General features: G+C 61.4%; 102 protein-coding genes (2 of these 102 cut by a window edge). 38 read left to right on the forward strand and 64 right to left on the reverse strand.

The features are described from left to right. The 7 genes from CAF73_RS18240 to CAF73_RS18270 form a co-directional block, all read left to right on the forward strand. Positions 1-801 carry the 3' portion of an aldehyde dehydrogenase family protein gene (locus tag CAF73_RS18240; protein WP_011332204.1) on the forward strand. It extends 690 nt beyond the left edge of the window, so only the last 801 of its 1,491 coding nucleotides appear in the window; its start codon lies off the left edge, out of view; the stop codon is at positions 799-801. Between the two features lie 165 nt (positions 802-966). Beyond that, on the forward strand, positions 967-2,250 hold the full coding sequence (locus CAF73_RS18245; protein ID WP_085703414.1) for an FAD-binding oxidoreductase: 1,284 nt from the start codon (positions 967-969) through the stop codon (positions 2,248-2,250). Positions 2,251-2,614: 364 nt separating this feature from the next. Then, positions 2,615-3,748: an ABC transporter substrate-binding protein gene (locus tag CAF73_RS18250; protein ID WP_085701290.1), complete on the forward strand. Its 1,134-nt coding sequence runs from the start codon at positions 2,615-2,617 to the stop codon at positions 3,746-3,748. 256 nt (positions 3,749-4,004) lie between these two features. Then, the gene (locus tag CAF73_RS18255) at positions 4,005-4,919 is read left to right on the forward strand and encodes a branched-chain amino acid ABC transporter permease LivH (protein WP_085701289.1); all 915 of its coding nucleotides are present in this window, start codon (positions 4,005-4,007) and stop codon (positions 4,917-4,919) included. A gap of 3 nt (positions 4,920-4,922) precedes the next feature. After that, complete coding sequence (gene livM, locus CAF73_RS18260) at positions 4,923-6,224, forward strand: high-affinity branched-chain amino acid ABC transporter permease LivM (RefSeq protein WP_085701288.1); 1,302 nt, start codon at positions 4,923-4,925, stop codon at positions 6,222-6,224. Continuing rightward, positions 6,221-7,093: an ATP-binding cassette domain-containing protein gene (locus CAF73_RS18265; protein WP_085701287.1), complete on the forward strand. Its 873-nt coding sequence runs from the start codon at positions 6,221-6,223 to the stop codon at positions 7,091-7,093. Before livM ends, CAF73_RS18265 begins: the two co-directional genes overlap by 4 nt. Continuing rightward, a complete protein-coding gene (locus tag CAF73_RS18270; protein WP_085703415.1) occupies positions 7,090-7,806 on the forward strand; it encodes an ABC transporter ATP-binding protein in 717 nt (238 codons plus the stop codon). Before CAF73_RS18265 ends, CAF73_RS18270 begins: the two co-directional genes overlap by 4 nt. Positions 7,807-7,865: 59 nt before the next feature. Here the strand turns inward: CAF73_RS18270 and CAF73_RS18275 are convergent, their stop codons facing one another. Genes CAF73_RS18275 through CAF73_RS29880 form a run of 3 tightly spaced genes read right to left on the reverse strand, consistent with a single transcriptional unit; the run spans position 7,866 to position 10,664 of the window. Next, a complete protein-coding gene (locus CAF73_RS18275) occupies positions 7,866-8,903 on the reverse strand; it encodes an RES family NAD+ phosphorylase (RefSeq protein ID WP_085703416.1) in 1,038 nt (345 codons plus the stop codon). A 4-nt stretch (positions 8,904-8,907) separates the two neighbouring features. Next, entirely contained in the window at positions 8,908-9,816 is a 909-nt protein-coding gene (locus CAF73_RS18280) for a sce7725 family protein (protein WP_085703417.1), read from the reverse strand. Then, the gene (locus tag CAF73_RS29880) at positions 9,777-10,664 is read right to left on the reverse strand and encodes a sce7726 family protein (RefSeq protein ID WP_139834852.1); all 888 of its coding nucleotides are present in this window, start codon (positions 10,662-10,664) and stop codon (positions 9,777-9,779) included. Before CAF73_RS29880 ends, CAF73_RS18280 begins: the two co-directional genes overlap by 40 nt. An 832-nt stretch (positions 10,665-11,496) precedes the next feature. Here CAF73_RS29880 and CAF73_RS18290 point away from each other — a divergent pair. Then, complete coding sequence (locus tag CAF73_RS18290; RefSeq protein ID WP_085703418.1) at positions 11,497-12,261, forward strand: SDR family oxidoreductase; 765 nt, start codon at positions 11,497-11,499, stop codon at positions 12,259-12,261. 43 nt (positions 12,262-12,304) lie between these two features. On the opposite strand, the gene CAF73_RS18295 is transcribed toward CAF73_RS18290, so the two are convergent. The 7 genes from CAF73_RS18295 to CAF73_RS18325 all read right to left on the reverse strand — a co-directional run bounded on the left by CAF73_RS18295 (position 12,305) and on the right by CAF73_RS18325 (position 17,632). Further along, the gene (locus CAF73_RS18295; RefSeq protein WP_085703419.1) at positions 12,305-13,438 is read right to left on the reverse strand and encodes an AGE family epimerase/isomerase; all 1,134 of its coding nucleotides are present in this window, start codon (positions 13,436-13,438) and stop codon (positions 12,305-12,307) included. Positions 13,439-13,633: 195 nt separating this feature from the next. Next, entirely contained in the window at positions 13,634-14,206 is a 573-nt protein-coding gene (locus CAF73_RS18300; RefSeq protein WP_085703420.1) for a HupE/UreJ family protein, read from the reverse strand. 27 nt (positions 14,207-14,233) lie between these two features. Then, complete coding sequence (gene ureG / locus CAF73_RS18305; protein WP_007950645.1) at positions 14,234-14,848, reverse strand: urease accessory protein UreG; 615 nt, start codon at positions 14,846-14,848, stop codon at positions 14,234-14,236. Between the two features lie 22 nt (positions 14,849-14,870). Further along, positions 14,871-15,545: an urease accessory protein UreF gene (locus CAF73_RS18310; protein ID WP_085703421.1), complete on the reverse strand. Its 675-nt coding sequence runs from the start codon at positions 15,543-15,545 to the stop codon at positions 14,871-14,873. Continuing rightward, positions 15,542-16,042, reverse strand: coding sequence for an urease accessory protein UreE (gene ureE, locus CAF73_RS18315; RefSeq protein ID WP_085701283.1), 501 nt, complete (start codon positions 16,040-16,042; stop codon positions 15,542-15,544). Before ureE ends, CAF73_RS18310 begins: the two co-directional genes overlap by 4 nt. A 276-nt stretch (positions 16,043-16,318) precedes the next feature. Further along, positions 16,319-16,951 (reverse strand): TetR family transcriptional regulator, encoded by a 633-nt coding sequence (locus CAF73_RS18320; protein ID WP_007950628.1) that lies wholly within the window; start codon positions 16,949-16,951, stop codon positions 16,319-16,321. Positions 16,952-17,125: 174 nt separating this feature from the next. Then, positions 17,126-17,632 carry a hypothetical protein gene (locus CAF73_RS18325; RefSeq protein WP_085701281.1) on the reverse strand — a complete coding sequence of 169 codons (507 nt, stop codon included), beginning with the start codon at positions 17,630-17,632 and terminating at the stop codon, positions 17,126-17,128. Between the two features lie 382 nt (positions 17,633-18,014). Between CAF73_RS18325 and CAF73_RS18330 the strand changes: the two genes are divergently transcribed. Continuing rightward, complete coding sequence (locus CAF73_RS18330; protein ID WP_085703422.1) at positions 18,015-20,090, forward strand: AsmA family protein; 2,076 nt, start codon at positions 18,015-18,017, stop codon at positions 20,088-20,090. A 136-nt stretch (positions 20,091-20,226) separates the two neighbouring features. Here the strand turns inward: CAF73_RS18330 and CAF73_RS18335 are convergent, their stop codons facing one another. Together CAF73_RS18335 and CAF73_RS18340 are read right to left on the reverse strand one after the other, a co-directional pair. Further along, the gene (locus CAF73_RS18335; protein ID WP_064379129.1) at positions 20,227-20,757 is read right to left on the reverse strand and encodes a bacterioferritin; all 531 of its coding nucleotides are present in this window, start codon (positions 20,755-20,757) and stop codon (positions 20,227-20,229) included. A gap of 98 nt (positions 20,758-20,855) precedes the next feature. Then, a complete protein-coding gene (locus CAF73_RS18340) occupies positions 20,856-21,758 on the reverse strand; it encodes a LysR substrate-binding domain-containing protein (protein ID WP_085703423.1) in 903 nt (300 codons plus the stop codon). A gap of 119 nt (positions 21,759-21,877) precedes the next feature. On the opposite strand from CAF73_RS18340, the gene CAF73_RS18345 reads away from it, so the two are divergent. The 3 genes from CAF73_RS18345 to CAF73_RS18355 all read left to right on the forward strand — a co-directional run bounded on the left by CAF73_RS18345 (position 21,878) and on the right by CAF73_RS18355 (position 23,804). Continuing rightward, complete coding sequence (locus CAF73_RS18345; RefSeq protein ID WP_085609212.1) at positions 21,878-22,516, forward strand: FMN-dependent NADH-azoreductase; 639 nt, start codon at positions 21,878-21,880, stop codon at positions 22,514-22,516. Then, on the forward strand, positions 22,517-22,822 hold the full coding sequence (locus CAF73_RS18350; protein WP_085703424.1) for a multidrug efflux SMR transporter: 306 nt from the start codon (positions 22,517-22,519) through the stop codon (positions 22,820-22,822). 91 nt (positions 22,823-22,913) lie between these two features. Further along, positions 22,914-23,804 (forward strand): triacylglycerol lipase, encoded by an 891-nt coding sequence (locus CAF73_RS18355; protein WP_085703425.1) that lies wholly within the window; start codon positions 22,914-22,916, stop codon positions 23,802-23,804. A gap of 96 nt (positions 23,805-23,900) precedes the next feature. Here the strand turns inward: CAF73_RS18355 and CAF73_RS18360 are convergent, their stop codons facing one another. Next, positions 23,901-24,788 carry a DMT family transporter gene (locus CAF73_RS18360; protein ID WP_085701276.1) on the reverse strand — a complete coding sequence of 296 codons (888 nt, stop codon included), beginning with the start codon at positions 24,786-24,788 and terminating at the stop codon, positions 23,901-23,903. 98 nt (positions 24,789-24,886) lie between these two features. Here CAF73_RS18360 and CAF73_RS18365 point away from each other — a divergent pair, with 98 nt between their 5' ends. The 3 genes from CAF73_RS18365 (at position 24,887) to CAF73_RS18375 (ending at position 27,278) form a co-directional block, all read left to right on the forward strand. Beyond that, positions 24,887-25,681, forward strand: coding sequence for a helix-turn-helix transcriptional regulator (locus tag CAF73_RS18365; protein WP_085703426.1), 795 nt, complete (start codon positions 24,887-24,889; stop codon positions 25,679-25,681). Between the two features lie 63 nt (positions 25,682-25,744). Next, the gene (locus tag CAF73_RS18370) at positions 25,745-26,050 is read left to right on the forward strand and encodes a PsiF family protein (RefSeq protein ID WP_065258819.1); all 306 of its coding nucleotides are present in this window, start codon (positions 25,745-25,747) and stop codon (positions 26,048-26,050) included. A 214-nt stretch (positions 26,051-26,264) separates the two neighbouring features. Continuing rightward, positions 26,265-27,278, forward strand: a complete 1,014-nt coding sequence (locus tag CAF73_RS18375) for an AI-2E family transporter (RefSeq protein ID WP_085701018.1) — start codon at positions 26,265-26,267, stop codon at positions 27,276-27,278. 115 nt (positions 27,279-27,393) lie between these two features. Here CAF73_RS18375 and CAF73_RS18380 read toward each other — a convergent pair whose 3' ends face one another. Continuing rightward, on the reverse strand, positions 27,394-28,668 hold the full coding sequence (locus tag CAF73_RS18380) for an Hsp70 family protein (RefSeq protein ID WP_085685051.1): 1,275 nt from the start codon (positions 28,666-28,668) through the stop codon (positions 27,394-27,396). Positions 28,669-28,961: 293 nt separating this feature from the next. Between CAF73_RS18380 and CAF73_RS18385 the strand changes: the two genes are divergently transcribed. Then, positions 28,962-29,909 carry a DnaJ C-terminal domain-containing protein gene (locus CAF73_RS18385; protein ID WP_085685048.1) on the forward strand — a complete coding sequence of 316 codons (948 nt, stop codon included), beginning with the start codon at positions 28,962-28,964 and terminating at the stop codon, positions 29,907-29,909. Between the two features lie 23 nt (positions 29,910-29,932). Further along, positions 29,933-30,238: a chaperone modulator CbpM gene (locus CAF73_RS18390; protein WP_085703427.1), complete on the forward strand. Its 306-nt coding sequence runs from the start codon at positions 29,933-29,935 to the stop codon at positions 30,236-30,238. 3 nt (positions 30,239-30,241) lie between these two features. Here the strand turns inward: CAF73_RS18390 and CAF73_RS18395 are convergent, their stop codons facing one another. Continuing rightward, positions 30,242-31,369: a sensor histidine kinase KdpD gene (locus CAF73_RS18395; protein WP_085703428.1), complete on the reverse strand. Its 1,128-nt coding sequence runs from the start codon at positions 31,367-31,369 to the stop codon at positions 30,242-30,244. Between the two features lie 178 nt (positions 31,370-31,547). Between CAF73_RS18395 and CAF73_RS18400 the strand changes: the two genes are divergently transcribed. After that, complete coding sequence (locus CAF73_RS18400; RefSeq protein WP_085703429.1) at positions 31,548-38,573, forward strand: NEL-type E3 ubiquitin ligase domain-containing protein; 7,026 nt, start codon at positions 31,548-31,550, stop codon at positions 38,571-38,573. 47 nt (positions 38,574-38,620) lie between these two features. Here CAF73_RS18400 and ureC read toward each other — a convergent pair whose 3' ends face one another. The 23 genes from ureC to cbiE form a co-directional block, all read right to left on the reverse strand. Continuing rightward, positions 38,621-40,321, reverse strand: a complete 1,701-nt coding sequence (gene ureC / locus CAF73_RS18405; protein ID WP_085701023.1) for an urease subunit alpha — start codon at positions 40,319-40,321, stop codon at positions 38,621-38,623. Positions 40,322-40,462: 141 nt separating this feature from the next. Then, complete coding sequence (locus CAF73_RS18410; protein ID WP_085701013.1) at positions 40,463-40,768, reverse strand: urease subunit beta; 306 nt, start codon at positions 40,766-40,768, stop codon at positions 40,463-40,465. Then, positions 40,768-41,301, reverse strand: a complete 534-nt coding sequence (locus CAF73_RS18415) for a GNAT family N-acetyltransferase (RefSeq protein WP_085685035.1) — start codon at positions 41,299-41,301, stop codon at positions 40,768-40,770. Before CAF73_RS18415 ends, CAF73_RS18410 begins: the two co-directional genes overlap by 1 nt. A gap of 5 nt (positions 41,302-41,306) precedes the next feature. After that, complete coding sequence (locus CAF73_RS18420; protein WP_085703430.1) at positions 41,307-41,840, reverse strand: GNAT family N-acetyltransferase; 534 nt, start codon at positions 41,838-41,840, stop codon at positions 41,307-41,309. 9 nt (positions 41,841-41,849) lie between these two features. Further along, positions 41,850-42,152 carry an urease subunit gamma gene (gene ureA / locus CAF73_RS18425; protein WP_039766748.1) on the reverse strand — a complete coding sequence of 101 codons (303 nt, stop codon included), beginning with the start codon at positions 42,150-42,152 and terminating at the stop codon, positions 41,850-41,852. Between the two features lie 156 nt (positions 42,153-42,308). Beyond that, a complete protein-coding gene (locus CAF73_RS18430; RefSeq protein WP_085703431.1) occupies positions 42,309-43,148 on the reverse strand; it encodes an urease accessory protein UreD in 840 nt (279 codons plus the stop codon). Between the two features lie 43 nt (positions 43,149-43,191). After that, positions 43,192-43,890, reverse strand: a complete 699-nt coding sequence (gene urtE, locus CAF73_RS18435; protein WP_085703432.1) for an urea ABC transporter ATP-binding subunit UrtE — start codon at positions 43,888-43,890, stop codon at positions 43,192-43,194. 138 nt (positions 43,891-44,028) lie between these two features. Further along, a complete protein-coding gene (gene urtD, locus CAF73_RS18440) occupies positions 44,029-44,898 on the reverse strand; it encodes an urea ABC transporter ATP-binding protein UrtD (protein WP_085685022.1) in 870 nt (289 codons plus the stop codon). Continuing rightward, a complete protein-coding gene (gene urtC / locus CAF73_RS18445) occupies positions 44,895-45,974 on the reverse strand; it encodes an urea ABC transporter permease subunit UrtC (protein WP_085701010.1) in 1,080 nt (359 codons plus the stop codon). Before urtC ends, urtD begins: the two co-directional genes overlap by 4 nt. Continuing rightward, entirely contained in the window at positions 45,974-47,476 is a 1,503-nt protein-coding gene (gene urtB, locus CAF73_RS18450; RefSeq protein ID WP_085703433.1) for an urea ABC transporter permease subunit UrtB, read from the reverse strand. Before urtB ends, urtC begins: the two co-directional genes overlap by 1 nt. 159 nt (positions 47,477-47,635) lie before the next feature. Then, entirely contained in the window at positions 47,636-48,901 is a 1,266-nt protein-coding gene (gene urtA, locus CAF73_RS18455; RefSeq protein ID WP_085703434.1) for an urea ABC transporter substrate-binding protein, read from the reverse strand. A gap of 205 nt (positions 48,902-49,106) precedes the next feature. Beyond that, positions 49,107-50,117 carry an iron ABC transporter permease gene (locus CAF73_RS18460; protein WP_085703435.1) on the reverse strand — a complete coding sequence of 337 codons (1,011 nt, stop codon included), beginning with the start codon at positions 50,115-50,117 and terminating at the stop codon, positions 49,107-49,109. Beyond that, a complete protein-coding gene (locus CAF73_RS18465; protein ID WP_085703436.1) occupies positions 50,114-51,061 on the reverse strand; it encodes an ABC transporter substrate-binding protein in 948 nt (315 codons plus the stop codon). Before CAF73_RS18465 ends, CAF73_RS18460 begins: the two co-directional genes overlap by 4 nt. Further along, entirely contained in the window at positions 51,058-51,846 is a 789-nt protein-coding gene (locus CAF73_RS18470; RefSeq protein ID WP_085701005.1) for an ABC transporter ATP-binding protein, read from the reverse strand. The genes CAF73_RS18465 and CAF73_RS18470 overlap by 4 nt, the downstream gene beginning before the upstream one ends. A 191-nt stretch (positions 51,847-52,037) precedes the next feature. Beyond that, positions 52,038-53,417, reverse strand: coding sequence for a PepSY domain-containing protein (locus CAF73_RS18475; protein WP_085703437.1), 1,380 nt, complete (start codon positions 53,415-53,417; stop codon positions 52,038-52,040). 147 nt (positions 53,418-53,564) lie between these two features. Continuing rightward, positions 53,565-55,685 carry a TonB-dependent copper receptor gene (locus CAF73_RS18480; RefSeq protein WP_085703438.1) on the reverse strand — a complete coding sequence of 707 codons (2,121 nt, stop codon included), beginning with the start codon at positions 55,683-55,685 and terminating at the stop codon, positions 53,565-53,567. Positions 55,686-55,769: 84 nt separating this feature from the next. Further along, positions 55,770-56,216 carry a DUF2946 domain-containing protein gene (locus tag CAF73_RS18485; RefSeq protein ID WP_085703439.1) on the reverse strand — a complete coding sequence of 149 codons (447 nt, stop codon included), beginning with the start codon at positions 56,214-56,216 and terminating at the stop codon, positions 55,770-55,772. A gap of 21 nt (positions 56,217-56,237) precedes the next feature. Beyond that, positions 56,238-56,717 carry a copper chaperone PCu(A)C gene (locus CAF73_RS18490; protein ID WP_085703440.1) on the reverse strand — a complete coding sequence of 160 codons (480 nt, stop codon included), beginning with the start codon at positions 56,715-56,717 and terminating at the stop codon, positions 56,238-56,240. Between the two features lie 48 nt (positions 56,718-56,765). After that, positions 56,766-57,167, reverse strand: a complete 402-nt coding sequence (locus CAF73_RS18495) for a DUF2946 domain-containing protein (protein ID WP_085701000.1) — start codon at positions 57,165-57,167, stop codon at positions 56,766-56,768. Positions 57,168-57,264: 97 nt separating this feature from the next. Beyond that, positions 57,265-57,555 (reverse strand): addiction module antidote protein, encoded by a 291-nt coding sequence (locus CAF73_RS18500; protein WP_085700999.1) that lies wholly within the window; start codon positions 57,553-57,555, stop codon positions 57,265-57,267. A 257-nt stretch (positions 57,556-57,812) separates the two neighbouring features. Then, a complete protein-coding gene (locus CAF73_RS18505; protein ID WP_085703441.1) occupies positions 57,813-58,541 on the reverse strand; it encodes a cobalt-precorrin-6A reductase in 729 nt (242 codons plus the stop codon). Continuing rightward, entirely contained in the window at positions 58,538-59,635 is a 1,098-nt protein-coding gene (locus CAF73_RS18510; protein WP_085703442.1) for a cobalt-precorrin-5B (C(1))-methyltransferase, read from the reverse strand. The genes CAF73_RS18505 and CAF73_RS18510 overlap by 4 nt, the downstream gene beginning before the upstream one ends. After that, on the reverse strand, positions 59,628-60,839 hold the full coding sequence (gene cbiE / locus CAF73_RS18515) for a precorrin-6y C5,15-methyltransferase (decarboxylating) subunit CbiE (protein WP_085703443.1): 1,212 nt from the start codon (positions 60,837-60,839) through the stop codon (positions 59,628-59,630). Before cbiE ends, CAF73_RS18510 begins: the two co-directional genes overlap by 8 nt. 144 nt (positions 60,840-60,983) lie before the next feature. Between cbiE and cobG the strand changes: the two genes are divergently transcribed. From cobG to cobJ, 4 genes are read left to right on the forward strand one after another with little or no spacing between them, the layout of a single operon-like run. Further along, the gene (gene cobG / locus CAF73_RS18520) at positions 60,984-62,282 is read left to right on the forward strand and encodes a precorrin-3B synthase (RefSeq protein ID WP_085703444.1); all 1,299 of its coding nucleotides are present in this window, start codon (positions 60,984-60,986) and stop codon (positions 62,280-62,282) included. After that, on the forward strand, positions 62,275-62,901 hold the full coding sequence (locus tag CAF73_RS18525; RefSeq protein ID WP_085703445.1) for a precorrin-8X methylmutase: 627 nt from the start codon (positions 62,275-62,277) through the stop codon (positions 62,899-62,901). Before cobG ends, CAF73_RS18525 begins: the two co-directional genes overlap by 8 nt. After that, the gene (locus tag CAF73_RS18530; protein ID WP_139834853.1) at positions 62,898-63,632 is read left to right on the forward strand and encodes a precorrin-2 C(20)-methyltransferase; all 735 of its coding nucleotides are present in this window, start codon (positions 62,898-62,900) and stop codon (positions 63,630-63,632) included. The genes CAF73_RS18525 and CAF73_RS18530 overlap by 4 nt, the downstream gene beginning before the upstream one ends. After that, positions 63,632-65,335: a precorrin-3B C(17)-methyltransferase gene (gene cobJ, locus CAF73_RS18535; RefSeq protein ID WP_085703447.1), complete on the forward strand. Its 1,704-nt coding sequence runs from the start codon at positions 63,632-63,634 to the stop codon at positions 65,333-65,335. The genes CAF73_RS18530 and cobJ overlap by 1 nt, the downstream gene beginning before the upstream one ends. 87 nt (positions 65,336-65,422) lie before the next feature. Here cobJ and CAF73_RS18540 read toward each other — a convergent pair whose 3' ends face one another. Next, positions 65,423-66,073: a hypothetical protein gene (locus CAF73_RS18540; RefSeq protein WP_085700992.1), complete on the reverse strand. Its 651-nt coding sequence runs from the start codon at positions 66,071-66,073 to the stop codon at positions 65,423-65,425. Between the two features lie 232 nt (positions 66,074-66,305). Between CAF73_RS18540 and CAF73_RS18545 the strand changes: the two genes are divergently transcribed. Both CAF73_RS18545 and CAF73_RS18550 read left to right on the forward strand, forming a co-directional pair. Beyond that, complete coding sequence (locus tag CAF73_RS18545) at positions 66,306-67,124, forward strand: hypothetical protein (RefSeq protein WP_085703448.1); 819 nt, start codon at positions 66,306-66,308, stop codon at positions 67,122-67,124. A 57-nt stretch (positions 67,125-67,181) separates the two neighbouring features. Then, complete coding sequence (locus CAF73_RS18550; RefSeq protein ID WP_085703449.1) at positions 67,182-67,844, forward strand: hypothetical protein; 663 nt, start codon at positions 67,182-67,184, stop codon at positions 67,842-67,844. Between the two features lie 100 nt (positions 67,845-67,944). Here CAF73_RS18550 and CAF73_RS18555 read toward each other — a convergent pair whose 3' ends face one another. The 8 genes from CAF73_RS18555 to prmA form a co-directional block, all read right to left on the reverse strand. After that, positions 67,945-68,541, reverse strand: a complete 597-nt coding sequence (locus CAF73_RS18555; RefSeq protein ID WP_085700989.1) for a MarC family protein — start codon at positions 68,539-68,541, stop codon at positions 67,945-67,947. A gap of 62 nt (positions 68,542-68,603) precedes the next feature. After that, entirely contained in the window at positions 68,604-71,381 is a 2,778-nt protein-coding gene (locus CAF73_RS18560) for a hybrid sensor histidine kinase/response regulator (protein ID WP_085703450.1), read from the reverse strand. A gap of 102 nt (positions 71,382-71,483) precedes the next feature. Then, on the reverse strand, positions 71,484-72,776 hold the full coding sequence (purD, locus tag CAF73_RS18565; RefSeq protein ID WP_085703451.1) for a phosphoribosylamine--glycine ligase: 1,293 nt from the start codon (positions 72,774-72,776) through the stop codon (positions 71,484-71,486). A 155-nt stretch (positions 72,777-72,931) separates the two neighbouring features. Next, positions 72,932-74,539 carry a bifunctional phosphoribosylaminoimidazolecarboxamide formyltransferase/IMP cyclohydrolase gene (gene purH / locus CAF73_RS18570; protein WP_085703452.1) on the reverse strand — a complete coding sequence of 536 codons (1,608 nt, stop codon included), beginning with the start codon at positions 74,537-74,539 and terminating at the stop codon, positions 72,932-72,934. Between the two features lie 82 nt (positions 74,540-74,621). Further along, the gene (gene fis, locus CAF73_RS18575) at positions 74,622-74,942 is read right to left on the reverse strand and encodes a DNA-binding transcriptional regulator Fis (RefSeq protein WP_002555375.1); all 321 of its coding nucleotides are present in this window, start codon (positions 74,940-74,942) and stop codon (positions 74,622-74,624) included. Beyond that, positions 74,939-75,949 carry a tRNA dihydrouridine synthase DusB gene (gene dusB, locus CAF73_RS18580; protein WP_085700985.1) on the reverse strand — a complete coding sequence of 337 codons (1,011 nt, stop codon included), beginning with the start codon at positions 75,947-75,949 and terminating at the stop codon, positions 74,939-74,941. The genes fis and dusB overlap by 4 nt, the downstream gene beginning before the upstream one ends. A gap of 185 nt (positions 75,950-76,134) precedes the next feature. Then, a complete protein-coding gene (locus CAF73_RS18585) occupies positions 76,135-77,385 on the reverse strand; it encodes a DUF3426 domain-containing protein (protein ID WP_085703453.1) in 1,251 nt (416 codons plus the stop codon). A gap of 30 nt (positions 77,386-77,415) precedes the next feature. Continuing rightward, positions 77,416-78,294: a 50S ribosomal protein L11 methyltransferase gene (prmA, locus tag CAF73_RS18590; RefSeq protein WP_085700983.1), complete on the reverse strand. Its 879-nt coding sequence runs from the start codon at positions 78,292-78,294 to the stop codon at positions 77,416-77,418. A 194-nt stretch (positions 78,295-78,488) separates the two neighbouring features. Between prmA and CAF73_RS18595 the strand changes: the two genes are divergently transcribed. Continuing rightward, positions 78,489-82,439 carry a type III effector 1 gene (locus CAF73_RS18595; RefSeq protein ID WP_085703454.1) on the forward strand — a complete coding sequence of 1,317 codons (3,951 nt, stop codon included), beginning with the start codon at positions 78,489-78,491 and terminating at the stop codon, positions 82,437-82,439. A 65-nt stretch (positions 82,440-82,504) separates the two neighbouring features. Here CAF73_RS18595 and accC read toward each other — a convergent pair whose 3' ends face one another. The 6 genes from accC to gcbA form a co-directional block, all read right to left on the reverse strand. Then, positions 82,505-83,860 (reverse strand): acetyl-CoA carboxylase biotin carboxylase subunit, encoded by a 1,356-nt coding sequence (accC, locus tag CAF73_RS18600; RefSeq protein WP_085700981.1) that lies wholly within the window; start codon positions 83,858-83,860, stop codon positions 82,505-82,507. Positions 83,861-83,877: 17 nt separating this feature from the next. Continuing rightward, positions 83,878-84,348, reverse strand: a complete 471-nt coding sequence (gene accB / locus CAF73_RS18605; RefSeq protein ID WP_085703455.1) for an acetyl-CoA carboxylase biotin carboxyl carrier protein — start codon at positions 84,346-84,348, stop codon at positions 83,878-83,880. A gap of 24 nt (positions 84,349-84,372) precedes the next feature. After that, complete coding sequence (gene aroQ / locus CAF73_RS18610; RefSeq protein WP_007951022.1) at positions 84,373-84,828, reverse strand: type II 3-dehydroquinate dehydratase; 456 nt, start codon at positions 84,826-84,828, stop codon at positions 84,373-84,375. Between the two features lie 132 nt (positions 84,829-84,960). Next, a complete protein-coding gene (locus tag CAF73_RS18615; protein WP_085703456.1) occupies positions 84,961-86,718 on the reverse strand; it encodes a protein-disulfide reductase DsbD in 1,758 nt (585 codons plus the stop codon). Between the two features lie 58 nt (positions 86,719-86,776). After that, positions 86,777-88,723 carry a methyl-accepting chemotaxis protein gene (locus CAF73_RS18620; RefSeq protein WP_085703457.1) on the reverse strand — a complete coding sequence of 649 codons (1,947 nt, stop codon included), beginning with the start codon at positions 88,721-88,723 and terminating at the stop codon, positions 86,777-86,779. 50 nt (positions 88,724-88,773) lie between these two features. After that, positions 88,774-90,444 carry a diguanylate cyclase GcbA gene (gene gcbA / locus CAF73_RS18625; RefSeq protein WP_085703458.1) on the reverse strand — a complete coding sequence of 557 codons (1,671 nt, stop codon included), beginning with the start codon at positions 90,442-90,444 and terminating at the stop codon, positions 88,774-88,776. Between the two features lie 495 nt (positions 90,445-90,939). Between gcbA and CAF73_RS18630 the strand changes: the two genes are divergently transcribed. The 6 genes from CAF73_RS18630 (at position 90,940) to CAF73_RS18655 (ending at position 97,631) form a co-directional block, all read left to right on the forward strand. Further along, a complete protein-coding gene (locus CAF73_RS18630; RefSeq protein ID WP_085684934.1) occupies positions 90,940-92,007 on the forward strand; it encodes a DUF2333 family protein in 1,068 nt (355 codons plus the stop codon). A 3-nt stretch (positions 92,008-92,010) separates the two neighbouring features. Then, positions 92,011-92,568, forward strand: a complete 558-nt coding sequence (locus CAF73_RS18635) for an NUDIX hydrolase (RefSeq protein WP_085700976.1) — start codon at positions 92,011-92,013, stop codon at positions 92,566-92,568. A 186-nt stretch (positions 92,569-92,754) separates the two neighbouring features. Then, positions 92,755-93,126 (forward strand): translation initiation factor Sui1, encoded by a 372-nt coding sequence (locus CAF73_RS18640; protein ID WP_064379228.1) that lies wholly within the window; start codon positions 92,755-92,757, stop codon positions 93,124-93,126. Positions 93,127-93,344: 218 nt separating this feature from the next. Next, positions 93,345-95,258 (forward strand): arginine decarboxylase, encoded by a 1,914-nt coding sequence (speA, locus tag CAF73_RS18645; RefSeq protein ID WP_085700975.1) that lies wholly within the window; start codon positions 93,345-93,347, stop codon positions 95,256-95,258. A 232-nt stretch (positions 95,259-95,490) separates the two neighbouring features. After that, positions 95,491-96,840, forward strand: coding sequence for a type VI secretion system Vgr family protein (locus CAF73_RS18650; RefSeq protein ID WP_085703459.1), 1,350 nt, complete (start codon positions 95,491-95,493; stop codon positions 96,838-96,840). Next, positions 96,837-97,631 carry a DUF4123 domain-containing protein gene (locus tag CAF73_RS18655; protein ID WP_085700973.1) on the forward strand — a complete coding sequence of 265 codons (795 nt, stop codon included), beginning with the start codon at positions 96,837-96,839 and terminating at the stop codon, positions 97,629-97,631. The genes CAF73_RS18650 and CAF73_RS18655 overlap by 4 nt, the downstream gene beginning before the upstream one ends. Positions 97,632-97,640: 9 nt before the next feature. Here the strand turns inward: CAF73_RS18655 and CAF73_RS18660 are convergent, their stop codons facing one another. Together CAF73_RS18660 and CAF73_RS18665 are read right to left on the reverse strand one after the other, a co-directional pair. After that, positions 97,641-98,990: an MATE family efflux transporter gene (locus CAF73_RS18660; protein ID WP_085703460.1), complete on the reverse strand. Its 1,350-nt coding sequence runs from the start codon at positions 98,988-98,990 to the stop codon at positions 97,641-97,643. A 37-nt stretch (positions 98,991-99,027) separates the two neighbouring features. Beyond that, entirely contained in the window at positions 99,028-99,321 is a 294-nt protein-coding gene (locus tag CAF73_RS18665; RefSeq protein ID WP_064379237.1) for a hypothetical protein, read from the reverse strand. A 143-nt stretch (positions 99,322-99,464) separates the two neighbouring features. On the opposite strand from CAF73_RS18665, the gene CAF73_RS18670 reads away from it, so the two are divergent. The 5 genes from CAF73_RS18670 (at position 99,465) to CAF73_RS18690 (ending at position 103,878) form a co-directional block, all read left to right on the forward strand. Beyond that, positions 99,465-99,767 carry a MazG-like family protein gene (locus tag CAF73_RS18670; protein WP_085703461.1) on the forward strand — a complete coding sequence of 101 codons (303 nt, stop codon included), beginning with the start codon at positions 99,465-99,467 and terminating at the stop codon, positions 99,765-99,767. Further along, positions 99,767-100,516, forward strand: coding sequence for a methyltransferase (locus CAF73_RS18675; RefSeq protein WP_085700971.1), 750 nt, complete (start codon positions 99,767-99,769; stop codon positions 100,514-100,516). The genes CAF73_RS18670 and CAF73_RS18675 overlap by 1 nt, the downstream gene beginning before the upstream one ends. Before the next feature lie 12 nt (positions 100,517-100,528). Beyond that, positions 100,529-101,140: a DUF4136 domain-containing protein gene (locus CAF73_RS18680; RefSeq protein WP_085700970.1), complete on the forward strand. Its 612-nt coding sequence runs from the start codon at positions 100,529-100,531 to the stop codon at positions 101,138-101,140. Between the two features lie 50 nt (positions 101,141-101,190). Further along, entirely contained in the window at positions 101,191-101,748 is a 558-nt protein-coding gene (locus CAF73_RS18685) for a DUF4136 domain-containing protein (protein ID WP_085703462.1), read from the forward strand. A gap of 150 nt (positions 101,749-101,898) precedes the next feature. Next, the gene (locus CAF73_RS18690) at positions 101,899-103,878 is read left to right on the forward strand and encodes a TadG family pilus assembly protein (RefSeq protein ID WP_085703463.1); all 1,980 of its coding nucleotides are present in this window, start codon (positions 101,899-101,901) and stop codon (positions 103,876-103,878) included. Here the strand turns inward: CAF73_RS18690 and CAF73_RS18695 are convergent. Together CAF73_RS18695 and CAF73_RS18700 are read right to left on the reverse strand one after the other, a co-directional pair. Then, positions 103,848-106,607, reverse strand: coding sequence for an ATP-binding protein (locus tag CAF73_RS18695; RefSeq protein WP_085703464.1), 2,760 nt, complete (start codon positions 106,605-106,607; stop codon positions 103,848-103,850). The two genes, CAF73_RS18690 and CAF73_RS18695, sit on opposite strands and share 31 nt — an antisense overlap. After that, positions 106,604-107,044: a TadE/TadG family type IV pilus assembly protein gene (locus CAF73_RS18700; RefSeq protein WP_085703465.1), complete on the reverse strand. Its 441-nt coding sequence runs from the start codon at positions 107,042-107,044 to the stop codon at positions 106,604-106,606. Before CAF73_RS18700 ends, CAF73_RS18695 begins: the two co-directional genes overlap by 4 nt. A gap of 75 nt (positions 107,045-107,119) precedes the next feature. On the opposite strand from CAF73_RS18700, the gene CAF73_RS18705 reads away from it, so the two are divergent. After that, positions 107,120-107,590: a prepilin peptidase gene (locus CAF73_RS18705; RefSeq protein ID WP_085703466.1), complete on the forward strand. Its 471-nt coding sequence runs from the start codon at positions 107,120-107,122 to the stop codon at positions 107,588-107,590. 124 nt (positions 107,591-107,714) lie between these two features. Further along, positions 107,715-108,491 carry a response regulator transcription factor gene (locus CAF73_RS18710; RefSeq protein WP_085703497.1) on the forward strand — a complete coding sequence of 259 codons (777 nt, stop codon included), beginning with the start codon at positions 107,715-107,717 and terminating at the stop codon, positions 108,489-108,491. Between the two features lie 522 nt (positions 108,492-109,013). Here the strand turns inward: CAF73_RS18710 and CAF73_RS18715 are convergent. From CAF73_RS18715 to CAF73_RS18745, 7 genes are all read right to left on the reverse strand, one after another. Next, positions 109,014-109,388, reverse strand: a complete 375-nt coding sequence (locus CAF73_RS18715; protein WP_085703467.1) for a DUF6124 family protein — start codon at positions 109,386-109,388, stop codon at positions 109,014-109,016. Positions 109,389-109,710: 322 nt separating this feature from the next. After that, complete coding sequence (locus CAF73_RS18720) at positions 109,711-109,983, reverse strand: DUF3613 domain-containing protein (RefSeq protein ID WP_085703468.1); 273 nt, start codon at positions 109,981-109,983, stop codon at positions 109,711-109,713. 11 nt (positions 109,984-109,994) lie between these two features. Then, positions 109,995-110,684 (reverse strand): tetratricopeptide repeat protein, encoded by a 690-nt coding sequence (locus CAF73_RS18725; RefSeq protein ID WP_085703469.1) that lies wholly within the window; start codon positions 110,682-110,684, stop codon positions 109,995-109,997. Positions 110,685-110,694: 10 nt separating this feature from the next. Beyond that, entirely contained in the window at positions 110,695-111,585 is an 891-nt protein-coding gene (locus CAF73_RS18730; RefSeq protein ID WP_085703470.1) for a type II secretion system F family protein, read from the reverse strand. Beyond that, entirely contained in the window at positions 111,582-112,463 is an 882-nt protein-coding gene (locus tag CAF73_RS18735; RefSeq protein WP_085703471.1) for a type II secretion system F family protein, read from the reverse strand. The genes CAF73_RS18730 and CAF73_RS18735 overlap by 4 nt, the downstream gene beginning before the upstream one ends. 10 nt (positions 112,464-112,473) lie before the next feature. Then, the gene (locus CAF73_RS18740; RefSeq protein ID WP_085703472.1) at positions 112,474-113,745 is read right to left on the reverse strand and encodes a CpaF family protein; all 1,272 of its coding nucleotides are present in this window, start codon (positions 113,743-113,745) and stop codon (positions 112,474-112,476) included. Beyond that, positions 113,742-114,560, reverse strand: the 3' portion of a protein-coding gene (locus CAF73_RS18745) for a pilus assembly protein (RefSeq protein ID WP_085703473.1). Its footprint extends 372 nt past the window's final position; 819 of the gene's 1,191 nt are visible here — the last part of the coding sequence; its start codon lies off the right edge, out of view — the gene reads right to left on this strand; it ends in the stop codon at positions 113,742-113,744. Before CAF73_RS18745 ends, CAF73_RS18740 begins: the two co-directional genes overlap by 4 nt.

The following is a 114,560-nucleotide window of genomic DNA, read 5'->3' on the forward strand; positions in this document are numbered from 1 at the left end:
AGCACCCGCATGGGCCGCGAGGTGGCGCCGAAAGTCGCCGCACGCTTTGCCCGCAGCATTCTCGAATTGGGCGGCAACAACGCGATGATTCTCGGCCCGAGCGCCGATCTGGACATGGCCGTGCGCGCCATTCTGTTCAGCGCCGTCGGCACTGCCGGCCAGCGGTGCACCACATTGCGGCGCCTGATCGCCCATGAATCGGTGAAAGAAGAGATCGTCACCCGCCTCAAAGCCGCGTACTCCAAAGTCCGCATCGGCCATCCGCTGGAAGGCAACCTGATCGGCCCGCTGATCGACAAGCACAGCTTCGAAAACATGCAGGATGCGCTTGAGCAGGCGCTGAGCGAGGGCGGTCGGGTGTTCGGCGGCAAGCGCCAACTGGAAGATCAATTCCCGAATGCCTACTACGTGTCGCCGGCCATCGTTGAAATGCCGGAGCAGAGCGACGTGGTGTGCAGCGAGACATTCGCGCCGATCCTTTACGTGGTCGGCTACAGCGATTTCGAAGAGGCGCTGCGCCTGAACAACGCCGTGCCTCAAGGCCTGTCGTCGTGCATCTTCACTACCGATGTGCGTGAGGCGGAGAAATTCATGTCGGCAGTCGGCAGTGACTGCGGCATCGCCAACGTCAATATCGGCCCGAGCGGTGCCGAGATCGGCGGCGCGTTCGGCGGCGAGAAAGAAACCGGCGGCGGTCGAGAGTCGGGCTCGGATGCGTGGCGCGCGTATATGCGCCGGCAGACCAATACCGTGAACTACTCGCTGGAGTTGCCGCTGGCGCAGGGCATTACGTTCGACTGACAGTTTTCTCAAAGCTATTGATCGTTCCCACGCTCTGCGTGGGAATGCTGCACCGAACGCTCTGCGTTCGCTTTCGGGACGCAGAGCGTCCCTGACTGCGTTACCACGCAGAGCGTGGGAACGATCTTTTAGGTGTGTTTGGCAGGTTTCTGTTGGAGTCTGGCAATGCCGTTACGCGAAGAATGTCTGTGGGAAAAACTCACGCCGCAACGTCCGGATAACACGGCGCTCAGGGGCGAGGTCAAGGTTGATGTCTGCGTGATCGGCGCCGGATTTACCGGGCTGTCGGCGGCGCTGCATCTGTTGGAGAAGGGCAAAAGCGTCTGTGTGCTCGAATCCCATCGCGCCGGGCATGGCGGCTCCGGGCGCAACGTCGGACTGGTGAACGCCGGGATGTGGATCCCGCCGGACGAGATCGAGGCCGGCTTCGGCGAAGCGGTCGGCAGCCAGCTCAACCGCATGCTGGGTGCGGCGCCGGCGCTGGTGTTCAGCCTTGTGGATAAATACAACATCGATTGCCAGTTGCGCCGCGAAGGCACCCTGCACATGGCGCACAACGCCAAGGGTGAGGCGGATCTGCGCAGTCGCGAAGAACAGTGGAAGCGCCGGGGGGCGCCGATCGAACTGCTGACCGGCAAGGCGTGTGAGCAGGCGACCGGTACGCAAAAGATCACCGCTGCGCTGCTCGACCGGCGCGCCGGTACGCTCAATCCGATGGCTTATGTCACGGGGCTGGCCAACGCTGTCATCAACCTTGGCGGTCAGATGTTCGATCACTCCCCGGTCGCGCGTCTTGAGCGCCAGGGGCCGAAATGGTCGGTGCAGACCGAACAGGGTTCGGTGCTCGCCGAGCAAGTGGTGATCGCCTCCAATGCCTACACCGAAGGCGACTGGACCGAACTCAAACGCAATTTTTTCCCCGGTTACTACTATCAGGTCGCTTCGGTGCCGCTCACCGAAGATGCCGCTCAGGAAATCCTCCCGGGTGGGCAGGGCTCGTGGGATACCCGTCAGGTGTTGAGCAGCATCCGCCGTGACAAGGACGGGCGTCTGTTGCTGGGCAGTCTCGGCAACGGTAATCAGAAACCGACGTGGTTCCTCAAGGCCTGGGCCGACCGGGTGCAGCAGCATTACTTCCCCAACCTCAAACCCGTGGAGTGGGAATGCACCTGGACCGGGCGCATCGCTTTCACTCCCGATCACCTGATGCGCCTGTTCGAACCGGCGCCCGGACTGGTGGCCGTCACCGGTTACAACGGCCGTGGCGTGACCACCGGCACCGTGGTCGGCAAAGCCTTCGCCGACTACCTGTGTAACGGAAATCCTCAGGCATTGCCGATTCCCTTCGCACCGATGCAACCCCTGACGGGTGCGGGCTTGCGCAGTTGCCTGTACGAGGCCGGATTCTCGCTGTATCACGCGGGCCAGTGCCTGCGGATCGTCATCTGAGTGTTGAAAATTGTTGCGTGACGCGGCGCTTTTCAATGTAGCGACTAGCCTGTAATGGTGCGGGTTGTAGCAGTCCCGCACCAGCAGTGTGCAGTTCGGTGACGCGGGCTGTTACAGGCTGGTTGCACGTCGTTTGGTGCCGCGGTTGCAATGATGGCGCGTGCGGGTTGCGCCTTGAAAAATAATTGGTTTCACCTTCCGCGGTTTAGACGGTTGCACGCCCAATGAAAATGGGAACGAAACAGTCGAAATAACAAGAAAGCAGCGACTTTTTGAAGAATAAAAAACCGATGGCACGGCCCTTGCTCTGAGCATTCAAGTGAAGTCGCAGTGCCAACTAAAAAAAACCTTGGAGCACCACCTCATGTCCCAGACGTTTTACAAGAAAGGCTTTCTGGCCCTCGCAGTGGCTACTGCGCTGGGTGTTTCTTCGTTTGCACAAGCTGATGTGAAAATCGGCGTGGCGGGTCCGATGACGGGCGCCAACGCGGCATTTGGCGAACAGTACATGAAAGGGGCACAAGCGGCGGCCGACGCGGTCAACGCGGCGGGCGGCGTCAACGGGGAGAAGATCGTCCTGGTCAAGGGCGACGACGCCTGCGAGCCGAAACAGGCGGTGACGGTCGCCAAGGACCTCACCAACCAGAAAGTTGCCGGTGTGGTCGGTCACTTCTGCTCGTCCTCCACCATTCCTGCGTCCGAGATCTACGACGAAGCCGGCATTATCGCAATCACCCCGGGCTCCACCAACCCGCAGGTGACCGAGCGCGGCCTGAGCGCCATGTTCCGCATGTGCGGGCGTGACGACCAGCAAGGCATCGTCGCCGGCGATTACATCGTCGACGTGCTCAAGGGCAAGAAAGTGGCCGTGCTGCACGACAAGGACACCTATGGTCAGGGCCTGGCCGATGCGACCAAGGCTCAGCTGGAAAAACGCGGCGTGAAGCCGGTGCTGTACGAAGGCCTGACCCGTGGTGAAAAAGACTTCAGCGCCGTGGTCACCAAGATCCGCGCGGCCGGTGCCGACGTTGTCTACTTCGGCGGCCTGCACCCGGAAGCCGGTCCACTGGTCAAGCAACTGCGTACCGAAGGCCTGAAAGACGTGAAGTTCATGTCTGACGACGGCATCGTGACCGACGAACTGGTGACCACCGCCGGCGGCCCGCAATACGTCGACGGCGTGCTGATGACCTTCGGCGCCGACCCGCGTCTGCTGCCGGACAGCAAAACCGTGGTAGACGCATTCCGCAAGGCCGGCACCGAGCCTGAAGGCTACACCCTGTACGCCTACGCCTCGATCCAGGCACTGGCCGCCGGTTTCAATGGCGCCAAGTCCAACAATGGCGAAGACGCTGCCAAATGGCTGAAAGCCAACCCGGTCAAGACCGTGATGGGCGAGAAGACCTGGGACGCCAAGGGCGACCTGAAAGTCTCCGACTACGTGGTTTACCAGTGGGACAAGGACGGCAAATATCACCAGCTGGAAAAACAGAAGTAAGGGCTGACGCGATCAGTTGATCCCACTCATCCCATGTGGGAGCGAGCTTGCTCCGGGCGGCGTTCCGACGAAGACGGAATCACAGGCAACATCCCTGTTGAATGTTTAACCGCTTTCGCGAGCAAGCTCGCTCCCACAGGATCCTGTGGTGGTCGGGCTGACTGCGCTCTGACAATGCTCCGACGTAAATCTGTATTTTTCCTAGAAGAACCGCGCGCCCCCGGGTGCGCAGGTTCTCACTGCGTGAGATTGCGTTATGGATGGTATTTTCCTGCAGCAACTGGTCAACGGCCTGACCCTCGGGTCGGTCTATGGCCTGATCGCCATCGGCTACACAATGGTCTACGGCATCATCGGCATGATTAACTTCGCCCACGGCGAGGTTTACATGATTTCCGCTTACCTCGCGGCAATCAGTCTGGCTCTGCTGGCTTACTTCGGTATCGAATCCTTCCCGCTGCTGATGCTCGGCACACTGGTTTTCACCATCGTCGTCACGGGGGTGTATGGCTGGGTCATCGAACGCATCGCCTACAAACCACTGCGCAACTCGACCCGACTGGCTCCGCTGATCAGTGCCATCGGTATCTCCCTGATCCTGCAAAACTATGCCCAGATCAGCCAGGGCGCCCGCCAGCAGGGTGTTCCGACGCTGCTTTCCGGCGCCTGGCGCATCGATGTCGGCTCGGGCTTCGTCCAGCTGACCTACACCAAAGTCTTCATTCTCGTCGCGGCGTTCGTCGGGATGGGGCTGCTGACCTACGTGATCAAGTACACCAAGCTCGGCCGCATGTGCCGCGCTACCCAGCAAGACCGCAAAATGGCATCGATCCTGGGGATCAACACCGACCGGGTGATTTCCTATGTGTTTATCATCGGTGCAGCGATGGCGGCCCTGGCCGGCGTGCTGATCACCATGAACTACGGCACGTTCGACTTCTACGCAGGCTTCGTCATCGGCATCAAGGCGTTTACCGCCGCGGTGCTCGGCGGGATCGGCTCGCTGCCTGGCGCCATGCTCGGCGGGATCATCCTCGGGATCTCCGAGTCGCTGTTCTCGGGCCTGGTCAACTCCGACTACAAAGACGTGTTCAGCTTCTCGCTGCTCGTACTTGTTCTGGTCTTCCGGCCTCAGGGCCTGCTGGGCCGTCCTCTTGTGTCGAAGGTGTAAGCGATGTCTTCAACCACTGCAAAATCCATTGATGTGAAAAAGAGCCTGGTTGAGGCGATTCTCGCCGGTCTGATCGCCCTGATCGTGTTCGGGCCGATTGTCGGCGTGGTACTCGACGGCTACAGCTTCAACCTCGAACCGACCCGCGTGGCGTGGATCATTGCCATCGTCATGGCCGGCCGGTTTGCCCTGAGCCTGTTCCTGCAAACCCCCAGGGGCCTGAAAATCCTCGAAGGATTCGAGAGCTCCGGTTCAGGCGTGCATGTGCTGCCCGCCGATCACAAATCCAGGCTGCGCTGGATCATCCCGCTGCTGATCGTGATCGCCGTGATCGTGCCTTTCGTTTCCAACTCGTACCTGCTGGGCGTGGTCATCCTCGGACTGATCTACGTGCTGCTGGGGCTGGGGCTGAACATCGTGGTCGGTCTCGCCGGGCTGCTCGACCTGGGTTACGTGGCGTTCTACGCCATCGGCGCCTACGGTCTGGCGCTCGGTTACCAGTACCTCGGGCTGGGCTTCTGGACGGTGCTGCCGCTGGCGGCGATCACTGCCGGACTCGCCGGTTGCATCCTCGGTTTCCCGGTGCTGCGCCTGCATGGCGACTACCTGGCGATCGTGACCCTGGGCTTCGGTGAAATCATTCGTCTGGTACTCAACAACTGGCTATCGCTGACTGGCGGCCCTAACGGCATGCCGGCGCCACTGCCGACCTTCTTCGGTCTGGAGTTCGGCAAGCGGGCGAAAGATGGCGGGGTGCCGTTCCACGAGTTTTTCGGCATCGCCTACAACCCGGACGTGAAGTATTACTTCATCTATGCGGTGCTGTTCCTGGTGGTGCTGGCCGTGCTTTACATCAAGCATCGTCTGGTGAAAATGCCGGTCGGCCGCGCCTGGGAAGCCCTGCGCGAAGACGAAATCGCCTGCCGCTCGATGGGTTTGAACCACGTGCTGGTCAAGCTCTCGGCGTTCGCCATCGGTGCATCCACGGCGGGTCTGGCGGGTGTGTTCTTCGCCACCTACCAAGGCTTCGTCAACCCGACCTCGTTCACCTTCTTCGAGTCGGCGCTGATCCTCGCCATCGTCGTGCTCGGCGGCATGGGCTCGACCATCGGTGTGGTGATCGCAGCGTTCGTGCTGACCGTCGCCCCGGAACTGCTGCGCGGCTTCGCCGAATACCGCGTGCTGCTGTTCGGGATCCTGATGGTGTTGATGATGATCTGGCGACCGCGCGGGCTGATCCGCATCAGCCGTACCGGGGTCACTCCACGCAAAGGTGCCATTCACTATGAGAGGACTGCGCCATGAGTGAAGTCGTACTCTCTGTTGAAAAACTGATGATGCATTTCGGTGGCATCAAGGCCTTGAGCGATGTCAGCCTGAAGGTCAAACGCAACTCGATCTTTGCCCTGATCGGCCCCAACGGCGCCGGCAAGACCACGGTATTCAACTGCCTGACCGGCTTCTACAAGGCCTCCGGCGGCAAGATCGAACTCAACGTGCGCGGCCGGCAGACCAACGTCATCCAGCTGCTGGGCGAATCGTTCAAGCCGACCGACTTCGTCTCACCGAAAAACTTCGCCAGTCGCCTGTACTACAAGATGTTCGGTGGCACCCATCTGGTGAACCGCGCGGGCCTGGCCCGGACGTTCCAGAACATTCGCCTGTTCAAGGAAATGTCGGTGCTGGAAAACCTGCTGGTGGCGCAGCACATGTGGGTCAACCGCAACATGCTGGCCGGCATCTTCAACACCAAGGGCTATCGCAAGGCTGAAAGCGACGCGCTGGACTGCGCGTTCTACTGGCTGGAAGTGGTGGATCTGGTGGACTGCGCCAACCGTCTGGCCGGTGAACTGTCCTACGGCCAGCAACGCCGTCTGGAAATCGCCCGGGCCATGTGCACGCGGCCGCAGATCATCTGCCTCGACGAACCGGCCGCCGGCCTCAACCCTCAGGAAACCGAAGCGCTGAGCGCGATGATCCGGCTGCTGCGCGACGAGCACGATCTGACCGTGGTGCTGATCGAACACGACATGGGCATGGTAATGAGCATTTCCGATCACATCGTGGTGCTGGACCACGGCATCGTCATCGCCGAGGGCGGTCCGGATGCCATTCGTAACGATCCGAAGGTGATCGCGGCCTACCTGGGCGCCGACGAAGAGGAAGTCGTATGACGCAACCCATCCTCGAACTCAAGGATCTGGACGTGTTCTACGGCCCGATCCAGGCCCTCAAAGGCGTTTCGCTGCAGATCAACGAAGGCGAAACCGTCAGCCTGATCGGCTCCAACGGTGCGGGGAAGTCGACGCTGTTGATGTCGATCTTCGGCCAGCCTCGCGCGGCGGGCGGGCAGATCCTCTATCAAGGCGTAGACATTACCCACAAGTCATCGCACTACATCGCTTCCAACGGCATCGCGCAGTCGCCGGAAGGGCGGCGGGTGTTCCCCGACATGACCGTCGAGGAAAACCTGCTGATGGGCACCATCCCGATCGGCGACAAGCACGCCAAGGAAGACATGCAGCGCATGTTCGAGCTGTTTCCGCGGCTCGAAGAACGCCGCAATCAGCGCGCGATGACCATGTCCGGCGGCGAGCAGCAGATGCTCGCCATCGCCCGGGCGCTGATGAGCCGGCCCAAGCTGTTGCTGCTGGATGAGCCGAGCCTGGGCCTGGCGCCGATCGTGGTGAAACAGATTTTCGCCACCCTGCGGGAGCTGGCGAAAACCGGCATGACCATTTTCCTCGTCGAGCAGAACGCCAACCATGCGTTGAAACTGTCCGACCGGGCCTACGTGATGGTCAACGGCGAGATCCGCCTGACGGGCACCGGCAAGGAGCTGCTGGTGAACGAGGAGGTGCGTAACGCTTACCTCGGCGGTCACTGAGTTGGTTATTAGTCGCTGTAGGTCACTACAGCGACTAATTTTGTTTTCACCAAATTTCTCTACTGTATATTCGAGAATTCATGACTAGTGCGAGTAATTGTGAATTTTTCTGGCTGGCTAGGTGTAAGTAGTGAAGAGTTAAAGATCACGTAATTAACACCAGAGTCAAAAGAACTCTTGAATGCCAATCCGTCAAATTTCGCTTGTGATTTAATAAATTCGCATAAAAATTGAGTCGGGATATATTCTAAATTGCTGTTTTCTGGGCGTATTGGCTTAGAAAGGTCCAGCGATAGCGATTCTAAAAGGTTCAGAAAATTTAGAACTGCCGGGAGTTGGTGTTCTTCGAACGAAGCAGCCGAGCACATCCGTCGCGGCGATGTAAGGTCTAGTATTAATAAGTCTTTCTGGGGGTGGAAGGTTGCTACGTAGACTTGGCTTGAGTTGCTGGGTCTTACTTCGTTGATGCATGTGTCTATGTTTTCTGCTAGATATAAATACGGGATCCCTCGAGGGTTCGCTCTACCGCCGGTCACCTTTTCCTCTGGTGGACAACTCATGTCGGTATCAGAAAGTGCTGTATCTGATATTCGAGCTCTGTAAAATGTCTCTGCCCTGTATATTGGTGTTGTAAGTTGTTCTAATAGCTGAAAGAAAACATCGCTATCAGATACTTCTGAGGGAGGCTGAAATACAGATGAGTAGATCGTGTTTTTTGGAAAGAAGCGATTTCGATGTTTCAGCTCTACTTTAAATTCCTCCCATTGTCGAGTGTGATCCCCTAAGTCAAATTCAAACTCAAAACGCTTTTCGCCAATGCCGGGCTCAGCGAATATTTCATCCAATAACGCTTCAGGATCTCTGACGTTTGGGGAGGTTATGCAGTATATAGATGAAATTATTTCTGAAAATTTTATTCCGGTGGGGCTCTCTGTTAAGCCATAGGTGAACAGCTCCATCTTATTCTTAAGTTCAGACGGTAAAGCACATGCGACTCTATTCGAGCCGCAGTGCCCGCAGCGAGCAATAGTCGAATTTGAGTTTATCTTTTCAATTATCGCTGTGTCGTAAAAGCAGGCGGTGCAGCAAAATGCCATAACATCACTCCTTGATGTAGTCGCAAATCGTTTCTATGTGATGTTTTAAAGAAAGTTTTTTGACTTGGCCTAAACCGGGGAATGGTTTTTCGTGCAGCTCAAAAAAACCTTGTAGTCCAGTTGAGTGGTAGTAGATGCCCATATTTGATCTTGCGGATTGAACTAGTTTGTCGAGCGCATCTTTAAACTTACCGCCAGGGTTCGTTGGGGACTCGTCGTTGTAGGATGAAAAGTGATTGACGTACATCGCGTCGAATTCTTCTGTGTCTATATAGCTTAGATGTATTGTCACTACATAGGCAGGCCCCCCCGACTCACTGTACTCCTCACTCAAAATCGTGAAGTCTCCGAAACCGACCACATTGCCTGTTTTCTTATATTCCGTGTGCAGGTTTGAGAAGAAAGACCTGTCACCATAATCAGCATTTCTGGTTTGTTTATTAAACGAATTTCGATATAGAACAACGTTTTTCATCAAAGCAATAGCGCCAGGAACTACTTTATCCTGGTTTGCGAAAATTATCTTTGCATTTTTTGTACGTTCTATTAACTGGCGATCCATTCCGTTTTCTATGAAAACGGCATAGTCAGTATCCATGTAGCTGATTTGATCCAAAATTGGATCGCTTCCGCTAATGATTTTAAAGCAGGGCATATACTCATTGTTCTCCGGACCATCAAGCTCTTGCTGGATTAGAACTTTGGTCTTGGAGAAGTCCCCCAGGGAAGGGTTGACTATTACTATCGGTACTATCCCTTTCTCATTTAACACGCCAATTGTAGTGGTTAGGGGTTTGAGATTAGCTCGTACGGGTTCAATGAGTGGGGTTATGAGCTCCGGAGAAAGCACGGCTGAGAGTTCTCGGAGAGCAATTAGTTCAAATTGCTTGCTTCTAAGTATTGGGTAGTACATAAAGCATCCTTACTTATGTTTTGTTTGAGGTTTTCTAATAAAGCTATTTTTTGGTTTTTTGAGAATTTGTAACTTATGCCGGCTGTCAAAAGAGCGCGTGGAAGATTGTTTATGAAGTTGTTTTCAATGGAGCGGCTTTTTTTAATTACTTTGCAGAAAAAATTTCGAACACGAACAGGTGGTGCCTGCCTCAGTAGCTTTTCGCAAGTATCAAATATTTCCGTATTCGAGCAGTTTGGGATAGAACCATAGATTAGCTTTACAATTTCCGTGTACTCACCAACCCTTAGTGAACGGATCAGTGTGGGTACATCAATTTCGTTTTCATTTGACTTAGCTTCTCTGATTTGGCTAAGAGAGTTTCTTTTTGTCAATAGGATTATTCCTATTTCGGGACTTACTTTTTTCTCGATATGCTCAATGTGGTTTTCTGATGTGACAATGTAGACTTTGTCAAAGAGTTTTTGGTAGTTGTGAAGTTGGTTGTCTAAGCGATCTAAGTTGTCGTATTCGGATTTTATCTCGTAGCAGGTTGAGCTTCCGTTAACGATCACACAGTCTGCCTTGCTTTTCCCTACCCTGAATTCTGATATTGCGGTTGCAGTATTCGTCGAGTGTCGGCCAAGTAATATTTTTTCGGTTACAGTGTTCTTGAAAAAATACTCTCCGCGATAATTTCGAGAAAGATCTTTGTAGCAGACCTCATAAACTTCTTGGGGGGTGTATGGGTTGCTCAGATTTGATTGATAGTTAGTTGCAACTTTTTTGAGGAATGTAAAGTCGCCATTGCATATTTCTAAAATCCGCTTACTGGAGAATAGTTTAGAAATTTCTTTATGAGTCAGCATTAAGCACTGGACTCCAAGTGCGGGTTACAAAAAAGACAAAATAATTGGGCAAAAAATATCAATCATCCACCTTCATAGCAAGTGATAACGGACCACAAGCGCGGTATTTCAATTCCCTTCCGTGCGATTTTTCGTAGTCCGATTACCCCTACCTGCGGCTTTGCGGTCAAGGGCGAAGCCAAATTGTGGAAAACATTCTGAAAACTTGCCAAAGCGCAACATAAAGCCGCTGCAAATGGCTGTTTTTCCACAGTTTTGACTTGTCCCCGTTTGCTGTGGAGCTGGCTGTGAATAACGTGGGTGTAGCTGGCTGAAAGCCTTGAAAACCGTGGCTTGCAGAGGTGTGTTTGTTTTTTGAACAGTGTGTTTTTGCTGAGGAGAAGGCCCGTTTGTCAACCTTTTTATCGAGGTGCAAAACGACGCGGATCGCTGTGGTCATTCCTGTGGATAAGTCTGTGATTAAACTCTGGAAAGACTCGGCTGAGGGCCGTAATTGCTGGCCTCGCGCAATCATGGCCATGACCGGCCGGTCGTGCGAAATGCTCTTGCCGGCACAACTGATTGTGCAGGGTCAAGCAAAAAACTTTCTGAATCGCCCGCAAAGCCTTGTGTGGCGCGGCTTTGCGCTTTCCCACTTGCCCCCGGAAACTGTGGAAGGGCTTGTGGATAACGTGCGTGCACATGGCTACAGGCCACGGTGCGTATGGCGTAGCGGCCGTTGATCAATTAGTGAGCAGGATTCGGTGGTTGCCGGCTAAAGCAGGGCCGGGCATGCTGCCCGCTGATTTTCTATTCCAATGGCTGCCCCTGCGGCGGAAGCAAGGAGAACACGATGTCCAATACCCTGTTTATCACCGGCGCGACGTCCGGTTTTGGTGAAGCCTGTGCCCGTCGTTTTGCCGAGGCCGGCTGGAAACTGGTGCTGACCGGTCGTCGTGAAGAACGTCTCAACGCGCTGTGCGCCGAGCTGTCGAAGCAGACCGAAGTGCATGGGCTGGTGCTGGACGTGCGTGATCGCAAGGCGATGGAGGAGGCGATTGCCAACCTGCCACCGTCGTTCGCCAAACTGCGCGGCCTGATCAACAACGCCGGGCTGGCGCTGGGCGTAGACCCTGCACCGAAGTGCGACCTCGACGATTGGGACACCATGGTCGACACCAACGTCAAAGGCCTGATGTACAGCACCCGTCTGCTGCTGCCACGCCTGATCGCTCACGGTCGCGGCGCCGGCATCGTCAACCTCGGCTCTATCGCTGGTAACTATCCGTACCCGGGCAGTCACGTTTACGGCGCGACCAAAGCGTTCGTCAAACAGTTCTCGCTGAACCTGCGTTGCGACTTGCAGGGCACTGGCGTGCGCGTCAGCAACATCGAGCCGGGCCTGTGCGAGAGCGAGTTCTCGCTGGTGCGTTTCGGCGGTGATCAGGCGCGTTACGACGCGACCTACGCCGGTGCCGAGCCGATCCAGCCGCAGGACATCGCCGAGACGATTTTCTGGGTACTGAATGCCCCGGCGCACATCAACATCAACAGCCTGGAACTGATGCCGGTCAGCCAGACCTGGGCGGGTTTTGCCATCGAGCGCGACAAGGCTTGAGCCGGATAACGACCTGTCGCCAGCACAGCTGGCGATTTATCCGTCAGCGGAGATATTCCGCCAGACCGGCATAGCAGGTCGCCAAGTGATACGGCGTGGTCGACGGCATGTCCTTGCGGCTGACCTCGCCTCGCTCGTCGCGGCATTCATGCCAGCCACCGGTATGCAGGAAGCGCTGCTGCAACGCCTGCAATTGGCGCAGCACCGCGCTTTCACTGTCCGGGCGTAATGTCAGGGCGCGCAGGTATTCGGCCTGGGCCCAGATACGTTGGGTCGAATCTTTTGGCCGCCCGTCCATATTCAGATCAAGCATGGCCCGCACCGCGCCGGACGATTGCACCACGCCGTACTGCTCGGTGAAGGCAAAGGCCCGGTCCAGCGCGGCATGCAGTTTCGAGCTGCGCAGCAGGGGCGAGGACTCCAGCAGGAAATACCACTCGAACTGATGGCCAGGCTCATACCAGTTATCCACAGCTCCCAGCGGTTTTTCCATCAGCACACCGGCTTGCGGATCAACGAAGTGCTTGTGCATGGCTGTGCATAACTCGCTCAGCGCTTGCTTGACCTGCGCGTCTTCGCGCACAGCCAGCGTGGCCAGGAACGCCTCGGCCAGGTGCATGAGCGGGTTTTGCAGCGGGCCGGTTTCCAGCGTGATCCAGTCGCGGTCCAGGCAGGCTTCGTAAAGGCCATCACCAGTGGCGAAACGCCGGCCGATGACTTCCAGCGCGGCGTTGAGCGTGGATTCCACCAACGGCTCGCGAGACTTGTCCCAATAGTGGGCGCAAGCGAACAGGATGAAGGCGTGGGTGTAGAGATCCTTGCGCTGATCCAGCGGTTTGCCCTGCGGATCAATGCTGTAGAACCAGCCGCCGTGTTCGGCATCGTGGAAGTGTCGTTGCAGGGAGCGGAACAGCGCAGCCGCGCGGACTTCGGCGTTATCCACAACCCCGATCAGGCTGGAAAACAGATACAGCTGCCGTGCGCAGGCCATGGCCCGATAGCGCTGCGGTGGCAGCGGCTGGTGCGCGGCGTCCAACGCCTCGTAGGGCAGCGCCATGTCGGCGTTCCAGCCCGGTCCTTGCCAGAGGGGCACGATCACGTCCAGAAAGTGCTGTTGCACTTCACCGAACAGGGCGGTCAATTCAGGCAGGGAGGTGGAGCGGGAAGCGTGGGGCATGGGCGGACGTCGTCACGGCAGGGGCGATTGCGCGACATGGTAGCAGAGCAACGGCGTGATGAGACGCGGTGTCTGTCAGTCCGCCTTCGTCGGATCGCCGCCCGGACCAAGCTCGCTCCCACATTGGTTTTGCAGCGTTTACAAACCTTGTGGGAGCGAGCTTGCTCGCGAAGAGGCCTGATCAGGCGATAGAAATCATCCGGCCAGCAACCACGCACCGGTCACCGCCGAAGCCGCTCCGGCCAGTCGAACCAGCGGCGCGGCCGCCTGAGGCAGAAAACGCACGACCGCATAACCCGCAGCATGCAGTGCAGCCGTTGCGATCACGAAACCTGCGGCATAGGCCCATGGGCTCGACATGTCCGGCAGCTCCAGGCCATGGGCCACGCCATGGAACAGCGCAAACAGCGCCGTCGCCGCTACCGCCATCACCAGCGGCGGACGCACCGTCAGTGCCACCGCCAGGCCCAACGCCAGCACCGACGCGGCAATCCCGCTTTCCAGCGCCGGCAACTCCAGCCCTTCAAATCCGAGCAGGCCGCCGATCAGCATGGTACCGACGAAGGTGCACGGCAGCGCCCAGCGCGCGGCGCCTTGTTGCTGCGCCGCCCACAGACCGACCGCCACCATCGCCAGCAAATGGTCGAGGCCGCCGATCGGGTGGCTGATGCCGGCCACCAGGCCAGAGTCGCCATGGCCGGGGTGGGCGAAGGCCAGGGCCGGTGTCAGCAGCAGTGCGACGGCGCCGAGAATGCGTTTGAGTGTCATGGATAAGCTTCCTTGTTGATCAGTGAATCAGGCTGCGGTCAGCAGGCCCTGGCGTTCGATGAAGGCGATGATGTCTTCCAGGCCCTGACCGGTTTTCTGGTTGCTGAACACGAACGGCTTGCCGTTGCGCATGCGTTGGGTGTCGCTGTTCATCATCTCCAGCGAGGCGCCGACCAGCGGCGCGAGGTCGATCTTGTTGATCACAAGCAGGTCGGATTTGCAAATGCCGGGCCCGCCCTTGCGCGGCAGCTTGTCGCCGGCCGACACGTCGATCACATAGATGGTCAGGTCGGACAGTTCCGGGCTGAAAGTCGCGGAAAGGTTGTCGCCACCGGACTCCACCAGAATCAGGTCCAGCCCCGGAAAACGCCGGTTCAGTTGATCCACCGCTTCGAGGTTGATCGAGGCGTCTTCGCGGATCGCGGTGTGCGGGCAGCCGCCGGTTTCAACGCCGATGATCCGCTCCGGTGCCAGCGCTTCGTTGCGCACCAGAAAGTCGGCGTCTTCGCGGGTGTAGATGTCGTTGGTGACCACCGCCAGGTTGTAGCGCTCGCGCAGGGCCAGGCACAGGGCCAGGGTCAATGCGGTCTTGCCGGAACCGACCGGGCCACCGATGCCGACGCGCAGGGGTTGTGTGTTCATGTGATTCTCCAGATAAAAGGCCCTAGGAACGGAACAGGCGGCTGTACTGGCGCTCATGGGCCATGCACGCCAGGGACAGACCGAACGCGGCGCTGCCGAGGTGTTCGGGATTGATTCGGGTGGCATCCTGCTGCGCCTGTTGCAGCAGCGGCAGCAGTTCGCTGGTCAGGCGCTGGGCGGCTTGCTGGCCCAGCGGCAGGGTTTTCATCAGCACCGCGAGCTGGTTTTCCAGCCAACTCCACAGCCACGCGGCGAGGGCGTCTTGCGGGCTGATCTGCCAGGCGCGGGCCGCAAATGCCCAGCACAGGGCCAGGTGCGGTTCGGTGCATTGCTCAAGAAAATCGCGGGCCGGTGCGTCGAGTTCGGGCAAGCCGTGGAGCAACTGCTGCAACGAGTAGCCCATCTGCCGACTCTCCAGATGCAGTTCGCGGGTTTCGCGGCTGGCGCGGTGGCTTTCGCAGAGCCTGCGCAATTCATCCCAGCTTTCGTTTGCCGCAGCCTGGCAATGGGCGAGCAGCATGGGGGCTTCGAACCGGGCGAGATTGAGCAGTAACTGATCGCTGATCCAGCGGCGGGCGCTGTCCGGGCTGTCGACGCGACCGTTATCCACCGCCATCTCCAGGCCCTGGGAATAGCTGTAGCCGCCAATCGGCAATTGCGGACTGGCCAGGCGCAGCAGCGCCCAGGCCGGGTTCACAAACGGACGCCGAACTGATGGAGTTTCGGCGCGTAGTTGAAGTCCTCGTCACCGTGCCGCGAATGATGATGGCCGCCACCGTAGGCGCCGTGTTCCGGCTGGAACGGCGCTTCGATCGATTCCACGGCGGCACCAAGCTGTTCGAGCATCGCTTTGAGCACGTAATCGTCGAGCAGCCGCAACCAGCCGTCACCGACTTGCAGCGCAACATGGCGATTGCCCAGGTGATAGGCCGCGCGGGTCAGTTCGAAGGCGTTGGCGCAGGTGACGTGAAGCAATTGTTCGGGGCGGGCGCAGACCCGGACGATCCGGCCATCTTCGGCTTGCAGGCATTCGCCGTCGTACAGTGGTGGCTGGCCGCGCTCCAGAAACAGACCGACGTCTTCGCCTTCGGCACTGAAACAGCGCAGCCGGCTTTTGCTCCTGGCTTCGAAGCTCAGGTGCAACTCGGCGGCCCAGACGGGTTGGGGGTCGATTCTGCGATGAATCACCAGCATCGGAAAGCTTCCAGCAATGGACAATGCTCAGGCTAGAGCAAGGGGCTTGCCAATCGGACGATATGTAGGAAAACCCTGTCGGAGCGTAGCGGATGTTTCAAGATGTTGCAGGATTGTGAGGTGTTTTGGTGCATGAAGTTTTTTACATGCACCAAACAAGAGCCAGTGTGCGAGCGAGCTTGCTCGCGATGGCTTCCGCCCAGTCATATAGAGTTGACTGACACACCGCTATCGCGAGCAAGCTCGCTCCCACAGGGTATTGGGGCTGGAGAGGAATTATTCGGTACTACCAAGGCCTTGCCAGTGCTTCAACCCGATAAAGATGAAGCGCAACTGCTGGGTGATCTTCGCCTGTGGCGTCAGATGCTCGGGCAGGGCTTCGGCCGGCGGGTCGATGATGTCCGGCAGGGTGGCGAACACCGATTTGACGATCAGGTCCGCCATCACGCTCAAGCCTTCGCGATTGAGGTGCTGAAGCTTGGGCATCAAGGCCAGATCCGCCGCCAGGTCGGAGCTGATGTCCTCGCGCAAACGGCCAATGGCCTGACGCACCGGCAACGATCCGCCGTACTGCTCACGGGCGAGAAACAGGAATTGCGAACGGTTGGCGCTGACCACATCGAGGAAGATCCGCACCGACGCATCGATGATCCCGCCCATGACGAATTCGTTGTGGCGCACCAGGCGGATGGTTTCGCGGAAGGTCTGGCCGACTTCGCTGACCAGTACCAGGCCGAGTTCGTCCATGTCGGCGAAATGCCGGTAGAAACCGGTGGGCACGATGCCGGCGGTTTTCGTCACTTCACGCAGGCTCAGGCTGCCGAATCCTCGGCCGCTTTCCATCAAGTGGCGGGCAGCGTCCATCAGGGCGTTGCGGGTCTGTTGTTTCTGTTCGGCGCGGGGCAGCATCGCAAGGGTGTGTTCTTAGACAAGACAAGCGCCGCACTCTAGCAAATCGGCTTTGTCGGCGTCGAACGGCAGCGGGGGAGAGGGAGCAGGGAAATTTCGACTTCTTTAATACCGGCTGATGAAAAGTCAAAAGCCCAATCCGGGGATTGGGCTTTTTTCCAGGCCGCCATGGGCTTAGCTCAAAGCGCTGTTGCGTTCGATCACGCGGTCACCACCACCTTCGGCCAGGGTTTGACCTTGTGGGGTTTTGTCGTAGCCGTCAGCAGCGAGGGTCTGACCTTGTGGGGTACGGTCGCCACCGTCAGAAGCCAGAGTCTGGCCTTGTGGGGTACGGTCACTACCGTCAGATGCCAGGATTTGACCTTGTGGAGTGCGATCCGAGCCGTCTTGAACCAGACCTTTCTCTTCCAGGCGATCACGGCCGCCTTCAGCTACGAATTGACCTTGAGGGGTTTTGTCATAGCCATCTTGAACCAGGCCTTTTTCTTCCAGGCGGTTACGACCGTTTTCAGCCAGGGTCTGGCCTTGTGGAGTGCGGTCCGAACCATCAGCGGCAACAGTCTGGCTGAACACCGAGTGGCTGGTTTTGACTTGCGGAGTCGCTTGATCGGCAGCTGGCAGAGCGAAAGCGGTGCTGGCCAGCATCGAGAGGGTAAGACTGAACAGAAGTTGGCGTTTCATGATGGGTTGCTCCTTGGGAGGGCGATAAAGTGGGTACGAGGGCAATGCTACTCTCGATAAGTCGATATAAAAGTTCATAAACACAATGGTAATAATCAACAGAATTGATTGTTCGCTTGGGGGGCTCTAGCTCGGGCGTTTCAGGCGGGCGGTTTTGCACTGCGGTGGGTATTTTCCACCCACTTGCGCCCCGCAAATGTGCGGGACCGGTAACGCCCATTCGACCGATCGGTCAGAATGGCGACCGTTTTTTGCCCTCGATGGGGCTTTGGATTAAACCTGCGGGCTGTTTGTCAGTCACAGATTTCATGAGGGCCATCATGGCCCGTCGTTTCAGCTGCGTCGTGCCAATGGATGCAGTCGTCTTCAGGAGCTTTGTGCAATGACGCGCGCGCGTAAAATCTTCGCCTGGACCTTTACCACCCTCGTGCTGCTTCTGGCGGTGCTGGTGCTGATCATCGTGTTCTTCGACTGGAACCGGATCAAACCGCCGCTCAACGCCAAAGTTTCGGAAGAACTGCATCGACCGTTTGCCATCAACGGCAATCTGTCGGTGGTCTGGCGGCGCGAACTCGACGAGGGCGGCTGGCGCGCCTGGGTGCCGTGGCCGCATGTGGTGGCCGAAGACCTGACTCTGGGCAATCCCGACTGGTCGAAGCAGCCGCAGATGGTCACCCTGAAAAGGGTTGAATTGCGCATTTCGCCGCTGGCCTTGCTGGCACAACGGGTGACGATCCCGCGCATCGACTTGACCGAACCGAACGCGCAATTGCAGCGCCTTGCCGATGGCCGCGCCAACTGGACCTTCAAGTTCGATCCCAAGGATCCTAATGCCGAACCCTCGAACTGGGTGGTCGACATCGGTGCCATCGGTTTTGACAAGGGCCACGTCACCCTGGATGACCAGACCCTCAAGACCAACCTCGATCTGTTGATCGACCCGCTGGGCAAGCCGATTCCGTTCAGCGACATCGTCGGCGACAAAGCGGCGAAAACCGCACAGGACAAGGGCGGCGCGCCGCAGGATTACGCCTTCGGCCTGAAAGTCACCGGCCAGTACCACGGCCAGAAACTCGCCGGCCAGGGCAAGATCGGCGGCCTGCTGGCCCTGCAGGATGCGAGCAAACCGTTCCCGTTGCAGGCCCAGGCGAAAATCGGCGATACCAGCATCGAACTCGCCGGTACCCTGACCGATCCGCTCAATCTCGGTGCTCTCGATCTGCGCCTGAAACTGGCAGGCGCCAGCCTCGGCAACCTGTATCCGCTGACCGGCGTAACACTGCCGGACACCCCGCCGTACGCCACCGACGGTCATTTGATCGCCAAACTGCACGAGTCGGGCGGTGCGCAATTTCGCTATGAACAGTTCAACGGCAAGATCGGCAGCAGCGATATCCATGGTGATCTGGCCTACGTCGCCAGCCAGCCACGGCCCAAGCTGAGTGGTGCGCTGCTGTCCAATCAACTGCTGTTTGTCGACCTCGCGCCGCTGATCGGGGCCGACTCCAATGCCAAGCAGAAGGCCCGTGGCGGCGAAAGCAAACAGCCGGCGGACAAGGTGCTGCCGGTGGAAGAGTTCAAGACCGAACGCTGGCGCGACATGGACGCCGACGTCGAATTCACCGGCAAGCGCATTGTCCACAGCGAAGAACTGCCGTTCACCGACCTTTATACCCACCTCAAACTCAACGACGGCGAACTGAGCCTGGAGCCGCTGCGTTTCGGCGTGGCCGGCGGCAATCTCGACGCGCAGATTCGCCTCAACGGTCGCACCGAGCCGTTGGAGGGCCGGGCCAAACTGACCGCGCGCAAGTTCAAGCTCAAGCAGCTGTTCCCGACCTTTGAACCGATGAAGACCAGTTTCGGCGAGCTCAACGGCGATGCCGATATCACCGGTCGCGGCAACTCGGTGGCCAAATTGCTGGGCGGCGCCAACGGCAACCTGAAGATGCTGATCAACGACGGCGCGATCAGTCGCGAGTTGATGGAGCTGGCAGGTCTCAACGTCGGCAACTACGTGGTCGGCAAGATCTTTGGCGACAAGGAAGTGAAGATCAACTGCGCGGCGGCGGACTTCGACATCAAGACTGGCCTGGCGAGCACGCGGCTGTTTGTGTTCGATACCGAGAACGCGATCATTTACATCGACGGCACGGCGAACATGGCGACCGAGCAACTGGATCTGACCGTGACGCCGGAATCCAAGGGCTGGCGCCTGATTTCCCTGCGTTCGCCGCTCTATGTACGCGGCAAGTTCATCAAGCCGGATGCCGGGGTCAAAGCCGTGCCGCTGATGTTGCGCGGAGCAGGGATGGTGGCGCTGGGTGTGATCGCTGCGCCGGCGGCGGGGCTGCTGGCGCTGGTGGCGCCGAGCGGTGGCGAGCCTAACCAGTGCGCGCCGTTGCTGGAGCAGATGAAGGCGGGCAAGGCGCCAGCAACTGTCAAACCCACCAAGTAATTGCTGCAACTCAGATCGTTCCCACGCTCTGGAATGCATCCCGGGACGCTCCGCGTCCCAACAACGGACGCAGAGCGTCCATGGCGGCATTCCCACGCAGAGCGTGGGAACGATCGGTCGGTGGGGTTAGCGGGGATTAGAGGTCTTTCAGAATATCCGCCATGTCATCCGCATGCTCTTCTTCCTGAGCCAGGATGTCTTCGAAGATCCGGCGCGTGGTCGGATCCTTCTCACCGATGTACTGGATGATCTCGCGATAGCTGTCGATGGCGATCCGCTCGGCCACCAGGTCTTCGTAAACCATTTCCTTCAAGGTGTTGCCGGCCACGTATTGCGCGTGGGACATCTTCGACAGCAGGTCAGGGTTGAACTCAGGCTCACCGCCCAGTTGCACGATGCGCTCGGCGAGACGGTCGGCATGTTCGGCTTCCTGAGTGGCGTGCTCAAGGAATTCGTCGGCGGCGACGTTGGCTTTCAGGCCGTTGGCCATGAAGTAGTGGCGCTTGTAGCGCAGGACGCAGACCAGTTCAGTGGCCAGCGATTCGTTGAGCAGGCGCAGCACTTCTTCACGGTTGGCGCTGTAGCTTTCGGTCACCGCGCCATTTTCCACATGCTGGCGTGCGCGCTCGCGCAGGGTTTGAACATCAGACAAATGCAGGTCACTCATTTCAGTCTCCTGGAGGCTAATCCAATTGGCGTCACGTTCTGCTGACGTGATCGTTACCTGGTTGTGAGTGATAAACACCGCAAAAAGTTTTGTCGGATTCAGCGCGGGACATGCCCGGACAGCTGTGCTTCTTCGCGCAGCCAGGCAAAAAACGCTTTCACCGGTGGATGCCGCTCACGGCCCGGTACACAGAGGGCGCTGTAACCGGCACCGTCGACCTGCACTTCACCCTTGTACGGCACCAGCAAACCATTGGCGACGCTCTCCGACACCAGAATGTTGCTCGCCAGCACCAGCCCTTGCCCGGCGATGGCCGCTTGCAGGGCGTAATGCTCTTCGTCGTATTCGCGGACGGCCGGGTGCTGATTCAACCAGTTCTCGCCTGATTGTGCGCACCAGGCTTCCCAACCGTGGGCGTAGAGCTTCGAGTTGTGCCAGCGCACGCTGATCAGCGCCGGGGTGCGACGGGCGGCCAATGCCACCTGTTCCGGCGAGCCGTACACGCCGAACGATTCATCGAAGAGGCACAACCCGTAGAGGTTCGGGTAGTCGTCGAGGCTGTAGCGCAGCACCAGATCGACGCTGGCGTCCTGATGCAGGTCGATGACTTCGCAGTGGGTGTCCAGTCGCACATTGATGTTCGGGTGCTTGGCATAAAACCGCCCCAGTCGCGGCACCAGCCACAGCGCAGCGAACGCGGCGGTGGTCGACAGCGTCAGGTTGCTGCCGCTGCGTTGCGGACGCAGCGTGTCGACGCTTTGCGCCACCTCCAGAAACGCGCCGTGCAGGCTGCGAAACAGCCGCTCGCCACCCTCGGTCAGGCGCACCTGGCGCGGCAGGCGTTCGAACAGCGCCACGCCGAGCCAGTCCTCCAGCGAGCGGATCTGATGGGAAATCGCCGTCGGCGTCACCGCCAGTTCTTCGGCGGCCGCCTTGAAACTCAACAGGCGTGAGGCGGATTCGAACGCGCGCAGGGCGGTCAGGGGCAAGGCAGCGAACATGAAAACTCCACGGATGAAATCAATTCATCCAGACTGATTTTTGCTCATTTGAGCCGATGACATGAGCGCTGCAATCTGGCGCCACACAGTCACTCAAGTCTAGCCCCGAGGAGATTCAGATGAGCAAGATTCTTGCGATCCATGCCAGCCCACGCGGTGAGCGTTCCCATTCGCGGCGCCTGGCGGAAAGTTTTCTCAGCGCCTGGCAAGTCCGTCATCCACAGGCTCAGGTCACCCGCCGTGAAGTCGGGCGGGCGCTGATTCCGGCCGTGAATGAAGCGTTTGTCGCGGCGGCGTTTTATCCGGAGCCCGAAGCACGGCCGCTGACAATGCAGGCCGATCTGGCGCTCAGCGATCAACTGGTGGGCGAGTTGTTCGATCACGATCTGCTGTTGATTTCCACGCCGATGTACAACTTCAACGTGCCTAGCGGCCTCAAGGCCTGGGTCGATCAGATCGTGCGTCTGGGCCTGACGTTCGACCATACGCTGGACAACGGCATCGCCCAGTACACGCCGCTGTTGCACGGCAAGAAGGCGCTGATCGTTACCAGTCGCGGAGGTTTCGGATTCGGCCCGGGCGGGGAGCTGGAGGCGCTGAATCACGCCGATCCATGGTTGCGCACGGCGCTGGGTTTCATCGGCATCAACGACGTCACGGTGGTCGCCGCCGAGGGCGAGGAATCCGCCGAGCGCACCTTCGCGGTGTCGGTGGCCGAGGCCGAGCAGCGCTTGCTCGACCTGGCCCGGGAGTTCTAGGTGGCCTGGCTGTTTCTGCTGATCGCGGCGGGGTTCGAGGTCACCTTCGCCATGGGCATGAAGTACACCGAAGGTTTCACCCGGCTGTGGCCGTCGCTGATCACTGTGGTTGCGGCGGTGGGCGGGGTGTACTTCCTGACCCTGGCGATGCGCGAGTTGCCGGTGAGCATCGCTTATCCGGTCTGGACCGCCATCGGTTCGCTCGGCACGGTGTTTCTCGGTTTTGCCCTGCTGGGTGAGAGCCTGACGCTGGTGAAGTTGCTGTCGGTGGGGCTGATTGTGGCGGGGGTGGTGGGGCTGAAGTAGGCTGGTCGTGGAGTTGTCATCATCGAGGAGGATGCTTGGCGGGCGTTTTGCACGCCCTGCATCCACTTACCGACCACAAGGATGTTTGCCCATGTCGCAAGATTCGGCCACGCGTTATCCCCTGGTGCTGGTGCCGGGAATGCTCGGTTTTATCCGTCTGGTGCTGTACCCGTACTGGTACGGGATCGTCAAGGCGTTGCGCCGGGGTGGTGCGACGGTGATTGCGGTGCAGGTGTCGCCGCTCAATTCCACCGAGGTGCGCGGCGAGCAGTTGCTGACGCGCATCGATGAAATTCTCCGTGAGACCGGCGCGGCCAAGGTCAATCTGTTCGGCCATAGCCAGGGCTCGCTGACGGCGCGTTATGCGGCGGCCAAACGTCCGGATCTGGTGGCTTCAGTCACGTCGCTGGCCGGGCCCAATCACGGTTCGGAACTGGCCGACTATCTGGCGAAGCATTACCCGGCGGACAGCGCCAAGGGCCGAGTCCTTGAGGCGCTGTTGCGTTTTGTCGGCTGGCTGATGGCGCTGCTGGAAACCGGCTACCACGGGCCGAAACTGCCGGTGGATATCCACGCCTCGCACCATTCCCTGACCACCGAAGGCGTGGCGCTGTTCAACCAGCGTTATCCACAGGGCCTGCCGCAAACCTGGGGTGGGCACGGGGCGGAAGAGGTCAACGGTGTGCGTTATTACTCGTGGTCCGGCACGTTGCAGCCGGGCAAGACCGATCGCGGCGGCAATCTGTTTGACGGCACCAACCGCAGTTGCCGGTTGTTCGCCAAAACCTTCGTGCGCGAACCGGGGCAGTGCGACGGCATGGTCGGACGCTACAGCTCGCACCTGGGCACCGTCATCGGCGATGACTACCCGATGGATCACTTCGACATCGTCAACCAGTCACTGGGTCTGGTCGGCAAAGGCGCGGATCCGGTGCGGCTGTTCGTCGAGCATGCCGCGCGGTTGAAAGCCGCCGGGGTTTAACCGTTAAACCGAGTTATCGTTCTTCGCGAGCAAGCTCTCTCCCACATTTGGAATGCGTTCCCCTGTGGGAGCGAGCTTGCTCGCGAAGAGGCCGGATCAGGCGACGCTGAGTTTGCGGCCGAGGACAGTGGTCCAGCGCTCGGAAAGAACCACCCCCCCCAGCGTCAGCAAGCCACCGACCAGGTGATACATCGCCAGCTGTTCCTTCAGCACCACCGCTGCAATCAGTGCGGTGATCAGCGGCAGCAGGTTGAAGAACAGCGTGGTCCGGCTCGGCCCCAGGCGCTGCACGGCCTGCATCCACGCCAGCGGCGCGAGCATCGAGGCCAGCAGGCACGCGTAGAGCACCAGTGGAATGTTCTGCAGGGTCAGGCCAGTCTTCGGTGAAACGGCATACAGCGGAAACAGCACCACCACCGCCACCAGCACCTGCAAATACAGCAACACCAGTGGCGGCAGGCGCAGCTGCCATTTTTTCAGCAGGGTGCTGTAGATCGCGTAGGCGAGGGTGGCGATCAGCATCATCGCGTCACCCAGGTTAACGCCGTGTTGCAGCAATGCGCCGAGGCTGCCGGACGACACCACCACCAGCACGCCGGCGAATGACAGCACCGCACCGACCAATGCGCCGGCGGTCAGGCGCTGGCCGAGGCTGATGATCGCCATGGCCAGTGACATCAACGGCATCAGTGACAGGATGATGCCCATGTTGGTGGCGCTGGTCAGGGTTGCGGCGAAGTAGGCCAGGCTCTGGTAGACCGCCATGCCGAGCACGCCGAGGATGAAGATCCTGCCCAGATTCGGGCGGATCTGCGGCCAGTGCGCGATCACCTTTTTCAGCATGAACGGCGTGAACAGCAGGCCGGCGAGCAACCAGCGGTAGAAGCCGATCTCGGCGGGGAAAATTGCACCGACCGCGAGCTTGTTGATCACGGTGTTGCCGGCCCAGATGAAAATCGCCAGCAGGGGAAACGCGTATTGCATGGGAAGAGAAACCAGTACGTTGATGAACGCTGATTATCCTCTGTCTGGATACAGGCCTATACTGCGAACCGGACAACCCGCCCCTGATTCCGGACAGCATGAACAGTAAGCACATCGACCTGCTGGATTTCAGCGAACTGCCGTCGGCGGTGTATTTCCGCTATGCCGACTTCAACGCTCATGAATACGCCGCACCGCACCGCCATCCGTGGGGCACGCTGGAGTACGCGGCCCACGGTGTGCTGCACATGGATGTCGACGGCAACCGCTTCATGTCGCCGCCACAATACGCAGTGTGGGTGCCGCCGCAGGTCGAGCACAGTTTCTACAGCCATCAGCCGGTCAACTATCGGGCGGTGTGTCTGGCGCCGGAGGTGTGTTCCGACTTGCCGGCGCAGGCCTGCACCCTGGCAATCAGCGACATCCTCAAGGCGATCCTCAAGGACTTCGCCGCCCGTGATGTGAAGATCCCCGCGTTCGAGGCCGACCAGAGACTGGCTCAGGTACTGGTGGATCAGCTGCGTCAGGCGCCGGTTCACCAATGCTATTTGCCTTACGCCAGCAGCCCCGGCTTGCTGACCATCCTCGAAACCCTGCAGGCCGAGCCCGGCAACAACGAGCCGCTGGCGCACTGGGCGGCGCAGGTGCATGTCAGCGAACGCACCCTGGCCCGGCAATTTGTGCGGGAGTTGGGAATGAGTTTCGGCGAATGGCGCCAGCGGCTGCGTTATCTGGCGGCAATCGAGGCGCTGGAGTCGGCGCGCAGCGTGCAGGAAATCGCCTTCGATCTCGGTTACAGCAGCGGCTCGGCCTTCATCGCCATGTTCTCCCGGCAGGCCGGATGTACGCCGGAACAATACCGGCGCAGCCATCTTGAGGGCAGGAAGGTGTAACAAGCTTTGACTACACTCAGCCGGAGGCCGTATCCATCGATGCGGCGACAAGGAGAAAACTCCATGAAGATGCTGCGTGTCCCTTTGTTGATGATCGGTCTGCTGCTGTGCTCCCAGGGTTTCGCCGCCACGGCGCAACAGAACAAAATGACCACCTGCAACGCCGACGCCACGGCCAAGAGCCTCAAGGGCGACGAGCGCAAAGCCTTCATGAGCACTTGCCTCAAGGCCGCCCCGGCCGCCAATGACGCCAAGACCCTGACCCCGCAGCAGGAAAAGATGAAGACCTGCAATGCCGACGCCAAGACCAAGGCCCTGACCGGCGACGCGCGCAAGGCGTTCATGAGTGATTGCCTGAAGAAAAAATAAGCGCCGGAACTTTGTGGTGAGTGTGCTGGCCCTTTCGCGAGCAAGCTCGCTCCCACACCGGATTCGTGAGCAACGCAGTACAACTGTGGGAGCGAGCTTGCTCGCGAAGAGGCTGCTCGGGGCAGCGGCAATCTCAAACCCTGCATATCCCTAGTGCTCGCCTCGGATCGCTGGCAGACTGCCAATCCTTTTACGCCGTTCGTTTTGAGGCTGTATGCCAACGTTTTCTGAGCGTCATGTAGTGTTCTGGGTCAGTTGCATCATCATTTTCGGCGGCCTGTTGCTGGTGTTGCCGTTGCGATTGTTGCCCAGTCTGTTGGCAGGATTGCTGGTGTACGAGCTGGTCAACATGCTCACCCCGCAGTTGCAACGGCTGATCGAAGGCCGGCGTGCGCGCTGGCTGGCGGTGGCGCTGCTGGGCACGCTGGTGGTGAGTGTGCTGACGCTGATCTTTGCCGGCGCCATCAGTTTCCTGCTGCATGAAGCGGAAAACCCTGGCGCTTCTCTCGACAAATTCATGGGTGTGGTTGACCGTGCGCGCGGGCAGTTGCCGCCGTTCATCGATGCCTATCTGCCGGCCAGCGCTGCCGAGTTCCGGGTGGCCATCGGTGAGTGGGCGAGCAAGCATTTGTCCGAACTGCAATTGGTGGGCAAGGACGCGGCGCACATGTTCGTGACGCTGCTGATCGGCATGGTGCTCGGCGCGATCATCGCCTTGCAGCGCGTACCGGACGTCACCAAGCGCAAACCGCTGGCGGCCGCACTGTTCGACCGTCTGCACCTGCTGGTTCAGGCGTTTCGCAACATCGTGTTCGCACAGATCAAGATTTCCCTGCTCAACACTTTCTTCACCGGGATCTTCCTGGCGGTGATCCTGCCGCTGTTCGGGATCAAGCTGCCGCTGACCAAGACCCTGATCGTGCTGACGTTCCTGCTGGGTCTGCTGCCGGTGATCGGCAACCTGATGTCGAACACGCTGATCACCATCGTCGGCCTGTCGCTGTCGATCTGGGTGGCGATTGCGGCGCTGGGCTACCTGATCTTTATCCACAAGCTGGAATACTTTCTCAACGCGCGCATCGTCGGCGGGCAGATCAGTGCCAAGTCCTGGGAGTTGCTGCTGGCGATGCTGGTGTTCGAGGCCGCGTTCGGCCTGCCTGGAGTGGTGGCAGGGCCGATCTATTACGCGTATCTGAAGAGTGAGTTGAAGCTGGGCGGGATGGTTTGATCCAGGCCTTGTAGCGTCTGAACCGGTCCTTTCGCGAGCAAGCTCGCTCCCACAGGTTCAATTTGATCCTGTGGGAGCGAGCTTGCTCGCGATTGGCAGCGCCGCAGAAACTGGATCAGTTTACTGAGCCGTAACGTTTCATGGCTTCAATCGCCAGGCCGCTACCAATGCTGCCAAAGATATTCCCTTCGACATGCCGCGCGTTCGGCAGCATTGCCGAGACGCTATTGCGCAACGCCGGAATACCGCTGGAACCGCCGGTGAAGAACACCGTATCGACCTGACCGACCGCCACGTTGGCGTCTGCCAGCAACTGGGTGACGCTGCCGCGCACGCGCTCGAGCTGCGATTCGATGGCCGACTCGAACAGCGCCCGGGTCAATTCAACGCTCAGACCCGGCTCGATGCGATCCAGCGCCACATGGCGGCTGTCGTTGTGGGTCAGCTGGATCTTGGTTTCTTCCACTTCCATCGCCAGCCAGTGCCCGGCGCGCTGTTCGATCAGCTTGAACAGACGGTCGATGCCGCCGGTGTCTTCGATGTCGTAGCGCATGCTGCCCAGGGCCAGGGTCGATTTCTGTGAGTACACCGAGTTGATGGTGTGCCAGGTCGCCAGGTTCATGTGATGACTGGTCGGCATGAACGCGCCGCTTTTCATGCGGCTGCCATAGCCGAACAGCGGCATCAGGCCTTGCAGACTCAGTTGCTTGTCGAAGTCGGTTCCGCCGATGTGCACGCCGCCGGTGGCGAGGATGTCGTCGTGACGGTTATCCACACCGCGACGCTCGGGCGACAGGCGCACCAGCGAGAAGTCCGAAGTACCACCGCCGATGTCGACGATCAGTACCAGCTCTTCCTTTTCGATGGTCGACTCATAGTCGAACGCGGCGGCAATCGGCTCGTACTGGAAGGAAACGTCCTTGAAACCGAGCTTGCGCGCCACTTCCACCAGGGTGTCTTCGGCTTCCTGGTCGGCCAGCGGATCGTCGTCGACGAAGAACACCGGGCGGCCCAGAACAACCTGCTCGAACTCACGACCGGCGGCAGTTTCGGCGCGGCTCTTGAGCTGGCCGATGAACAGCCCGAGCAAGTCCTTGAACGGCATCGCCGTGCCGAGGACGCTGGTGTCGTGCTTGATCAGTTTGGAACCGAGCAGGCTCTTGAGCGAGCGCATCAGCCGGCCTTCGTAGCCTTCCAGGTATTCGTGCAGCGCCAGACGGCCGTAAACCGGGCGACGCTCTTCGATGTTGAAGAAGACCACTGACGGCAGGGTGATCTTGTCGTCTTCCAGCGCGATCATCGTTTCCACGCCGGGGCGCAGCCAGCCGACGGTGGAGTTGGACGTGCCGAAGTCGATGCCGCAGGCACGGGCTGGAGAGGCGTCTTTCATGGTCTTTCGGTTCCGGTCAAAAAAACGGCCGCGCAGTGTATGTCAGTGCGCGACAGATTCGAAGGCCGGTCATCTGCTATTTAGCGACTAAGCTTGCTTGAAAGTCGGCGCTTTGCCCCAAACTTGCTGGCATGGGCCGGCAGACACACCGGCGGTCGCAAGAACCGCTGTCCACTGCCGATAAACTTCTGCTGCGCCACCCGGTCACAAACTTGAGATCGGTCAACCCGGCACGCGCAAATCGGCGCATGCTGGCAACGGCGCGAAATCGTTAACGGATGGTGATTCCTTCGATGGACTTCAAAGACTATTACAAGATACTCGGCGTGGAGCCGACGGCGGACGACAAGGCAATCAAGGCTGCCTATCGCAAGCTGGCGCGCAAATACCACCCCGATGTCAGCAAGGAAAAGGACGCCGAGGCCAAGTTCAAGGATGCCTCGGAAGCCTATGAAGCGCTGAAAAGCGCCGACAAGCGCGCCGAATACGACGACCTGCGCCGCTACGGCCAGCACGGGCAGCCGTTCCAGGGCCCGCCGGGCTGGCAGAGCCGTGGCGGTTTCGGCGGCGGTGGCGACACCGGCGACTTCTCGGACTTCTTCAGTTCGATCTTCGGCAATCGCGGCCCCGGTTTCGGTGGCGGCGCTGGCCGGCAATCCCGCAGCGCCGGACGGCGAGGGCAAGACGTGGAACTGGAACTGCCGATCTTTCTGGAAGAGACGCTTTCGAACGAATCGAAAAAGATCAGCTTCCAGGTGCCGCAATACAACGGCTCGGGCCAGCACGTCAGCAACACCAGCAAGAGCCTGAACGTGAAGATCCCGGCGGGCGTGACCGACGGCGAGCGCATCCGCCTCAAGGGCCAGGGCGCACCGGGCATCGGTGGCGGCGCCAATGGCGATCTGTACCTGACCATCCGTTTCGCGCCACACCCGAAATTCGATGTCGAAGGCGAAAACCTGATCATCACCTTGCCGCTGGCACCATGGGAACTGGCGCTGGGCGCCGAAGTGGCCGTGCCGACCCTGACCGGCAAGATCAACCTCAAGGTCCCGGCCGGCAGCCAGAACGGCCAGCGCATGCGCGCCAAGGGCCACGGTCTGCAGAACAAGGCCGGCGAACGCGGTTATCTGTTCGTCCAGCTCAAGGCCGTGATGCCCAAAGCCAACGGCGATGACGTCAAGGCGCTGTGGCAGGAACTGGCGAAGAAAGCCGCCTTCAACCCGCGCGAGAACTTCTGATACTGACGACGGAGTAGCCCATCATGAGCAGCCCCCTGATCGTTCAACTGGACATGGCAGAATTCTGTGAGGCGGCCGAGTTGTCGGACGTCTACGTGATCGAAATCGTCGAACACGGCATCCTCGAACCTCAGGGCACGCAGCCCAGGGAATGGCGCTTCACCGACTACGAACTGGCCCTGGCCAAACGCGCCGCCAAACTGCGGCGCGACCTTGACCTGGAATGGGAAGGCGTTGCCCTGGCGCTGGACCTGCTGGAAGAGGTCAAGGAGCTGCGGGCCGAGAACCGCATGCTCCGTCAGCGGCTGGCGCGGCTGGTGGTCGAGTAGCGCTCAGGCCTGTCTGGGCAGCATCACGCTGAACAGCGTTCCTTCGGCTTCGCTTGAGCTGACTTCGATGGTTCCGCCGTGGGCGGTCACCACTTCCTTGACGATAAACAGGCCCAGCCCGAGGCTGGTCGAGGCCTGACCGAGCTCTTCATTGGAGCTACGCACCAAGGGGTCGAAAATCGTGCCGATGGCTTCTTCGGAAATCGGCTCGCCATGGTTGTGCACCGTCAGGCTCACGACATCGCCTTCACCTTTCAGCGTCACGATCAGATCCCGCGGGTGAGTCCCGTACTGCAAGGCGTTGCCGATCAGGTTTTGCAACAGTTGTGCCAGTCGACCGTAATCCCAGACACCCCGCGTATCGCCTTCGATGATCAGCGTCGGATCGCTTTGCGGGTTGCCGGCACAGGCTTCGGCAATCGCTGCCCGCGCCGCATCGGCCAAGTCCATCGGCGCCGGCTCTATCGGCAGGCTCTTGCCCAGGCGACTGCGCACCAGTTCCAGCAGATCGCTGACCATCGCCGCCATGTGCCGCGCACCTTGCTTGATGCTCAACGCACAGCTCAGCGCATCGCCCTCCAGAGCTGTTTTGCGCATCAGCAACTCAGTAGACATGCTGACCGCTTGCAGCGGTGCGCGCAGGTCGTGACCGAGGATCGCGAGGAAAATGTCGCGCGAGCGGTTGACCTGCTCGGCGTAGGCGGCGGTCGACTCGGCGAGGGCTTCATCGATGGCTTCGTTGAAACGGATCATGTCCTGGAAGTACGCCATGTCCGGGGTTTCCAGACTGTTGGCCCAGAGGCGGATCACGCAGGCGCGCAGATGGCGGAATTCCGATGTCATCTGCACCAGGTCAAAGCCCACGGCATGGCGCAACTCACCGTGGCTGGCACCGGCCTCATCCAGGCTCGGGGTTTTCTCCGGGCCTTCGCCCTTGGCCTTGGCGATTTGTTCGCGGGCGGTTTGTGTGGTGTCCATGTCCCGCGCGGCGGCCAGCAGGATGGCCTTGGCATGGTCGCGCAGCGCCGCCTGATCCATGGTGTCGGCCGCCGGGCTGATGGTCCTGGCGAACTGTTCCCACTCCTCGACGATGTGATCCGCGTGTTGCCTGATGAATTCGGATAAACGCATGACCGGGTTCCTGGAAATTCAAGGCGGGGCGTTCGAATATTAGACCGTTTGCGCGGGAATGAAAGCGCCGCTCCAGCCTGAAACTTCCACTGACAAGCTGCCCCGTTGCGATATTTATGTACCGCAGCCACGGAGGTCGGTCATGGTCTGCTTTTGCTCCATTTGAAGGAGTGAAACCATGTCCGAAATCCCTTCCGCTTCATCTTCCCCGGACCCCGTTGCAGCGCCGAGCGCCTTTGTAACGCAAAGTCTGCACGCCGACCTGCTGCAGCGGTCCAGTCCCGGATGGCTGATCGATGCTTCGCAGCGCCAGCGTGAGGCGTTGAAGCATACCGATGTCGCCACACCGGACTGGTACAGGCACGCATCCCGCGATCAACGCAAGGCCGTGGGCGATGCCTTGACCGCCAGCCTCGCCGCTCAGGCGCGGCTGGACAATGCCATGTCGGATTTTCAGGACATCGATCGCTTCGCAGCGCCCTTGCTGACCCAGGCCCTGAAGGACCAGTTCAACGTGACCCTCGACGTCAACAAGACCTGGCTGGTGCTGAACAAACCGGTGGAGGTGGGGATTTTCGCCATCGAAATCGATTCTTTCCAGGTCCTGAAACTGCCTTTGCTGCAAGCAGCGCTGCACAATTTCGAAGCCCGCGAATGTAAGGGCGGGGCCTTTCATCGAACTTCGGGATTTCGCATTGAAACCTCGAAACCGGGCACCCTGGAACCGTTAACCACCCGTTTGACAGTCGAGCAGTTCACCGGACTGTGCCGTTCGCTGGACATCGGAGCGAAGTATCAGGATTACCTTAAGGCGTTTCTGTACCCCAAGGATGCGGTGGCCAGGAATGTGCTGCGCGACAAGTTCATCGACGCCCACAAGACTGCTTTGCGGGCAGCGGCCGAAGTGGCGCTGCTCACGGGCGATATCGGGCGCGAAGACTACGCCTCGATTCGCTCGATCCTCAATGGCGAGCTTGCGCCGCGCCAGGGCAAGCGGCAGATCTGGTTCTGCGATCTGGGCCTGATGGGGCGGCGCATGACCGGCTGTGTGTTGTTCGCGATCTGCGAGAAGTACCGCTACAGCGACGACTCGATCCTGTATATCCCGGGCGATCCTTATCACCCGCTCAAACGTTACAAGGGCCAGGAAATCGAAGCGATGTTCAAGCAGCGCTTCACTGCGCGCGATGCCACGCAGGCTCATCCGGCGGACCCGAATGCGTATCAGCGGTTCTTCAGTCAGTTCGTGGCCTATGCCGACCGGTCTTACTATTTCAGTCAGTTCACCGATGACAAGCCAGGCCGAACGGCCTTACAAAGATTGACGCCCTACGCTCCACTGCTTAATGAGGCTTTCAAGGCCATCAACCCGATCAGCGGGACGTTTGTCGGCATCCGCGAGTTGCCGCCTGCGCCTGCCGTCGAGCAGGTCCCGAATCCTGATCCGTATCTGAATCCCGTGGACTTGTCGCGCAAGGGCCACGGGATCTGGGCGGACAATGTCGACCTGTGGGAATACCTGTTCGATCAGCATCGCGATCGACTGATCGCCGATGCCCGTAGCCACGCCGTACCCACCGCGGATGTCGATGCCAGGGTGCGCTCGGAAAAACTCGCCGGGTTGCTCAATCTCGGAATGCTGGTGCTGACCGGTGTTTCGATGTTCGTGCCGGTGCTGGGGGAATTGATGATGGGGGTGATGGCCGGGCAACTGCTCGACGAAACCTTTGAAGGTGCCATCGAATGGAGTGAGGGCGATCGCAAGGCCGCGAAGGCGCATCTGATCGATGTCGCGCAGAACCTGGCATTGATCGCTCTGATGTCAGGTGGCGGTAAAGCGTTCGCCAGGCTGACGACTGCCAGGCCGCTGCCGGCCATCGAGAACCTGCATCAGGTGCAGATGCCCGATGGCACCACCCGCTTGTGGAAGCCTGACCTGAGCGCTTACGAGAGTCCGGTGAAACTGGACTCGCGCGCAGCGCCCAATGCGCTGGGGCAATACGAAGTCGGGCAGGACAAATACATTCAGCTTGACGGCAAGACGTATCGGCAGACTTATGACGAGTCGCTCAAGGCATGGCGTATCAGCCATCCAAGTGATCCGCAGGCCTATCAGCCGCCGTTGGCGCACAACGGCGCCGGCGCCTGGCGACACACGCTTGAGCGCCCGCAGCGCTGGGATCGACTGAAACTGCTCAGGCGGATCGGCCACAGTACTGACGCCTTCGCCGACGAACAGTTGCTGATCCTTGGCGACGTGGCCGGTGTCAGCGATGAAGCCCTGCGCAAAATGCACCTGGACAACGCCTTGCCTCCCCCGGAGCTGGCGGACGCCATGAGACTTTTCCGCGCCGAACGGGATGCCGGACTGATCGTCGAACAGGTGGCCGGTACGCAACCCATCGACGAGCGATACCTGCAGGTTTTGCCTTTGCTGCCCGAGATGCCACGCTGGCCGTGGGGGCGGCAGTTGCAGGTCTACGAGTCTCCTGATTTGTCGGGTAGTGCGCTGCGTTACGGGACACGGCGCGGTGGCAGGGCGCCCATCCGGATCAGCCTGGCCGAGGTGCTGAGCGGTGGGTTGCCGGCGCGGATTCTGGCCTCACTGGATGAGGCCGAAGTGGTTGGATTACTCGGTGATGAGCCTGCACGGGTCGCCGCCGTGAGGCCGCTGGAACTGGCCCGGCAGATCGGCGATTTTGCCGACGCTCGCAAACCGGCGCTGCTCGAGAGCCTTTTACGGCCCGTCGATCCTGTTGCGCCACGGATCGCGAAATTGCAGCGAAGCCAGCCAGGCCTGACAGAGCGGGCCGCGCAGACTGTGTTGCATCAGGCGAATGCCGACGAACTCGCGCGGCTGGACAGTTCACCACGCGTTCCCCTGCATTTGCAGGAGCTCAGTCGCGAGTATGCCGGTGAAGGGCGCCTGACCCGGGCCATGGCCGGGCTGCACGGCGAAACCATGGCGTCGAACGATAGCGCCCGACTGGCGCTGCATGCATTGAGCAGACTACCTGGCTGGCCTGGCGATGTACGTCTGGAACTACGCGCAGGCGGTGTCGGCGGACCGCTGATCGATGCCATTGGCAGCGAGGCCGCGCCGCATCACAAATTCGTGGTCAGGAACGGTACGGCCTGGCAGGCCTTTGACGATCGTGCTGAAACACTCAACAGTATGCCCGCCAGAGGGGACAACTTTTACGCCTCGCTGATGCACGCGCTGCCCGATGAGGCTCGGCGCTCGATCGGATTGCCACAGGTGGGGCAAAGCAGGGAACTGCAACGCGCGATCATTGATTACGCACGCACTCATCGCACGGCGTGCGCGCAGGTGTTTCGACCCGCCGCCCGTTGGTTCAGGCCACCTCGTCGCATGGCTTCCGGGCGGCTGGGGTATCCGGCCAGTGGTGAGAGCGCCGGGCTGGATCCGGTGTTGACCAGCCACGTCCAGGCGCTCTATCCCGGACTGAGTGACGCACAGGCCCGAGGTTTCATTCTCGAACAATGGCGCCTGGGCAAGACCGATCAACAGATCTTCCATCTGCTCAACAATCGCATGAGCGAATGGCGACAGCTTGAAACGACACTTGATCAATGGTCGATGTCACCGGACCTGCGCCAGCGAGAGTCCCGCGACGCAATCATGCACACGGCGCAAAGCATCAAGGATGGCTGGCGCAATGCACCGTTGGCGGGACACGATCCTGAAGCGGCGCGCCTCACCCTCATCAGTGATGCGCCATTGCCGCCACTGGCGGCAGATTTCGCCCACGTCCGCGAACTGACCCTGCGCGCGCCGGCGGTCGCCGAAACGCTCGCCGTGTTTCCCAATGTCGAGAGGCTGACACTGACCACGAGTACGGCGGAGTTCGAGAAGACGCTTGCGACGCTGAAGTCGCTGCGGCACATGACCCGCCTGAAACTTTCGACGCCGTTGACTGCGACTGTGGCGACGCGGCTTCGAGAGTTGAGCCGGCTTGAAGAGTTTGAGCTGCACTGTACCGGTGGCGGGATGAATCCAGTCGTACCGACGACCCTTGATGTCAGCGGCATGCGGCAGTTGCGCAGGCTCGAAGTCAACGCCCTGCAAATGGACCAATGGCCGCGCGGTGTGCTGGACCTGCCCCGGCTCGAGCGCTTGAACCTGCGCTCGACCGCCATCAACAGCCTGCCGGTGGACATCTATGAAGGGCACCAGCGCCTGTTGTCCGGTCTGTCTCTGGACTGGTCGAGGTTCACGCGACGAGTGTTCAAGCCGATCTACGAGTTTGTCCGCAGCCAACCCCGGCATCTGCTCGATCTGGACGAAATGGTTGCCGATTACTGTCGCGGCGAACTCAAGCGTTTCGTCCGCATGGAGTCCGGCCTGCTCGATGTCTTGAACAATGGCTTCAAAGCGCAATTTACCGATGCGATGAGCCGGTTTGCGGCCATCGAAACCCTGAGCGAGCAGTTCAACGAACTCAATCGGTTGCAGGAGTGGGTGGGGTCCGAGCCGACCGTGTTCAACGGCGGAACAGCACGCTCGGAAGTGGCTGAAGCGCTGATGAGCAGTTGGCGCAGCGGGTTGCTTCAGCGCTATGGCACACGCACTGAAAGCGTGTTTTACAACCTGTATGTCAGTTTTCCCAACGACGCCTCGGTGCTGGATATCGCCGGTTCGCCGATGGAGAGTCTGCCAACCTTATCTCCTGAAGGTTTCAACCATGTCCGCAACCTGTATCTGGCAGGGTTAAAGGCCCCGCTGGAGCAAATGCGCGGTTTTCTCCGTACTTTCCAGCACCTCGATACGCTGGATCTGAGCGATTGCAATCTGTCTGCGTTGCCGCTGGAGCCAGGTGATCTGCCGACGCTGGAAACCCTGAACCTGCATGACAATCCGTTGAGCAATATTGATGTGCGCGGCATGAACCGACTGAGGGCGCTCGACCTGAGCAAGACTGCCATTGATCAATGGCCGACCGGTGCCGAGACGCTGCCCGAGCTGACCTGGCTGGATCTCAGTGACAGCCGCCTGACGTCGTTACCGCAGGCGTTGCTGTCTCGTGATCAGCTGTTGCTCGACACCAGCCTGACCGACACTCCGCTGAGTCCGCAGGCGCGTGCCGATCTCGCTGCTGCCCGGTCGCGGATCGAGGACAGCCATGGCCTGGTTGCCGGCTCGCTGCAACGCTTTGCACTGGAAGAGCCGCGTCACCGGACACCGCCCATGGAAAGCGGCTCGGTGGTTGCTCGACGCCTGTTGCCGCTGCCACCGTTGCCGACGGGCGAAGGTCCGGTAACGTGGGAAGCGCGTTTGCGGCGGCTGCGCCCGGATTACGACGCCGCCCGTGCGCAGACGTCCATTGAACAGATGCGGGACGCCGGCCTGGTCGATACACAGATCAGTGCCCGGATCGCGCAATGGGAGCAGTCATTCGAGTCGCTCACCCGGCGCCTGAACGACTGGTTGTTCACCCATGAAACCCGGGGCACGCACTGGGTCGTATCGTCGCGCAGCCGCCAGCTCGCCGCGCAGCGCATCATCAGGTGCTGGCGCGAAGGTTCGATTGACTGGAACGGCGTGGCAGATCACGAATTGAGCCTCGACGGTCTACAGGTGGGTAATCTGCCTGAGCTGGGCGAATCAATGCCTGCGGTGAGCGATCTGAATCTGTCCGGGGTCAAGCTGACCACAAGTGGTTCGAACGGGTTTCTCGGGGCATTTACGCAGCTGCGTCGGCTCAGTCTCAGCGGTAACCATCTGTTGGCAATTCCTGAACCTGTTGCGCAGATGCGCTTGCTGGAACGGCTTGAGCTGTCGTCCACGGGCCTGGCGCAATCCACACCCATGTATCCGATCCTTCAGGGGCTGGAGCAATTGCGCTGGCTGGATCTGAGCCATAACAGCCTGTACACGTTCGATGTCACTGGCCTCGGGCGGCTGGAACGGCTGGACCTGCGTGACAATCTGCTGGCTGCCTGGCCTGACGGTGTATTGCAGTTGCCGAATCTGCAAGCGGTCGATCTGAGCAGCAACGAAATCGCGTCGATTCCTTCCGAGCTGTATGACGGCACTCATACCGCGCTGATCGCGAGCAGCAACCTGTCGGAGAATTACGAAATATCGCAGCAAAGCCTTGTCCGGTTGCGAGCGTACGCCGATACCCAGGGACGCCATGAGGTGCTGGGCATTACCTATGCCGACATCGACCGGATGATCGATGACATGGATAGCACCACTGAAAGCGACGGTGAGGGTGCGGGGCTCGAGAGCGAGCCGGAGCCGGATGAAGTTCTTTTGACGCCTGCTCAAGGCATCCTCGAACAACAGGCCGCTCCGTGGATGGAAAGCGTTGCCCAGGAGGATGTCGCGTCATATCGGATGATGTGGCAGCGATTGGCTGGCGAACCCGACAACGCTGCGTTCTTCCATCTGTTGTCGCGGATGCCGGATACCGAAGAGTTCCGGGTTTTTCGTGCCGACCTGACCCGGCGAGTATGGAAAATCGTCGAGACGATCGATGGCAGCCAGGAGCTGCGCGACACGGTATTTTCCATGGCGACCACTCACTCCACCTGTGTCGACGGGCGAACCCTGGCGTTCAGTGAAATCGAGGTCAAGGTGTTCGAGTACAACGCCTTGCGCCATTTGCAGCCCGGCCTTGCGGAAAAGGGACGCGCCTTGCTCGACTTGTCACGGCAGCTGTTCCGTCTGGGCGAGGTGGAAAAACTCGCCGCCCGCAGCATGGACCGTCATGCCGATCCGGCGGAGGTGCGTCTGCAGTATCGAATCGGTCTGACCTCAGGCTGGGAGGATGGATTGCAGCTCCCGGGCCAGCCCGGCCAGATGCGGTTCGCCCGGCCGATCAGGGGCGAAGAGCTGGCAGCCGCGCGTGCTGCGGTGGTGAAGGCCGAGAAAAGCGTGCGGTTCTATGAGGACCTGATCAGCCGCGAATACTGGGTGCAATACCTGAACGAGAAATATCCGGAGGCGTTCGCCGCGCTTGGCCGCCATGCCGATGAGCAACTCGAAAGCCTGGAAGGTGAACACGAAGACGTGAGCAGCACAGCCTATCGCGAGGCGGTGCAGATGCTTGAGGTCGAGCGCAGCATTGAGCGCAATACGAAACTGATCGAGTTGTCGCACCTTGAGACCGGCGAACCGATGCCCACCGCCACCGAGGGCACTTCGCAAGACCTGATGAACGCTTCCGCTCGATGATCACCCAAGCCCTGGGCGTCGACTGTCTCGACGCCCAGGGCTTTGTCTCAGAACAGGAAGTAACGCTGCGCCATCGGCAGGGTTTCGGCCGGTTCACACCAGAGCAATACGCCGTCGGCCTTGACCTGATAGGTCTGTGGGTCGACGTCGATGTTGGGCAGGTAATCGTTGTGGATCAGGTCGGTTTTCTGCACGTCGCGACAACCTTTGACCACGGCGATTTTCTTCTTCAGGCCCAATGCATCGGGCAGTCCCGCCTCCTGCGCGGCCTGGCTGATGAAGGTCAGGCTGGTGGCGTGCAGCGAGCCGCCGTAGCTGGCGAACATCGGGCGGTAGTGCACCGGTTGCGGGGTTGGAATCGAGGCATTGGCGTCGCCCATCAGGCTCGCGGCGATGGCACCGCCCTTGAGGATCAGCGTCGGTTTCACGCCGAAGAACGCCGGGCGCCAGAGCACCAGATCGGCCCATTTGCCGACTTCCACCGAACCCACTTCATGGCTGATGCCGTGGGTGATCGCCGGGTTGATCGTGTACTTGGCGATGTAGCGCTTGGCGCGGAAGTTGTCGTTGCCTTCGCCGTCCTGCGCGAGCGGGCCGCGCTGTTTTTTCATTTTGTCGGCGGTCTGCCAGGTGCGCGTGATGACTTCGCCGACGCGGCCCATGGCCTGGCTGTCGGAGCTGATCATCGAGAACGCGCCGAGGTCGTGGAGGATGTCTTCGGCGGCAATCGTTTCGCGGCGGATGCGGCTTTCGGCGAACGCCACGTCTTCGGCAATGCTCGGGTCGAGGTGGTGGCAGACCATCAGCATGTCGAGGTGTTCGTCGATGGTGTTGCGGGTGAACGGCCGGGTCGGGTTGGTCGAACTCGGCAGCACGTTGGCGAAACCGCAGGCCTTGATGATGTCCGGCGCATGGCCGCCGCCGGCACCTTCGGTGTGATAGGTGTGGATCGTGCGACCTTTGAACGCGCCGAGGGTGGTTTCGACGAAACCGGATTCGTTGAGGGTGTCGGTGTGGATCGCCACCTGCACGTCGTACTGGTCGGCGACGCTCAGGCAGTTGTCGATGCTCGCCGGGGTGGTGCCCCAGTCCTCGTGGAGCTTGAGGCCGATGGCGCCGGCCTTGACCTGTTCGATCAACGGCTCCGGCAGGCTGGCGTTGCCCTTGCCGGTGAGGCCGATGTTCATCGGAAACGCATCCGCTGCCTGGAGCATCCGCGCCAGGTGCCACGGTCCGGAAGTGCAGGTGGTGGCGTTGGTGCCGGTGGCCGGGCCGGTGCCGCCGCCGATCATGGTGGTGACGCCGCTCATCAGCGCTTCTTCGATCTGCTGCGGGCAGATGAAGTGGATGTGGGTGTCGATGCCGCCGGCGGTGAGGATCATGCCTTCGCCGGCGATCACTTCGCTGCTGGCGCCGATGGCGATGGTCACGCCGGGCTGCACGTCCGGGTTGCCGGCCTTGCCGATCGCGGCGATGCGCCCGTCCTTGAGGCCGACGTCGGCCTTGACGATGCCCCAGTGGTCGATGATCAACGCGTTGGTGATGACGGTGTCGACCACTTCGGCCGCCAGCAACTGGCTCTGGCCCTGGCCATCGCGGATCACTTTGCCGCCGCCGAATTTCACTTCTTCGCCGTAGGTGGTGAAGTCCTGCTCGACCTCGATCCACAGCTCGGTGTCGGCCAGGCGCACCTTGTCGCCGACGGTGGGGCCGAACATGTCGGCGTAGGCTTGTCTCGAGATTTTCATGCGCATGCCTTGAGATTCAGTTGTTTTTGAGACTGTTCGCTTCGCTCACAGATTCGCGAGCAAGCTCGCTCCCACAGAGGGAATGCGATCACCTGTGGGAGCGAGCTTGCTCGCGAAGGGGCCTGCGCAAACGGTATAAATTCAGAGGTCACCCATGACCCGCCCGGCAAACCCGAACACTCGGCGATGCCCGGCGTATTCCACCAGTTCCACCTCGCGGCTTTGTCCCGGCTCGAAGCGCACGGCGGTGCCCGCCGGGATGTTCAGGCGCATGCCACGGCTGGCGGCGCGGTCGAAGGTCAGGGCGTCGTTGGTTTCGAAAAAATGGTAGTGCGAGCCGACCTGGATCGGCCGGTCGCCGCTGTTCGCCACTTTCAGGCTGACCGTGCGACGACCGACGTTGAGTTCGATGTCGCCGGGCTGGATCCGGTATTCGCCGGGAATCATCAGTTCGCTCCTTGCAGGACTTTGTAATAGAGGGCCGTCGGGCGATAGGTGCCGTTCGGGTCGCAGGCGTAATCGGGGATTTCCCCGGCGCGGGTGTAACCCAGGGCCTTGTAGAAATCTTCGGCGGGGGAGCCGGCCTCGGTGTCGAGGTAAAGCATGCCGCGCTTGTACTGGCGGGCCGTCAGTTCCAGCGCTTGCATCAACTGCTGGCCGAGGCCGCGCCGCCGGGCGTGTTCGCGCACCAACAGCTTCTGCACCTCGGCACGGTTCAGACCGTTGGCCTTCTGGCACAGGCTCAACTGGACGCTGGCCTGCACTTGTTCATCCTTGACCACCACCCACAGCAAGACGTTGCCTTTGTTCAGGTTGTCCTGCACGTCGTCGAAATAGGCGCGGGCCTGAGCGGCATCGAGGTCGGCCATGAAGCCGACGCTGGCGCCATAACCAACGGCGTCGAGCAGCAGGTCGATCAGGCCCTGACGATAGTGCGCAAAACTTTCCGCATTGACGCGTCGCAGTTGGGCGGGGTTCATCGGTATCACTCCTTGTTGGCGGGCGGTGGCTCCGCGCCAGGATTGAGGGTCAGTTGCATGAAGGTCAGGTCGAGCCAGCGGCCGAACTTGGTGCCGACTTGCGGCATCTGCCCGGTGGTGATGAAACCGGCGCGTTCGTGCAGGCGGATCGACGCGGCGTTGCCGCTCTCGATGGCGGCGACCATGATGTGTTTGCCGCAGGTTTTCGCGCGTGCGATCAGCGCGGTCATCAGTTGCGGGCCGAGGCCGTTGCCACGCTGGTCGCTGCGCACGTAGACCGAGTGCTCGACCGTGTGGCGGAAACCGTCGAATGGCCGCCAGTCACCGAACGAAGCGTAGCCGAGGGTGGCGTTGTCGGCGTCGACGATCACCAGGATCGGATAACCCTGGGCCTGACGCGCGCTGAACCATGCCTGACGGTTGCCGAGGTCGACGGCGGATTCATTCCAGATCGCCGTGGTGTTGAGCACGGCGTCGTTGTAGATGTCGCGGATCGCCGGCAGGTCGGCGTGCAGTGCATCGCGGATGGTGTAAGTCATGGCGCGGCCTCAGACGATCGGTTGGTGGACAGTGACCAGTTTGGTGCCGTCGGGAAACGTCGCTTCGACCTGAATCTCCGGGATCATTTCCGGGATGCCTTCCATCACTTGATCGCGGGTCAGCAGGGTCGTGCCGTAATGCATCAGTTCGGCCACGGTCTGGCCGTCACGGGCGCCTTCAAGCAGCGCCGCCGAGATATAGGCCATGGCTTCCGGGTAGTTGAGCTTCACGCCACGGGCCAGTCGCCGCTCGGCAACGAGGCCGGCGGTGAAGATCAGCAGCTTGTCTTTTTCGCGTGGGGTCAGGTCCATCGTAGAAATCCATTTGGGCAGATTGAAAAGGTCGGGACTGTTGGCACAGATCCCTGTGGGAGCGAGCTTGCTCGCGAAGACGTCGTCACACTCAGCATTTGAGGTGACTGATGCAACGCTTTCGCGAGCAAGCTCGCTCCCACAGAAAAGCATGTTTCAGGTATTCCAGATTCGGGGGGGCAGGGCTTCCCGGCCGAGCAGTGCCGGACGTAGCAATCGCCAGAGTTCGATCATCCAGGCCCGCGCCAGCAACGCTTCGCTGGCCAGGCAACGGGCGACCAAAAGACCGGGCAACTGCGTCAGATCCCCGCGCACGTCGTGGCCCAGCGAGCGGCAGCGCTCCAGCCGTTCGGCATCGATCTCGCCGGTCACCAGCAACGTCGCGAACACCGGATTGCCATCCAGCCCGATCGGCGAATCAAGCAAACCGTCGGCGCCGACGATGCGCTGGCGTTCGTGCCAAAGCAGTCGGCCATCGCGGCGAATATCCAGATGCGCCTGAAAATGCCCAAGATCGAAACGCTCGCCACTGGCCGGACGACCCAGCGCTATCACGTCCCAGTAGAACAGGCGCGCATTGCCTTCAAGATCGATCGAGGTCGCAAGTTCCGCCTGGGCGGCGCTGTAGACGATGGTTTCCTGGGGCAGCCATTCCAGTGTCGCGCCTTCAGCAATATGCAGCTTCAGCGACTGATAGGCGGGGCCTGCCGCGCGATACCACTTGGCCGCGCCGGGGCTGGTGATCTGCGCCCAGGCGCCTTGTTCGACGCGGGCGCTGATGTCGAGCCGGTCACCGCCGGCAATCCCGCCCGGCGGGTGGACGACGATGTGCTGGCAGACCTCGGGCCCTTCGGCGTACAGATGCTTTTGCACCCGCAACGGGCCTAAGTGCCGGCGTCGGGTTGGCCGCGTGCAATCGCCGAAGCGGGCATAGGCCAGCTCCAGCTCGGCGTGCCAGCTCGGGGTAAACAGGGCAGTCGCAACAGGTAAGTTCATGTTTTCTGATTATCGTTAGGACGCTACAGATTAGACCGTAACCTCAAATAGTCACCAGCCCGCTTACACCTTCGGCTTCCATATTCTCGCCCCGGCCCTGCTGCACGATCTCGCCCCGGGACATCACCAGGTACTGATCGGCCAGTTCGGCGGCGAAATCGTAGAACTGCTCCACCAGCAGAATCGCCATGTCGCCACGGGCCGCGAGCTTCTTGATCACCGCGCCGATTTCCTTGATCACCGACGGCTGAATGCCCTCGGTTGGCTCGTCGAGGATCAGCAACCGTGGACGGCTGGCCAGCGCGCGGCCGATCGCGAGCTGCTGTTGCTGACCGCCGGACAGGTCGCCACCGCGCCGCTGTTTCATTTGCAGCAGCACCGGGAACAGCTCGTAGATGAACGCGGGAACCTCTTTGGCTTCGCTGCCGGGAAAGCGCGACAGGCCCATCAGCAGGTTCTCTTCCACTGTCAGCCGGCCGAAGATTTCCCGGCCCTGGGGCACGTAGGCGATACCGGCGTGCACCCGTTGATGCGGCTTGTACGTGGTGATCGGTTGGCCTTCCCAGTTCACCGCGCCTTCCTTGGCCGGCAGCAGGCCCATCAGGCATTTGAGCAACGTGGTCTTGCCCACGCCGTTGCGCCCGAGCAGGCAGGTCACTTCGCCGACCTTCACGTCAAAGCTCAGGCCGCGCAGGATGTGGCTACCGCCGTAGTACTGGTGCAGCTTGTCGACTTGCAGCATGTTCAAATTCTCCCCGGTGATCGTTCCCACGCTCTGCGTGGGAATGCATCTCGTGACGCTCCGCGTCACATAACGGCGGACGCGGAGCGTCCATGGCGGCGTTCCCACGCAGAGCGTGGGAACGATCTGATTTCCTCTTCAGCGGCCGAGATAGACTTCGATCACGCGCTCGTTGTCCTGCACCTGTTCCAGTGATCCTTCGGCCAGCACGCTGCCCTGATGCAGCACGGTGACGTGGTCGGCGATCGAGCCGACGAAGCCCATGTCGTGTTCCACCACCATCAGCGAATGCTTGCCCGCGAGCGACTTGAACAGTTCGGCGGTGAACTCGGTTTCGGCATCGGTCATGCCCGCCACCGGTTCGTCGAGCAGCAGCAGTTGCGGGTCCTGCATCAGCAACATGCCGATCTCCAGAAACTGTTTCTGCCCGTGGGACAGCAGCCCCGCCGGACGATTGACCGAGGAGGTCAGGCGAATGGTGTCGAGCACTTCACTGATCCGGTCTTTCTGCTCGCCGCTCAACTTCGCCCGCAGGCTGGCCCACACCGACTTGTCGGTCTTCTGCGCCAGCTCCAGGTTCTCGAATACGCTCAAGGCTTCGAACACCGTCGGTTTCTGGAACTTGCGACCGATGCCGGCCTGGGCGATCTGCACTTCGCTCATCTGCGTCAGATCGAGGGTTTCGCCGAACCACGCCTTGCCGTGGCTCGGGCGGGTCTTGCCGGTGATGACGTCCATCAGGGTGGTCTTGCCCGCGCCGTTGGGGCCGATGATGCAGCGCAATTCGCCGACGCCGATGTACAGGTTCAGATTGTTCAACGCCCGAAAGCCATCGAAGCTGACGCTGATGTCTTCCAGGGTCAGGATCGTGCCGTGACGGGTGTCGAGGCCCGGACCGACGCGTTGCCCGAGGCCGATCGAGTCGCGGCTGGTGCCTTCGTCCTTGTTGGGCTCCACCGGGAAAAAGGCCGGTTCCAGCATGAATTCAGCGCTCGCCGTGACTCTCATGATTCACCTCGTTTCTTCAGCAGACCGATCACGCCTTTGGGCAGGTACAACGTCACGACGATGAACAGCGCGCCGAGGAAGAACAGCCAGTATTCGGGGAAGGCCACGGTGAACCAGCTCTTCATGCCGTTGACCACGCCGGCGCCGAGCAGCGGGCCGATCAGCGTGCCGCGCCCGCCCAGGGCCACCCACACGGCGGCTTCGATCGAGTTGGTCGGCGACATTTCGCTCGGGTTGATGATCCCCACCTGCGGCACGTACAACGCACCGGCCAGACCACACAACACCGCGCTCAAGACCCAGACGAACAGCTTGAAGCCGCGCGGGTCGTAGCCACAGAACATCAGGCGGTTTTCCGCATCGCGCAGCGCCGTCAGTACCCGGCCGAACTTGCTGCGGGCCAGGCGCCAGCCGATGAACAGACTCGCCACCAGCAACAACACCGTTGCCAGAAACAGCACCGCGCGAGTGCCGGGTTCGGTGATGCCGAAACCGAGGATCGTGCGGAAATTGGTGAAGCCGTTGTTGCCGCCGAAGCCGGTCTCGTTGCGGAAAAACAGCAGCATCCCGGCGAAGGTCAGGGCCTGGGTCATGATCGAGAAATACACGCCCTTGATCCGCGAGCGGAAGGCGAAAAACCCGAACACCAGCGCCAGCAGTCCCGGTGCCAACACCACCAGGCACATTGCCCAGAGGAAGTTGCCGGTGCCGCTCCAGTACCACGGCAATTCGGTCCACGACAGAAAGGTCATGAACGCCGGCAGACCATCACCGGCAGCCTGACGCATCAGGTACATGCCCATCGCATAACCGCCGAGGGCGAAGAACAGACCGTGGCCCAGCGACAGCAGACCTGCGTAACCCCAGACCAGATCCAGTGCCAGGGCGACGATGGCGTAGCAGAGAATCTTGCCGACCAGTGTCAGGGTGTAAGCCGAGACATGCAGCGCACTGTCCGTCGGCAGCAGCGACAGCAGCGGCAGGGCGATCAGCAATGCGAGAACGACCGCGCCGATGGCGAGCGTGACTTTCGGGCCGGCCTTTTGTGTGGCCGTGACTAGTAGAGGCTGGTTCATCAGTCGATCACCCGTCCTTTCAGTGCGAAGAGGCCTTGCGGACGTTTCTGGATGAACAGAATGATCAGCGCGAGGATCAGGATCTTGCCGAGCACCGCACCGATCTGCGGTTCGAGAATCTTGTTGGCGATGCCCAGGCCGAACGCGGCGAACACGCTGCCGGCCAGTTGGCCGACGCCGCCGAGCACCACCACCAGGAACGAGTCGATGATGTAGCTCTGGCCCAGATCCGGGCCGACGTTGCCGATCTGGCTCAGGGCAACGCCACCGAGCCCGGCAATGCCCGAGCCGAGGCCGAAGGCGAGCATGTCGACACGCCCGGTGGGCACACCGCAGCAGGCGGCCATGTTGCGATTCTGGGTGACGGCGCGCACGTTCAGACCGAGGCGGGTCTTGTTCAGCAGCAGCCAGGTCAGCACCACTACGAACAATGCGAAGGCGATGATCACGATGCGGTTGTACGGCAGCACCAGATTCGGCAGCACCTGAATCCCGCCGGACAGCCATGCCGGGTTAGCCACTTCAACGTTTTGCGCACCGAACAGCAACCGGACAAGCTGGATCAGCATGAGGCTGATGCCCCAGGTCGCGAGCAGGGTTTCCAGCGGGCGACCGTAGAGGTGACGGATCACCGTGCGCTCCAGTGCCATGCCGATGGCGGCGGTGACGAAGAACGCCACGGGCAGCGCAATCAGTGGATAGAACTCGATGGCCTGCGGGGCGTAGCGCTGGAACATCAACTGCACGACATAGGTCGAGTAGGCGCCGAGCATCAGCATCTCGCCGTGGGCCATGTTGATCACGCCGAGCAGACCGAATGTGATCGCCAGACCGAGTGCCGCGAGCAGCAGAATCGAACCGAGGGACATGCCGCTGAAGGCTTGGCCGAGCAGTTCCCCGACCAGCAGTTTGCGCTTGACCTGGGCGAGGCTGGTTTCGGCGGCGGTGCGCACATTGGCATCGGTTTCGACACCGGGTTCGAGCAAGCCTTCGAGGCGGGTGCGGGCCAGCGGGTCGCCGGTTTCACCGAGCAGGCGCACGGCCGCGAGGCGCACCGCCGGGTCGGTGTCGACCAGTTGCAGGTTGGCCAGCGCCAGGCTCAGGGCGGCGTGGACGCTTTCGTCTTGTTCTCCAGCCAGTTGCCGGTCGAGGAATTTCAGCTGCGCCGGTTTGGCGCTTTTCTGCAATTGCTGCGCGGCGCTCAGACGGATTTTGGCGTCGGCGGCGAGCAATTGGTGGCTGGCCAGTGCGGTGTCGATCAGACCCCGCAGGCGGTTGTTCAGGTGCACGGTCTTGGGTTGGCCGTCGACGGTCAGCTCGCCTTGTTGCAGGGCGTTGATCAGTTCGACACGGGCCGTATCGGGCTGCGCGGCCCAGGCTTCCAGCAGTTTGGCCTGTTGCATCGGGTTGGCGGCGACGAAGTCTTCGGCGTCCCCGGCATGGGCGGCCATCGGCAGCAAAAGCGCCAGGGCCAGGATCAAGCGGTAAAGGGCAGTGGGCATATGAAATGGCCTTGCGTAGTGATCGTTCCCACGCTCAGCGTGGGAATGCAGTCCGGGACGCTCCGCGTCCCAAAAGCGGACGCAGAGCGTCCATTGAGGCATTCCCACGCAGACGGTTCGACGCCTCGACGTGGGAACGATCAGGTTGAGCGGGTTAACTCAGTTGCTCTTCACCGCATAATCCGGCTTCTTGTCGTTACCCGGAATGAACGGGCTCCACGGCTGCGCACGAATCGGCCCTTCGGTCTGCCACACGACGTTGAACTGACCGTCGCTCTGGATCTCGCCGATCATCACCGGTTTGTGCAAATGGTGATTGGTCTTGTCCATGGTCAGGGTGTAGCCGGACGGTGCGGCGAAGGTCTGGCCGCCGAGGGCTTCGCGGACCTTGTCGACGTCAGTGGATTTGGCTTTCTCGGCCGCCTGCGCCCACATGTGGATGCCGACGTAAGTGGCTTCCATCGGGTCGTTGGTCACCGCTTTGTCGGCGCCCGGCAGGTTGTGTTTCTTCGCGTAGGCTTTCCAGTCATCGACGAACTTCTTGTTCACCGGGTTCTCCACCGACTCGAAGTAGTTCCACGCCGCGAGGTTGCCCACCAGCGGCTTGGTGTCGATGCCGCGCAGTTCTTCTTCGCCCACCGAGAACGCCACCACCGGTACGTCGGTGGCTTTCAGGCCCTGGTTGGCCAGCTCTTTGTAGAACGGCACGTTGGAGTCGCCGTTGACGGTGGAGATCACAGCGGTCTTGCCGCCGGCCGAGAATTTTTTGATGTTGGCGACGATGGTTTGATAGTCGCTGTGGCCGAACGGGGTGTAGACCTCTTCGATGTCCTTATCAGCGACACCTTTGGAGTGCAGGAACGAACGCAGGATCTTGTTGGTGGTGCGCGGGTACACGTAGTCGGTGCCGAGCAGGAAGAAACGCTTGGCGCTGCCGCCTTCTTCGCTCATCAGGTATTCAACCGCCGGGATCGCTTGCTGGTTTGGCGCGGCGCCGGTGTAGAACACGTTCGGCGACATCTCTTCACCTTCGTATTGCACCGGATAGAACAGCAGGCCGTTGAGTTCTTCGAACACCGGCAGCACCGATTTGCGCGACACCGAAGTCCAGCAACCGAACACCACCGCGACCTTGTCCTGGGTCAGCAACTGCCGACCCTTTTCCGCGAACAGCGGCCAGTTCGACGCCGGGTCGACCACCACCGGCTCCAGCATCTTGCCGTTCACCCCGCCCTTGGCGTTGATCTCGTCGATGGTCATCAACGCCATGTCCTTGAGCGACGTTTCGGAGATCGCCATGGTGCCGGACAACGAATGCAGAATCCCGACCTTGATGGTCTCGGCGGCCTGTACGGTCCAGGTCATGCCCATCGCGGCAATGGATGCCGTGAGTGTGAAAGCCTTGATCAAACTGCGACGCTTCATTGTGCGATCTCCATGAACGTTAAAGTTTTTTATGGTTGGCAGATGCGAACGACTGAAGGGGGTTTTGCAAGGGCTGTGCCCGGTCGGGTTTGGGCAGGGAAATGTCGGTTTAGAGCGGTCGCGCGCGAAGGCGGCGCACCATGAGGGGACGTGTTGCATGCAAAGGTGCAACGAGGTGCGCCAGATTGGGGCGCACCCGGAGCATTCAGCGGCGGCGCATCAGGCCGATGAAAAACAGGCCGCCGAGGGCTGCGGTGGCAACGCCGATGGGCAGGTCTTCCGGGGCAATCAGTGTGCGTGCGGCGACGTCCACCCAGACGAGGAAAACGCTGCCGAGCAACACGCACACCGGCAGCAGACGCCGATGCTCGGCACCGATCAGGCGCCGGGCAATGTGCGGCACCATCAGCCCGACAAAACCGATGGAGCCGCTGATCGATACCAGCACCCCGGTCATCAGCGAAGCGATCACGAACACCCGCAGACGCACCGCGCGGGCATTCAGGCCGAGGGTGACGGCGGTCTGTTCGCCGGCCATCAAGGCGTTCAGCGGACGGGCCATGCCGATCAGCAGAATCAGGCCGAGCAACACGCTCAGCGCCGGCACGGCCAACAATTCCCAGCGTGCCAGACCGAGGCCGCCGAGCATCCAGAACATCACTGCCGAACTGGCCCGGTGATCGCCCATGAACAGCAGCAGATTGGCGATCGCCATCATCACGAACGACACCGCCACGCCGCATAGCAGCAGACGATCACTGTCCAGCCGACCCTGCCGGCTGGCGATGCCCAGCACCAGAAACATGCTCAACAATGCGCCAATGAACGCGGCGATCGGCAAAGTCAGCAGGCCGACGATTTCACCGACGTGCAGCATCACGATCACTGCACCGAGCGTGGCACCGGAAGTGACGCCGAGCAGATGAGGATCGGCCAGCGGATTGCGCGTCACCGCTTGCAGCACCGCGCCGATCAACGCCAGTCCGGCGCCGACCAATGCACCGAGCAGCATGCGCGGCACGCGGATCAGCCAGACGATGTGTTCCTGGCCAGCGCTCCAGTCCGGCGCGCCGAGGCCGAACAGCTTGTGCAGCAGAATCCGCCACACCACGTCCACCGGCACCCGCGCCGGGCCGAAGCCCAGCGACACCACGCACGACACCAGCAGCACCGCGCCGAGGGCAATCAGCAGCCAGCCGTAACCACGATTGATCATTCGCCGTGGAACCCTTTGGCCAGGGTTTCAAGCGCCAGCACGTTGTCGATCCCCGGCGTGGCCTGCACGTAAGGGATGACGATGAAGCGCTGGTTCTTGATCGCGTCCACCGATTGCAGCGCCTTGTTCTTGAGCAGGAATTCAATCTTCTGCTCGGCGGTGATTTCGCTGTAGTCGACGATCACGATCACCTGCGGATTGCGCTCGACCACGGTTTCCCAGTTGACCCGGGTCCAGCTCGCTTCGACGTCATCGAGAACGTTGCGCCCGCCAGCGGCGTCGATCAGCGCTTGCGGCATGCCGAGGCGGCCGGAGGTCATGGCGCGGTCTTCGCCACTGTCGTACAGGAATACTCGGGGTTTCTCGGCGGGCAGGTCTTTGCGGATGTCCGCAACCTGACTTTGCATGTCAGCGATCAGCGCGTTGGCGCGATCCTGCACGTCGAAGATTTTGCCGAGGTTGCGCAGGTCGTTGTAGGTGTCGTCCAGCGTGGCGGCCGGTCGCTTCATCACGAAGGCGCAGGATTCGGTCAGCTCATAGACGTTGATGCCCAGCGGTTGCAAGGTCTGCGGCGTGAGATCGCCACCCAAGCGCATGCCGTAATCCCAGCCGGCGAAGAAAAAATCGACGTTGGCGTTGAGCAGGGTTTCCACCGACGGGTACTTGGCTGCCAGTTCCGGCAACCCGTCGAGCAGCGACTGCATTTGCGGTGTCACCGACTTCCAGCCACTCACGCCGCTGTAGCCGGCCATTTTCGACTTGAGGCCGAGGGCGAGCATCATCTGGGTCATATTGATGTCGTGGCTGACCGCGTGTCTGGGCGCTTCCTTGAAGGTCACTTCGCGGTTGCAGCTGTGGATCGTCAGCGGGTACCGGGTGGCCTCGGCGAAGGCGTGGGTGGTGCCCAGCAACAGAACGAGGCAAAGCAGGGAGCGCACAGTCATGGTCGGGTTATCCAGGTGATTCGCGGGTAGCCGTGGAGGGGGTGAGGATCGATCAATGCTTCGACGCCGAACACGTCGCGCAGCAGGTCGACGGTCAGGACTTGTTGCGGCGTGCCGCTGGCGACGATGCGACCGTGGTTGATCACATACAACCGGTCGCAGAATGCGGCGGCCAGGTTCAGGTCGTGAATGCTCGCCAACGTGCCGATCTGCAAACGCTTGACCAGTTGCAGAAGCTCCAGCTGATAGCGCGGGTCGAGGTGGTTGGTCGGCTCGTCGAGGATCAGCAGTTGCGGTTGCTGGGTCAGGGCGCGGGCCAGGATCACCCGTTGTTTTTCGCCGCCGGACAGCGTGGCGAAGGCGTGATCTTCGAAGCCATCGAGGCCCACCGATTTGAGGGCCTGGGTGGCGACCTGGCGGTCTTCCAGCGTGTCGCCGTCGAACAGGCCTTTGTGCGGCGTGCGGCCCATGGCAACCACTTCTTCGACGGTCAGGCCGAAGGCATCCGGGAATTCCTGCAGAACCACGGCGATGCGTTGCGCGCACCAGCGTGAAGATTGCTTCCAGACGTTGTGGTGATCGAGTCTGACCTCACCGCGTTCCGGCTGACTGAAGCGATAGGCGCAGCGCAACAGGCTGGTCTTGCCGCTGCCATTGGGCCCGATCAGCCCGACAAACTCACCGGCGGCCACGTGCAACGAGGCGTCACGCAGCTGGAACTGGTGATGGCAGTGATCGTGGCCCAAGGGTGACCAGGCGAGATCGGTGAGGGACAGTGAGGTCATGTGTTGTTCAGCTTGAAGTCCATGAAGTGAATCCGGCCGTTCCATCGCCCGCAGTCGGTCAGCGCAAAAGAAAGCCCGCAGCGTGGACGGCGGGCAATGAGCTGAAATTTGGTTATACAGTAACACTTAAATCGGCCGAATATCAGGTCCGGCAGTTTAAGGACTTGTCTGAAACCTGCATCTCGCCAGTCTCATGATGAAGTTGAGGCAGATTCAGCTTGTCGGCCCAGACGCGACAGCAGCAGTCGATCCAGCACCCACACCACCACCAGCGAAGCGCCCACCAGCGGAAACACCACCGCCAGCACCAGCATGATCGCCACCCCGGTTTTCCACTTCGGCAGATCGTGGCGCAGCGGCGGCACGCCGAACTTGCCCTGTGGCCGGCGCTTCCACCAGATCACCACGCCGCTGACGGCACTGAGCAGGATCATCAGGCAGATCAGCAGCACGATGAGCTGGTTGAAGGTGCCGAACATTTTGCCTTCATGGAGCATCACGCCGATCTCGGTAGCGCGGGCAACAGCGCCGTACTGTTCGAAGCGCACATCGGCGAGGACCTTGCCGGTGTACTGATCGATGTGCAGGGTCGCGTCGTTGCGTGGGTCGTCGGCGAACACGGCGATGGTGAACACGCCGGTGGCGGTGGTCGGCAGGGTAATGCTGTAGCCCGGCTCGACCTTGCGCTCAACGGCGATGTTCTGCACGTCCTGCAGGCGGATGGTCGGTGCGGCGGGGCCGTGTTGCATGCCGCCGTGGGCCATGTGTTCGGCGTGGTCGCCCGACATCGGCATCGGAGTGTTTTCCATCGCCCAGGGCACAGTCTGGCGGGCGGCGTTGTTGAGGCTGCCGGCCTCGACGTCGGAGGTCGGCACGTTGTCCCACATCGCCGCCGGGAACACGTTCCACACCTGGGCGTACTGCTTGCCCCAGAAGCCGGTCCAGGTCATGCCGCTGAGCAGCATCACCAGCAGCAATGCCGCGCCCCAGAATCCGGTGACCGCGTGCAGGTCACGCCACAGTACGCGGCCGCGACTGCTCAGGCGCGGCCACAGAATCCCCGCGGCCTGACCGCGCGGCCACCACAGGAAAACCCCGGTCACCACCAGCACCACGCCCCAGCCGGCGGCCATTTCGATCAGTCGGTCACCGACGGTGCCGATCATCAGTTCGCCGTGAATCGCCCGGGCGATGGCTTGCAGGTTCTGCCTGGCATCCTGCTCGCCGAGGATGTCGCCGTGGTACGGATCGACGAACACGTTCAGCTCATGGCCGGCATTCTTCACCACGAATTGCGCACTGCGCTCGGCGTTCACCGGCGGCAGGTACTGGGTGACCTGGCCTTGTGGATAAGCGCTTTTGACCTTTTGCAGCAGGTCATCGGCCGGCACGGTGTGATGACCGGCCGGGACGTTCAGCAGGCTGCTGTACATCAGCGAATCGAGCTGCGGCTTGAACAGGTAAATGATGCCGGTCAGGGCCAGCATCACCATGAATGGCGCGACGAACAATCCGGCATAAAAATGCCAACGCCAGGCCAGGTTGTAGAAATTCGGTTTGGGCTGTTTCATCACGAGTGCTCCGCTTGGCTTGGATCTTCTAGTTGTTCTGCAACCCTTGTGGGAGCAAGCTTGCTCGCGAAGGGGGCGGCACATCCAACATAAATGCCGCCTGATACACCGCCTTCGCGAGCAAGCTCGCTCCCACAGGGGGAAGGGTTAGAAACTCATGTCCACCTTGGTCCAGAGCGTGCGCCCCGGCTCGTTGATGGCTTGCGGGTCGTTGGCCGGGTAGCCGAACCCGGCGTTGCCCGCCAGGTTCAGGTGTTCGGCGTAAGCCTTGCCGAACAGGTTGTCGACGCCGGTACTGACCTTCCAGTTTTTGTTGATCCGGTAGGCACCGTTGAGCGAGAACACGCCGAAGCCCGAACTCTTGTCGTAATCCTTGCCGACCACGTTGCCCTTGTTCCGGTCGATCCGGTTTTGCGCGGCAACCACCCTCCACAGTGCGCCGGCGCTCCAGTTATCTTCGCTGTAGGTGAGGCCGAAACGGGCATCCAGCGGCGGCATCTGCGGCAGGGCCTTGCCGTCGCTGCTGTTCTTGCCCCAGGCGTAGGCCAGGGTCGCATCGACTTTCCAGTTGTCGGTGAGCTTGTAAGCGGCACCGAGTTCACCGCCCATGATCCGCGCGTCGATGTTCTCGGCGCGGGAAGTGCTCATGCCCATCATCCCCGGGGTGTAGTCGAACAGGATGTAGTCGCGCACCTGGCCGATGTAGCCCGAGGCCCAGGCTTCGAGGTCGGCACTCTTGTAGTTCACGCCGAAGTCGAGCTGAGTGGTCTTTTCCGGTTTGATCGCATCGAACGTATTGACCGAGCCGGCCGGGCCGGACTTGGGCGAAAACAGCTCCCAGTAATCCGGAAAACGTTGCGCGTGGCCGAGGCCGGCGTAGAGCGTGGTCGGGCTGTCGGCGAGGTCATGCTCGTAACGGATGAAGCCGCTCGGCAAGGTGTCGGCACGGGTATCGCCGGCGGTCGGGTTCGGGCGGGACATCATTCCTGAGCCGGTGGTCTGCCGGAAATCCCTGGCCGAGGCGCGGTCGACCCGGGCGCCGGTGATCAGCCGGTCGCGGTCGGCGGCGTACCAGGTCATTTCGCTGAACACCCCGTAGTTGTGGAAGTCGGCGTCCTTGGTGAACGGCTGATCCTTGTAGGTATCGATACCCATGCCGCTGCGCTGACGGTGTTCGTTAGTCTGCGCGTCGAGGCCGGTAATCAGCTGGATATCGGCCCAGCGCCAGGTGGCCTTGATCCGCGCGCCGAGGGTGCGGCGGTCGACGTTGGACGCCATGGGCCCTGCCATCATCCCGGTGCCGGACGGCGTGCGCAGGGTGTAGTTGTCCATCACGTGGTCGGCGTAGTTGTAATAGACCTGAGCTTCGAGCTTCTCCAGCACGTCGGTGATGTTGGATTTCTCGACGCGCAGACCGAGGCTTTCACGCAGGAATTGCGAGCCGTCCATGCCGCGTCCGGCGTAGCGTGCTTCGCCGTCGCCCTTGCCGGCGGTCAGTTCGATCAGGGTGTCGGCGTCCGGGGTCCAGCCCACCGCTACATCGCCGTTCCACTTGTCATAGCGCGAGGCAACGATGTCGTTGTTGCCGTCGCGGTAATCGTCGGAGTGCGCGGTGTTGCCGATCACCCGCACGTAGCCCAGCGAGCCGCCGGCTGCCGCATCGACGACTTTGTCGAAGCGTCCGTGAGAGCCGGCCAGTACGCTGGCGTTCACGCGGGTGCCGAGTTCGCCGAAGCTTTCCGGCTCGCGGTCGAAGAGGATCGTGCCGGCCGAGGCGCCCGGTCCGTAGAGCACGGTTTGCGGGCCTTTGATCACCGTGAGCTTGTCGTAGGTCTCGGGCGAAATGTACGAGGTCGGCGCGTCCATCCGGCCGGGGCAGGCACCGAGCATCATGCTGCCGTTGGTGAGAATGTTCAGGCGCGAACCGAACATGCCGCGCAATACCGGATCACCGTTGGTACCGCCGTTGCGGACCAGGGCGAAGCCGGGAATCGTCTTTAGATAGTCGCCGCCATCGCTGGCGGGCACCGGTTGGCGCGGGTCTTTCGGGTTGGTGACGATGGTCAGCGGCGAGCTCGGGGCGATGGCGGTGATCACCGTCGGGCTCAATTCGTCAGCGTGGCCGGCGTGTTCGTCGGCATGGACCAGCGGGGACAGCAGGACGCTGCAAAGGACGGCGCCAGCGTGCCTGAAACGAACACGGGACTCGTTCAGGGCAAAGGACGCCGGGGCAGAACCCAAGCGTGGGACAGCAGAAAACCTGGACATGACAATTTCCATCAAACAGTCGTAAACGACACGGCCGGCAGCCTGAAGCTGTCTTCTCAACCGTGTGCAATCAGAGTCAGGTGTTTACGCTGCGACGGGCGGGGCGCGGGTGCGGGCGCCGGGGAAGAAGGTCTGCCGGGCATGGCCCAGACGCGGGGAGGGTGGGGTGAAGGTGTTGACGAGAGGAATGCTGAAAGTGGCGAAGCTGCCGCCGCCAGTCAGCGCCGGGCAATTGAACAGCAGGCTGCAATAGCCGCATTTTTCCCACAGCACGTGGTGCGAGGATTGTGGCGGACAGTGTTCGGCGGTGGGCTGTGCACCGTGCCCGGAATGATCCATCCCCGGCATGTCCATCGACATGTCCATGCTCATCGGCATGGAGGTCGAGGCGTGCTGATCCATCGGCATCGACTGGGAAATCAGCGGGCCGATGAAGATCATCAACATGGCGAACAGGGCGATCCAGCTGCCGCGTGTCAGGTGTTCAGTCTGACGGCGTTGCCGGGAGGGCCTGGCGCTCAGGGGGCGCATGGGCGGAGTCTGCCGGAACGGTTACTGGGCGTGCGCGTGGGCTTGTGTGGCTTCCGGCGGCTTCTTCTGCACGGCAACTTCGACGGTCACGTCACCGGCCTTCTCGAAGTGCATCGTCAGCGGGAAGCGCTTGCCGTCAGTCAGCAGGCTGCGGTCGGTCGGATTCATCAGCATCACGTGATAGGCCATCGGCGCGAAGGTCACGTTTCCGCCGGCCGGGATGGCCACGTTCGGCACCTGTTGCATCTTCATCAGATCGCCCTGCATCACGTGCTCGTGCAGTTCGGCCGTCGGGGCGATCGGCGAGTCGACGCTGAGCAGGCGGTCAGCCGTCTTGCCGGCGTTGTGAATGATGAAATACGCGGCAACGGTCGGCGCGTTCGGCGGCAGTTCCTGCGACCACGGGTGGGCGATTTCCAGCTCGCCGGCCTTGTATTCGTGGGCATGGGCGAAGCACGCCGGCAGCAACAGCGCAGCGATGACGATGAATTTGTTCAACATGACAGTTCTCCAGAACGATTTGAAACGCAGGTCAAATGCGGGAACAAATCAAACCAGAGGGGACGCGCGGGGATTGAGGCTCGGCCATTGCTGGCGCGGTGTCGGAGTTTGCAGCAAGGCGGGCGCCACGCTGCGATTGCTTTCGTATTGGGCGAAATACAGTTGCGGCGAATGCCCCGGCAACGCCACCACCGGCGCCGATCCGGAACAGCACCAGCAATGCTGCATGGTCGAATGACTGTCACCGCTCTGCGGCGCTTTCTGATCAAGGCTACCGATGTCGATCGCCACCATCTTCGTCCCGCTGCCGGTGCAGAAACTGCTCCACAGCAACTGCTCGGCCGGCGTCTGCGCCGCCTGTGCCATCGCTCCCGTCAACGGCATGGCAAGCATGTTGAACAGCACTGCGAAGCAGGCGATCCAGGCAAATGCGAGCCGGTGTCGGTTCATGGGACAGATCCGTAGGGTGGGCGATCAGGCGCGGCTATTTAGCCTGATCAGGGCCGATAAGTAAAAAAGCGTCGTGCGGTTTGGTGTCGCAGAGGATTCAGCCTGCTACGGCATGCAACCGCAAACCCAGTGCCTTCATGACTTTCATGATAGTCGCGAATTCCGGATTTCCAGTGCTGCTCAGCGCTTTATAAAGGCTTTCGCGACCCAAGCCTGCATCTCGTGCAACCTGGGTCATGCCTTGGGCACGGGCAATGTCATTAAGCGCTGCACGGATAAGAACGCCATCGCCAGCATCTTCGTCAAAACAGGCGTCCAGGTAAGCCGCCATTTCCTCCGGCGTTTTAAGAAACTCTGCAGCGTCGAAGCGAGTGAATTTTTCGAACATTGGAATCGCGTCCCGAGGCAGGTTGATATTGCAAAACGTATGCTCGGGAGACTGCTGCAGGTAGTCAGTCGGGCTTTAAGTTGTTGTGCGTAGCGTCCGATTGACTGGTAGGACTCAAGTTTTTCGCTGTGAGAGCCGGCGCCATCGCGGGCAAGCCCGCTCCTACAGGATTAGCGTTGGACATCAGTTTTGTGATCGGCGTTAACCACTGTGGGAGCGGGCTTGCCCGCGAAGGCGTACTCAAGAGCGCAAAAGGCTCAGGGCTGTAAGTTGATGGTGAGTGCGCTGATGGCTTCATCCACCGTCGCAAATTCCCGATCAACCCCCGCCAACTCCGGCCGCTTCAACACCATCACCGGCACCCCGAGCTCCCGCGCCACGTCCAGTTTCGGCTCGGTCGCGGTGCTGCCGCTGTTCTTGCTGATCAGCACGTCGATCTGCCGGCGTTCGAACAGCGCCCGTTCATCCTCCAGCAGAAACGGTCCACGGGCGCCGATGACTTCGCAGCGTTCGTTGCCGGGGTAGACGTCGAGGGCGCGAAGAGTCCAGAACTGGTGCGCAGGGATTTCGTCGAGGTGTTGCAGCGGTTCGCGGCCAAGGGTGAACAGCGGGCGATGGAACGGCGCGAGAGCGGTGATCAGTTGCGCCCAGTCGGCAACTTCGCGCCAGTCATCGCCCGGCTGTGGTTGCCACGCCGGGCGGCGCAGGGCCCAGCAGGGAATGCCGGTGAGTTGCGCAGCGGTGGCGGCGTTGTGGCTGATTTGCGCGGCGTACGGATGGGTGGCGTCGAGCAAAAGCGTGATGCCTTCGTCGCGAATGAACTGCGCCAGACCTTCCGCTGCGCCGTAGCCGCCGACGCGCACCTGACACGTCAGATCGGTCGGCACCCGGCCCACCCCGGCCAGGCTGTAAATGTGTTCCGGCCCCAAAGTGCGCGCGATGGCCAACGCTTCAGTCACGCCGCCCAGCAACAGAATCCGTTTCATACAAAAGCCCCCGCATGGCCGACGATGCCGCCCTGACGATCGATCGCAAACACTTCGACCTGAACCTGCGCCGGCACCACGCTGCGGGCAAATTCAAGAGCATGGCGGCAGACCTCATCACCCAGCGCAACACCCGCCGCACTGGCCATGGCCAACGCCTGCTGGCTGGTGTTCGCCCCGCGAATGGCTTGCTGCAACGCATCGTCAGCGCCAATCGCCGCCGCCCACTCGGCCAGTTGCGGCAGGTCGATGCTCGAATGACGCGAGTGCAGGTCCATATGCCCGGCCGCCAGTTTGCTGATCTTGCCGAAACCGCCGCACAGGCTGAGTTTATCCACAGGCACTTTGCGCAGATGCTTGAGCACGGCGCCGACGAAGTCGCCCATTTCGATCAGGGCGATTTCCGGCAGGTCGTAAACCCGGCGCATGGTGTCTTCGCTGGCGTTGCCGGTGCAGGCGGCGATGTGCAGGTAGCCGTTGGTTTTCGCGACGTCGATGCCTTGATGAATCGAGGCGATGTAGGCCGCGCAGGAAAACGGCCGGACGATGCCGCTGGTGCCGAGGATCGACAGGCCACCGAGAATGCCCAGGCGCGGGTTCATGGTTTTCAGCGCCAGGGCTTCGCCGCCCTCGACGTTGACCGTTACCTCGAAGCCGCCGCGATAGCCGGTTTCTTCGGCGAGCAGGGTCAGGTGATCGCTGATCATCTTGCGCGGTACCGGGTTGATCGCCGGTTCGCCGACGGCCAGCACCAGCCCCGGGCGAGTCACGGTGCCGACGCCTTTACCGGCAATGAAGCGGATTCCCGGCTCGGCTGTCAGTTGCACGCGGGAGTAAAGCAGGGCGCCGTGCGTCACGTCCGGGTCGTCACCGGCATCCTTGAGGGTTCCGGCCTCAGCGCCGTTCTCGGTCAGCCGGCAGAACTCAAGGCGCATCTGCACCTGCTTGCCTTTGGGCAACACGATCTGCACGGCGTCGGCCGATGGGCCGCCGAGCAGCAGGCGAGCCGCGGCGAGGCTGGTAGCCGTGGCGCAGCTGCCGGTGGTCAGGCCGCTGCGCAGGGGCGCGGGTTGTTCGGCGGTTTCGTCACGCATCGAAGGGCTTGACCAGATCGAGCAGGGTGATCGGCAACGCCTGGCGCCAGGTGTCGAACTCGCCCAGCGGCTGCGCCTGGGCAATGTGGATGCGGGTCAACTCACCGCCATGGCGTTCGCGCCAGTTCATCAAAGTCATTTCGCTTTGCAGGGTCACGGCGTTGGCGACCAGTCGGCCACCGGGCTTCAATTGTTCCCAGCAGGTGTCGAGCACGCCGTCGCGGGTGACGCCGCCGCCAATGAAAATCGCGTCCGGACGCTCCAGTCCTGCGAGGGCTTGCGGCGCGCTGCCCCGTATCAGTTGCAGGCCGGGAACCCCCAGCGCATCGCGGTTGTGTTCGATCAGCTGCTGGCGACCGTCATCGGCCTCGATGGCCAGCGCACGGCAACTCGGGTGAGCGCGCATCCACTCGATACCGATCGAGCCGCTACCGGCGCCGACGTCCCACAGCAAATCGCCCGGTGTCGGGGCGAGGCGAGCGAGGGTGATTGCGCGCACGTCGCGTTTGGTCAGTTGGCCGTCATGCTGGAAGGCCGAGTCCGGCAGGCCGGCCAGGCGGGACAGGCGCGGTGTCTGCGGATCGGCCAGGCATTCGATGGCGATCACGTTGAGGTCGGCAACGCGCGGATCGTTCCAGTCGTTGGCGGTGCCGTCGATCCGGCGTTCGGCGTTGCCGCCCAGATGTTCCAGAACACTAAGGCGACTGGCGCCGAATCCACGTTCGCGCAGCAATGCCGCAACGGCCGCCGGGCTCTGGCCGTCATTGCTCAGCAGCAACAGGCGCGCGCCGCTGGACAACTGACTATTGAGGGCCGCCAGCGGGCGAGCCACCAGCGACAGCACGCTGACGTCCTGCAACGGCCAGCCCAGTCGGGCTGCTGCCAGCGAGCAGGACGACGGCGCCGGCAGAACCAGCATCTCGGCCCCCGGCACCTGCCGCGCCAGACTCGCGCCAACGCCGTAGAACATCGGATCTCCGCTGGCCAGCACGCACACCGCTTCGCCACGGCGCTCAAGCACCGGGGCCAGGGAAAACGGGGTCGGCCACAACTGGCGCTCGCCACGGATGCACACCGGCAACAGATCCAGCTGACGCTGACCGCCGATGATCCGCGAAGCGCCCATCAGGGCGCGCCGGGCATTCTTGCCCAGGCCCTTGAAGCCGTCTTCACCGATTCCTACTACTGTCAGCCAGGGTGACATCTGTAGCCCCTCAAAAAAGTGTCCGCAAACGCGCCGTTCCGACGGGCAGACTTTTCATGCCGTCGGACAAAGCAGGCATAATACCGCGCCTTCGTCCGCGAAGCGCCTTTCCCACAGAGCTGCCAGCCCTTGAACGAACGCCCGATGTCCAACGCCATACGCCCCTCGGCTTGTCCGGGGTTGCTGCGTATCGTCCAGGCGCTGGATGGCGGGATCTGCCGGATCAAGCTCGATGGCGGGTCGATCACGGCCGATCAGGCCGATGCGGTGGCCAACACCGCCGAGCGATTTGCCGGCGGGGCTATCGAAGCGACCAACCGGGGCAATCTGCAGATTCGTGGCATCGGCGATCAGTCCGCCGCGCTGATCGACAGCCTGCTGGCCGCCGGTCTCGGGCCACGAACCGCGGCGGGCGACGATGTGCGCAACCTGATGCTCAGCCCGGCGGCCGGCATCGACCGGCAGATGCGCTTCGATACCCGTCCATTGGCCGGGCAGATCCTCGAGACTTTGCAAAGCCATCCGCGCTTCCATGAGCTGAGCGCCAAGTTCGCCTTGCAGCTGGACGGCGGTGAAGCGCTGGCGATGCTCGAACATCCCCATGACTTGTGGCTGTCGGCATTCAAAAGCGGTGAAGACACGCTGTTGGCGTTCGGTCTGGCGGGTTGTCCGACGGACCGGCCGCTGGCTGCCGTGGCGCTGGCGGATGGGCATGCGCTGGTGGTTGCGGTGCTGGAGCTGTTCCTCGATCTGGCCCGGCCGGAGCAGACGCGAATGCGTCATCTGCTGGATGAATGCGCGGCGCCGGTGTTCCTCGAAAAACTCGGTCAACGGATCAAACTGCAAGCCGCCACAGATTGGCAGCGCGAAGCCGGACCCGAAGGTTTGCACCTCGGCATTCATCCTCAACCCTCGGCCGGTCAGGTGTATGTCGGTGCTGCACCGGCACTCGGCCGGCTCGATCCGGACATGCTGCGTGGCGCTGCGCAACTGGCCAGAAACTTCGGCGATGGCAGCTTGCGTTTCACCCCTTGGCAGAGTCTGTTGCTGCCCGATGTGCGGGAAACCGATGCGGCTCAAGTGCTCGACAAATTGGCCAGGCTGAACCTGCTGACCCATGTCGAAGACCCGCTGTCGCACCTGATCGCCTGCACCGGCGCCAACGGCTGCGGCAAAGGCCTGGCCGACACCAAACACGATGCCCGCCTGCTGGCTGCGCTGTTGCCACACGCCGTGGATGTGCACCTGTCCGGCTGCCCGCGCTCCTGCGCTGCTGCACACCGTGCCCCGGTCACGCTGCTGGCGGTCGGCCCCGGTCACTACGATCTCTACTTTCGCGATGCAGCGCTGCCGGGTTTCGGCGCGCTGCACGCTCACAACCTTACTATCGAAGCGGCCGCGACCCTGCTCGCCGCCCGCTCACGGAGCCCCCTTGATGCTTGATTACATCCGCGACGGTCAGGAGATCTATCGCAATTCCTTCGCGATCATTCGCCGCGAGGCCAACCTCGCGCGCATCCCGGCCGACCTGGAAAAACTCGCGGTGCGGGTGATCCACGCCTGCGGCATGGTCGAGGCCATCGACGGGCTGCAATTTTCCGAAGGTGCCGGCAAGGCGGGGCGTGATGCGCTGGCCGCTGGCGCGCCGATCCTGTGCGATGCGCGGATGGTCTCCGAGGGCGTGACCCGTGCGCGCCTGCCGGCCAACAACGAAGTGATCTGCACCCTGCGCGACGACAGCGTGCCGGAGCTGGCGCGTGAGCTGGGCAATACTCGCTCCGCTGCCGCTCTGGAACTGTGGCGTCCGCATCTGGCGGGCAGCGTGGTGGTGATCGGCAACGCGCCGACTGCGCTGTTTTATCTGCTGGAAATGCTCGACGCCGGCGCGCCGAAACCGGCGCTGATCCTCGGCTTCCCGGTCGGCTTCGTCGGCGCTGCCGAATCCAAGGCCGAGCTGGCCGCCAACAGCCGTGGCGTGCCGTTCGTGATCATGCAGGGCCGCCTTGGCGGTAGCGCCATGGCCGCCGCTGCGGTCAATGCCCTCGCCACGGAGGTCGAATGATGCAGGCTCAAGGACGTTTGATTGGTCTGGGCGTCGGCCCCGGTGATCCTGAACTGATTACCGTCAAGGCCCTGCGCCTGCTGCGCGAATCGCCGGTGGTGGCGTACTTCGTGGCCAAGGGCAAGAAGGGCAACGCATTCGGCATTATCGAAGCGCACCTGCAGGACGCGCAGAACCTGCTGCCGCTGGTGTACCCGGTGACCACCGAAGTGCTGCCGGCGCCACTGTCCTACGAGCAGGTGATCAGTGATTTCTACGATGAAGCGGCAGAGGAAGTGGCCGCGCATCTGGATGCCGGTCGCGATGTGGCGGTGATCTGCGAAGGTGATCCGTTCTTCTACGGCTCCTACATGTACCTGCACGATCGTCTTGCCAGCCGTTACGAAGCCGAAGTGGTGCCGGGCGTCTGCTCGATGCTCGGCGGCGCATCGGTGCTGGGCGCGCCGCTGGTGTATCGCAATCAGAGTCTGTCGGTGCTGTCCGGCGTGCTGCCTCATGACGAGCTCAAGCGTCGCCTGGCCGATGCCGACGCGGCGGTGATCATGAAGCTGGGACGCAACTTTCCAAAAGTGCGTGAGGTGTTGGGCGAGTTGGGCCTGGCCGAGCGTGCGCTGTACGTCGAGCGCGCGACCATGGCCAACCAGAAGATCGTGCCGCTGGATGAGGTCGAGCCGATGTCGTCGCCGTACTTCTCGCTGATCATTGTTCCCGGCGAACGGTGGCAAGGCTGATGACCCATTCCACACCGGCCATCGTCATTCTCGGCCAGGGCGCGCTGGCCACGGCCCGTCGCCTGCAGCAGGTCTATCCGGCTGCACAGATTCATGGACTGAAAGGGCGCGTCGAAGGCGCCGACCTGACCTACAGCGAATTCGGTGCGACCCTGCGTGAGCTGTATCAACAGGACACGCCGATCATTGCCTTGTGCGCGGCCGGCATTGTCATCCGCACCCTGGCGCCGCTGTTGCTGGAGAAAGGCGTCGAGCCACCAGTGCTCGCCGTGGCTGAAGACGGCAGCGCCGTGGTGCCGTTGCTCGGCGGCCTCGGCGGGGTGAATGTCATGGCCCGCGAGATTGCAGCAGCGCTTGAAGTCGCTGCGGCGATCACCACCAGCGGCGAGTTGCGTTTCGGCACCTGTCTGCTCAACCCGCCGGGTGGTTACGCGCTTGGCGATCTGGAGCAGGGCAAGCGCTTTGTCTCCGACTTGCTCGCCGGCCACAGCGTGCGCATTGATGGCGAGGCGCCGTGGCTCGAGCAGGCGCAGCTGCCGGAGGATCCACACGCGCAGCGCTCGATTCATGTGGGCAGCGATGCCCGCGCGGCGAGCGCCAGTGAGTTGCTGATTTATCCGCGCAGCGTAGCGGTGGTGGTCGGTTCAGAAGTGACCGATCTGCCGCACGCAATTCGCGAGGCGTTGCAGCAGGCCGGTGTGGCGATTCAATCGCTGGCCTGTCTGGTGGCGGTTGAAGTTCAGATGGCCAGCCCGGTCTTGCGTGAGGCAGCGCTTGAACTGGCGGTGCCGTTGCGCTTTGTCGCGCCGGCCAGTGACATCGGTGAGCTGGCTCGCGACGCCGTCCCCGACGCTCGAATCATCACGACATCCCAAGACCTTGCCATCGCCGTGGCCGGACAGCCGCTGGACGTTTCGCGGATCGGGCGCCCGCGCGGTCGTCTGGCGGTCATCGGCCTCGGTCCGGGTGCGGCAGAGCTGATGGTGCCGGCGGTGAAAGCCGAACTGGCACGCGCCACCGATGTGCTCGGCTACGAAACCTACGTACGCATGGCCGGCCCGTTCCGCGATGATCAGGTGCAGCATTGCACCGATAACCGCGAAGAAATGCAGCGTGCCCGTCATGCCTTCAGGCTGGCCGCCGAGGGCCGTTCGGTGATTGTCGTTTCATCGGGTGATCCGGGCGTGTTCGCCATGGCGGCGGCGGTACTCGAAGCGTTGCACGAGTCGACGGATCCGGCATGGCACAGCGTCGACCTGGAGATCTTGCCGGGTGTTTCCGCGTCACTCGCCACCGCTGCTCAGGCTGGTGCACCGCTGGGTCACGATTTCTGCGTGATGTCGCTGTCGGACAACCTCAAGCCGTGGTCGATCATCGAGAAACGCCTGGATCTGGCGGCCGAAGCGGATCTGGCGCTGGCGTTCTACAACCCGATCTCCCGTGCCCGCCCTTGGCAACTGGGGCGAGCGCTGGAAATCGTCGCGCAACACCGCACGCCGAAAACGCCGGTGGTATTGGGGCGCGATATCGGCCGGCCAGGGCAGACACTGCGGGTGACAACATTGGGAGCGCTGACCCCGGATCAGGTGGACATGCGCACCATGGTGTTGATCGGCTCATCCACCACTTGCACCTTCCCGCGTGCCGACGGCCGGGAGTGGGTGTATACGCCGCGCTGGTACGGGGAAAAGCCGGCAGGCTGATGCCCCTGGCTTCCAGGGAACGCCAGGCAATAACCGACAAGGCCGCGAATTGAATATTCGCGGCCTTGTCGGTTATTGCCTGCAGGTTTATTGCTGCGATTTCCTCAATGCAAAACGGCTCGCGGTAATCTTTGAAAGTGCGGCTTCCATTTGCCTTCTTTGTGCGTTGAGTTCGCTTCGATTGAGTTTAAGAAACGCACTGCGCTGAATGAGCTTTGCAGAATTTTTGCTCCAGGACCAAAACAGGAAACTGTTCTGCTCGACGCTGGCAACCAGCTCAATATTGAAAATGGCCAGGTGCAGGTCGCCGTTTGAGTCATACCGAGTGGGTGCAACTTGAAAGCGCCGGCCTCTATGGCTCTCGTTATCGAGCGAAAGTAATGCGGGTTTGTCGGGTTTCAGGGCATCCAGAGTGTCCATCATCGCGCTGGCCTGACGGACATCATTCATTTTCTCTGCGCTGAGTACCAGAAAGTCGGCGATGCTTCCATCAAGCACTGTCGTTGTTCTGGTCGTGACAGTACCCTGATGAAGCTTCCAGCCCAGATACATTAACGTGCGTAAATATTCTTCCAGCCAGACTTCAGAATCGGAATAGCGGTTGTGGGCCATGTCGGCTGAACGGGTGGCGACGCGGGTACAGTCAGTCAGGTCGTTATAGTCTTGAAGCGACAAGTTGTCGATGCAGGAAATAATGTTGTGTTGAGTGAGTGCGCCAATTGGAGTCTCATTGTTCATCGTGTTCTCGGTTGTCAAATGGCATTTTCAATGTGCGGTGTATCTTGCAAGCTCCGGGCGGTGTTTGAAATGCAGTATTTGTAAGTATTTTGGTTTTTTTAGAGTGGCGCGTGAAAGTTAATATGTTGAATTAAGTTGAGGGTGTTCGTTTGGTTGTTCGTCAGTTAGTTTTGTTTGCGCTTGAACAGTGAGCGCAAAAAAAACACTACTGGTTTATGGAGTTGGAGTTGTGATGGAAAATACAAAAAACAGCGAACAATGTGTGTCGTTGGTAAAGGCACGTATCGCCAAGCGTCTGGAGTTGGGTGCTGAAGTCATGGGCACTGCTCGTGCCAGGGCCTTTTTCACGGTTGATCCGACCAGTCCGACCAAGGAACTTGATGCAGCTGTTCTGGCGAACGCGCTGGTGGGTTATGGCGAGAATATTACCCTTGAGAACATGGCAATTATCGAGAATCTGATCAAGTTCGCCAAACTCGAAGCGAGTTTCGAGGTGCCTGGGAATAATCCGGAACAGTGGTACCACGCATTCTTGCAGTGTATGGATGACCTGGGGTGTTTCGTTGCGGATTCCGGCTACACGGTTTATGAAAAGAACGCTGCGACACTGACGATGGATAACGTCGTAGTGGATATCGTTAAGTCCGGTATTGCGGCTGCGAAAGCTGCAATTCCAGGTGCTACAGCCCTTTCGGCAATCGTTGATACAACACTCGACTCCTTGAAGAAAGAGCCCGAGGCTATCAATCTTTATAATCGCGAAGTGACCAAAGACAAAGGCGTCAGAATGGCGGTCTTGCCGTGCGACCAACTGGCGAACGGTATTATTCTGACTTCCCTGTCGTCGATAGATAGCTCAGGAAGTGAAAGTGAAACTTCGCCGCTGTTTTTCAACTGGAAAACCTCTGGGCGGAGAATCTTTCGCGGCAGTGCCTATCTCACCTTCAATCCTCTGCGTTATTCGGAATTGAAGGCTGACCTGGAGGAGTACCTGGGCGAGCACTTCAAGGCGGCACTGAGCAAGCGTTTTGAACGACGCAAGAAAAAATAACCAATGGTTGCGAAGGCTGGCGAATGTGATCGCCAGCCTTGTTGCGGAGTTAAACAGATGACTTACTCGTTATATGTAAACGCGGGTGTCGTTCTGGCTGTATCGCAGGCGCTGTCCCCCGCCATTAAAAAAGATGTGCTGGATACGGTAGCTTTCGCCACGCTGGCGGCGGACGAGGATTTTCCGGGAGAGCTGAACGACGAACAATGGTTTGGTACCCACTCAGACATGCTGACTTCCTGTGGCTGGAGTCTGTTTGCTCATGAGATGGATCAGGTGCCATTGATCAAAGGGCAATTTCTTTCAGCAAGGGCCGCTATCGGGCATGTGGCTGAATTGCGATTGCCTGGTCACCAGGCTGCGGTGATCTCGGCTGCATTGGAGGCGCTGGCTTCAGTCACCAGAAGTGGTGAATTGCCCGAGCGATTTAGCCAGCATTGCCTGGTGAGTGACGCTCAGACGTCGTGGCTCAGGGCAATGGTCGGGATCGTTGAAGACGATGGGATTCTTAGCATCGTTTCCGTGTCGTTCAACACTTCGGAACAATCCGGAAAAGGGAAGGTGTCGCCGGATTCTGGTCGACGAGCTACTCGTCTTACTTATGCGGCGCGTTTCAATCAGGATCAGTTTGAAGCATTCCGGCAAGACACGATCGAATGGCTGGCCCAGGAGCCGCAACCCGCGTACATCGAAATCGGAGTGTTTTCGGGTCCAGTGTGAAAGCAGGTCAGGTGCGGACACGTAGTCGTGAACGGCAGGTTCACGACTTTTTCGTTTTATCCGAATGGTCTGGTTGTCTGGATTTTGCACGACGCCAGATTCAGGGCACCAGATAGCCCTTGATGCCGGTAAATATGATCTGGGCCGCCAAGGCACAGACAAACAACCCCATCAGTCGGCTGACAATCTGCAAACCCTGGTCTCCGAGGATCCGCTCGATGCGGTTCGACAGGTACAGCACTACCCCCACCGTGAAGCTGGCCAGCGCGATACTGAGGATCGCTGTGAGCTTGTCGTCCCAATGGGGCTGGCTCACGCCCATCACCAGGAGCGCACCGATGGTCCCGGGGCCAACCGTCAGGGGGATGGTCAGCGGGACTATGGTTACGTCCTGCTGCACGTTATCGGCTTGTACCGCAGACTTGCCCTGGGCCATCCCCAGCGCTGAGATGAACAGCACGCTGCCGGCACCGATACGGAATGCGTCCACGGTAATGCCGAATACGTCGAAAATCACTCGGCCGAACAGATAAAGCAGGACGCTGGATACCAGTGTGGCAATCGCCACTTTCCACGCCAGGCGACGTTGTTCCTTGCGCGAATAACCGCGGGTCAGGCTGATAAAGCAGGACAACACGAAGAACGGGCTGTAGAGCACCAGCATCTTCAGGTAAACGCTGAATAACACGTGGAGCATGGCGCGGGCTCGCTGGCGGGAAAGTCGTGGGCAGTCTATCAGGCGCTATCGGGTCTGTCGGCTTACGACGGTTGAGTTGTTGCGCGGTTCTGTTGATCACGCTGGGCCACCCAGTGCTCGATCAGCTCGCGCAGTTGCGACAGCTCCACCGGTTTGGCCATGTGCCCGTCCATCCCGGCCTGACGCGCACGTTCCTTGTGTTCGGCGAGGATGTGCGCGGTCAGCGCGACGATCGGCGTACGGGTGCGCTGATTGCCGACTTCCCAGGCCCGCAGTTGCTGAGTGGCGGAGAATCCGTCGAGGATCGGCATTTCGCAGTCCATCAATACCAGGTCGTAGCGCTGGGCTTTCATCGCCCGCAAGGCCTCTTCGCCATTGCTGGCGGTGTCGGGCTGCAGGTTGAGTTTGCCGAGCATGCCGCGGATGACCTTGGTCGAAATCGTGTTGTCTTCGGCCACCAGAATGCGGAAATCGCTTGGCACCTTGACCGGCGCTGCGGGACTGGCCGGCTGCGGCTGAAACACTACCTGGCCACGGTTGCGCTGGTTCAGTTCGTCGGCCAGCGTGGTCTTGAGGGTGTAGCCGGCCACCGGTTTGGCCAGGATGCGCTTGATCCCCGAGTTGCGTGCGATGATCTTGCTCGGCGCATTGCTGATGCCGGTGAGCATGATCAGCAGGATGTCGTGGTTCAGGCTCGGGTCTTCCTTGATCTTGGCCGCCAGTTGCATACCGGTCATGCCGGGCATGTTCTGGTCCAGCAGGACCACGTCGAAGTAATCACGAAGGTGCGCCTTGGTGCGCAGCAAGGCCAATGCTTCCTTGCCCGACGGCACGGCGCTGACGTTCAGGCCCCAGGCGCTGCATTGCTGCACCAGCACCTTGCGGCAGGTGTCGTTGTCGTCGACCACCAGCACGCGCGCGCCTTGCAGCGGGCTGTCGAGGTCCGAGGTCGGGTGCTCCAGGCGATCAGGGTCCAGCGGCAGGGTCAGCCACAGCGTACTGCCCTGGTTGGCGCCGCTCTTGATGCCGAATTCGCCCTGCATCAAACGGATCAATTGGCGGGCGATCACCAGCCCGAGATTGCCGCCCAGGCGGTTGGCCGACAGGAAGTGCTTGCTGTGCAGCTCGGCATGCATCAGTGCGTCGCGCTCTTCCTGATCCATGGGCTGGCCGCTGTCCTGAACGGCAATGCGCAGACGTGGCCCGGTGCTGCGTTCGTCGAGGGCGACCACCACCAGCACTTCGCCTTCTTCGGTTTTCTTCAGGGCGTTTTCCAGCAGGCTCAGCAACGTCTGGCGCAGACGCGTCGGGTCGCCGCTGATGACCCGTGGCACTTGCGGCTGGATGAAGCTGATCAGTTCGACGTTCTGTTGCTCGGCCTTGGCGCGGTAGATGCTCAGGCAATCGTCGATCAGCGCGTTGAGGTCGAACTGCACGTCGTCCAGTTCGATCTGCCCGGACTCGAGCCGCGAGATGTCGAGGATCTCGTTGATCAGGGTCAGCAGTTCGTTGCCGGCGCTGTGGATGGTTTGCACGTAGTCGCGTTGTTTGACCGATAGCGGCGTGCCGAGCAGCAGCTCGGTCATGCCCAGTACGCCATTCATCGGCGTGCGGATTTCGTGGCTGATCTTGGCCAGGAATTCGGCCTTGGCATTGATCTCGGCGTTGCTCGCGGCGAGGTCGCGGCTGATGCTGAAACGGCTTTCGGTGATGCTGCGCTGACGCTCGCCGAGGGCGATGCTCATCAACAGGCCACTGATGCAGATAAACCCCGTCAGGACCATGATCAAGCCCTGCGGCGCCACCAGGGTCAGCCCCAGCAAGGCCGGAAGGATGATCAACGTGCCGATGTTGAACACCACCATCGCGGCAACGAACAACCGGGCAGGGCGGTAGCCTTTCTGCCAGTGATAGAAACCCACCAGCAACATGCTCAGCCCGGCCAGGGCCACCAGCGCGTAGGTGATGATGTTCAGCGGCAGGGTGTTGACGAACAACAGCAGCAGGCTGCAGATCACGATGAACAGGATGTCGCCGATCAGCAGCTTGTTCAGCGGATGCGGGCCGAGCGGAGCGAAGAAACGGTAGGCGAACATCAGGCCCGCGGGTGCGGTCAGCAGCAAAGCCAGGTAGGCACCGGGAGTCTGGATCGCGTGCCAGTTCGGCAGCCACGGACCGAGGAGGTTGAGCAACAGCAACAGGCTCAGGCTCAACAGGCCCTCACACACTGCGAGCCACAGGCTGCTGCGCGAGCGGGTGTAGGCGTAGCGGATCAGGTTGTGCAGGATCAGCATCGCCAGACAGCCGAAGAGCAGGCCGTAGATCAGCGTCTGATTGTGATTGGCCGCGGCCATCACCGCCGACTGCAGGGTGATGTACGGGCGCAACTGGTGATCGGAAACCAGTCGCAGGTAAACGTCGAGGGGTTTGTCGCTCTGCGGCAACGGCAGCATGAAGTCGCTGCTCGGCAGCGGTCGCTCCACCTGAGGCTGGGTGGTGCCGGTGTCGCGCTGTTCGATCAGGCGGTCGCCGTCGAGGACATACAGATTGAGGTGCGACAGGTCGGGGGCGAAGATCCGCAGCACTTGTTCGTGCTTGCCGGGCGCCAGTCTGAAGCGCAGCCACAAGGCGCCATCGGGTTCGGCCGCGGTCAGGCGGTCAAGCTCGATAGGACTGAATTGATTGGTGTAGCGGGCAGAGCGGATATCGCTCAGTTGGAGGTTGCCCTGATCGTCAAGCAATACCGACCAGCCACTGCCTTGCGCGGCCTGGGCCGGCAGCATGCAGAGCATGGTCAACAGCGTGACAGTGAAGCCTATGGCAATCCTGAGCCAGCGCACGGCGAAATCCCTTCGTAGGTTGATGCCAGAATATAACGATGCGCAGCGTCGGAACAGTCCGGCAGGGGCGTTGAGCCCCTGCCGGAAACACAGCGTAGCTTATTACCGGGTTTCGCCGCGTTCACGGGCAATGGCGCGGTAGCCAATGTCGGTGCGGTAGAAGCAGCCTTCCCAGTCGATGGCCTTGGCCAGTTTGTAGGCCTGCTCCTGGGCGGCACCGACGCTGGCGCCCATGGCGGTGGCGCACAGCACCCGCCCACCGGCCGTCACCACGTTGCCGTCCTTGAGCGCGGTACCGGCGTGGAAGACCTTGCCTTCCAGTGCGGCGGCTGCGTCCAGACCGTTGATCGGTGCGCCCTTGGCGTAGTCGCCCGGGTAACCGCCGGCGGCCAGCACGATGCCGACGCTCGGACGTGGATCCCACTGCGCTTCAACCTTGTCCAGCGCCTGAGCCAGTGCCGCTTCGACCAGCAGCACCAGGCTCGATTGCAGACGCAGCATCACCGGTTGGGTTTCCGGGTCGCCGAAGCGGCAGTTGAACTCGATGACCTTCGGATTGCCGGCCTTGTCGATCATCAGACCGGCGTACAGGAAACCGGTGTAGACGTTGCCTTCGTCGGCCATGCCGCGCACGGTTGGCCAGATCACCTGGTCCATCACGCGCTGATGCACGTCGGCGGTAACCACCGGAGCAGGGGAGTAGGCACCCATGCCGCCGGTGTTCGGGCCGCTGTCGCCGTCGCCGACGCGTTTGTGGTCCTGGCTGGTGGCCATCGGCAGGACGTTCTTGCCGTCGACCATGACGATGAAGCTGGCTTCTTCGCCGTCGAGGAATTCTTCGATGACGACACGCGAGCCGGCATCGCCAAAGGAGTTGCCGGCGAGCATGTCACGCACGGCGTCTTCGGCTTCGGCCAGGGTCATGGCAACGATCACGCCTTTACCGGCGGCCAGGCCGTCGGCCTTGATCACGATCGGTGCGCCTTTTTCACGCAGATAAGCCAGGGCCGGCTCGATCTCGGTGAAGTTCTGGTAGTCGGCGGTCGGGATTTTGTGGCGCGCGAGGAAGTCCTTGGTGAAGGCTTTGGAGCCTTCCAGCTGCGCGGCACCGGCGGTCGGACCGAAGCAGTCCAGGCCACGAGAGCGGAACAGGTCGACGACGCCGGCCACCAGCGGCACTTCCGGACCGACGATGGTCAGGGAAACGTTTTTCTCGGCAAAGTCAGCAAGCTGCTCAAGGGCCAGCACATCGATCGCGACGTTTTCGCACTTGGCTTCAATCGCGGTGCCGGCGTTGCCCGGCGCGACGAAAACTTTCTGCACTCGTGGATCCTGAGCCACTTTCCAGGCCAGTGCGTGTTCGCGGCCACCGCTGCCAATGATCAAAACATTCATTTCAAAAACCTCGGATGACGCTAATTCTGTTGAGCGCCGCTGGGGCGCTTTTCTGTGGGAGCGAGCTTGCTCGCGAAAGCGGATTTTCAGTCACATCTGAATTGAATGTGCCGCCGTCTTCGCGAGCAAGCTCGCTCCCACAGTGGATCGTGTACTTAGTGGCGGAAGTGGCGCATGCCCGTGAACACCATCGCGATGCCGGCTTCATCAGCAGCGGCAATCACTTCAGCATCACGCATCGAACCACCCGGCTGGATCACCGCCGTGATACCGACCTTGGCCGCATTGTCCAGGCCGTCGCGGAACGGGAAGAACGCATCGGATGCCATCACCGAACCGGCCACTTGCAGACCGGCGTGCTCAGCCTTGATCGCAGCGATACGTGCCGAGTTCACGCGGCTCATCTGGCCAGCGCCGACCCCGATGGTCTGACGGTTCTTGGCGTAGACGATGGCGTTGGATTTGACGAACTTGGCCACTTTCCAGGCGAAGATCAGGTCGTTGATTTCCTGCTCGGTCGGGGCGCGCTTGGTCACCACTTTCAGGTCGTCGGCGCCGATCATGCCGATGTCGCGGCTCTGTACCAGCAGGCCGCCGTTGACGCGCTTGTAGTCCCAGGCCGGAACGCGATCGGCCGACCACTGGCCGCAGGCCAGCAGACGCACGTTGGCCTTGGCGGCGACGATGGCGCGGGCTTCTTCGCTGACGCTCGGGGCGATGATCACTTCAACGAACTGACGCTCGACGATTGCCTTGGCGGTCTCGGCATCCAGTTCGCGGTTGAAGGCGATGATGCCGCCGAACGCCGATTCGGTGTCAGTGGCGTAGGCCAGTTCGTAGGCCTGACGGATACCGCCTTCGGCGTCCGGGCTCACGGCCACGCCGCACGGGTTGGCGTGCTTGACGATCACGCAGGCCGGTTTGACGAAGCTCTTCACGCATTCCAGCGCGGCATCGGTGTCGGCCACGTTGTTGTACGACAGTTCTTTGCCTTGCAGTTGGGTGGCGGTGGCAATGCCGACTTCGGCAGGCTTGGCTTCAACATAGAACGCCGCGCTCTGGTGCGGGTTCTCGCCGTAGCGCATTTCCTGGGCCTTGATGAACTGGCTGTTGAAGGTGCGCGGGAATTCGCTGCGGTCTTCGGTGCTCAGGGTGTCGGCAGCCTGGTTCACGGTGCCCATGTAGTTAGCGATCATGCCGTCGTAGGCGGCGGTGTGTTCGAACGCCTTGAGCATCAGGTCAAAACGCTGAGCGTAGGTCAGGCCACCGGCCTTGAGGTTTTCCAGAACGTTGGCGTAGTCGCTGGCATTCACCACGATGGCCACGTCTTTATGGTTTTTCGCCGCCGAACGGACCATGGTCGGGCCGCCAATGTCGATGTTCTCGATGGCGGTCGGCAGGTCGCAGCCTGGCTTGCTGATGGTGGCTTCGAACGGGTACAGGTTGACGGCTACCAGGTCGATCGGCTTGATGCCGTGCTCGTTCATGATCGCGTCGTCGATACCGCGACGACCGAGGATCCCGCCGTGGATTTTCGGGTGCAGGGTTTTCACCCGACCGTCCATCATCTCTGCGAAACCGGTGTAATCCGCGACTTCCACTGCGGCCACGCCGTTGTCCTGCAGCAGTTTGAAGGTCCCGCCGGTGGAAAGGATTTCCACGCCCAGGGCTTCCAGCTCCCTGGCGAATTCGAGGATCCCGGTCTTGTCGGAAACACTGATCAAGGCGCGGCGGATCGGCAGGCGGGTAGTCTGGTCGGTCATCTCAATTTCCATCAAAAGCAAGGGAAGTCAGCAAAAAAGGCGACCGGTTTTACGCGGGCGCCTTTCAGGTTTGATTGAATGCTTACAGCAGATCGTACTGCTTGAGTTTCTTGCGCAGCGTGCCGCGGTTCAGTCCGAGCAGCTCGCTGGCCTTGGTCTGGTTGCCCTTGACGTAGTTCATCACGCTTTCGAGCAGGGGAGCCTCGACTTCGGAGAGCACCAGGTTGTACACATCCGTGACGGACGCGCCCTCAAGGTGGGCGAAATAATTGTGCAGCGCCTTCTCGACACTCCCGCGAAGGGTCTGGCCTTCTTCGCTCGGGGTATTGAGGTGCTGTTTCAAATTCACGTTGTCGCTCACGGGTGTTGTTCCACTCACTAAAGTCTCGGTCATCATCGTCATGCGGCCACCCCTTCTCCGTCCCCTGCCAGGCTCTTGTAACGTTCGGCGAAGAACTCCCGAACGTTGGCGCATTGTGTTTCCGTACCATCCAAACGATTGAAGTGGGCGCGAAATTCCCTGGCGCCCGGCAAGGTTGCGAGATACCAGCCCACATGCTTGCGGGCAATTCGCACACCCATCACGTCCCCATAGAAGGCGTGAAGGGCGGCCAGATGCTCAAGCAGAATGCGTTCCACCTCGATCAGCTCCGGCGCCGGCAGTTTTTCGCCGGTACGCAGGAAGTGTTCGATCTCGCGAAAAATCCATGGCCGCCCCTGGGCAGCCCGGCCGATCAACAGGCCATCGGCACCGGTCGCGTCGAGCACGTAGCGGGCCTTTTCCGGCGATACGATGTCGCCGTTGGCAAAGACCGGAATCGACACCGCCTGCTTGATCGCGGCAATGGTGTCGTACTCGGCTTCACCGGTGTACAGGTCGGCGCGGGTGCGGCCATGCACCGCCAGTGCCGTGATCCCGGCCTGCTCGGCGATCTTCGCCACGGTCAGGCCGTTCTTGTTGTCGCGATCCCATCCGGTGCGGATCTTCAGGGTCACCGGTACATCAACTGCTGCCACAACGGCATGCAGGATTTCGGTAACCAGTGCCTCATCCTTCAACAGCGCGGAGCCGGCGGCCTTGTTGCAGACCTTCTTCGCCGGGCAACCCATGTTGATATCAATAATCTGTGCGCCCAGCTCGACGTTGGCCCGGGCCGCATCCGCCAGCATCTGCGCATCGCCACCGGCGATCTGCACCGAGCGTGGCTCGGGATCACCTTCGTGGATCATGCGCATGCGCGACTTGCGGGTGTTCCACAGGCTCATGTCACTGGTGACCATTTCCGAGACTACAAGCCCTGCGCCCAAACGCTTGCACAGCTGACGAAAGGGCTGGTCGGTGACACCCGCCATCGGGGCGAGGATCAAGCCGTTCTGCAATGTATATGGGCCGATGCGTACCGCCGACATAGGACTTCCCTGAAGTGGGGCCGGATCATGAGAGTTCGAAAAAGGGTTGGCATGATACCCGCTCTCGATGACTGGATAAAGGCTGAATTGAACAAAATCTGAACAGTTATTCTGTTATTACCGCCGGTTTGGTCGTGCGCGGCGCAGTCAGAAAACTGCCGTCAATCCGGGAACGGTGAAGCGTTTCACTCGGGTGAGTGGAAACTCAGGCTGTAGTTCACCGCTTTCGGGCCTGGATCGAGGATGTCCAGAGCGATGTGGATCGGCGTCTGCGGCGGCATTTCCGCCATGCCTTCAAGGTCGCCGTTGAGGTATTCGCCGGGTTTGAAGCGACGACTGGCGATCAGGTGCCCGTTGAGGTCGGCGAAGCGCAACTCCAGCAGCGGAAACGGCTGCGAGAACGGGGCGCGGTTGTAAATGATCGCGTCCACCACCAGCGCACCGCTGAATTCCGGGTGGCTGCGCACCACCAGGTTGCTGCTCTTGATCTTGGCGATGTCCACCTTGGACGGCACCGTGCAGCCAATTTGCGGGCATATTTGCTGGAACCAAGGCCGGTACTGATCCTGGCGGGCCAGTTCATCGAAGTGATAGGCGATGTACTGTCCGCCCAGCCCGGCGGCGGCCAGCACGATCAGCAGCAGCCAGAGCAGGCGACGGCCCCAGGGCGAGCGGCGTTTCTGCCAGTCCAGTTGCAGCGGGTCGTCGGTCAGATCCTGCAAGGCTTCGGCGCGAACACTGGATTCGACGCGTTCGCGTTTTTTGCGCGCAGGTTCGATCAGTGCCAGTTCGTCGTCGATGTCGTCGCTGGCCGACAGGCGCTCGCGGCGGGCATTCGGGTCGATCGGGTCGTGCAGGCGCAGTTGCGGAATCGGCGGTTCGTCATCGAGATCCACCGGCTCCAGCGACAGCGAAGGCTCGGTGCGCTCCGGTCTGACCGGCTCGGCCTCGACGGCTTCGGGTGCCTCTTCGACTTCTGCTGCGCGCTCATCCGCCGGTTCGCTGAACAGGCTGTCCGGCCATGTCGTATCTTCCGGTTCGTGGCTGTCGCGGCGGGCACTCAGGGCGTCTTCACGCGGGCGGCCGAACTCGGTGGTCGGCTGGATTTCCCGCTGTTCAAGGCGAGCCAGTTCTTCGTCCAGATCCAGGCTGTCCAGATCCAGCTCGGCGGCACTCCATTGCTTCTGGCTGATGGCGCGCGGTTCGGGTGTTTCGACGATGGCCGGTGGCTCGACAGGCGCCGGCTCGCTGATTACCGGCGCCACTGGCGTGACCGCTTCCTTGCCTGCATGTTGCTCCAGCAATTGCTTGGCGGCATTGAACACTTGCAGGCAGGAGCCGCAGCGAACCACCCCGCGGGCCACGCTCAACTGAGCATGGCTGACGCGGAAACTGGTTTGGCAATGCGGGCACTGGGTGACGAAGCTGTCGGTCATGCGGCGGTCCGGATTGAGCAGGCGGTCATTCTAGCGCCGACGGCCGGTGATGCGCACCCAGCCATCACGATTGGCGATCGGGTCGAGATCGAAGTCTTGCGCGTAGGCAGCGGCGACTTCGTCACCTTGTTCGGCGAGGATCCCGGACAGTGCCAGGCGCCCGCCGGATTTGACCAGGCCGGACAGTTGCGGTGCCAGGGAAACCAGCGGACCGGCGAGAATGTTGGCCACCAGTACGTCGGCTTTGACCTGCGGCAGGTCTTCCGGCAGGTACAGCGCAAACAGTTCGTCAGCGATGTTGTTGCGCCCGGCGTTGTCGCGGGACGCTTCCAGCGCCTGCACGTCGATGTCGGTGCCCACGGCTTCTTTGGCGCCGAGCAGCAGGGCGGCAATCGCCAGAATCCCCGAGCCGCAGCCGAAATCCAGCACGTTGCAGTCTTTCAGGTCCTGGCCGTCCAGCCATTCCAGGCACAGAGCGGTGGTCGGGTGAGTACCGGTACCGAACGCCAGGCCCGGATCCAGCAGCAGGTTGACCGCGTCCGGCTCCGGTGCGGCGTGCCAGCTCGGCACGATCCACAGGCGCTGACCGAAACGCATTGGCTGAAAACCATCCATCCAGCTGCGTTCCCAGTCCTGGTCTTCGATCACTTCGCTGTGATGCTCGGGCAGCGGGCTGCCGGTCAGCAGTTCCAGATGGGCCAGCACCGGTTCCGGTTCGGTACCGCCTTCGAACAGCGCCAGCAAATGGGTGTGCGACCACAGCGGCGTGGTGTTGAGTTCCGGTTCGAAGATCGGCTGATCTTCGGCGTCCATGAAGGTCACCGACACGGCGCCGACTTCGAGGAATGCGTCCTCGTAGGTTTCGGCTTGTTCCGGGGTGATGGCGAGACGGACTTGCAGCCAAGGCATGGCGGGCACCTTTGAAAATCTGTGGGGCAGCCCGAAGCTGCAAAAGCGCGCAGTTTACGCCAGGTCGCCGGCAAAGTGGACACACCGCTTGGCTGTTACACATTCGCGGCCGCGATATACCTATGTATGGCCTGAGCACTGTTGTCGGCAAATAGAGTCAGGGCTCATCTCTATGCAACAAAAGGCTGGGCGACATGGCGGATCAACAAGGGATTGTAGAAGAACTACCGGTAGCCGCTGCGTCTGCGGGGTCGGTGCAGGAGATCCTGCTGCGTATTACGCGCTGGCAGGTGATGATCGACAAGCGCTTGAACAGCCAGATGACGTTGCTCGAGGCACTGGAGCATTTCGCATTGACTGAACTGCGCAGGCATTACCCGGACGGCCATTTCGCCCCGGGTTTTGTGGTTGCCCTGCTTGACGCCATTCTGCAGAAGCTTATCGACGGCCGGCCAGTCATGTTCCTGGCGCTCCAGGACGCGCCATTTCGCTGGCCGGGGGGCGCCGACCCCGGTTTGCCGTCCAGCCGTCATGAGCATGTTATCCGGACGGTGGATAGCGTTTCGCTGCATTTCCTCGACCAGTACAAAAAATACCTGCGAGAACATTGGGCGACAAAAGGGCAGGAAGCGCTGTTTGATCGTCTGGTCAAACGCAAGCTGCGGCGCTATATCAAGGACATCGAGTTGCTGTTGCACCGTGATCGACTGGCGGGCCTGACACTGGATCGATTGCGCAGCAAAATCGACCGGGTTCAGGCCCGGAGCACGCGTCGGTACCGGTTGACCGCCCTGGCAACCGGTGCAGAGAAAAAGATTCTCGAGGCGCATTCCTTCGCGCAACTGCCGTCATGGATGAAGGCGCTGAAGGAGCCGGAACGCGCCCTGTTGCGCGATTATCAGGAGCAGACTTCACTGGCCCAGGCAGCACTCGATGACCTGCTGCTGGGCTACGGCTCGTTGCGCGACTTTGCCCGCCAGCAGGCCATCGAATACATTCAGCTCAAGCTCGACATGACGGTTGAACCAGACCGGATCGACGTGCGGCTCAAATGGCGCTCGGCGGTCGGTGAGCCGACCCACAATCGCAGCCTCAGTGATCTGCTGGCCTGCGGGCCGATCGGGCAGGACTTCGCAGCGGTACTGGAGATCAGCAGTCCTGCGCCATTGCGCAATCAGTCACTGAAGCCGACATTCGTTGCCGATATGCTGGCGATGCAGGATTACCCGGCAGACTACCTGCGAGTTCTCGCCGTGCAATATGAGCGCACAGAAGTACTAAAGGCGCTCATCGATTGGTTCGCCGCACGGCTTCGGCAGAGCGCATTCGTCGCGCGCTGCGCAGCTCATCTGTCGGATTCCGACCATGAGCGTCTGGAGCAGATGTGGTCTGGACACGCTATCAACAAACCGTTGCAAGTGGCCGCACTGACACTGCCCAACGGCATGCAGTGCGCCGATCTTCTGGTGTTCTACCAGGCAGAAACCGAGCAAGTGGTGAATCATCTGGTGCTGTACGCGCCCAACAAACCGGACGGTCAGGAGTGGGTGCGGTTGCCGTCGATTGCGGCGTTGACCGGCGAAGTGTGGAGCTGGACGCAGAGCGAATCCGGTCGTGAGTATCTGTTGCAGCAACTTTCGCCGACGGCACATCACGCTGCACGGGATTATCTTTTGGCCGCGGCGGCCAGCCCCGCGCTCTGGGGCATGCAGAGTGACCTTCGACGAGCGCCTCTGTCGTTTGCCGAATGCGTCGAAGCCGCTGCAAAAATGGGTCTGGCAAACAACCTGCAGCGGGTCGAGCAGGACAACTCGCTGCGCTGGTACACGACGCTGGGGCTCGAGGCCCGCCGGCACATCAGCAGTCTGAATCAGGAACTGATCGTTCATCAGCAGGTTTTCAACGAGCTGCTCGGCGGTTTCGAGGTTTTTGTTGATTTCGCCAAGCGCACGGTTGCCGCAGCGATCACGCCCTACATGCGCAGCAAGAACGTGCTGGAACCGGTCGATCCGGCCACCGTGTTGATCGATTACAACCCTGGCGTCGCCGACCGCAGGAAGCAGCAGGTGTCAACGCTGCTCGACCTGGCCATTCACGGCTACGATGACAACTCCGGCATCGAACATCCGAAAAAAGGCGTGCGATCGTCGGTTGGCCAGGATCTGAGCCTGGTGCGCAGCGCCGATCTGGCGCTGTTTCTGCGTCGGGCGGGGCTGGGTGAAAAATACGCCAGCGAGATCCGTGGCAAATATCTCGACCCGCGTGATGCAGCCTACGAACCGCGTCGCTTTGCCTATCGCAACGTACTGCTGTCAAAGATGGACCGTGATTTACGCGTGGCCAGAAGTCAGGCGCGATTGAGCGACGCGGTGTATTCGGCACTGGTCCGTCAGGTCTCTCTGTTGAGCCAGGTGCCAGCACCGGGTGCGCATTTTCCCGGCGCGAGCATGGTCGAAAGTGACGGCGTGTTCAGGTTCACCGTGCGCCACCACGTCGTGCTCGGGGTTTATGTTCTGACCTCGTTCGACCCCGAGCCGTCCTGGTGGCTGTACACGCCTGACGCGCCCGACGGCGTTGTGGTGCGTGCATATCAATCACTGTTCGGCGATATCGCAGGCGCTTTGCATGACTACTTGATGGCGCGTACGCCGGTTGCCGCGCGCAGCATCGTGTCGCGCACCCTGTATGCGATTGCGGCAAAAAAACAACGGGTCGATACGCTGTACGAAGCGCAGCGCCTGATTGACGCGCGCAGCGAGTTCAATGCGTACATCGAGCGCGCGGTTACGGATGTGCAGGACATCACCACCAGCCGCGCGCAAATGATCGAACGCCAAGTGGTCAAGGGGCTGATGTTTGCAGCCGCACCGTTTTGCATGGTGTTCCCTCCGTTTGCCTTGCTGCTTGATGTAGTGTTCATTGCCGTCAGCGCCGGTCGGGCGGTCGCTGCGCATCTGGAGGGTGACGTCGATGGCGCTCTCGGCCACTGGCTGGAGGCGTCGTGGGGAGCATTGTTCGCTATGGTCGGCGCTGGCAGTGCGATCAAGTGGCTGGGCAGCGCGGCCAGAAGTCTGAAGAGCACGATGAGGCCGGTCTCGTTGTTGTCAGAGCGTCTGAATACCGTGGCTCCGCTGCGCAGGGAAGCGCTGCCGGCGACCCGGGAAGTACGCTTCCATGCCAGGCAGGCCGTCAGCAAGAAGCCCGAGGGTTTGCAAAGGGTGAGCGAAGAAGGCGTCTTTTTCGGCACCTGGCGCAGCCCGCCCAGCGCTGCACAGCCGCACCCGGCCTATTACATTCGCAACAAAGGCAAGTATTTCCTGGTCAGGGAAAATCCGCATTTCGGTGGGCTGAGCCTGGTCGATGCCCGTCGCCCGAACGCGATCTATCAGCAACCGATACGTCTTGCTGCGGGCGGCAAGTGGGTACGCGCCAGGGTCGGACTCGCAGGTGGCAACGTGCGCGACCTTGGGCGCGTGAACAATTTGAATGATGCTTTTCCTGGAGGTGTCGAGCCGGTGCTGAACCGCGGCGCGCTGCAGGGCGAGGCCGTGGTGGCGGCTTTCCATCCCGGATCGCAAGATAACTACCTGTTTTCCCTGAATGCGCAGAGTTGCGTCATCGCCTCGCTGTATAACCCGACGACAAGAGCGGGGGCGGTCATTCATTTTGATCACAATATTCGTCCGTTGATCGAGCGAAGTGTCACGCAGGTGCTGGAGCGTCTGGGGGGAACACCGCAGAACATTCGCGCCACGCTGGTGGGTGGCGACTGGCTGTCGGCGGGCGCTGACATCGGCGGTCCGGTCAGGCGCGTGTTGCGCGAACAGGGCCTGCAGCCGACCTGGGATTACTGGTCATACTCGTCATGCCTGGGCAACAGCTATGGCGTGGTGCTGAATCTGAACAATGGAGTCTCGAGAGTGTTCAAGCATTCCTCTGGTCAGATTGGCGGGCTGTACAACCCGCTTATCGCCAGATCGACCTATGCCACGGACGGCCTCTCGATACGCGCCCGAAACTTTACGAGGCGGTTCAAGCGCAGACCGTTACATGAAAACGCAGCAGGAGTGGTGGTCGATGATGCTGGCCAGCGGGCGTCTGACACAATGGTCGAGCAGCACGCGTTCTCCACGGTAATGGTCTGATGGCTTTGTTGCAGGTATAAAAAAACCCGATCCACAGGGATCGGGTTTTTCATGCCGCTTCAGCCTTACGACTGTTTGGCCAGCTTGTGCTCGAGGTAGTGAATATTCACGCCCCCTTTGCAGAAGCCTTCGTCACGGGTCAGATCACGGTGCAGCGGGATGTTGGTCTTGATCCCGTCGACCACGATTTCGTCCAGGGCATTGCGCATGCGGGCCATGGCTTCGTCGCGGGTCGCGCCGTAAGTGATCAGTTTGCCGATCAGCGAGTCGTAGTTCGGCGGAACGGCATAACCGCTGTACAGGTGCGAATCGACGCGAACGCCGTTGCCGCCTGGAGCGTGGAAGTGCTTGACCGTCCCCGGGCTCGGCATGAAGGTGCGTGGGTCTTCGGCGTTGATCCGGCACTCCAGCGCGTGGCCGCGGATGACCACATCTTCCTGGCGGATCGACAGCTTGTTGCCGGCGGCAATGCTGAGCATTTCCTTGACGATGTCGACACCGGTGACCATTTCCGAAACCGGGTGCTCCACCTGAACACGGGTGTTCATTTCGATGAAGTAGAAACGACCGTTCTCGTACAGGAACTCGAAGGTGCCGGCGCCACGGTAGCCGATGTCGATGCACGCCTGGACGCAGCGGGCGAAGACTTCCTGGCGGGCCTTCTCGTCGATGCCCGGTGCCGGCGCTTCTTCGAGAACCTTCTGGTGACGGCGTTGCAGCGAGCAATCGCGGTCGCCCAGATGGATGGCGTTGCCCTGGCCGTCGGACAGAACCTGCACTTCGACGTGACGCGGGTTGGTCAGGAATTTTTCCAGATAGACCATCGGGTTGCCGAACGCCGCGCCCGCTTCGGAGCGGGTCAGTTTCGCCGAGGCGATCAGGTCTTCTTCCTTGTGCACCACGCGCATGCCGCGACCACCACCGCCGCCGGCGGCCTTGATGATCACCGGATAGCCGACTTCACGACCGATGCGCAGCGCCGTTTCCTCGTCTTCCGGCAGCGGGCCGTCGGAACCTGGAACGGTTGGCACGCCCGCTTCGATCATCGCGTGCTTGGCCGATACCTTGTCGCCCATCAGGCGAATGGTTTCGGCTTTCGGGCCGATGAAGGCGAAGCCGGAGTTCTCGACCTGCTCGGCGAAATCAGCGTTTTCCGCGAGGAAGCCGTAGCCTGGGTGAATGGCGGTAGCGCCGGTCACTTCAGCGGCCGCAATGATTGCCGGGATGTGCAGGTAGGATTGCGCGGCAGAAGCCGGGCCGATGCAGACGGATTCGTCTGCCAGACCCAGGTGCATCAGCTCTTTGTCGGCCTTGGAGTAAACGGCGACGGTCTTGATGCCCATCTCTTTGCAGGCACGCAGAATCCGCAGGGCGATCTCACCGCGGTTAGCGATCAGAACTTTTTCCAACTTCGCAGTCATCAAAGGCTCTCCGCAGTTCAAACGATGGTGAACAGCGGTTGGTCGTACTCAACCGGCTGGCCGTCTTCGACGAGGATGGACTCGATCACACCGCTGGTTTCAGCTTCGATGTGGTTCATCATCTTCATGGCTTCGACGATGCACAGGGTGTCGCCTTTCTTCACGGTCTGGCCGACTTCAACGAAGGCTGGCGAGGTTGGCGAAGATTTGCGATAGAAGGTGCCGACCATCGGCGAACGGGCAACGGTGCCGTTCAGCGCTGGAGCAGCAGCGGCAGCTGGAGCAGCGGCTGCAGCAGCAACCGGAGCGGCAGCGGCGGCAGGTGCAGCGACCGGAGCCTGCATCGGAGCCGGTGCATAGTACTGCTGCGCCGGGGTCTTGCTGTGACGGCTGATGCGTACGGACTCTTCGCCTTCCTTGATCTCGAGCTCGTCGATGCCGGACTCTTCCAGCAATTCGATCAGTTTCTTAACTTTACGGATATCCATGAATCATCAACTCCCAAGGGTCGGTCAGGGGCGTATAGCTTGTTGTTCAAGCTGCTCTAGTGCAGCCTCCAGGGCCAGTCGATAACCGCTGGCGCCAAGGCCGCAGATCACTCCTACTGCTACATCGGAGAAGTAGGAGTGATGGCGGAAAGGTTCGCGTTTGTGCACGTTGGACAAATGCACTTCGATGAATGGGATGCTCACTCCCAGCAGCGCGTCACGTAATGCGACACTTGTGTGTGTAAATGCTGCCGGGTTGATCAGAATGAAGTCCACACCCTCGCCACGTGCGGCATGGATGCGGTCGATCAATTCGTACTCGGCGTTGCTTTGCAGATACAGCAGATGATGGCCGGCTTCACGGGCGCGGCGTTCCAGGTCCTGATTGATCTGCGCCAGGGTGGTCGACCCGTAGGTCCCCGGTTCCCGGGTGCCGAGCAGGTTCAGGTTGGGGCCGTGCAGCACCAGTAGCGTTGCCATCTGCGTGTTCCTTGTTATGGGTGAGCCTTCGTCAGAACCCGGCGACTATGCCGCAAAGCCTTTGTGACTGTCCAGTTCTCTGCAATAGCCAGCACGATGACCGATGTTTGCGCAAAATATGTGACTGAGTGATTAAATCCGGTCATTCGCTTTGGCAACACGTTCGGCGAAGTCGCTGGCGTTGATCTCGCCGATCACCCGCACATCGCGACGTTCCACCCCGTCCTTGCCGAAGAACATCAGCGCCGGTGGGCCGAACAGGCTGTAGCGGTCGAGCAGGGTGCGCTGTTCGGCATTGCTCGCGGTGATGTCGAAGCGAATCAGCCGATAGCCCTTGAGCCGATTCACGACCGTGGCGTCATTGAGTACTTCGTGTTCGATGACTTTGCAGCTGATGCACCAGTCGGCGTACCAGTCGAGCAGCAGCGGGGTGCCGGCGGTTTTCGCTTCGAGCAGCACCCGGTCCAGTTCTGCCGGGGTGCTGACGGTCTGCCACGAACCGCCGTCTTGCGCCGACAATCCGCTGTCGGCAAGGCGCGCCGGGGCTATCGGATTCAACGGGTCGGTCTGCCCGCTGAACGCGCCGTACCAGCAGGCCAGCGCATAAAACAGCAGGAACATGCCCAGCAACTGGCCGAGGCGTTTGCGCGGCGGTTTGTAGACGAATTCCAGAGCGCCGAGGAACAGGCCGACGCCACCGGCCAGCAAGCCGATCAGCAGCAGCGTGATCTGGCCCGGCAATACCCGGCTGAGCAAACCGATGGCCAACCCGAGCAGCAACACGCCGATGCCGTTTTTCACGTACATCATCCACGGCCCGCTTTTCGGCAGCCACGCCGCGCCGCCAGTGGCGACCAGCAATAACGGCGCGCCCATCCCCAGGCCGAGCATGAACAGCTTCAGGCCGCCGCCCAGCGCGTCGCCACTGGCGCTTATATAAAGCAGCGCGCCGGCCAGCGGGGCGGAAACACACGGCGATACCAGCAAACTCGACACCACACCCAGCACCGCCGCGCCCCACAACGAGCCGCCTTCGGTGCGCCCGGCGATCCGGTCGAGGCGGCTGCTGATGAAGTGCGGCAGTTTCAGCTCGAACACGCCGAACATCGCCAGCGCGAACACCGCAAAGAACATCGCGAACGGCACCAGCACCCACGCCGATTGCAGCCGTGCCTGCAAATTCAGTTGCGCGCCGAACAGCCCCATCAAGGCCCCGAGCAGCGCAAAACAGGCGGCCATCGGCAGCACATAAGCGAGGGAAAGATTGAAACCACGCAAACCGCCGACCTGCCCTCGCAGCACCACGCCGGACAGGATCGGCAGCATCGGCAATACACAAGGCGTGAAGGTCAGCCCCAGACCCGCGAGGAAAAACAGCGCCAGGTCACGCCAGTCCCAACCCGTCACCGGAGTGGACGCGCCACTTGCCAATGCGTTGCCTTCGATGCTCAGGCGTTCGGTTTCCGGCGGATAGCATAGACCCTTGTCGGCACAGCCCTGATAGGTGACGGCCAGTGTGAACGCCCGGGCGTCATTGCGCGGCAGTTCCACGTCGAGAATGCCGTGGTAGACCTCGACGTCGCCGAAATACTCGTCGTGTTTCTGTTCGCCCTGGGGTAACTGTGCGGCACCGAGTTTCACCTCGGCAGGTTCGGCTCGAAACTGGAAGCGATGGCGGTAGAGGTAATAGCCTTCGCTGGCAACGAAGCGCAGTTTGACCGATTGCGGGGTGCTCTCGACCAGGCTCAGTTGAAAGGCTTCGCGCACCGGCAGGAAGTCGGCACTGTTGTTGACCGAGCCCAGTGTGGCGCTGGGTTTGCTGTCAAACAGACCGGCGGCACCGGCCGGCAGGGCGAAGACGAAAAACAGCAGGCAGAGCAGACGGCGCATGACAATCTCGCGAATCAAAGGTGCGGGAATGATAGCGGACTTGGCCCTGCGCTGTGTGTCACACGCGGAACGCTTGCACGGCGGTGTGCAACTGGCCGCCCAGCAAAAGCAGGTTCTCGCCTTGCTCGCGGCCCTGGCCGATGCGCAGCAGATTGACCCCGCCCAACTGGTGAATCCGCTCGCTGTGATCGCGAATCTCGCTGACCGCGCCGCTCTGTTGTGCGGTGATGTCGGCGATGCGGATCGCGGTGTCGGAAATGGTCTGGATTGCGCCGACAATTTTGTCCAGCGCACCGTCCGCCGATTGCGCCTGATTGGCCGTGGCCTCGGCGTGTTCGACCTGCGCGCGCATGCCCTCGACCGATTGCCTTGCGGCGGTTTGCAGGCCGGCGATCAGGGTCTGGATTTCTGCCGTGGCGCCGGCGGTGCGTTGTGCCAGCGAGCGAACTTCCTCGGCCACTACGGCAAATCCGCGACCCATTTCCCCGGCGCGGGCGGCTTCGATTGCCGCGTTGAGCGCCAGCAGGTTGGTCTGGTCGGCAATCGAGCGGATCACCGTCAGTACGCCGCCGATGGTGGCCGACTCTTCGGCCAGGTGTTCGATCATCTGCGCATTGCCCTGCACCTCGCCGACCAGCGCGTGCAGGCCGGTGAGGCTCTGGCCGATCACTTGTTGCCCGTGTTCGACGGCCAGCCCGGCATGGCGACTGGCGTCGGCAGCCTGGCGTGCATCGCCGGCCACTTGCTGGATGGTCGCTTCCAGTTCGCCGAGGGAATCACGGATCAGCGCGGTATCGCCGGCCTGATGTTCGGCACCGCTGTGCAAGTCATTACTCAGCTCGGCGAGGGTGCGACTGCTGCCCGCCACCTGCTCGGCATTGCCGCGAATGGTCCCGACCAGGTCCACCAAGTAGGCACGCAGGCGATTGAGCGAGGCTTCAATGTCGTGCAGTTCGCGGTTGGTCTTGCCCAGATGAATGTCGCGGCTGAAGTCGCCTTCGGCCCAGGTCGACAGCGCCGGGGCGAGGTTGGTCAGGGTGCGGGCCAGGCGTCGTTGCAGGGTGTCGATCAGCAGCGCGATCAGCAGAATCAGGCCAATCATCACGCCTTGCATCAGGCGCACTTCACCCTGAATCTGCCCATGCTGGGCGCGCACCACCGGTTCAAGACCGGCGATGGCTTGCTGCACGGCGGCGATTTTCTGGTGGGTCGCGGTGCTCAGGTCGGTGCGTTTCTGGATCTGATCGCGGGTGCGCGCCAGCTCCGCCGGATAACGGCCGAGCAAACTGTTGAGTTCGCGTTTGAGGCCGACGCCGGCATCTTCGGCAGCGGCTTTTTCCGTGCTTTCGATGCCCATCATCGCGGCGAAGTCGTCGCTGCCGGACTCACTGCTGGCGACCACGCCGAGCAAGGGCAGGGCCTCGATTGTCTGGGCCTGGGTGCGGATGTTGCTGAGTTCGCGTTCGACATCGGCGGCCAGTTCACTGCGTCCGCTGCTGACCAGCTTGTCCCGGGCCAGCGACAGTTTGCCCAGATGTTGAGAGGCAACCAGCAGGGGCGTTAGATAGGTCGCGTTGCCGCCGGCGTAGGTGCTGAGCTGATCGAGGCTGGCGCTCAATTCGCGTTCGGCCTGCAACAGCAGAGCCTGCGGATCGCCGGCCAGTTTGCCGGCGGCCAGCAGGTCGGTCTTGCTGAATTCATCGAGGCCGGTGAGGCTCGGGCGCAAGGTGTCGGCCAGCGCCGGCGGCAGCTCGCCAAGTTCTTTCTGCAACTGTTCGATGGCCTGGCTGGCGCTGCTCAGGCGAAGGGCGTCGCCGCTGGCAAGGTAGTCCTCGACGTTGCGTGCCACGTCATTCTGAAATTGCTGCGACAGTCCCAGATAACGCTCCATCAACAGATATGGGCGCTCCAGGGCTTTCTGCGACCACCACAGCGTGGCGCCGAGGGCCACGCAGACGGCGACCAGCAAAAGAGTATTGAGATTGGTGAGCAACTTCAGGCGCATGACGGCTACCAACGGCAGAACGGTAAGCGCCTGAATTTATTGCGGTTCTATTACAGGGTTATGACCGATTGGGTCGATTCCGATGAAAAAGTGGCACTTTGCTTTGAGTCGCGCGCGATCTGCACCCGATTGCGTCCTTCGCTCTTGGCGCGGTACAGCGCCTCGTCGGCCTGGCTGGCCATCATCAGGCTGTCGGAGTCGTCGTGCATTTCCACCACGCCAGCGCTGAAGGTGCACCACAGATCCTGCGGCTGGGCCGGATAGTGAATTTCGGCAAAGCGCTGACGGATTTCGTCGAGCACTTTGTGCGCCGCTTCTATATCGGTGTCGGGCATGACGATGGCGAATTCTTCGCCGCCGTAACGGCCGATGAAATCGGTCTTGCGCAGCCGCTGCTTGAGGAACAGCGCCAGGCTCTTGATCACCCGGTCGCCCATGGGATGGCCGTGGCTGTCGTTGACCCGTTTGAAGTGGTCGATGTCGAGCATCGCAAAGCTCAGCGGCTTGTTCTCGCGGCGGGCGCGGAACGAGCAGTCTTCGAGCAATTGCAGAATGTGCGTGTGGTTGTACAGGCCGGTGAGGCTGTCGCGGACCATCCGTGCTTTCAGGTTGCGCGCGCGGGCGGCGCGGTTGCGCACGGTGGTGATCAGGTGGCGCGGCTTGATCGGCTTGGTCAGGAAGTCGTCGCCGCCCTCGCTCATGGCGTCGAGCTGTTTGTCCAGATCGTCCTCGGCCGACAGATAAATGATCGGCACGCTGACATAGCGGTCGTTGTGGCGGATGACTTTCGCCAGCTCGGTACCGGTGCAGGCCGGCATGTACATATCGAGGATGATCAGGTCCGGCTGGAAATCCGCCAGCTCGGCCATCGCCTGGATCGGTTCGATCAGGGTGCGAGTGACGATCCCGGCACTGTTGAGCAGGCGTTCGGTGTGCAAGGCCTGGGCGCGGGAGTCGTCGATGATCAGCACTTTATAGGGTTCGTACTGGGCGACGCAGGTCAGGACCTCGATCTTCTCCAGCAGGCTTGAGGCTTCGAGGGTGCCGGTGAGAAATTCCTGGCCGCCGGCGCGAACCGCTGCGAGGCGGGTCGGGGTGTCGGTTTCGTGCAGGCTGAAAAACAGCAGCGGCAGCGGTTCTTCCAGACCTTGCTGAGCTTCGGCGGCGAGTTTCAGGCCGACGCCGGCGCCGCTGAAGTCCACGTCCATAACAATCGCGGCGGGCAGGCGCTCGACCATCGACGAGCGAAACGCCGCCACACTGTCCAGCGCCTGAGCGCTCAGACCGAAAAACTCCAGCTGCTTGGCCAGACGTTCGGCGCGGTCATGATCCTGCAGCATCACGTAGATCGGTTTGCGCAGGGGCGGCAGGAAAGTCTGGTCAAGCTGATCGCCATGGCGCAGACCGGTGCGCGACAAGCGCTGCATCAAGCGGTTGAGATCGGTGATCAGGCCGCTGCTCAGGCGGCCGCGATTGGCGTCCACCGCTTCCAGCGACTGGCTGATGTGGCGGGCCAGTTGCGTGTGTTCGGGCTGTTCGAAACGCTCGGCAAAACGCAGCAGGCGCAGATTGGCCTCGCTCAGTTCGGCGAGATCGGCAGTGGACCACTCACTGCGTTGCAGGCGCTGCCATATCTCAAGAATCTGACGTGCCTGATGAATTACCCGCTGGGCAAAGTGGTGCTTGAGGCGCTCACGGCTGGGGTCTTCTGGCTCGGTCATATCCTGACTACTAGTTAGGCTGCATGCTGAGATCGACTGGTGGCTCTATGCTAGCACCTCTTTTCCCTTACATGAGTGTCGTACGTCAATAATCTGCGGTGCGGCATCATTCAGTTTCTGACTGGTTGGTTTTGTCCGCGACTTGCTCGTCGACCAAGGGCCCGTAATCCGGGCCTTAAAGGATATTTCCCAGGGCTTTTGAGGACGCTTCCCCTGCGCTGGATGGTCATCGTTTGTCAGGGCTTTCTGATTTTTCCAAGGTCAGCTTCACAAGGGTTTTGCGCTGGAAGGGTCAGGGAAACCCCTACGAGACATTTGTCTGAACATGACCCTGTGTCACCGGAACGCCGCGCATTTGTGCCTGCGACTATCCTTTCGTTCACTGACGAACACCGCCTGTTTTTTTCCGCGACCCTGATCGCGGGTGCCGGGGCGAGGCACGTTGTTGTATGGTTGTGGTCGAACCGTTGAACCCAAGATTGAAAGGATATCGCCATGCTGGACTGGAAGAACCGCGCGGGCAGCGCGCCTGAACGTGCCGCCGAGCCCAAGTCGGCCGCCCGCAGCTATGTCGGCGGGCTGTTGTTCAGCCGGGCGCTGGCTACGCTGGTTGCCATTTATCTGTTGGTGACCATTGGCCTGGGCTGGTACTGGAGCCAGGAACCGGCGCTGTTTCCCGTGGCGCAGAACGCCCAGGTTGCCGCCGAGAAGGAAGGCAAGCAGATGGTGGTCGGTTACACCACCGTAGAAACCCTGAAAACCGTTGCCGGCACTTTGCTCGACAAGCCGGGTGGCTATATTTCCAACGACCGTTTCCCGCCGGGCTTGTGGATGGACAACATGCCGAGCTGGGAATACGGCGTGCTGGTGCAGGTCCGCGACCTGACCCGCGCCCTGCGCAAGGACTTCGCCCGCTCGCAATCGCAATCGGCTGAAGACGCCGATCTGGCCAAGGCCGAGCCGCGCTTCAACTTCGACAACAAGAGCTGGATCCTGCCGTCCAGCGAGTCGGAATATCAGGAAGGCATCAATTCCCTGAGCCGTTATCAGGCGCGCCTGTCCGACCCGACCCAGAAAAACGCGCTGTTCTATGCCCGCGCCGACAACCTGAACAACTGGCTGGGCGATGTCGGCACCCGTCTCGGTTCGCTGTCGCAACGCCTGTCGGCCAGTGTTGGCCGGGTCAAGCTCAACACCGCGCTGAAAACCGAAGTTCCGGCGGTGGGGGAAGTGCCGCAGGTCGACGAGGAAGTCGTCGAGACTCCGTGGATGCAGATCGACAACGTGTTCTACGAAGCCCGTGGTCAGGCCTGGGCACTGTCGCACTTGCTGCGCGCGATCGAGGTCGATTTCGCCGACGTGCTGGCGAAGAAGAATGCGACTGTCAGCGTGCGTCAGATCATTCGCGAGCTGGAGGCGTCTCAGGAGCCGGTCTGGAGCCCGATGATCCTCAACGGCAGCGGTTTCGGTGTGCTGGCCAACCACTCGCTGGTCATGGCCAACTATATTTCCCGGGCCAACGCCGCCGTGATCGATTTGCGTCAACTGCTCAATCAGGGCTGAGTCATGGATGAGCACGCCAGAGAGGCGGCCCACCGCGCCGCCTCGGATGCCGAACAGATCGCCTGGGTCGACGAGCAGGACAACCTGCTCGGCGCCCTGGTGCGTTCCGACCTGCGCGAGCGCGGGCTGATCGGTCGTGGCACCTACATCATGTTGTTCAACTCCGCCGGTGAACTCTGCGTGCATCGGCGCACGTTGAGCAAAGCCATCTATCCCGGTTACTGGGATGTGGCGGCAGGCGGCATGGTGCAGGCGGACGAGACCTACGCCGAGTCGGCAGCCCGTGAGCTGGAAGAAGAATTGGGCGTGAGTGGCGTCGAGCTGACGGCCCACGACCATTTCTACTTCGAAGACACCGGTAATCGTCTGTGGTGTTCGGCGTTTTCGGCGGTGTGGGACGGGCCGTTGATCCTGCAGCCTGAAGAAGTGCTCGAAGCGCGCTTCATTCCGGTCGAACAGGTCATGCTGGAAATCCAGCAAAAGCCTTATTGCCCGGACTCTCTGGCCGCATTGAAACGCTATCTGAAGGCGCAACAGAGCGACGTCGCAAAGAACACATAAATTGGCGCCGATTGGCACTTAGCAATCGGCGTTTTTGCCGTTACACTGCGCGACCTTTTCAAGCTGTGCCGACCCGCTTTCAGGAGCTCATGGCACAGTAGCGCTGCCCCTGCCTGAGTGGGGCTTCGCGGTCGATAGCCTTGCCCAAGGCTGCGATCAGTCTTTGTCCTCCCGAGAGGATTGCCGGTGGCCAAAAAAGCCGCATCCTTCGCCGCCCTGGGCGGCCTGGTATTTTCCACCGACGCAGGTCGTCATTGCCCGGAATGCAGCAAGCCGGTGGACGCCTGTATCTGCAAGCAAACCGTGATCCCGGCCGGCGACGGCATTGCCCGCGTGCGCCGCGAGAGCAAGGGCCGTGGCGGCAAGACGGTGACCACCATCACCGGCGTGCCTCTGGCCGAAGACGCACTCAAAGAGCTGGCGACAACGTTGAAGAAACGTTGCGGCACCGGCGGTGCGTTGAAAGACGGGGTCATCGAGATTCAGGGCGACCATGTCGAGCTGCTTCTGGCCGAGTTGGTCAAGCACGGTTTCAAGGCGAAGAAGTCCGGCGGCTAGCAGCCTCTGTGAAACCCACCGGCGGCTTGATTCAGCTCCAGAGCGCCTGGGCCTGACGTCGTTTCCATGGTTTTCACAGAGCCTGTTCATGACCGGTTTCTAAACTCAACGCTGTCAGCGCGGTCTACCGCCCCGCTGACGAACCGTCATTTTCATTCTTTAGACTGCGCCGGCCTGAGATCAGGCGACGCACTATGACTTCTTTATAGGGGACTTCGATGTCCGTACGACGCACACGCAAAGACGATGGCAGCCAATGGACAGTTGCGGACAGCCGCAGTGTTTACGGGATTCGCCATTGGGGGGCCGGGTATTTCGCGATCAATGACGCCGGTCGCGTCGAGGTTCGTCCGAACGGCCCGAACAGCTCGCCTATCGATCTGTTCGAACAAGTCGACCAGTTGCGCAAGAGTGGCTTGTCCCTGCCGCTGCTGGTGCGTTTCCCCGACATCCTGCAAGACCGCGTCCGTCAGCTGACCGGTGCGTTCGATGCGAACATCGAGCGTCTGGAATACCAGAGCAAATACACCGCGCTGTACCCGATCAAGGTCAACCAGCAGGAAGCGGTGATCGAAAACATCATCGCCACCCAGAACGTCTCCATCGGTCTGGAAGCCGGCTCCAAGCCTGAGCTGCTGGCGGTGCTGGCACTGGCGCCGAAGGGCGGCACCATCGTCTGCAACGGTTACAAGGACCGCGAGTTCATCCGTCTGGCGCTGATGGGTCAGAAGCTCGGCCACAACGTGTTCATCGTGATCGAGAAAGAATCCGAAGTCGGTCTGGTGATCGAAGAAGCCGCCTCGCTCAAGGTCAAGCCGCAGGTCGGCCTGCGCGTGCGTCTGTCGTCGCTGGCGTCGTCGAAGTGGGCGGACACCGGTGGCGAGAAATCCAAGTTCGGCCTGTCGGCGGCGCAACTGCTGTCGGTGGTGGAGCGTTTCCGCGCGGCCGGCCTGGATCAGGGCATCCGTCTGCTGCACTTCCATATGGGTTCGCAGATCGCCAATCTGGCCGACTACCAGCACGGCTTCAAAGAAGCGATTCGATACTACGGCGAGTTGCGCAATCTGGGTCTGCCGGTCGATCACATCGACGTCGGTGGCGGTCTGGGTGTCGACTACGACGGTACCCACTCGCGCAACGCCAGTTCGATCAACTACGACATGGACGACTACGCCGGTGTCGTGGTCGGCATGCTCAAGGAATTCTGCGATGCGCAGAGCCTGCCGCATCCGCACATCTTCTCCGAAAGCGGTCGTTCGCTGACCGCGCACCACGCCATGCTGGTGGTGCAGGTGACCGACGTCGAGAAACACAACGACGACGTGCCGCAGATCGAGAACAAGGAGGCGCTGCCGGAAACCGTGCAGTGGCTGGTGGACCTGCTCGGCCCGACCGACATCGAAATGGTCACCGAAACCTACTGGCGCGCCACCCACTACATGAGCGACGTGGCTGCCCAATACGCCGACGGCAAGCTGACCCTGGCTGAAAAGGCCTTGGCCGAGCAGTGCTACTTCGCCGTGTGCCGGCGTCTGCACAACTCGCTGAAGGCGCGTCAGCGTTCGCACCGCCAGGTGCTGGACGAACTCAACGACAAGCTGGCCGACAAGTACATCTGCAACTTCTCGGTGTTCCAGAGCCTGCCGGATACCTGGGCGATCGATCAGGTCCTGCCGATCATCCCGCTGCACCGTCTCGACGAAGAGCCGCTGCGTCGTGCCGTTCTGCAAGACCTCACCTGCGACTCCGACGGCAAGATCAACCAGTACGTCGACGAGCAGAGCATCGAGACCAGCCTGCCGGTGCACGCGCTGAACGAAGGTGAAGACTACCTGTTGGGCGTGTTCCTGGTCGGCGCCTATCAGGAGATCCTCGGCGACATGCACAACCTGTTCGGTGACACCGACTCGGTGAACATCTACCAGAACGCCGACGGCAGCGTGTACCACGCCGGCATTGAAACCCACGACACCATCGAAGACATGCTGCGCTACGTGCACCTGTCGCCGGAAGAGCTGATGACCCACTACCGCGACAAGTGCGCCAGTGCCCGCATCAGCGCCAACGAGCGCACTCAGTTCCTCGATGCATTGCGCCTGGGTCTGACCCGCTCCTCTTACCTGTCTTCCTGAGGTCAGGTTCCGCTTTCATCTGGTTGTCTGAAATTTTTCCGCTCAGTGCGGACGTTTCAGACAACCGGGTGAGACGCTTCTTTTTCTCTTTGCGAAACGGCTTGCTTCCAGGCTGGCAAAGTGACGTCGTCTGCTTTTCGCGTAGGTCATTTCCGAATTTGTAGTTCGGCCCTCTACTCGGCCATGGGTCTCGGCGAGAATCCCCGCCCGCCCCCCTGTAGAGAATCCCCCCATGTTCGATCCAGCCGACGAGCCGTCGTTTCGTCTCGATGTAGCGGGCCTGTCCGACTCACTCGAAGTCCTCGCATTCACGGGTTGCGAAGCCATCAGCGAGCCTTTTTCATTCGAAATCGATGTGCTGGTCGATGACCCTCACCTTGACCTTGCAGGCCTGATGTATCGTTCCGCGCGCTTGTGCTTCGGGCCTTGCGGCAATGGTATTCACGGCCAGTTGCACAGCCTTGTCCAGCATGAACAGCGGCGCGGTGCCCGGTTGTTTCAGGCGCGGCTCGGGCCGCGTCTTAGCTGCCTGGGCCTGCGTAACAGCCAGCGCATCTTCACTGATCTCTCGATACCGCAGATTCTTGATCAGGTGCTCAGGGAGCACGGAATCAGTGGCGCCCGACGCCGATTCGATCTGCAAGGCGCGTATCCGCCCCTGACATTCTGCACCCAGTACGGCGAGTCGGATCTGCAACTGTTGCAGCGGTTGTGCGGCCAGGCACGCATTCACTACCACTTCGAACACGGGATCCGGGGACATTGCCTGGTGTTCGGCGACGATCCGGCCCGGCTGCCCCGCGCCGGGAGCCCGCAATTCGAGGGCGAGGAAGGGGAGCCGATTCCGACATTGAGCTGCTGGCAAGTGAGCGAGCACGCGCGCCTGCACACAGAAGGCTCGCGGCGGGCGCGTTCGGCGCAGGGGCATTCCGCTTCGCCGACCCTGCGCAGTGGGCACTGGCTGACGATTTCCGGCCAGCCCCTGGATGACTCGAATACGCACTGGCTGGTAAGCCGAATCGAACATCGGGCCGATCAGTCCCTCGAGCCGCCCTACAGCAACCGGATTTTCGCCACTGACCAGTTATCGCTACCCCGGTCATCTATTGCAGACCGGGGGGCGCGCATGTGTAGCCCGCAACGTGCATGGGTGGTGTCGGTCGAGGAGGCGCAACCGGATCCCGTGCGGCCGGTGGCCGTTCAGTTCGACTGGCTCTATCAGGGGGAAGGGGCCCGCCCCAGCCACTGCTGGCTGCCGGTGGCGCCGGCGTTGGCCGAAATGCAGATGGCGTCATTGAAGGACGGGGTAGAGGTGGTGGTGAGTTTTCTGGAAGGTGACCCTGAGCAGCCCGTGATCAGCGGCGTCCTGCAGGTCCCGGCACTGACCGAAGTCATCGAGGATGATGCACCGTCACCGCTGCCCTCGCGTATGGCGAGCGTGGGCCTGCCTCAATGGTTGAAAGCGGCCGAGCCATTATTGCTGTTGTGCCTGATACCCGGAGGCGGCAGTTATCACCATTGCGCGGCGTCACTGTGCAGCTGTCGATTGGTCGCCGGGCTCAAATCGAGCAACGGAAGATGAGCCTCGCGACTCCCGGACGGCACGCTCAGTGGTTATTGCTGGACATCGCACAGGCGCCGCAGGCCGTGCAGACGTTACGCCATGGATTTGCCGGTGTGCACAGCCTGAAGCTGTTTGACGGTACGGAGTTTCAGCCTGTCAGTGAACAGGGCCCGTGGTTGATCGATTTGCGCGACAGCCCGGCGCTGTCGGCGCTCTGCCACACCGATCCGTTGACCTGGCAAGGTCTGCTGCTGGGCAGCGAGGCCTCGGAGCCGTCATTGCGCGAACACTTGCAGCGGATGCTGACCGTGTCTGTCGGCCTGAACCATCGGGCACTGCTCAATTTCTACAATCGGCAGACCGCCAGCTACTTTTTCGATGCCTGCGACGCCCGACAATTGAGCTGCTGGCTCGGCCCGATCGGATGGCTGCGCTGGTTCGGCGGGACCTGGGCCGATCTGGCCGGCGGCAGCCAGGGCTGGCAGCAACTGCGCAATCCGGGACTGGCCGTGGAGCCGCTGCGGATCGAACAAAGCCTGACCCGCCGACAGCGCGAGCGTCTGCACCGTTGTCTGCTGGATCAGCAGGTCTGGCGCTGGAGTCAGGCGATGGGAAACGACTATCGGCTGATCTCATCCTTTCAGGAGCAAGGCCTGGAACTGGGGTTCAGCGAGCAGGCGTTGCTGGACGACTGGTTGTGGCTGCGTTTGCAGCATCCGCATGCCGAGCTGACACCGCTGCCACATGGATTGACCCCACGGGAACGGCTCGAGCTGTTGCGTCGGCGCTGGCTTGACGACCCGTCGTGAGGCGCCGCTTCAGTGAGCGGCACCGTTGAACCAGCCATCGGTGCGCCGCAGCCACCACGCCAGGCCCCCGAGCGTCAGGCTGCGCAGCACCATGAACAACAGGAATGAAATCCACAGGCCGTGATTGCCCAGACCTTGCAGCGCCCAGGCGACAGGCAGCAACAGGATCACGGTCGCCAGCATGCCGTTGCGCATTTCCCGGGCGCGGGTGGCACCGATGAACAGGCCGTCGAGCAAGTAGCTCCAGACCGCGATCAACGGCAGGACGGCGAGGTAGGGCAGGTAGATGAACGCGGTCTCGCGCACGCTCTGGATGTCGGTCTGCATTTCGATGAACAAGTGGCCGGCCAACAGAAACAGTGCCGCGAAGCCCAGGCTCGCCAGCAACGACCAGCCACCTGCAACCACCAGCGACCGGCGCAGGGCCAGACGATCGTGGGCGCCGATGGCGTGGCCGCACAGGGCTTCGACGGCGTGAGCCAGACCGTCCAGCGCGTGGGCGGTCAGCAGCAGGCCGTTGAGCAGCAGCGCGTTGGCCGCGACCGTGGCATCGCCCAGTCGCGCGCCCTGTACGGTGATCAGGAAAAACACCGATTGTAGCGCCAGGCTGCGGATGAAAATGTCGCGATTGACCGCCAGCAGCGGGCGCCAGCTCTGCCAGATTTTCAGGGCGGCCCAGGCGATGTGTCCGGGATAGGCGCGCAGTGCCTTGCGAGTCATCCACAGGCCGAGCAGGGCGCCGCTCCATTCGGCGATCACCGAGGCTCGGGCCGAACCGACCACGCCCCAGTCCAGACCCATCACGAACCACAGGTTGAGCACGATGTTGATCAGGTTGGTGCTCAGCAGAATCGCCAGCGGTGCCCGGGCGTTCTGCGTGCCGAGGAACCAGCCGACCAGCGCATAACTGGCCAGCGCCGCCGGCAACCCGAACAGCCGGGTGTGGAAGAAGTCGCGGGTCAGTTGATCCAGTTCCGCCGACGGTTGCATGAAGTGCAGCGCGACTCCGCTCAGCGGTACGCCCAGGGTTCCGAGCAACAGCGCCAACCCCATCGCCAGCAACAGGCCCTGAAGCAGAATCTGCCGCAAGGCCGCGCCGTCGCTGCGCCCGGCGGCCTGCGCGGCGAAACCGGTGGTGCCCATGCGCAGAAAACCCATGGCCCAGGCCAGAAAGGTGTACAGGCTGGCGCCGACGGCCACTGCGCCCAATTGATGGGCATGAGGCAGATGCCCGATGACGGTGCTGTCGACCAGCGCCACCAGTGGCACGGAAATGTTGGAGAGGATCATGGGGGCGGCGAGGGCCCAGACCCGGCGATGGGTCGGGCGGTCGCGCCAGTCGGTGATCAGGTTGGACATGCGGGCTCCTTGGGGAGCGGCATTGTAGCGGCAGGTGTCAGTGAATGATCCAGCTCAACAGCCATAATCCCAGCAGCAACCAGATGATCCCGGCAATGATCGAGGCATTCATGAACGCGCGGATCGCCGACCACAACAGCATCAGGCCAACGATCAGCGCGATGATGCTGATGATCGACGTGTCCATGCCCAACGCCCTCGACAGCCCGTCGACGAAGTTGCCGCCGGCGTTGCCCAGCAGATTGAACAGGCCGCTGAGGCCATCGACGATGAAGCGGATGATCGAGCCGAGCGCCTGGCCCAGCCATTCGAAAAAGCTTTCTACCTGCATGTCTGTTTCCCGATGAAAGAGCTGAGCCTTGGGCCGCAGCGGAGGCGGTCGAGTTCCCTGCAAGCATAGAGGGTTTTAACGGGCGACTGGCGCTTGCCTTCGATACGCATCCCCCCGAAGCTATACGCCTTCAGGAGAGCCCGATGAACCTTGTTGAACTGACCGAACGCCTGCACGCCATTCGCGACCGCAATAACTGGCGGCAATTTCACAGCCCGAAAAACCTGGCCATGGCCGCCAGCGTGGAAATGTCCGAACTGGTGGAAATCTTCCAGTGGCTGACCGAAGACCAGTCCCGCCAACTGCCGGCGGACAAACTCGCCCACGCCGGGCAGGAAGTCGGCGACATCGTTCTGTATCTGTTGCTGCTGTGCAGCGAATTGGGGCTGGACATGAATGAAGTGGTGCGCAGCAAACTCGCCGACAGCGAACGGCGTTTCAGCTGATGAGCGACCGTCATTTCGATCAGCTGGCGACCCGCTTCGCCGAAAAAATCTACGGTGGCGCCAAAGGCGCGATCCGCCTCGCGGTGCTGCAGGCCGACCTCGCCGAAGCCCTGCCGGATCGTCCGTTGCGGGTGCTGGACATTGGCGGCGGCCTGGGCCACATGTCGCTATGGCTGGCCGAGCGCGGGCACCAGGTGACCTTCACCGAGCCAGCCGAACCGATGCTTGAAGGCGCACGCCAGCGCTTTGCCGACGCCGGGCAAACCGCGACGTTCATTCAGGCGCCCTGGCAGGAACTGCTCGGCCAGCTCACCGAACCCTACGATCTGGTGCTGTGCCATGCGGTGCTGGAATGGCTGGCCGAACCCCACGCAATCCTGCCGGTGTTGCATCAGTTGACCAAGCCCGGCGGCTGGCTGTCGCTGGCGTTCTACAACCGTGATGCGCTGATTTACCGGAACCTGCTCAAAGGCCATTTCAAGAAAATGCGCAAGAACGACATGGCCGGTGAAAAGCAGAGCCTGACCCCGCAACAGCCACTCGATCCACGGGAACTGGCGACGCAACTCGCCGGGTTGTGGCAGGTCGAAACCCAGAGCGGGGTGCGGGTTTTTCACGATTACATGCCGGTGGAATTCCAGGCCCGCGCCGAATTGATTGATTTGCTCGAGATGGAGCTCGCCCACCGTCGTCACCCAAGCTTCGCCGGGCTTGGGCGCTACTTGCACTGGATCTGCCGGCCGATCTGATCGGAGCGAGATATGAAAGGTCATTCAGGGTTATTGCTGATCTGTCTGGGGCTGGCCGCCTGCCAGGGCAGCAACCCTTACGTGGCGCAGTCGCGGCCGTTGCCACCGGCGCCACCGCAAGCGGCGACCACCTTCGACCGCAGCGCCTATCCCGCGCCGCCTCGGGATTACGGGCGCTATCGTAGCTGGGCGTGGCTCAACGGTCAGCTGCCGCCGGGCACGGCCTGGGCGGATTCGGCGCAAGTGGCCGAAGCCGTGAGCAGTGCACTGGACCAGCGTGGTTTGCGCCCGCTGCATGACAATCGCCCGGCCGACCTGCTGGTCAGTGCCCGCCTGAGCCTGGAAACCCGCCTGCGTCAGGTGCAGGACGATTACGGTTACTACGGCGGCTATGGCGGTTATGACCGTTACGGCCGGGGTTACGGGATGTACAACACGGTGCCGATCGTGCGGACCTATCAGGAACAGGTCGTGGTGGTGCGAGTCGATCTGTTCGACGCCGGCAGTGGTCAGCCGGTCTGGAGCGCCAGCGCCGAAACCGGTACCCAGGGCAAGCAAGGTGATCGCACCGACGCGATTCGGGAGGCTGTCGAAAAGGCCATGTCGGCGTATCCTCCCGGTTAGCTTCCCGCCAATGAGAAGCTCAGGTTCATGTCTTCCACCGGAGAAAAACCATGTTCCGCCGTCTCGCTTTACTGGCCGTGGCCGCACTGCTCAGTGCCTGTGCCGCCAACCAGGTCAATCATGACTTCGACGCCAGCCGCGACTTTGCCGCCTATCGCAGCTGGAGCTGGAAAGACCCCGCCTTGCAATACCGCCCCGACGATCCACGGATCAAGAGCGATCTGACCGAACAACGCATCCGGCAGGCCGTCGCCGATCAACTGGATCAGCGTGGCCTGCGCCCGGCCGCTTCGGGCGCCCGAGGTGATCTGAATGTGCAGACCTACCTGATCGTCGAGGACCGTCAGCAACAGGTGACCACCAACTACGGCGGCGGTTGGGGTGGCCCATGGAACGGGTATTGGGGTGCCCCGATGTACAACGAAACCCGCAACATCACCTACAAAGTGGCGACCATCCAGATCGATCTGCTCGACGGCAAGGACGGCAAACTGGTGTGGCGCGGCAGCGACGAGCAAATGCTCAGCAGCACGCCGAACCCGGCAGATCGCAGCAACGCCATCCGCGAAACCGTGGCGCGGATCCTGTCCAACTATCCACCGCGCTGAATCTGCTGAAAAACGACGGGAGCCCATGGCTCCCGTTTTTTTATGGGCAAGTGAAACTGGCGCGTTGCCAGCAGTGTCGATGCAGCGCGTCTACACTCAAACCCACCAATGGAGGTTGCGCCCGGCCGTGCGCCGGCAAAGGAGTGCGCCATGTCGCGTCATCCGCCGTTCATCGATCCTGCCCGGCAGCGGGGGGCCATCGGCCTGATGGCGGCCGCCACGCTCAGCCTGGCGCTGGTGTTGATGCTGCTGGTGGTGGACAGCGGCCGCTTGTACCTTGAGCGTCGTCACCTGCAACAGATAGCCGATGTCGCTGCCCTGGAAGCCGCGACCCGTGGCGGCAATTGCGGCACCGGGGCCACGGCCAACGCCTATGCGCAGGCCAGCGTCGTGCGTAACAATTTCCCGATTCCCAGTGCAGGTCGCGCCTTGGCGGTCGCCTGCGGCACCCTGAACCTGGACGCCAGCAATCTGCGGGTGTTTGCCGCCAACGCCGCCAGCACGGATGCAATCCGCGTTGTCGTCAGTCACACCGTGCCTCAGAGTTTTGCCGGTGCCATCGGCGGGATGTTCGGCGGCGCGGGGCGCAATGCAACCATCAACCTCAGCGCCACGGCGGTTGCAGCATTGCCGCCACCATTGGCTTCACTGACCATCCGCAGCACCACATTGAGTGTCGATACAGGCCGGTCGGCCGTGCTCAATGCGCTGTTCGGCGGATTGCTGGGTGGCAACCTCACGCTCAGCGCCGCGAGCTGGAATGGTCTGGTCAACACCAACATCAACCTGCTCGGCTATCTGGACCGGTTGAAAGTCGATATAGGCCTCAGTGCCGGTGGTTACGAGCAGGTACTCGGCAACACCATCGCGGTCAGTCAGCTCGTCCAGACCGCGATCAACGTCCTTGACCCCAACGGCACCCTGAGTGCCACGGCGACCATCCTCGGGTTGCAGGCAATCAAGGCGGCGGCCGGCGCGACACAAGTAGTACTGGGCAATCTGCTGAACGTTCAGGCCGGTACTCAGGCCACGGCGCTGGCGGTGGACTTGCGGGCATTCGATCTGATTCAGGGCTTCGTGCAACTGGCCAACAAGCAGAACGGCCTGGTGGCCAGCCAGACGATCAACCTCGGTGTGGCACAAGTCACCGCCCGGGTGCAGGTGCTGGAGCCGTCGCAGTTGTCGGCCATCGGCAATCCTCGGTTGGCGGCCGCCAACCCCCTGGGACCGAACCGGATTTATGTGAAGACCGCGCAGGTGCGAACGCTGTTGTCGGTCAATCTGCCGTTGCTGGATACGATCCTGTCGCTGGTCAACGGCGTGGCCGATCTCGCCGGCCCGTTGACCAATACGTTGAATGCCTTGCTCAACCTGAACCTGGTGGGCGTGATCGATTCGCTGACGTGCGCACTCGGTGCGGCCTGCCAGACACCGTCGATCGAAGTGCTGCCCGGGCCGATTCGTCTCGATGTTGCGCTGGATGTGGCGGCGGCCAACAGCTACGTCACCGCGTTCAGCTGCCTGACGCCGACCAACAAGACCCTGACCACCAACACCACCACTTCGGTCGCTAACCTGAAAATCGGCCACATGGATCCGGCAGCGGTATTCGGCAATAACATCACACCGCCGGCCGTGGTGGTGCAGCCGTTGAAGGTGATCGATATCGGCGTGAAGACCTGCCGACGCTTCCTGGTGTTGCCGGTCAGTTGCGATCCACGCATCCCGTCTGTCGGTGGCGGGCTCGACATCTCGGCCGATACCACCATTGGCCAGAACGCCAATATCCCCCACGTTTATTCCGCGCCGCCGGCCGCCAGCCTGCCGGAGATCAACCAGCCGCCGTTCTATTACAGCTACGCTACCAGCAACATGGTCAGCAGCCTGAGCGACACCTTGACCAACATCAATCTCAATATGTACGGCCCGACGGGCAGTCTGGTCAGCGGGCTGGGGGCAATTCTGAGTTCAGTGAAGACCTTGCTGGTCACCACCATCAACACCGTGCTCAGCCCGCTGCTCGACACCCTGATCAATACCCTGTTGATGGCCCTGGGGATCAACCTCAACCAGGTCGATGTCGGCGCCAATCTGAGTTGTCAGTCGGGGCGGGCGACGCTGGTGATCTGATCGCCCAAGTCAATCGGCAATTCGATGCAGAATCGTGCGCCGTCGTCGCCGTTGCGCACGCTCAGGCGCCCGCCCATGTTCTCGACGATGCCGTAGCTCACTGACAAGCCCAGCCCGGTGCCGACGCCTACCGGTTTGGTGGTGAAGAACGGCTCGAAAATCCGCTCCAGCAAACGCGGGTCGATGCCGCCGCCATTGTCCTCGACCCACAGCCGCACCATCTGTTCGTCAAGTTCGGCACGCACACCGATCCATGGCTGGAAGTCGCGATTGGATTCGCGCTTGCTCAGCAGAGCATCCCGGGCATTTACCAGCAGGTTGATCAGCACTTGTTCCAGTTGATCGACGTACCCGCGCACCTGCACCTGAAAATTCGCTTCGCCGATCCGCAGCTCGACCCCCTTGCCGCGCAGGCCTTCGGACAGCAGCGAAAGGGTGCCTTCGATGGCGTCGAGCGGATTGAACGGGTGCTGTTCGATTTCCGAGCGCCGGCCGAACACCCGCATGTGATCGACCACCCGCGCCGCCCGCTGGACCTGTGCGTCGATACGGTTGAGTTTGTCGGTCAGGTAATCGATCTGTACATCGCCGTTGCCCAGGCGTTTGAGCACGTTGACGATGGCCATGCGCATCACGTTCAGCGGCTGATTGATCTCATGTGCAAGCCCCGTGGCCATCTCGCCGAGGGTGGCCATTTTCGCACTTTGGGTCAGTTGTTGCTGCGAACGCCGGACCTCGGTGTTGTCGCGGCCCACCGCTTGCACCTCAAGCAGAAGGCCCTGTTCATCGAATACTGCGCGATCCGACCAGATCCACCACGCATGCTCGCGGCCCGGCAGGCGCAGGTTGATTTCGGCGCTGCTCACTGGCGCATCGGGGGTCAGTTGCGCCAGGCGCTGGACGAACGCCTCGCGTTGTTCGTCGGACATCCAGCTGCCCAGATTCACCCCCGGCAGTTGCTCCGGGGCACATTCCAGGTACATCGCCAGTGGCCGGTTGCCGAAGGTCAGGGTCAGGTCCGGGCGATAGCGGCAGATCATCGCCGGCGAATCTTCGACGAGGATGCGGTAGCGTTCTTCGCTGGTCTTGATCCGCTCGGCAGCGAGGGTCGCGTCGGTGACATCCAGCCACAGTCCGACAGCTTCCACCGGCAGACCGAGGTCGTCGCGCAACAGTTTGGCTTCGTCGAGCAGCCAGTGGACGTTGCCTTGAGTATCGAGCATCCGGTAGCGGGTGCTCACCGAACCCTCGCGCAGCAACTGCCGGGTACGTTCGAAGTACGCCGCACGATCCTCGGGATGCACATGATTCACCAGCCCGCCATCGGCGCAATCGGCGAGGCCCCAGCCCAGCAGCGGTTGCAGGCTGGCGCTGAAAAATGTCGGCTGCAACGCACCTTCGACATAACGCTGCACATAGATCACAGCTGGCGCGCTGGCGATCAGGTTGTCCAGTCGCGCATGGGCGGCGGCGGCCTGTTGCTGCTGGTTCTTGATGTCGCTGATGTCGAGCATGAAGCCCACGAGACGCCGCTCGGCACCGATGCCCAGCGATTGGCCCTGCAAACGGAACCACTGCGGTTGCGCCTGATCGTCGGATTGCAGGCGCACGCAGAGTTCCAGCGGCTGACCTTCATCCTGCAACGCTTGCAGTCGGCTGCGCAGTTCTTCGCGGTCGGCCGGGTGTACACGGGCGAACCAGTCCTGGATCGGCAGGCGCCCGGCGCTCAATCCGAGGCAGGTGGCCAGTGCATCGGCCAGCAGCACTTCGGCGCTGTCGCTGAACACCTCCCACCAACCGGTTCCGAGCAGACTTTGCAGGATTTCCAGACGTTCCAGCTGCAAGTGGTGACGATGTTCACGCAGCCGTTCCAGCAGCGGCGCGGCCACGGCGGCGGCCAGTTGCAGCCAGTCGTGATCGTTCAAGTCCGCGGTGTGTGGCTGCACGCTGAAGCAGCCGAAGAGCAGCCACGCCGCCACGCCATGAGCATCGCGATAGGGCACCGCAAACCCTTCGGCGGGGCCGAACACACTGCTCAGGCGAGGATGCTCGGCGGGCAGCACACGTTGCGGTGCAGCGCCGTTGAGGCTGTCGAGGCCGGTGCCCAGGCGCTGATCGGTGTCCCATAACTGCGGAGCATCGGGCGCGCTGTAATGGTGACGGATCTGCCAGCTCCCGGTCTCTTCATCCAGCAGCGCCACGGCCAGGCTAGGCACCTGAAAACGCTGGCTCAGGCACTGCAACTGTTCGCCCAGCACTTGTGGCAGACGCGCCAGGCCGCAGAGCCGCAAGTGGTCGCGGATGTGTGCGGCGAGCCACTGGCACTGCTCGCGGCTGCGCGCCTGACGCCTTTCCCCCAACAGGTCGCCGATGTCCAGCAGTTGCAGAACCCAGCCATCCCCCTGCGGTTGCACCCAGCCGCGCAAATGCAGTGGCGGGCCGGCGAGGCTGAAAAAATCCAGATCGAGCATTTGTCCCTGCCAGTCCGCGGGCACGCCTTCGATCGAAAGCGCGCTGTGCGGCAGCAGGTAATCGAGCAAATGCAGCGTGTGGGTGGCGGACAGTTGTTGCGCCAGCAGATGGCGCAGCGGCCCGGTCAGGTGGGTGACCTGACCTTCGCCATCCAGATGCAGCTGCAAGCCGACGCCGGGCACCATGGGGTTGTCCACGGATGGTGTGGGCGTTTGACGATTGAGCAGGCGGTCGAACAGCTTGTCTCCGGAACTCAAAATTGCAGGCTCGAGCTGGCGGTCAGGTTGGCAGGCAGATTGGGCACCGCGCCGATACCGGGCAAGACCAGAAACGGTAACGCTTGGTTGAGCTTGTTGGTCGGGTAGTTGATGGTGACGGTCAGCAGGCCTCCCGCGTAGGTAACCGTGGCGTCGGTGGTTGCGTTGAAGTTCAGCGCCGGTGGCAGCCAGGTCAGGCGCCGGGCCAGTTCAGCGCGAGCGACGTTCTGGATCGCGGTGGCGTAGTTGGCGGTCGACGGATCCAGGGCCACGCCACGCCGCACGGCTTCGGACGTCGACTGGGTGAAGGCCTGCATCAGCAACATCGGCAGGCTGTAGCTCACGATCCCGTAAAACACTGCAAAGAAAATGACAAAGACCAAGGCAAATTCGATGGCGGCAGCGCCTTTTTGCTTGCGGGGGAGGCCGGTTTTCATGAGCGCGTCTACCCTGACAGTCACTACGTAGTATCAGCATAGAATCATTCAGCCAAAACGGACGATTTTTACCGGATGCACAGCTTTGCCCTACTGATCTGGCTGTCACTCTGCGCTGTGCAGGATGCCCGCGAACGCCATATCGGCAACGTCCTGACCCTCGGCGTCGGCGCGCTGGCGCTGGTCTGGTTGCTGGTCACCGGCAGCACCTGGCTCGGTGCCGATGCGGCGCAGGGCGGCTGGGCAGTGTTGCTGGCGCTGGCGCTTACGCTGCCGGGTTATCTGTTGGGGCGAATGGGCGGCGGCGATGTGAAACTAATGACAGCCCTAGCCCTTGCGACAGACGGTCAGCACCTGCTCGGCGCGTTTATCGGCGCCGCACTTTGCAGTGCGATCTGGATGCTTCTGGTGCCAAAAGTCTGGCTGCTTGCAAGTCAAGAGGTTAGGGGCCGCCTTCGATATTTGAGCCCAGAACCGTCAAAAAAGCTGCCATTTGCGCCTTTCGTGCTGGTTGGAACAATCCTGACTTTCTGTTGGATCCATTAGTCGCCATTCGCCACTACTGCGATGTACATAGTCGGAAAGTGCGTCTACTTTCAAATAAGGGTTTGTACAGCCACTGGCTGGCAGTACAGGAATGGTCAGCTTTGGCCCGGGCATGGAGTGGCACGTGAACAAGCTTACGTCGGCGGTAAAGGTTCTTGTGGTCGATGATCAGGCGCTGATTGTTGAAGAACTTTGCGAGTTTCTCGAGAGCAGCGGTTATCGCTGCGTTCCTTGTGGGTCCAGTCAGGAGGCGATTGCGCGGTTCAGTGACGATCTGGCGATCGGCCTGGTGCTGTGCGACCTGCACATGCCGGACATGGACGGCATCGAGCTGGTGCAGGCGCTGCAGCGCTTGGCCGGTAAGAGTCGCGCGTTCGAAGCGATCATGCTCACCGGTCGCGCCGACAAGCAGGATGTGATCAAGGCGTTGCGCGCGGGGATTGCCGATTACTACCAGAAGCCGGTGGATCTGAATGAATTGCTGGACGGCCTGCGGCGTCAGGAAGCAGTGCTGCAGGAGCGGCATAAAACGCTGCAACTGGGGCACCTGAATCAGAAGCTGCAGGATCTTTCTTCGTCGATCGATGATTTGTATCAGGATCTGGACAAGGCGCGGCGCGGGCCTGGGCCGGCAGCCCAGTCGTTGCCTGAGGGTGACAGTGTGGAGATGCCGGCGATTTTCGAGCAGTTGTCGCCACGACAGCTCGATGTGGCCCGGCTGGTAGGCAAGGGGCAGACCAATTATCAGATTGCCTGTGAGTTGGGGATTACCGAGAACACGGTGAAGTTGTATGTGTCGCAGGTTTTGCGGTTGACGCATATGCATAATCGGACGCAGCTTGCGTTGGCTTTGGCACCGGGGAGTTCTTTATCTGTTCGGCGGGGGGTTACGGCGCATTGACCTTGGCGGCCTTTGGGCCGGCCAGGCTTTGGGTTGGTTTGGGTGAATATCCGTTTTTGCGGGTGCCTCTGCTGGCGGTTTCGCCCTTACGGCGGGTCCCTTTTTCAAACGCCAAAAAGGAACCAAAAGGCTTGGCCCCTGCGTTCGGCACCTCGCCTGGGCTCGGTGTTCCTTCATTCCGGGATTGATCCGGGGGCATCGCCTACGGTTTGCTTCGCTGCACCTCCTCTCGATGTGTTTGGCTTCGCCAAACGGTCGCTTCGCTCCCACCCCCCGGATCAATCCCTCCACTCAGCCTTCCGATGGGGCCGGCAAGTCAAAAGCGGTACTCGAGCTAACGCTCATCGTGGTGAGTGGTGAGTGGTGAGTGGTGAGATGTGGAGGGTGGAGGGCGAAAGGCGAACTGTTTTTGCTTGATCGTTCCCACGCTCCGCGTGGGAATGCAGCCCGGGACGCTCTGCGTCCCAATCGATCTGCCAGCGAATGCAGCCGGCGCTGGCAGGTCGGTTTTGTCGGAACGGCTTAGCAGGGGGTCGGGTAACGCTGTACTTCGACGTTATCCAGCACGCGGTTCACCGCCAGTTCGGCGAGCATGATGACTTGTTGTATCCCCAGGATCCGGTGCCGTTGCGGTGAGTCGACATAGGCCGCCACGTCACTGGCCATGACGCTGGCCGAGGCCAGGGATTCGCAGGCGTGGGCCAGCAGGCTTTCATCGTCCATGTCCGGTGAAATCTGGAACATTTCGCTCGTTTTACGGCCGGGGCATTTTTTCGGGAGGGGGTTCAGGTAGTGATCGAGGGCGCGCTCGGCGGCGTCGTGGAGTTTCTTTGAATCGGTAGATTCGTAGGGCGAGGTGTTGTCGGTTTCGGGTGGATTCGGCGTTGGTTTTTTCATGGTGAAGCTCCATTCGGAATATGGAGTTCGCCGCGCTCTGCGACCAAGCAGTCGGGTGGCGAACCGTACGCGGGTTGGTCGACCAGGGAATGGAAACCCGGCAGGGCCGGAGCCCTCCCACGCACAGTTCGCCATTAAGCATGCTGAAAAGTGCGCCATTCTAAACCCGGACGACCAAGCCCGTTCGCTGAATTTGCAGCGACCCCCAAAGCCTATCCACCCCGTTTCCGAGGGACAACCGACGCGAGGTGTCGGAAACATCCTCCAGAATCACGCCATCTGTAGGAACAAACAAGTTTAGAAGTGTGTGCTTGCGCCCCGATTAACCTCCCGACCCACTGTCAACAGTTCCTCCCTGCTTCTGATCAAAGAACTCCGGAATTTCGTGTGTGTAACTCTTCAACCAGCGCTGCATGCTCAGTTCGCGCTCGGTCGGGGTGCTGGTTTGCGGTTTGGCGGAGGCGGCTTTGTTGCGGCTTTGCAGGAGCAGCCAGCCTTCGGTTTCCTGTTGTTGCGCCGAGGAGGGGCCGGGGTCGATGGCGTGGGTGGTCAGAGGCAAGGCGAGGAGGGTGAGGCAGAGCGCGGTGGCTTTCATGGCGGGGCTCCTTATTTGAGCATCGCGGTGGTGGCTGCGGTGACGGGGCTTGGGGTCTTGAGTTTCTGGGCGCGGGCCTGGGCTTCGCTGAATTGTTCGGGGCTGAGGTTCAGGCGGCTGACGAGTTCAGCGGCCCGGGTCCAGTCGTCCTGGTAGAGCAGCAGCGTGACCAGGTTCAGGGCGGCCAGCGAGTCGCTTTGCTTGAGTTCCATGGCGGTGAGGAATTCGAAGCGAGCGTCTTCGACGCGCAGTTGGTTGAGGTACACCACGCCCAGGTCGTTGCGGATTTTTTCATCAGTGGGGGCCAGGCGCGCGGCGCGTTGCAGGTGGGCCTGGGCCTGGCCGTAGTCGGCGCGGGCGGCGGCGAGTTGGCCGAGGCCGTGTTCGGCTTCGGCGGCCAGGCAACTGCCGAGCAGGCCGCGATACAACGGCTCGGCTTCGTTGCGCCCCAGCAGGCGATAGACCTTGGCCTTGCGCAGGCGGACCTCGGCGAGGTTGTCCGGCAGGCTTTGCAGGTTGGCCAGGCTGGCATGCAGTTTGCCGTCTTTGGCCATGTCGTCGGCCAGGGTCATCGACAGTTGTTGTTCCTGGCTCAATGGGCCGCAACCGGCGTTTTGTGTCAGGGCGTTCCAGGACGCCTGGCCATTGCTGGCGCAGCCGCCGAGCATCAATAGGGTCAAACAGGCAATCATTGCTTTCATGGCGATTCCTTTATGAGCCCAGCGCCCGTGCCAGGGCACTGAAGCCCGGGCCGGCGAGGACGATCAACAGCGCCGGGAAGAGAAACATCATCATCACGACGGACATTTTGGCGGACATTTTCGAGATGTATTCCTGCAGCCTTGTCAGGCGCCGGTCATCGAGCAGTTGCTTGAGCGCCAGCAGCGATTTCATCGCGCCGCCGCCCTGTTGCAGCAGTTGCTGAAGGATCACGCAGGTGTCGGTGAATTCGTCCACCGCCAGCAGGCGCGTGGCCTTGTTCAGTTCTTCGCCCAGTTCCAGGCCCGAATCGACCCGGGCCAGCACCAGGCGCAATTCCTGGGTCAGCACCGGCAGCAGCGTCTGACCTTCGTGGCTGAGCACGCGCAACGCCTGCTCGACGGCCATGCCGGCTTCGAACAGGATGCGCAGCAAAGGGATGAAGGTGGAGATTTCCGTGGCCAGTTGTTTTTGCCGGCGGGCGGCGGCCATCGCCAGCAGGCGTTTGGGCAACAGGTAGCCGATGCCGAGGGCGAACATCGGGGCGATCCATGGCCTTTCGATATGAGGAAACAACACGCCTTGCAGCAATACCGCAATAGTCAGCAAGAGCAGCGGCGAGGCGATCTGGCAGGCGGCGAACAGCGAGCGCTGGCGGGCGCTGCGCCAGCCGAGGCGGTTGAGCAGGGTCTGGGTTTCGTTGTCGAGTTTGACCGCGCGCTGGCCGAGGGCACTGCCGCCGAGCACTTGCAGCAGGTTGTCGAAACGATTGTCGCGCAGCAGCGCACCTTCCAGCCGCCGCGTGACCTGACGGGCGCGACGACGGCGCTCAAGCAGGGCGCTGATCAGTAACAGTGCGGCGCCCAGCATTAACAGGGCGCTAATCATCAGGGGCATTGTCATAGGCTGCGCAACATCCGCCAGAGCAACAGGCTGCCTATCACCTGCAGGCCGAAGGCGCTGGCGAGCATCATCTGGCCGGAATGGTCGTTCCACATGGCGATCAGGTACTTGGGATTGGACAGCAGAAAGTACCCGGCCAGCCCCACCGGCAGCAGGCCGAGCACCCAGGCGGTGATGCGGGTTTCGCCGGTCATGGCGCGCAACTGGCGGGACGCCTGGTCGCGTTCGCGGATCATCCGGATCAGGTTTTCCAGCAGTTCGCTGGCGTTGCCGCCGTAGCGGTGATTGACCTTGAGGCCGACGGCGAACAGGCGCAGTTCGTCCTTTTCATACAGCTCGGCCACATCGCCCACAGCCTCCGGCAGGCTTACCCCCAATTGCACGTTGCGCTGCACCCGGCCCATGGCGTTTTTCAACGGGTCTTCGCTGGCGTCAATGGCGCCCAGTACCGCGTCGGCCAAAGTGCGTCCGGATTTCAGGCTGCGCACCGTGTGATCGAGCAGTTGCGGCAGTTGTTCGATCATTCGCCGCAGGCGTCGCTGATAGCGCCAGCTGACGTAGAGACGCAACGCCAGCAATGGCAATACCAGCAGCAACAGAAAGCCGATCCAGCCACCGATTGCCAGGCCGATTACGCTGCCGAAGGCCCACAGCAGCAACCACAATTCGAGGCGATCCGGGCGGCCAAGACCGGCGCGCAAAAAGGTTCGTTCCAGTCCGGCCCAGCGCGGTTTCTCAGCCAATAGCTGTGGTTGTCCCTGATTCAAGCGATCCAGCACCCGTTCCGTGCCACCCTGGCGCCAGCCGTTATAGAACAGGCGCAGCGACAGCCCGAGCAGCGCCAGACAGATGAGGATCAGCACCAGGGGTTTGAGCATGCCGTGATCCTCACTGTGGCAGCGCCGGTTCACGGCGCAATTTGTCACCGGCCGGGTTGACCGCTTCGCGCAGAAAACCGAAACCGGTGCGGCGGTCGAGACGGAACAGAGTGTTGGTGACGTAAACGTCGTCGCGTACCCCGACCACTTCCACCACTTCGCTGACGCAGCGGCGGCCGTCGGGCATGCGCGTCAGTTGAATGATCACGTCGAGTGCCGCGCAGATCATCTGGCGCAGGGTGCGTTCAGCAATGGTACGGCCGGTCAGGCCAACCAGGGTTTCCAGGCGCAGCAGCGCGTCCTGGGCATTGTTGGCGTGGACCGTGCTCATCGAACCGTCGTGGCCGGTGTTCATTGCAGTCAGCACGTCGACCACTTCGACCCCGCGAATCTCGCCGAGGATGATCCGGTCAGGACGCATCCGCAGGGCGTTGCGGATCAGGTCGCTGGCCTTCACTTCGCCGTGACCCTCGGCATTCGGCGGGCGGGTTTCCAGGCGCACCACGTGAGGATGGCCGAGTTGCAGTTCGGCGACATCTTCGATGGTCACCAGACGTTCATGGGGGTTGATCAGCTGGCTGAGGATGTTCAGCAGGGTGGTCTTGCCGGTGCCGGTGCCGCCGCTGATGAGGATGTTGCAGCGCTTGCCGACGGCCTCGGCGATGAAGTCGAAAATCGCCTGATCGATGGTCTGCATCGCCATCAGATCGGTGCTTTTGAGCATGTCCTTGCGGAATTTGCGGATCGACAGGCACGGGCCGTCGAGGGCGATCGGCGGGATGATCGCGTTGACCCGGCTGCCATCGGGCAGGCGCGCATCGACCATCGGCGACGACTCGTCGAGGCGCCGGCCGAGCGGGGCGAGGATGCGTTGCATCACCCGTTCGACGTGGTGCGCGTCGATGAAACGCAAGTCGCTCAAATGCAGCATGCCATCGCGTTCGATGAACACCCGGTGCGGGCCGTTGACCAGAATCTCGGTCACCGCGCTGTCGCGCAGCAGCACTTCCAGCGGGCCGAAGCCGGTCAGTTCATCGACGATTTCTTCAGCCAGACGCTCCATTTCATAGCGGGAAATCGCCAGGTGCAGGCGGGCGATGTACTCAGCGACCTTGTCGATGACGAACTGCGACAGCACTTGCCGCGAGCCTTCCAGCAGGTTTTTCCCCGATTCTTCGATGGCGTCGATGATGTAGCGATGCAGCACCAGCTTCAGGCCGTCGTGGTCGGTGTTGCCGGTGGCGTTGCGCTGTGGCCCGCCGAACAATTGCTCGCTGCTCATGAGCTGCCTCGCAAGCGATCGAACCAGGTGACTTTGGGTTTGGCCAGGCCTTCGGAGCGCTTGGCCAGCCGTTCGCCGAGGGTGCGCAGGCTCTGGCTGATGGCTTCGCGCGGTGCCAGTTCGAACAGGGTTACGCCCTGGTTTTTGGCGTTGAGGCGCAGTTCCGGGCTGTACGCGAGCACCGCAATGACTTCCAGGCCGAAGGTCCGGCCGAGGGTGTCGGAGTCCGGCGCGACATTGCGCAGGTAGCGATCCACCAGCAGCCGGCCGTGGTCGAGCTTCATGCCTTTTTCGCGCCACAGATTGAGTATTGCGAGGTTGCGCCGGCAGTCGAGGACGTTCTGGTCGGTGTACCACAGCAGCTTGTCGCAATGGCTGACGAAGGTGCGCAGCGCTTCGCTGTCGGGCTGGCCAGTGAGGTTTACCACGATGTGCTGGAAGTGCTGGCGCAGGGCGCTGAGCAACATGTACAGCTCGGCAGCGCTGGTGCGTTCCAGCGGTTCGTCGCCGGGGGCGTAGGCGAGGATGCGCAACCCGGCCTCGGCGCTGGTGAAGGCGCTGTCGATCAGGGTCGCGTCGAGGCGGCGCAAGTGGCGCAAGGCGTCGCCGAAATGAAAAGAACTCTCCAGCCCCAGCAGGGCGAGGCTGTCGCCGCGCGGCAGGCCGAGGTCGAGCAGCAAGGTCTGCTGACCGCTCTTCTGCACCACCAGCGCCATGTGATTGGCCAGCAGCGCACCGTCAGCGTTGCTCTGGACTCCGTACAGTACGGTCAAACCGCCGAGTTGGGCGTTCGGCGTTACCGCCGGCAGGCGTTT

Source organism: Pseudomonas sp. B15(2017), from assembly GCF_002113215.1.
GTDB lineage: Bacteria > Pseudomonadota > Gammaproteobacteria > Pseudomonadales > Pseudomonadaceae > Aquipseudomonas.

Excerpts from the sequence above, each read along its gene's own strand:
- CAF73_RS18245 (WP_085703414.1), top strand. The coding sequence starts at position 967 with ATGCCGTTACGCGAAGAATGTCTGTGGGAAAAACTCACGCCGCAACGT.
- CAF73_RS18250 (WP_085701290.1), top strand. The coding sequence starts at position 2,615 with ATGTCCCAGACGTTTTACAAGAAAGGCTTTCTGGCCCTCGCAGTGGCT.
- CAF73_RS18255 (WP_085701289.1), top strand. The coding sequence starts at position 4,005 with ATGGATGGTATTTTCCTGCAGCAACTGGTCAACGGCCTGACCCTCGGG.
- livM (WP_085701288.1), top strand. The coding sequence starts at position 4,923 with ATGTCTTCAACCACTGCAAAATCCATTGATGTGAAAAAGAGCCTGGTT.
- CAF73_RS18265 (WP_085701287.1), top strand. The coding sequence starts at position 6,221 with ATGAGTGAAGTCGTACTCTCTGTTGAAAAACTGATGATGCATTTCGGT.
- CAF73_RS18270 (WP_085703415.1), top strand. The coding sequence starts at position 7,090 with ATGACGCAACCCATCCTCGAACTCAAGGATCTGGACGTGTTCTACGGC.
- CAF73_RS18275 (WP_085703416.1), bottom strand. The coding sequence starts at position 8,903 with ATGGCATTTTGCTGCACCGCCTGCTTTTACGACACAGCGATAATTGAA.
- CAF73_RS18280 (WP_085703417.1), bottom strand. The coding sequence starts at position 9,816 with ATGTACTACCCAATACTTAGAAGCAAGCAATTTGAACTAATTGCTCTC.
- CAF73_RS29880 (WP_139834852.1), bottom strand. The coding sequence starts at position 10,664 with ATGCTGACTCATAAAGAAATTTCTAAACTATTCTCCAGTAAGCGGATT.
- CAF73_RS18290 (WP_085703418.1), top strand. The coding sequence starts at position 11,497 with ATGTCCAATACCCTGTTTATCACCGGCGCGACGTCCGGTTTTGGTGAA.
- CAF73_RS18295 (WP_085703419.1), bottom strand. The coding sequence starts at position 13,438 with ATGCCCCACGCTTCCCGCTCCACCTCCCTGCCTGAATTGACCGCCCTG.
- CAF73_RS18300 (WP_085703420.1), bottom strand. The coding sequence starts at position 14,206 with ATGACACTCAAACGCATTCTCGGCGCCGTCGCACTGCTGCTGACACCG.
- ureG (WP_007950645.1), bottom strand. The coding sequence starts at position 14,848 with ATGAACACACAACCCCTGCGCGTCGGCATCGGTGGCCCGGTCGGTTCC.
- ureE (WP_085701283.1), bottom strand. The coding sequence starts at position 16,042 with ATGCTGGTGATTCATCGCAGAATCGACCCCCAACCCGTCTGGGCCGCC.
- CAF73_RS18320 (WP_007950628.1), bottom strand. The coding sequence starts at position 16,951 with ATGCTGCCCCGCGCCGAACAGAAACAACAGACCCGCAACGCCCTGATG.
- CAF73_RS18325 (WP_085701281.1), bottom strand. The coding sequence starts at position 17,632 with ATGAAACGCCAACTTCTGTTCAGTCTTACCCTCTCGATGCTGGCCAGC.
- CAF73_RS18330 (WP_085703422.1), top strand. The coding sequence starts at position 18,015 with ATGACGCGCGCGCGTAAAATCTTCGCCTGGACCTTTACCACCCTCGTG.
- CAF73_RS18335 (WP_064379129.1), bottom strand. The coding sequence starts at position 20,757 with ATGAGTGACCTGCATTTGTCTGATGTTCAAACCCTGCGCGAGCGCGCA.
- CAF73_RS18340 (WP_085703423.1), bottom strand. The coding sequence starts at position 21,758 with ATGTTCGCTGCCTTGCCCCTGACCGCCCTGCGCGCGTTCGAATCCGCC.
- CAF73_RS18345 (WP_085609212.1), top strand. The coding sequence starts at position 21,878 with ATGAGCAAGATTCTTGCGATCCATGCCAGCCCACGCGGTGAGCGTTCC.
- CAF73_RS18355 (WP_085703425.1), top strand. The coding sequence starts at position 22,914 with ATGTCGCAAGATTCGGCCACGCGTTATCCCCTGGTGCTGGTGCCGGGA.
- CAF73_RS18360 (WP_085701276.1), bottom strand. The coding sequence starts at position 24,788 with ATGCAATACGCGTTTCCCCTGCTGGCGATTTTCATCTGGGCCGGCAAC.
- CAF73_RS18365 (WP_085703426.1), top strand. The coding sequence starts at position 24,887 with ATGAACAGTAAGCACATCGACCTGCTGGATTTCAGCGAACTGCCGTCG.
- CAF73_RS18370 (WP_065258819.1), top strand. The coding sequence starts at position 25,745 with ATGAAGATGCTGCGTGTCCCTTTGTTGATGATCGGTCTGCTGCTGTGC.
- CAF73_RS18375 (WP_085701018.1), top strand. The coding sequence starts at position 26,265 with ATGCCAACGTTTTCTGAGCGTCATGTAGTGTTCTGGGTCAGTTGCATC.
- CAF73_RS18380 (WP_085685051.1), bottom strand. The coding sequence starts at position 28,668 with ATGAAAGACGCCTCTCCAGCCCGTGCCTGCGGCATCGACTTCGGCACG.
- CAF73_RS18385 (WP_085685048.1), top strand. The coding sequence starts at position 28,962 with ATGGACTTCAAAGACTATTACAAGATACTCGGCGTGGAGCCGACGGCG.
- CAF73_RS18390 (WP_085703427.1), top strand. The coding sequence starts at position 29,933 with ATGAGCAGCCCCCTGATCGTTCAACTGGACATGGCAGAATTCTGTGAG.
- CAF73_RS18395 (WP_085703428.1), bottom strand. The coding sequence starts at position 31,369 with ATGCGTTTATCCGAATTCATCAGGCAACACGCGGATCACATCGTCGAG.
- CAF73_RS18400 (WP_085703429.1), top strand. The coding sequence starts at position 31,548 with ATGTCCGAAATCCCTTCCGCTTCATCTTCCCCGGACCCCGTTGCAGCG.
- ureC (WP_085701023.1), bottom strand. The coding sequence starts at position 40,321 with ATGAAAATCTCGAGACAAGCCTACGCCGACATGTTCGGCCCCACCGTC.
- CAF73_RS18410 (WP_085701013.1), bottom strand. The coding sequence starts at position 40,768 with ATGATTCCCGGCGAATACCGGATCCAGCCCGGCGACATCGAACTCAAC.
- CAF73_RS18415 (WP_085685035.1), bottom strand. The coding sequence starts at position 41,301 with ATGAACCCCGCCCAACTGCGACGCGTCAATGCGGAAAGTTTTGCGCAC.
- CAF73_RS18420 (WP_085703430.1), bottom strand. The coding sequence starts at position 41,840 with ATGACTTACACCATCCGCGATGCACTGCACGCCGACCTGCCGGCGATC.
- ureA (WP_039766748.1), bottom strand. The coding sequence starts at position 42,152 with ATGGACCTGACCCCACGCGAAAAAGACAAGCTGCTGATCTTCACCGCC.
- CAF73_RS18430 (WP_085703431.1), bottom strand. The coding sequence starts at position 43,148 with ATGAACTTACCTGTTGCGACTGCCCTGTTTACCCCGAGCTGGCACGCC.
- urtE (WP_085703432.1), bottom strand. The coding sequence starts at position 43,890 with ATGCTGCAAGTCGACAAGCTGCACCAGTACTACGGCGGTAGCCACATC.
- urtD (WP_085685022.1), bottom strand. The coding sequence starts at position 44,898 with ATGAGAGTCACGGCGAGCGCTGAATTCATGCTGGAACCGGCCTTTTTC.
- urtC (WP_085701010.1), bottom strand. The coding sequence starts at position 45,974 with ATGAACCAGCCTCTACTAGTCACGGCCACACAAAAGGCCGGCCCGAAA.
- urtB (WP_085703433.1), bottom strand. The coding sequence starts at position 47,476 with ATGCCCACTGCCCTTTACCGCTTGATCCTGGCCCTGGCGCTTTTGCTG.
- urtA (WP_085703434.1), bottom strand. The coding sequence starts at position 48,901 with ATGAAGCGTCGCAGTTTGATCAAGGCTTTCACACTCACGGCATCCATT.
- CAF73_RS18460 (WP_085703435.1), bottom strand. The coding sequence starts at position 50,117 with ATGATCAATCGTGGTTACGGCTGGCTGCTGATTGCCCTCGGCGCGGTG.
- CAF73_RS18465 (WP_085703436.1), bottom strand. The coding sequence starts at position 51,061 with ATGACTGTGCGCTCCCTGCTTTGCCTCGTTCTGTTGCTGGGCACCACC.
- CAF73_RS18470 (WP_085701005.1), bottom strand. The coding sequence starts at position 51,846 with ATGACCTCACTGTCCCTCACCGATCTCGCCTGGTCACCCTTGGGCCAC.
- CAF73_RS18475 (WP_085703437.1), bottom strand. The coding sequence starts at position 53,417 with ATGAAACAGCCCAAACCGAATTTCTACAACCTGGCCTGGCGTTGGCAT.
- CAF73_RS18480 (WP_085703438.1), bottom strand. The coding sequence starts at position 55,685 with ATGTCCAGGTTTTCTGCTGTCCCACGCTTGGGTTCTGCCCCGGCGTCC.
- CAF73_RS18485 (WP_085703439.1), bottom strand. The coding sequence starts at position 56,216 with ATGCGCCCCCTGAGCGCCAGGCCCTCCCGGCAACGCCGTCAGACTGAA.
- CAF73_RS18490 (WP_085703440.1), bottom strand. The coding sequence starts at position 56,717 with ATGTTGAACAAATTCATCGTCATCGCTGCGCTGTTGCTGCCGGCGTGC.
- CAF73_RS18495 (WP_085701000.1), bottom strand. The coding sequence starts at position 57,167 with ATGAACCGACACCGGCTCGCATTTGCCTGGATCGCCTGCTTCGCAGTG.
- CAF73_RS18500 (WP_085700999.1), bottom strand. The coding sequence starts at position 57,555 with ATGTTCGAAAAATTCACTCGCTTCGACGCTGCAGAGTTTCTTAAAACG.
- CAF73_RS18505 (WP_085703441.1), bottom strand. The coding sequence starts at position 58,541 with ATGAAACGGATTCTGTTGCTGGGCGGCGTGACTGAAGCGTTGGCCATC.
- CAF73_RS18510 (WP_085703442.1), bottom strand. The coding sequence starts at position 59,635 with ATGCGTGACGAAACCGCCGAACAACCCGCGCCCCTGCGCAGCGGCCTG.
- cbiE (WP_085703443.1), bottom strand. The coding sequence starts at position 60,839 with ATGTCACCCTGGCTGACAGTAGTAGGAATCGGTGAAGACGGCTTCAAG.
- cobG (WP_085703444.1), top strand. The coding sequence starts at position 60,984 with ATGTCCAACGCCATACGCCCCTCGGCTTGTCCGGGGTTGCTGCGTATC.
- CAF73_RS18525 (WP_085703445.1), top strand. The coding sequence starts at position 62,275 with ATGCTTGATTACATCCGCGACGGTCAGGAGATCTATCGCAATTCCTTC.
- CAF73_RS18530 (WP_139834853.1), top strand. The coding sequence starts at position 62,898 with ATGATGCAGGCTCAAGGACGTTTGATTGGTCTGGGCGTCGGCCCCGGT.
- cobJ (WP_085703447.1), top strand. The coding sequence starts at position 63,632 with ATGACCCATTCCACACCGGCCATCGTCATTCTCGGCCAGGGCGCGCTG.
- CAF73_RS18540 (WP_085700992.1), bottom strand. The coding sequence starts at position 66,073 with ATGAACAATGAGACTCCAATTGGCGCACTCACTCAACACAACATTATT.
- CAF73_RS18545 (WP_085703448.1), top strand. The coding sequence starts at position 66,306 with ATGGAAAATACAAAAAACAGCGAACAATGTGTGTCGTTGGTAAAGGCA.
- CAF73_RS18550 (WP_085703449.1), top strand. The coding sequence starts at position 67,182 with ATGACTTACTCGTTATATGTAAACGCGGGTGTCGTTCTGGCTGTATCG.
- CAF73_RS18555 (WP_085700989.1), bottom strand. The coding sequence starts at position 68,541 with ATGCTCCACGTGTTATTCAGCGTTTACCTGAAGATGCTGGTGCTCTAC.
- purD (WP_085703451.1), bottom strand. The coding sequence starts at position 72,776 with ATGAATGTTTTGATCATTGGCAGCGGTGGCCGCGAACACGCACTGGCC.
- purH (WP_085703452.1), bottom strand. The coding sequence starts at position 74,539 with ATGACCGACCAGACTACCCGCCTGCCGATCCGCCGCGCCTTGATCAGT.
- fis (WP_002555375.1), bottom strand. The coding sequence starts at position 74,942 with ATGACGATGATGACCGAGACTTTAGTGAGTGGAACAACACCCGTGAGC.
- dusB (WP_085700985.1), bottom strand. The coding sequence starts at position 75,949 with ATGTCGGCGGTACGCATCGGCCCATATACATTGCAGAACGGCTTGATC.
- CAF73_RS18585 (WP_085703453.1), bottom strand. The coding sequence starts at position 77,385 with ATGACCGACAGCTTCGTCACCCAGTGCCCGCATTGCCAAACCAGTTTC.
- prmA (WP_085700983.1), bottom strand. The coding sequence starts at position 78,294 with ATGCCTTGGCTGCAAGTCCGTCTCGCCATCACCCCGGAACAAGCCGAA.
- CAF73_RS18595 (WP_085703454.1), top strand. The coding sequence starts at position 78,489 with ATGGCGGATCAACAAGGGATTGTAGAAGAACTACCGGTAGCCGCTGCG.
- accC (WP_085700981.1), bottom strand. The coding sequence starts at position 83,860 with ATGACTGCGAAGTTGGAAAAAGTTCTGATCGCTAACCGCGGTGAGATC.
- accB (WP_085703455.1), bottom strand. The coding sequence starts at position 84,348 with ATGGATATCCGTAAAGTTAAGAAACTGATCGAATTGCTGGAAGAGTCC.
- aroQ (WP_007951022.1), bottom strand. The coding sequence starts at position 84,828 with ATGGCAACGCTACTGGTGCTGCACGGCCCCAACCTGAACCTGCTCGGC.
- CAF73_RS18615 (WP_085703456.1), bottom strand. The coding sequence starts at position 86,718 with ATGCGCCGTCTGCTCTGCCTGCTGTTTTTCGTCTTCGCCCTGCCGGCC.
- CAF73_RS18620 (WP_085703457.1), bottom strand. The coding sequence starts at position 88,723 with ATGCGCCTGAAGTTGCTCACCAATCTCAATACTCTTTTGCTGGTCGCC.
- gcbA (WP_085703458.1), bottom strand. The coding sequence starts at position 90,444 with ATGACCGAGCCAGAAGACCCCAGCCGTGAGCGCCTCAAGCACCACTTT.
- CAF73_RS18630 (WP_085684934.1), top strand. The coding sequence starts at position 90,940 with ATGCTGGACTGGAAGAACCGCGCGGGCAGCGCGCCTGAACGTGCCGCC.
- CAF73_RS18635 (WP_085700976.1), top strand. The coding sequence starts at position 92,011 with ATGGATGAGCACGCCAGAGAGGCGGCCCACCGCGCCGCCTCGGATGCC.
- speA (WP_085700975.1), top strand. The coding sequence starts at position 93,345 with ATGTCCGTACGACGCACACGCAAAGACGATGGCAGCCAATGGACAGTT.
- CAF73_RS18650 (WP_085703459.1), top strand. The coding sequence starts at position 95,491 with ATGTTCGATCCAGCCGACGAGCCGTCGTTTCGTCTCGATGTAGCGGGC.
- CAF73_RS18655 (WP_085700973.1), top strand. The coding sequence starts at position 96,837 with ATGAGCCTCGCGACTCCCGGACGGCACGCTCAGTGGTTATTGCTGGAC.
- CAF73_RS18660 (WP_085703460.1), bottom strand. The coding sequence starts at position 98,990 with ATGTCCAACCTGATCACCGACTGGCGCGACCGCCCGACCCATCGCCGG.
- CAF73_RS18665 (WP_064379237.1), bottom strand. The coding sequence starts at position 99,321 with ATGCAGGTAGAAAGCTTTTTCGAATGGCTGGGCCAGGCGCTCGGCTCG.
- CAF73_RS18670 (WP_085703461.1), top strand. The coding sequence starts at position 99,465 with ATGAACCTTGTTGAACTGACCGAACGCCTGCACGCCATTCGCGACCGC.
- CAF73_RS18675 (WP_085700971.1), top strand. The coding sequence starts at position 99,767 with ATGAGCGACCGTCATTTCGATCAGCTGGCGACCCGCTTCGCCGAAAAA.
- CAF73_RS18680 (WP_085700970.1), top strand. The coding sequence starts at position 100,529 with ATGAAAGGTCATTCAGGGTTATTGCTGATCTGTCTGGGGCTGGCCGCC.
- CAF73_RS18685 (WP_085703462.1), top strand. The coding sequence starts at position 101,191 with ATGTTCCGCCGTCTCGCTTTACTGGCCGTGGCCGCACTGCTCAGTGCC.
- CAF73_RS18690 (WP_085703463.1), top strand. The coding sequence starts at position 101,899 with ATGTCGCGTCATCCGCCGTTCATCGATCCTGCCCGGCAGCGGGGGGCC.
- CAF73_RS18700 (WP_085703465.1), bottom strand. The coding sequence starts at position 107,044 with ATGAAAACCGGCCTCCCCCGCAAGCAAAAAGGCGCTGCCGCCATCGAA.
- CAF73_RS18705 (WP_085703466.1), top strand. The coding sequence starts at position 107,120 with ATGCACAGCTTTGCCCTACTGATCTGGCTGTCACTCTGCGCTGTGCAG.
- CAF73_RS18715 (WP_085703467.1), bottom strand. The coding sequence starts at position 109,388 with ATGAAAAAACCAACGCCGAATCCACCCGAAACCGACAACACCTCGCCC.
- CAF73_RS18720 (WP_085703468.1), bottom strand. The coding sequence starts at position 109,983 with ATGAAAGCCACCGCGCTCTGCCTCACCCTCCTCGCCTTGCCTCTGACC.
- CAF73_RS18725 (WP_085703469.1), bottom strand. The coding sequence starts at position 110,684 with ATGAAAGCAATGATTGCCTGTTTGACCCTATTGATGCTCGGCGGCTGC.
- CAF73_RS18730 (WP_085703470.1), bottom strand. The coding sequence starts at position 111,585 with ATGACAATGCCCCTGATGATTAGCGCCCTGTTAATGCTGGGCGCCGCA.
- CAF73_RS18735 (WP_085703471.1), bottom strand. The coding sequence starts at position 112,463 with ATGCTCAAACCCCTGGTGCTGATCCTCATCTGTCTGGCGCTGCTCGGG.
- CAF73_RS18740 (WP_085703472.1), bottom strand. The coding sequence starts at position 113,745 with ATGAGCAGCGAGCAATTGTTCGGCGGGCCACAGCGCAACGCCACCGGC.